Source organism: Meiothermus granaticius NBRC 107808 (assembly GCF_003574355.1).
Lineage (GTDB): Bacteria > Deinococcota > Deinococci > Deinococcales > Thermaceae > Meiothermus > Meiothermus granaticius.
The window spans coordinates 1-106,346 of record NZ_QWLB01000001.1; the positions used below are offsets into that span (position 1 = coordinate 1).

Consider the following 106,346-nt stretch of genomic DNA (forward strand, 5'->3'; position numbering starts at 1 on the left):
GCGCTACGGGGGCTTCGGGATTGGGGGGGAAACTGCGCCACTCGAGGGCATCGTAGGGGAGCTTCATGCGCAGAAGAGTTTACCAAGTGGGGGTGGATCCCCGCTCCAACCTAACACCTGCTTCCCGTTGCCCTGCTATGCTAGAGCCAAAGGAGGAAACTACATCATGTCGCTGCGGGTTCTCGGAATGATCCTGGCGGGGGGCCAAGGTTCACGCCTCTACCCCCTTACCGCGAAGCGGGCTAAGCCCTCGGTACCGTTTGGGGCGCGCTACCGCATCATTGACTTCGTCCTCAACAACTTCCTCAACTCCGGTATTCACAGTATCTACGTTCTGACCCAGTTCAAGGCCCAGTCGCTGACCGAGCATGTGCAGCGGCACTGGCGCTTTGGGGGGATGCTCGAGGACTTCTTCGTGCTGCTGGTTCCGGCCCAGATGTACCGCTACGAGGAACTCGGCCCGGTGTGGTACCGAGGTACCGCCGATGCGATCTACCAGAACCTCCACCTGGTCAACAACCACAAATCCGATGTGGTGGCCATCTTCGGTGGGGACCACATCTTCAAGATGAATGTGGCCCACATGATCGAGTACCACGCCGATAACCGGGCGGATCTGACCATCGCGGCTTATCCGGTTCCCATCGAGCAGGCCAGCCGCTTCGGGGTGCTGCAGGTGGATGAGGGCTGGCGATTGGTCGGCTTCCAGGAGAAGCCCAAGGAACCCACCCCCATTCCCGGCGATCCGGGCTGGGCCTTGGTCTCGATGGGCAACTACCTTTTCCGCACCGAGGCCTTAGTCGAGCTGCTCGAGCACGACGCCAGGGAGCAGAACTCCTCGCACGATTTCGGCAAGGACGTGATCCCCCGGGCCCTGTCCGAGGGGTACCGCATCCAGGTCTACGATTTCAAGCGCAACCCCATCCCTGGGCAGAGCGGCCCCAACACCTACTGGCGCGATGTGGGAACCCTGGACGCCTACTTCGAGGCCAGCATGGACCTGATCGCGGTAACCCCGGAGTTCGACCTCTTCAACCCGGAGTGGCCGCTGCGGGCAGCCAACTTTAACTCTCCCCCCGCCAAGTTCGTGCACGAGGCCGGAAGCCGTACTGGTCAAGCCTTCAACAGCCTGATTGCGGGGGGCACCATCATCTCCGGCGGCACGGTGCGGGAATCGGTGATTTTCCGGCGCAGCCGGATCAATTCCTACGCCCTGGTCGAGCGCAGCATCCTGTTCGACGGGGTGGAGGTTGGGCGTTATGCCAAGCTGAAGAACGTCATCGTGGACAAAAACGTGCGCATCCCGCCCAACACCACCATTGGCTACGACCTGGAGGCCGACCGGGCCAGGGGGTTCACCGTAACCTCAGAGGGGATCGTGGTGGTGGGGAAGAGCTACCGATTCTAGCCTGGAGCCCAAACCCCAGAGCGAGAAGCTGGGGTAGAATCCTTGGCGTTTAGCTCTCAGCCTTTGGCTTCCGGCATGTATGGACAAGCACCCTGGCAAGGTTTTCTACCGCCTCACGCGCATTTTTCCGGGGGATGAACTCCCTGGGGGACGGGCTCCGGCGGCCAAGGTATACGCCAACCCCCTCGAGTCGGTGGATCTGCCCGAGCCCGCCCGGGACGGGGGTGCGGCGGTGTGGCGGGTGTTGTCGCGAATCTCGCCCACCACCCCCCAGGTTGGGGCCAGCATCAGCCCGGCCGAGCTGTCTCAGCTCCTGGCCCCGCTGGCGGTCAAGCGCGGGGCCCGAGGGTATCCCTCCGCCGGGGGGGCCTACCCGCTCGAGCTCTATCTGGGGGTGCAGCGCCTCCAGGACACCTTCCCTGGAACCTACCACTACGCCGCCAAACAGCACCAGCTCGAGCAGCTCACCGGCAAATTCGACCTGGCGGGGTGGCGGGCGGCCCTGATGGACTTGGAGGCCACCGAGCACTGCGCGGCCCTGCTGGTCTTCACCGCGGTGCCCGAGCGCAGCGAGGCGATGTTTGGGGTGCGCGGGTACCGCTACGCGCTCCTGGAGGCGGGGTATGCGGTAGGGGAGGTGATGGTGGCGGCCACCGCTTTGGGGCTGCAAGCCTACCCGGCAGAGACCTTCTACGACGAGGAAATCCGCAAACTGTTAGGTTTGCCTGAAACCGAGCACCCGGTGGTGGTGTTGCTCCTGGGGCGTTAGGTTCCTGAGCCTGCGGTGGGGGCGCTCACTTGAGGTGGGTGTTCCACCACTCGAGGTAGGCCTTCAGCCGCGCGACCCGCCGGTCGGGGCGGCCTCCCCGGGAGAGCTCGTGGCCTTCCTCGGGTACCCGAAAAAACCGGGTGGGCACGCCCTTTTGTAGCAGCAGGGTATACCAGGTCTCGCCCTGGTCAATGGGGCAGCGGTGGTCTTGCTCGGAGTGAACCACCAGGGTGGGGGTGCGTACTTGGTGCACCAGGCTCAGGGGGCTCTTTTGCCAGAGCACCTCGGGCCGCTCCCAGGGGGTGGCCCCTAGCTCGAGCCAGGTGAAGCGGGGCCCGATATCCGAGGCCCCAAAAAAGCTGAACCAGTTGCAGATGCTGCGGTCGGTGACGGCAGCCCTAAAGCGATCCGGGTGACGCGCGGTGAGCCAGTTGGTCATGTAGCCCCCATACGAACCCCCGGCCACCCCAACCCGGTTTGGGTCCACCGGGAAGGCCTCCAGCACCCTCTCCAAAAAGCCCAGCAGGTCGGCCTCGTCCACCTCTCCCCAGCGGGCCTCGAGCGCGGCGAACTCCTGGCCGTAGCCGGTAGAGCCCCTGGGGTTGGCGTAGGCTACCGCAAACCCGGCGGCTCGGAAGAGCTGGAGCTGGAGCATCAGCGCATGCCCGAAGGCGGTGTGGGGCCCCCCGTGGATGTAGAGGATCAGCGGGTGGGGCCCCTCTCCCTCCGGCATCAGCACCCACCCGGGCACCTGATGCCCCTCGGGGGCCGTGTAGCTGACGGGCTGAGGCTGGGCCAGGCCGGTCAGGGTTTCGGCGTTGGGATCGAAGAGAACCTCGCCGTTCTTGACCAGCCGGGCTCCATGCACCGAGGTCTCGGAGAGGGTATACAGCTCATCGCCGCAGAAGGCATATCCCAGGATGCTCTCGTGGGCTTCGGTGAGGTAGCTGCACTCCCCCTGCGGGGTGACCTCCAGCAGTCGGGCGCCGCCGGCCTCGGTGACCACGGCGTAGAGGTTGCCGTCCGGCCCTACCCGGGGGGTCTGCACCCCGCTGCCCATGCGCATATCGGAATTCACCGTGTTGAGAAAACTGCCCTGGGCCAGCAGGCGGATCTCCCCGTTGAGGGCGCGGTGATAGAGCCGGGCCTCGGTGCCGCCGCCGTGCTCATAGGCATGGGCCAGGTAGGCCAATCCCCCGTCTGGGGTGGGCTCGAGCCCGCTGATGGGCCCCACCCCACCGAAGAGTTCCGCCACCCGGCCCTCCAGATCCAGCCAGTAGGCCCGCTGGATATCGTTCCAGTGCTCCTGCTTTGAGCCCGGAGCCACCAGGTACAGCCCATCGGAGGCCGAGTTCCAGACCACCTCCTCGATGTCCACCGGCCACCCCAGCAGCTTGCGGGGCTGGCCCCCTTCGAGCAGCCAAACCTCGCGGGGCTGGGTGGGCAGGGCACCTCGGGCATCGAACTTGACCGGCCAGTCCTCGTAAACCCTGGGCTCATCGGGCTTGGGGGCCTGGTAGTCGCCGCGGGTGAGCAGCGCAATCTTGGAGCCGTCGGGGCTCACCTTGTAGCCCTCAACCCCGGCTTTTAGCTGGGTGATCTGCTCGGGCTCGCCGCCGGTCAGTGGTAGCCGGAACAGCTGTTGGGCCTTCTCGACCTTCCGCAGAAAGTAGATGGCCTGCCCCTTCCAGAGAGGGTTTTTGGCCTCCCCCTGGGTGAGCAGACGCAGCCCCTGATCCCAGGTGGCCAGGCGAGAGCGGTACCTGGGGGGCTCGTTCTGGGGGGTTTCAATATCGGTCAGGATGAAAAGGGGCTGGCCGTTGGGGCCTTCGGTCAGGCTGGAGAGAAACTGGAGCCGGTAGATCAGTTCGGGGTTCACAGCCCACAGAATACCTGACCGATGGGTCAGAAGCCTACCCTAGGGCCGCTGGGGGAAGGTGACGGTGTATTCCAGGGTACGGCTCTGCCCTGGAGCCAAGGTGAACTTGAGCCGGTAACCCTCGGGGGTGCGCTCGGCGCCCTGGATCTCGAGCGTGAAGGGTTGCGGAAAGGACTCCCCCAGCTCGACCTCTATGGGGTAGGTTTTGGGGTTTTGCACGGTGGTGATGACCCGGTAGGTGTTTTGGGCGCGCGGCTCGAGGCGGCGCAGGGCTCGGCCTTCGGGGTCTGGGCCCAGGATCAGGCGGACCTCACCGCCCTTGGCGGTGTCGGGCATTGAGGCCTGCCCCACAAAGGTGCTGCCCTCGCGGAGGCTCACCGTGCCCGCGGCCAGGTTTTCGGGGGCTTGGAAGCGGTAACCACGGGCGAAGGTCAACTCTTGGGCGCTGCTGAAGCCGCCCTGGTAGCGCCAGAGGTAGACCGGGGCCACCGGGCTGCGCAGGAAGGGGAGCTCGAGGCTGCCGGGCTCGAGGGTGATCTCCCCCGGCAGTTTGTAGCGGTAAGTTCCCCCGGCCTCCCCCACGAACTCGGCCATGGCCAGATCGGCCATCATGGGGGCGGCCCCTGGGGTGCGGCCCAAGGGCATTCCCCGTCCCTCCACCACCGGCACCACCCCGGCCACCAGCTCGGTACGGCCCAGTTGCACGGCCCGGTCCAGGCTGTTGTTCAAGGAGGCCCAGCCCACCAGCTCGCCATTTTCCAGGGTATAGCGCAGGTTCCAGCTCACCGCCCGGGTCAGGTAGCTCAAGCGGGCCGGGCCGCTGCCTTGGTAGCGAAAGGTGATCTTGGGGCCGGTAAGCCCACTAAACCCGCTGGGGTCGGGGTAACCGATGGGCCCAGGCAGTCCCACCAGGTAGCGCCCCTCGTAGAGGAACAGATTTTTGTCGGCACTGACCACGGTGGCCTCGCGCCACTGCCCCTCCCAGAAGAACTGCACCTTTTTGCCCACATAGGCGGTGAGGGGATTGGGCGCTGCGGCCTGAATCTGCCGGGACTGCTCGAGCACCCCACTCAGCCGCAGGGTTCCCGGGATCAGGTTGTCGTACCAGGCCTCGCCGGGCTCCCAAACCCACTGGCCCGGCAGCAGGTTCTGCTCCTGCTTCAGTTCGGCAAACCCTCGGTATAGGGTGGATTCTTGGGCCTCGCTCATGCCCAATAGGGTAATCGTGCTCAGGGCCAACAGCCAATGCTTCATGGGGCCAGTAAAGCATTCCCCGCTCGGTCAAGGGTGAGAATGGGTTCAGGCCAGATTAACCGGGGCTCGGGGCCTACCCTACCGCCTCGAGGGCCAGGGCCACCGAACCCCCGGTGCCGTGGCAGATGGCGGCCAAGCCGCGCTCCTTGCGGTGGGTGTGCAGGGCGTGGATCAGCGTGGTCAGGATCCGCGCCCCCGAGGCCCCGATGGGGTGGCCCAAGGCGATGGCCCCCCCGTGGATGTTGAGCTGTTCTAGGGGCAGCCCCAGCAGGCGGTGGAAGAGGAGGTTGTTGAGGGCGAAGGCCTCGTTGTTCTCGAACAGGTCAAAATCCGCGATGCTCAGGTGGAGCTTGCCGAGCAGCTTTCGGACCGCAGGCACCGGGGCTTCCGGGAAGCGCCAGGGTGCTCCTGCCGCCCAGCTCGAGCCCAGGATTCGGGCCAGGGGCTTTAGGCCGTGCTGCCGGACCGCCTCACCGCTGGCCAGAACCAAGGCCGCGGCCCCATCGGAGATCTGCGAGGCGTTTCCAGCGGTCAGCACCCCGTCTTGGCGAAAGGCCGGGCGCAGGGCCGCCAGGGTCTCGAGGCGGGCATCGGGACGCACCCCCTCATCCTGCTGGAAGAGCTCTGTTCCCTTGCGGGTTTTGAGCTCGAGCGGGGCGATCTCCTGGCGAAAGTAGCCGGCTTCCTGGGCCTGGGCAGCCCGCCGGTTGGACTCCACTGCGATCTGGTCCAATTCGGTGCGGGTCGCGCCAAACTCGGCAGCCAGCCGCTCCGCCTGTTCGCCCATGGCCTCGCCGGTGAAGGGATCGGATAGCCCATCGCGCTGAAGAATGTCCTGCAGGGCTTCGGGGGCTCCGGCCAGATACTTGTACCCCCATCGGGCCCGGCTGCTGAGATAAAACCCGGCCCCGCTCATGCTTTCCATCCCGCCGACCAGCACCAGCTCCGCATCCTGGTTTTGGATGGCCAGCGCACCGCTGACCGCCGCCTGCATCCCCGAGGCACAAACCATGTCTACGGCATAGCCGTCCACGCTCTCGGGAATTCCGGCCTGAAGGGCGGCCTGGCGGGGGGGGAGCTGGCCCTGCCCGGCCTGCAGGACCTGCCCGAAAACATAGAGGTCCAGGGCCTCGCCCTGAACCCCGGCCTTGGCCAAGGCTGCCTTCATCACATGGGCGCCGAGCTGGACGGGGGAGAAGTCCTTCAGGCTCCCGCCGAATTTACCGATGGCGGTGCGAACCGCTGAGACCACATACACTTCGCGCATAACCTGTATTTTATGCCAAAGGGAGGGACCTCGAGCCGCGGCGGGATTCCATCTGTTCCGAGGCAGGGGGGATCAGCTCCACCTCGAGGGGGCCGAAGTTTGCCTCCTGGTGAAGCGCTACCTCCTCCAGGCGCTTGGCTTCCAGCAGCGAGGCGAAGGCCACCGTCTGCTCGCTCCAGCCCTTGAGGGGAAGCTGGGAAAACAGGCTGCGCCGGACCTTGGCCAAGAAGTGGAAAATCCGGCCCCAGGCCTCGCGCAGACCAAAGCGCTCGGGTTCCAGCCGCAGCTCGGCCCGCCGGGCGAAGGGCTCGGCTGCACGCACCAGCACCTCGATGCTGAGTTTGCGCAGCCGGCGGTCTTTGGGCAGAGGGGGGGGTGGGACCGGCAGCACCCGAGCCCGCTCCCGGGCCCGCTCCTCGAGGAACACGATGGCCTCTTCGAGCGCGACCAGGTGCTCGAGAAGGGCCGGAGCTTCCTCGTCCTCTTCCTCGGCCGGGAGGGAAGGGGGGTGGGGGGCGAAGGCCCGCAGCTTGTAGAGCACCAGCTCGGCCAGAATCGGCAGGAGCTCGCTGCGCTCGGCCAGCTCGAGGGCGCCTACCTGGGCCAGGGCTTGGTCAACCAGCTCTAAAACCGGCAGCTCCGCAGCGGCGATCTTCCCCCTGCGCACAGCCTCAAAAAGCGCCTTGGGGGGGCCGCTGAACTGGGCAAAGTGCAGCTGAATCATGCCGGGGTTTGGCGGCGGGGCAGGGGCAGCAGTCCGAACTTCTCGCGCACCTCCTCCAGGGTGGCTCGAGCGATGGCCCGGGCTCGGCGGGCCCCATCCTCCAGGGCATCCAACACCCGGGCGGGCTCGGCCCTCAGCCCCTCGGCCCGCTGCCGGATGGGGCGCAGGGTTTTCATCATCTCCTGCATCAGGAGCTCCTTGACCACCAAGGTGCCGATTCCGCGCCGGGCATACTCCTCGCGCAGCACCTGGACCAGCTCGGCGGGGGCGAAATAGCTCAGAAACTTGAACACCACGCTGCGCTCAGGGTCCCCAGGGTCGGAGAGGCGGATCCGCGCGGGGTCATCCGGCATGGTGCGAATTTTGGCCCAGATGCTGGCCTCATCCTCGAGCAGCCCGATGGTGTTCCCCACCGATTTGCTCATTTTGGCCTTCCCATCCACCCCCGGAACCCGGGGCGCATTGGGGTTGAGGTAGATCTGGGGCTCGGGGAAGGTTTCGCCGTACTCGAGGTTCCAGCGGCGGGCGATCTCCCGGGCCAGCTCCAGGTGCTGGGTTTGGTCATCGCCGACCGGCACGGTATCGGCCTTGTAGATCAAGATGTCTGCCGCCATCAGCACCGGGTACATCAGGAGCCCGGCGGGAACGCTCTCGAGCTTGGCGGCCTTGTCCTTGAACTGGGTCATGCGGGTGAGGTCGCCGTAGGGGGTTTGGGTGGTGAATACCCAGGCCAGCTCGGTGTGTTCAGGGACATGGGACTGGACGAACAGGATCACCTTGTCAGGGTCAAGCCCGGCGGCGATGTTGAGGAGCGCGGCTTCAAAAGTGCGCTGGGCCAGGAGGTGCTTGTCGTAGGCGGCGGGATTGGTGGGGGCGTGGTAGTCCACGATGCAGTAAATCGCGTCGCGCCCCAGCCGTTCGCCCAGGGCCACATAGTTGACCATGGCCCCGAGGTAGTTGCCGATGTGGAGGTCGCCGGTGGGCTGAATGCCGGAAAAAACCCGTTTCACAAGGGCTAGAATACCAAAAGAAGGCCTGGGGGGCTGGGAGGCCGGTTCTAAGTTTTCAGCTTGTTTCATCTTGGATCCCCTAATCTGGGTGCATGCGGCGATCTTGGCTGGCAATAGCGGTGCTGGCGTACCTGGCCACTTTGGCGGCGGTGATTCATGCCCAGTCGGCGAACCCCCCGGTTCCGGCGGTCCTTACGGAAGGGATGCGCAAGGAGCTCGAGGGGGTCTACACCCAAAGCCACCCGGCTGCGGTGCGGATCGAGACGGTTCCCGAGGGCACAGGCTCAGGGTTTTTCATCAGCGCAGACGGGCGGGTCATGACCGCCTATCACGTGATCCGCGATGCCACCAGCTTTCAGGTGCTTACCGCCAAGGGGCAGCGCTTCCCAGCGACCGTGGTGGGCTATGACGAGTACCGCGATCTGGCCCTGCTGCAGGTGCGGGCCCCGGTATCGCTGCCCTTTCTGGAGCTCGATACCGAGCGCAACCCCAAAGCCGGAGACCCCATGCTGGCCATCGGTAATTCCCGTGGGGAGTTCATCGCCCCGCGCTATGGGCTCGTCACCTCGGTGAGCCGTGACATCTTCCCCTTCTTCAACTCCCTGGCGATTTCCTCCACCCTGCCCCTGGCCCCTGGGGACTCCGGTGGCCCGGTGCTGAACCGCGAGGGCAAAGTGGTGGCGGTGGTGATTGCGATCGGGGTGAACAACGGGGTGTTTGAAAGCTACCTCTCGCCCTTGCACAACCAGCTCGAGCTGCTGCGCAGCCTCCAGGCCGGGCGCAAGCACAGCGTGCCCTATATAGGGGTGCAGCTCTTCCAGATTGATGATGAGGTGGCCGCTCAGCTGGGGATCCCCAAAGAGGGGGTGCTGATTCGTGGGCTGCTGCCGGGTGGGGCGGCCCAGAAGGCCGGGCTGCGGCCTTTTGTGGCCCGAATGGAAAACGGCAAGGAGGTGTACGAGTTCGATGTGATCCTCCAGGCCGATGGCCGCAGCTTCAACAGCGTGGAGGAGCTGCAGCGCTATGTGCGCAGCAAAGAGGTGGGGGATAGCATACTGCTCACCATTCGGCGGGGAGGGAACACCTTTAAGGTGCCGGTGATCCTGGCCCCTAATCCAGAGAACCGCACCTGATCCCTTAGGGGAGTGGAGGCGTTACTCGAGCCCGCGCCGGCGGTGATATTTGACCTTGCAGATCCCGGCTGGCGGAGTAGGCTTGGGCTGTAGTTCGGAAGGTAACCCCTTCCCTCGGAGGCGAAGAAGCCTACCCTGCATTTGGGCGCTTGGGGTACGCAGAGCCAGTAGCGCAACCGGCCGAGAGCTAAAACTTGCACCAACCCTGCAATTCACCTCATCGGTGGGCTCTCGCCAAATAGCCGCCCAGCCTAGGCCCTAGGCCGTATAGGGCGTTCGGAGGCGATGAGCCGTGTTTCCCAATGTGGGCACCAAGGGAACCGGGGAGCCAGTGGTGCAACCGGCCGAGCGCGAATTTAGCGACAGAGCGGTTCATCCCTGGGTTCCCCACCTCGCGAGGTTTGGCTGGAAGATCTGCGGTTGGTCCGCATCCTTGCTGGGCCTACTGATGTTGGAGGCTTGCGGCAGTGTTTCCTCCCCGCTGGCCTACAGCGCTGTGCCCAGCAGCCTACCTGCGGATGGGGGCACGGTCTCCCTGTCGTGGCCGGTGGAGCGGGGGACCCGCTTCACCCTCTCGAGCGACCCCCCCCTCCCAGGACTGCCGCTGCAGACCGAGGGGGGCGGGGCCACCGTGCGGGTGGGGGGCAATCTGAGCCCCAACCCCACGACCTACCGGTTGACCCTCGAGGCCTTTGGCCCCGGGGGGCGCCGGGTGAGTACCCAAACCGTGGAGGTCGCCGCCCCAGCCAGCGCACAGCGCAAATGTGCCTCTAAACCCTCCGCTCAGGCGGGCTCGGCCCAGCGGCTGGGGGCTGAGCTGCAGGGGGTAGGGGGGTTTGAAGCGCCCCATGTGCCTGGACGCCTCATCGTCTGGGGAGCCCCGGCGCAAAGCCAGGCCGCTTCGCGCCTGGGGGTGCAGCGTGTGCGCAGCCTGGAGGGGGGATGGGCGGTGTACCAGGTCCGTCCAGGCACCGAAGCTCCTACCGCGCAGGCCCTGGTGGCGGCTGGACAGGCCCGCTACGTTCAGCCGGAGTACCTTTATGAACCGGCCGGTCTTGCGGTTCCTCCGCACAACCCCGATTACGGCCTGAGCCAGGCCGCGGTGTTCCAGCAGATGAACTGGGAGACCGGCTGGACCCGCCTCGAGCCAGGGTGCCCGGCCCCGGTGGTGGCTGTGCTGGACGGGGGGTTTTATACCGGGCGGGCGGATCTGGCCCCCAACCTGGTCTCCCGGGAGGCCTGGCTGGATGTGGTGGGGCCCGACCTTTCGGCTCCGACGCCCCTACAGGGGCGGGTGGATCCGGCCAACAACCTCCTGGGGGGGCACGGCACCGGTATGGCCGGGGTCATCGCCGCGGTCACCGGGGATGGCTCGCCGCTGGCTGGGGCCGGGTACAACCTGGTCAAGGTGCTGCCGATCAAGGTGTTCGATGCCCAATCCCGGACCGGAACCCTTCAGCTGGCCCAGGCGCTCGAGTACGCGGCCGGCGGGACCACCATTGCCGGGGTGCCCTACCGCAACCCGAGCCCGGCTCAGGTGGTCAACCTCTCCTTGGCTTCGCTGCAAGCCGGGCTGAATGATCCCTACCTCGAGAGTGTGCTCCAGCGGGTGACGGCCAGTGGGGTGGTGGTGGTGGCCTCGAGCGGGAATGCCGGGGCCGCCACCCTGAGCTACCCGGCTTCCTCCCCATACGTAATTGCGGTCGGGGCCACCGACGCTGGGGGAAACCGCGCCCAGTGGGGCAGCGGTTTTGGCAGCAACTACGGCGCGGGGCTGGAGTTTGTGGCCCCAGGAACCGCTGTGCCGGTTTTCAACGGCGGCCTTGCGGGGCAGTATGGCAACAGCTACGGCACCTCGGTGGCCGCTCCCTTCATCAGCGCGACCATCGCCCTCTATCTGTATCAGAACGCCTACCTGAGCGGCACCCTACCCACGGCCTCGAGCCTGTTGGAGGGGGTTCGCCGACGCCTGATCAGCGCGGCCCAGCACAGTTGGCAGCCCGAGACGGGATATGGCTTGGTGGATGTGGCCAAAGTCCTCGATCCCGCCAACCCCGCCTGCTATTAGGAGCCGATCATGATTCACGACCCCCACAAACACCACGAGTTCGTGCTGCTCTTTGAGCTCAAGAACGCTGACCTGGCCACACCCGATGGGACCCAGGCCACGGCTTCAGTGAGGTATGGCCTGATCACCGAGGATGCCCTCAAGGGCCTGATTGGCCGGCAGGTGTATAAAGTTCACGGCCTGCCGACCTTGATCCGCTGGCCGGGCCGGGCTCGAAAGCATCTGCTGGCGCCCCTTTCGCGCGGCGCGGAAGGTGGGCTTCTCCTGGAGGAACTGCGCCGCTACTTCTACGACCTGCGGTTGTTTGGTCTGGCCGCCCCCACCCCGCTGCTGGGGGCTCAGGGGACCCCAGGGGAGGCTGGGCCTAGGGTGCAGATCCCGGCGGCGCTGCGGCTCTCCCCGGCCCGAACGGTAGACCCGCTGCTCCCGCTGGACGGACAGCCCGGTTCCTATGGGCTGTATCGCCTGCACGGTAGCTACAACCCCGAACAGGGCCAGGCCAATGGGGTGACGGCTTCCGACCTCGAGGTGCTCTGGCAAACCCTGGCCCATCTGTTTGAGCCGAGCCCGGAGATGCCCCCGCTGCAGATGGGGGTCTGTGGGCTCTGGGTGTTCAGCCACGATGGGCTGGGAGGGGCCTCGGTCGAGACCCTGCTGGGCCAGGTGGCTCCCACCCGCCGGGTCGAGGCACCGCGGAGCCTGCAGGACTACCACCTGTGTTCTCCTCAGCCAGGGCCCCTCGCGGCAGACCCTCGAGTGGTGCTGACCTGCTGGGCCTGAGGTTTGGCCATGCTATCCTCTGCCTGGCACCCCCCGCGCTTGGAGGCTCGAGCCCTCCGGGTTAGACTGAAGCCAGCTAACATGCGGATATTTCTGGGGTTGCTGGCTTCGCTGCTGGGGTTTGTCGCGGTTCACCTTTTCCGTTGGGGAGACCAGTACGGCCTGCCCTGGCTGATGGTGATTGTGGCCATCCTGACCTCGCTCTATGGCCGGGGCTGGGGGGGGCTGGCGGCGGTGCTGGCCTTGGCCCTGGATGGGTGGCTGGGGGGGGCCCGACACCTGGGCTGGTCCGCTGTGCTCCTGGGGATCACCTTTGTGATAGCCGACCTGATCGGGAGGGACCTGCGCCGCGCCTACCTACGCCAGCAGGAAACCGCTGCGCAGCTCTCGCTGTTGGTGGCGGCTTTGGAGGAGCTCTCCGGGCTAGGGAGCCAGGTCGCTATCCTGCGGGCCTTACCGGAACTGCTGGGGCGCCATGGAGAGGGGCATGTCTCGGTCTGGCAGCCCCAGCCGGGGGGTATGGGCCTGGTCTCGGCGGTGGGGCTGGATCCCTCGGCGCCCTCCCTACTGCCCGAGCGGGGGGTGGTGGCCCGCTGCGCCCGGCAGGGGCAGCGGGTATACCTGGGCGATGTGCGCCAAGACTCCGATTACATCGCCCTGCCCAACAGCAACATCCAGAGCGAGCTGGCCTTGCCCCTGTTGGAGCGCGGCCAGGTGATCGCGGTGCTCAACCTCGAACGCCCCGGGCCCTTTAGCCCGCGGGAGCTCGAGGGCTTTGAGCACTTTGCCCAGGCGGTCAGCACCCAGCTCACCCAGCTTTCCGAGCGCGGGGAGCTGCAGTTTCTGAACCAGCTCTCCACCTCGCTGGACTCCGCCACCACCCCGGTAGGGGTGGCCGAGCGGGCCCTGGCCTTGTTGGTAGGGGCTTTGGGGCTGGAACAGGGCTGGCTGTGGATGCAGCAGGGGACCCGCATGGTGGCGCTGGCGGTGTATGGCGGGGAGACCCCGCTCACCGAGATTCCGTATGCCCAGGGGCTGGTCTGGGAGGTGTACCACACCGGTCGGCCCACCTATGCCCAGGACTACAGCGAAAACCCCCGGGCCATCCCTGAGTTTCGCCAGGCCTTTGGCGGGGTGGTGGCCCATCCGGTCTTTTTATCCAATCAGGAGCGCCCACGGGTGGTGCTCTCGTTGCAGCAGAAATCCCCCCGGATGTGGCGGGAAGCCGAGCAGGACTTGCTGGCGGCGGCCTGCCGTACCCTGGGCCTGGCCTTGGATGGGGCCCTGGCTGCCCAGCAGCGGGATGAGCTGATTGCGCTTTCGCACGAGGCGGCTGAGGCTCCGGTAGAGGAGGTGTACCGCAAAATTTTAGAGACCGCAGTCCGCTTGGTGCCGGGGGCCGAGGCGGGAAGCCTGCTGGTGCGCGAGGGGGCCACGTTCCGCTTTAAGGCCTTGCTGGGCTTTGACCCCAGCCTCAAGTCCCATGTGTTCAGTGAGGCCGAGCAGTTCCATTGGTATGCAGGTTCCGCTCAAGACTGGTACCGAGGGGAGCCCCGCGTCCTCTCGAGCGCCCATACCGACCTCAAGCAGTTCAGCAATGAGGAGATCCTGGTCTCTGGGCGGATCGAGGAGATCGCTTCCAACCTGGCCTTGCCGGTGGTCTACCGCGGGGAGGTCTTGGCCATCTTGTACCTGGACAACCTGCACGACCCTGCGGCCTTTGGCGAGGATTCCCTGACCGTAGCCCGTTTTTTCGCCACCCCCATCGCGGCGCTGCTGCACGAGGTGCGCTACCGGGGGCTGCTCGAGCGGGCCGCAGCGACCGATGCGCTCACGGGGCTGCTCAATCGCCGGGCCTTTGACCATCGCCTGGAGGAGGAGCTGGGGCGGGCCCAACGCTATGGCCATCCGCTGGGCTTGCTGGTGATGGATTTGCGCGGCTTCAAGCGGATTAATGACAGCCTGGGGCACGCCAAGGGGGATGAGGCGCTGGTGCGGGTGGCGGAGGTGCTCGAGCGCAGCAAGCGCGATGGCGATGTCCTGTTTCGCTGGGGTGGGGATGAGTTCGCGGTTTTGCTCTCCAACACCAACTTGGCCGGGGCTACGGCAGCCGCCCAGCGCTACGCGGCGGCGATCGAGAGCGTGTGTATGGAGGGGTTGGCTTTGGGCGTGAACATCGGGGCCGCGGCCTATCCGGCGGATGCGAAAGATGGGGATACCCTGCTGCAGCGGGCCGACCAGCGGATGTACCAGGCCAAGAGCAGCGGGGTTTCGGTGATGGCCTTGTAAGGGACGGGGTTATCCCTCGGTCGGGGTGGGCAGTTTCCGGACCTCGCGTACCGGCGAGAAATACAGCCACCCGAAAGCGGTGGTGGCAATCAGGGCGGCGATCAGCATTCCCACCCGTAACCCCAAAGCCTCTGCCAGCAGCCCGCCCAGTAGGCCTCCCAATGAGCCCAGGCCAAAACTGATAAAGCGGCTGGTAGCGGCCACCCGCCCCTGCATCTGGGGGGCGGTGCGGGCCTGGCGCAGGCTCACCACGTTGACGTTGCACACCACAATTGCGACCGCTCCGGCAAACCCAGCCGCTGCGATCAGCCCGGCGGCGATCAGAGGAGGGGCGTAGACCAGGGGGGCCACAAATGCGGCCATTGCCGCCAGCAGCATCCCCAGGATGGCGGTGCGGCCCAGCCCCAGCCGGGCGCTGACCCTGGGGGCTAGGGTGGCCCCCAGCAGCCCACCGGCACTCTGTGCTCCCAGGATGAGGCCGATCCAGACCGGGGGCACGTGGAGCTCACGGACCAAGAACAACACCTTGATCCCGGTCAGGATGCCCACATGGAGGTTGTAGTTGGTGGTGGAAAAAACCAGGGGGCGCAGGTAAGGATCATACAAAACCGCCTTTAGCCCCGCCCCTATCTCCCCCCAGATCAGCTTGCGGTTTTGCATTCGGGGGCCTTCGCGGGCCGGGATGCGCTGTAGCAGCAGGGCGGCTACGAAGTCCAGCACAGCGTTGATCAGGATGGTGAGGGGACCCCCTAGGGTCTGCACCAGCACCCCGCCCAGTCCTGGGGCTCCTACCCGGGCCACCATCCGGCTGCTCTCGATTTGACTGTTGGCCCCTACCAGCTTGTTCCGGTCCACCGCACTCGCCACAAAGGCATTTACCGCCAGATCGAAAAACACCTGTAAAATTCCGATCAGCAGGGTTACCCCGACCAGCCAAGGAAAGCTGAACCACCCCGCCCATACCCCCAGCGGGATGCTCAGCAGCAAAACCCCCCGCAGGACTGCGCTATAGACCAGAACCCGCTGCGGCGAGCCCTGATCGATCCAGACCCCGGCAAAGAGGGTCACCAGCAGCCAGGGCAGCATCTCCACGGTGGCCAGCAACCCCATCTGGGCCGGGCTGGCGTGAAGGATCAGGGCGGCCAGAAGGGGTAGGGCCATCCCCAGGATGTTGTCGCTGAAGGTGGCCGCCCCCTGGCCCCAGACCAGGCGAAACAAGTTGGCATCTATGGCCTTGAATAAACGCATACCCCGGGCCTGAACTCGAGGGATCATACCGGAAAACGCCTGCGCGCTGGATGAGCCTAGAAGTTAACGCTGGGCACCTGTCGGGCGGCCTCGTCGGTTTGGAAGAAGGGCTTGGGCCGTTTCCCCATGGGCCCGGCAAAGAAGATTCCGGGAACCGTGCTCACCGCATTGTTGAACTCCAGGACGGTATCGTTGAAGAACTGCCGCGCGTAGGCGATCTTGTTCTCGGTCTCCTCGAGCTGGCCCTGCAGCTCCCGAAAGTTGGCATCGGCCTTGAGCTGAGGATAGGCCTCCGCCAGGGCAAACACGCTCCTCAGGGCCTGCGAGAGGGCATTGGAGGCCTCCGACTTTTCCTCCACCGTTCCCGCCGAGAGCATGCGCTCCCGGGCCTGGCTGACCCGGTCGAAGACCCCGGCTTCGTGCGCGGCATAGCCCTTGACTGTGTTCACCAGGTTGGGGATCAGGTCGTTGCGCCGCTTGAGCTGCACATCCACCTGAGCCAGGGCGTTTCCCACCCGGTTTTCCAGGGCGATGATGCGGTTATAGAACCCGATGAACCCCAGCCCCAACAGCACCACGATGAGCAGAACAATCCATCCCATTGGACCTCCTTTAGCGGGCCCCGCTGCTGCTGCCTCCCCCCGAGCTACCCCCGCTGCTGCTCCCCCCAAACCCACCGCCGGAGCCGCTCGAGTGCGGCCTGAGGGCGCTTTCAAGATGGTTCAGGTTGCGGGTCACGGCCTCGAGGCTTTGGGTTACCTGGGCGATCTGCCCAGCCGAGGCCAGCAAGGAGGACCCGCCGCCCGAAGTATCCCCGACCCAGGGAGGGGCCACCAGGGCCCGGCCCTGCCGCTCGGCCAGGCCGCGCAGGTTGCGCAGGTAGCGCTCGGCCACCCCCAGGGCGCTGGCGTACACGAAGTGGTAGTCCCAGAGCCGGAAGTGCTCCGGTGGAGCGGTCTCCATCTGGGAGAAATCGGCCAGGAAGTTGCGGTAAGCAGCCCAGCGCTGGGCGTTCAGCAGCTTGTCGGGCTGCCAGCGCGGCAGCGAGCGGTAGGCCACCCGCGACAGCCCCAGCAGGCCCAGCCCGGTAGCGGCTAGGGCCAAGGCCAGGATCACCAGTGCGGTGGGGTTGGAGGCCTCCGAGTAGCCCAGCTCCGCGAAGAAGCCCTGGCCCAGGGGAACGGTGAGTATCGCGGCCATCAGGCTGAGCATCCCAGCGACGCCCAGGATCCCCGTCCAGAGGGCCCCTTGGCGGCTGCTGCTCGGGTCGAGAAGCGGGCCGTGGGCTTGCTCATACTCCGCTCGAGGCAGTGCGGCCAGCGCGGAGGCCTGGCCAGGGTTGCGTTGGAAATAGCTCCGGATCTCCTGCGGGCTCACCGTGCCATCCCCGCCGTCGGCTTTTTGCAAGACCGCGTACACCCGCCCTTCAAAGCCGCTTCCTTGGGGGGGATTATGCAGGCGGAAGCGAACCTCCTCCCGGCCAAAGAGCCCAAACAGGCCGGGTTCGTGGTGGCGCACCAGCTCGAGGTTCCCCTGGCGGGCCAGGTTCAGCAGGGTGGCAGAGAAGGCCAGCCCCAGCCGGCCCTGGCCGGGGTCGTGCTGATGCAGCACATAGGGCACCAGCCCAGGGGGAATTTCCTCCGCCGGTTCGCGGTAGTAGCGGCCCACCTCCTGGACCGTGGGTTCGCGCCCCCCCTGCCAATAAGCCCGGGCCAGGTTGGTCAGTAGCAGCAAGAAGAATCCGATGGGCACCGCTCCCAGCCAGGCCACCCAGGTGGGGATGGGTTCTTGGGCCCGCCGGGATCGCTCGCGGAAGCGTTGGGTCTGGGCCTCGGTCTCCTTGAGCCAGGCCTCGAGGCGCGGGGCATTGAGGGTGCGGACCGTAAACCCCCGTGGATCCAGGAGCACCCTCGAGCGCACAAACTCGTTCTCGCCCACGGGGGCCAGCTTTACCGTGGCCCTTTGCCGAGCCGGGTCAAACTCGAGGCTTCCAATCCGCCCCTGACCGGTGAAGATGAACACCCGAAAGAGCTCGGGGGCCGGTTGGGGGGCGTGGAGGCGTAAGACGTAACGGTCTATCGCGGCGTGGATAGGCTCTAGCACCTGTCGGTCGAAGAGCGCGGCATCCTGGGCCACCTCGAGTTCGTTGCTCAGGGTGTAGCTAAAGCGGAAGGTGCGCTTCTCATCGCTGGCCAGGGGCGGCAGGTTGCCCTTTTGGCTGGGGCCCGCGGTGATGCTCAGCCGGTTACCCTCGACCTGGTACACCGCCGGTTTGCCGTCCAGGGCGCTGGCGCCCTCAAAGCGCACCTGTCCGCCGCTGCGCGGCTCGAGGGTGAAGAACACCTCGCGGTAAACCCCCTCGAAGACGAAGGTGCGGGTGTCCACCACCCGCACCAGGCCACTGGACAGCAGGTACACGTCCTGCTCGACACTGGCCAGGTGGTAGCTTTTGCCCAAAGCCACCCCGAGCCCTGCAACGACCAGGAGCCCCCACCCCTTGTGGCGGTTCACCCTTTTAGCCTACTGCACCCAGGGGGTTCGCAGCCTAGTGCCCCCACTGGGGCAGGGTGTCCTCGAGGCTCACCTCTTCAATGCTCCAGCGCTCTTCCACCACCCGGAACTCGCCCTGCGCAGCGATGAAGTCGGCGGCCTCGCGCAACACCGTCTCCACCCATACCCCGTCGTAGCCCAGCAGGCTGAACCCCACCACCTCCCAGCCGTGCTCATCCTGCCCGGCCAGCCGCGCGGCTGAGACCGGGTAGCGGCTTCGGAGCCGCTCGACCACCGGCTTGACCAGGGCCCGCTTCTCTTTGAGGCTGCTCACCCAGGGCATCTCCAGCCGTGCGGTGTAGAGACCCAGATAGGCGTTCATAAGGTCTTTAGCCTAACAGAACCCGCTCAGGCCCGCTGTAGAGGTTGAACGAGCCGCGCAGAAACCCAATGAGGGTCAGGTTGAAGGCGCGCGCCACCTCCACCGCCAGGCTGCTGGGGGCAGAGATCGCGGCCAGAATGGGGATGCCTGCGGCCAAGGCTTTCTGGACCAGCTCGAAGCTGGCCCGCCCGCTCACCAACAGCAGGCTCTCGGAAAGGGGGAGCCGGTCTTCCAGCAGGGCCCAGCCGATCAGTTTGTCCAAGGCGTTATGGCGGCCCACATCTTCCCTCGAGGCCAGCAGGCGCCCTTCTGAGTCAAACAGGGCTGCGGCGTGCAACCCCCCGGTGCGCTCGAAGAGCCCCTGACTGGAGCGCAGCCGCTCGGGCAGGCTCGAGACCCGCTCAGCCGGAACCGCAAACCCCGGCCCCAGCGGCTCGTACCCCCGCAGCCGCAGGGTTTCCAGCCCGGACTTTCCGCAGACCCCACAGGCCGAGTGGGCAAAGAAGTGCCGTTCCAGCCCAGCGAGCCGGGGTAGGGCCGGGGAACGCAGCTCGAGGTTGACCCGATTGTACTGCTGAGCCTCACCAGCCTCGGTGCAGTAGGTGATGCGCCCCACCTCCTCACGGGAACGCAGGATGCCCTCGGCGAAAAGGAACCCCGCAGCCAGCTCGAAATCCTGACCGGGGGTACGCATGGTCACCGCTACCGTCTGCCGCTGCTCCCCCGCTTGAAGCCGGATTTCCAGGGGCTCCTCGGTGATGACCTCATCGGTGCTCCGGCGACCCTGCCCAGCTTCAACGCGCAGCAGTGAGGTCTTGACCTTCGCTCCCGGACGGGTTTTGGGTCTCGAGATAGACATAGCTTTCCTTGTAGGCGGGCACCTTGGCCTGGGGTGAGCGCAGCTTGGGGTCGAGCAGGACATTGCCCTCCGGCCAATACACCTGGAGGGTTCCTGGCCGGATCTCGGCCAGAAAAACCCGACAGGGCAGCACCCCAAACTCGTTCCTCAGCCATACCGGCTGGCCTGGGTAGAGCTTTAGCCGGGCCGCGTCGAGCAGGCTGACCAGCACCGCATCGCGCTCCGCACCGCTGATGGGGTCTTTAGGCTCATGCACCATGCTGTTGAACTGCTTGCCGCGCCGGGTGGCCAGCCGGAAGGCCCCGCTGGGGATGGCTCGAGAGGGCAGCCCCAAAGCCTTGAACCTGGCCCGTCCATCGGGGGTGGGGCAGACCCCATCGGGGCATAGATGGGGCCCGCCGTACTGAAACGCCTGGCCCTTTTGGTGTAGGTGCTGAATGCCGTCATAAAGGGGGATAACCCGGACGATCTCCGCGCGGATGGCCGCAGTGTTTTCAAAACGCAGCCGATCGGCCAGATCGGGGCGGCAGCGTCGGGCCAGTTCCAACAGGGCTTCGTACTCCGGGCGGGCCTCACCGATGCGGGGGCCGGGGATCTCCGGGCTGAAGATCACCCGGCGTTCGGTGCTGGTTTCGCTGACCCCGCCGGGCACCTCGTAGCGCGTGGTGGCCGGGAGCAGGATGACCTCCTCCCCCTCGACCAGCATCTGTGAGGAGAGCACGATATCCTGATGCACCCGCAAGGGCACCCGGGACAGGGCCTCGGCCGCCTCGAGGGGGTCCGGGAGGGTCTCGAGGAAATTCCCCCCCACGCTCCACAGCAGGTCGAGCTGGCCCTGTGCGGCCCGGTCAAGCATCTCGGGGGCGGTCAGCCCAGGGGTCGTGGGGACCGGGAAGCCCCACTGCTGCTCGAGCGCCGCGGCATGCTCGGGGGTGATGGGGAGGCCACCGGGGTACACCGTGGCATACGCGCCCATCTCGGCCCCCCCCTGAACCCCGCTGTGCCCACGAATGGGCATCAGGCCACAGCCTTCCCGGCCCAGGTACCCTCGGGCCAGGGCCAGGTTGATGATGGCCTGCACGGTGTCTTCAGCGAGGCTGTGCTGGGTGATCCCCATGCTCCAGACCAGCACGGCTTTGTCGGCCCGCCTGAGCATCTGAGCGAACTCGGTCATCTCGGCCTGGCTGAGCCCAGACCCCGTCTCCAGTTCCGCCCATCTGGCCGAGCGCAGGGAGGCCTCGAGGGCCTCAAAGCCGCGGGTGTGCTGCGCGATGAAGGCCTGGTTAAGCCCGTCCTGCTCGAGCAGGGCTTTCAGCGCTCCGGTGATGAAGGCCAGGTCTCCGCCGGGGGCGACCAGGAAAAAACGATCGGTGATCCGGGTGCCGAAGAGGGCGCTCTCGGGGTCGGAAGGCACCCAGTACCGATCCATCGCCGGTTCTTTGTAAGGGTTGACACACACCACCTGGGTACCGGCCTTGCGGGCGTAGTAGAGGTATTTCATCAGCACCGGCTGATTGACTGCCGGGTTGGAGCCGAAAAACACGATCAGGTCGGTGCCGATCAGGTCGGTGTAGCTGCAGGTGGTCGCCGCTACCCCCAGGCTCTCCTTGAGGGCTACCGTGCTGGGGCTGTGGCAGATTCGGGCGGCGTTGTCGATGTTGTTGCTCCCCAGGGCCCGCACCGCTTTTTGCGCGGCGTAGTAGGTTTCGTTGGGGGTGCCCCGGCTGGTCAGGTAGAACCCCAGCCGCTCCGGGCTCGATTTGCAGATGTGTAGGCCGATGCGGTCCAGCGCTTCATCCCAGCTGATCCGGCTGAACCCCGGCTCGCCCCGCTTGCGGCGCATGGGGTAGGGCAGCCGACCCAGCGCGCGCAGCTCCGCCGAGGATTTACGCCGCAGCTCCTCGATATGGGCGAGAACCCCCACCTCGAGCGGCCCCATGGTGTTCAACCGCAGTAGCCGAAGCCGCACGTTGCAGAGGTGGATGCCACGAATGGTCCAGTCGCGCAGGCCATAGGTTCCTAAAGCACAACCATCGCAGACCCCGTCGTTGAGGATGCGCCAGGCGTAGGCCGCATTGTCGGCGTTCTCGAGCCCCGCCCGGAAAACCTCGAAGAAATTGTTGGGCTTTTGCAAACCGAACCCGAAGGGGCGCCAACTGGCCCACAGCTCGGGCTTCCACCCTTTGGGAACGGGTTTGAGGGGCACCATGACCTCCGCAGACGGCCTATAGGATACTGCAAAGCCGCGGCGGCAGTTGCAAGCGACCTCGCAAAGCATAAAACCGCCCCGATTCCCCTCGAGGCGGCCCTGCGATAGATGACCAGGGTATTGAAGCCCCTCTAAATGAAGGGCGCATGAACTCCGGGCCCTGCGAGCGGGCTGGGGGGCTTTAGGGGGCCACCTGCGACTGCGCCCTCTCGAGCCGCTCCAGGACCCGCTCCTTTCCCAGCAGCATCAGCAGATCGAACATCCCTGGGGTTTCCAGGCTCCCGGTAATCGCGGCCCGCAGGGGTTGCATCACCGCTCCAGCTTTAACCCCCTTGGCCTCGACAAACTGCTTGAGCGCGGCCTCGGTGGTCTCCGGCAGGAAATCGGGGAGGCTCGAGAGCAGCCCGCGTAGCTCGGGCAGGAACACGGCGCCTTCCTTCAGCTTGGCCAGGGCTTTCTCCGAGGTGGGATAATCCTCCCGGAAGAAGTACACCGACTTCTCCACGAACTCCTGTAGGGTTTCAAAGCGCGCCCGCAGGGCCTCGATCACCTGCTTGAGGTAGGTTTCCGAGGGATAGGCATACCCGGCCTTTTCCACAAAGGGCTTGATTCGTTCGGCCAGATCGTCCAGGCTGAGCACCTCGCGGATGTACTTGCCGTTCATCCAACGCAGCTTGTCCAGCCCGAATACCGGGCCGCCCAGGCTGATGCGCGAGAGATCGAAGTGCTCGAGCATGTCTTGAAGGCTGAAGATCTCCCGCTCGTCGGGCATGCTCCAGCCCATGGTTCCCAGGTAGTTGAGCAGGGCTTCGGGCAGGATCCCCTGGGCCCGGTAGCTGTCCACGCTGGTGTCCATTTTGCGCTTGGAGAGCTTGGACCGGTCGGGGTTGCGCAGCAGAGGGGTATGGCACCAGACTGGCTCATCCCAACCAAAAGCCCGCAGGATCAGGATGTGAAAAGGGGTGCTGGTCAGCCATTCCTCAGCCCGGATCACGTGGGTTACGCCCATCAGGTGGTCATCTACCATCGCGGCCAGGTGATAGGTAGGGTAGCCATCGGCCTTGAGGATCACCTTGTCGTCGAGCTGGGAATGGTCGAACTCCACCGGGCCCCGCAGAAGGTCCTGCACCACCACACTGCCCTCCAGCGGGGCCTTGAGCCGGATCACGAAAGGCTCTCCGGCAGCGGCTCGAGCCTCCGACTCGGCGCTGGGGTAGTCGCGGTAGCGCCGGTTGTAGCCCCGGTAGCTGGCCCCGGCCTTCTCGGCTTCCTTGCGGGCGGCCTCGAGCTCGGCGGGGGTCTCAAAGGCTCGGTAGGCCGCGCCGGAGTCCAGCAACCTCTGGGCGTGGGCTTGGTAGATGGGCAGCCGCTGGGACTGCACATAAGGCCCATTGGGCCCCCCCTTGGTGGGGGATTCATCGGGGGAGAGCCCCAGCCACTCGAGCATCTCCAGAATCCGCCGCTCGCTGTCGGGGTTGTAGCGGGTGCGGTCGGTATCCTCGATTCGAACGATGAACTTTCCCCCCTGCTGCCGGGCAAAGATGTAGTTAAAGAGGGCCTGGTAGGCGGTTCCCACATGGGGGTCGCCGGTAGGGGAGGGGGCGATACGCGTGACAACCATAGGCTCTAGCTTAAAGCGAGCGGTGCAAAGCGGAAAGCCTGGGCCTGCTGCATGGCCACGGGGGGAGCGCGGTATGCCGGGGTTTATCTCTCACAGGGGGCTCAATCGCTAATGATAGGCTAATGAGCAATGGAGACAGCGTTACAAGCCACCCCAGCTTCCCCGACCGCCTCCACCACGCGGCTCGAGGCCACCGGGCTGGTCAAGCGCTACGGGCGGCGTACGGTGGTGCGGGGGGTGAGCCTGGGGCTACAGCGCGGAGAAATTGTGGCCCTGTTTGGCCCCAACGGAGCCGGGAAGACCACCACCTTCTATATGCTGGTGGGGTTTATTCAGCCCAACGCCGGGCAGATCCGGCTGGGGGAGCAGGAGGTCACCCGGCTGCCGATGTACAAGCGGGCCCGCCTGGGGCTGGGCTATCTGCCTCAGGAGCCTTCGGCCTTCCGCCGGATGACCGCGCTGGAGAACCTGTTGGCGGTTTTGGAGTTTCAGCCGATTTCCAAACCGGAGCGCTTGAGCCGGGCCAAGGCGCTGCTGGAAGAACTGGGCATCACCCACCTGCGCGACAAATACGCCTACACCCTCTCCGGGGGGGAGCGTCGGCGGCTCGAGATCGCTCGAGCCCTCTGCACCAACCCCGATTTCATCCTCCTGGACGAACCTTTCACGGGGGTGGACCCTAAAAACGTTCACGATATCCAGAAGCTGATCTCTGAGCTGCGGGAGCGGCGCGGGGTGGGGATCTTCATCACCGACCACTCGGTTCGTGAAACGCTGGCCATCGCCGACCGGATCTATCTGATGTACGACGGCCAGGTGGCCTTTCAGGGTGGGCCCGAAGAGTTTGCCCGTGACTCCGGGGTGCGAACCCACTATCTGGGGGAAGCCTACGAACTATGAAACCCCTCAGCCCCCCAATGGCCGGTCTCTGATCCCCTATGACGTTTTGGTCCATTTTTGTTTTGCTGGTCCTGGTCGCTGGCCTGGTGGCTTACGTGGGGGATGGCGTGGCCAAGCGGGTGGGCAAACGGCACTGGCGCTTTCTGGGACTGCGGCCTCGAGCCACCGCCACCCTGGTCGCGGTGGGTACCGGGATGCTCATTGCGCTGGGGGCTTTTGCCACCTTTTTCCTGGTGGTGAAGGGAGCCCGGGAGACCATTCTGCAAGCGGAAGCCGTGCGCCAGGAGCGCGATCGGTTGCGCTCGGAGGTGACCCGTTTGGAGAACCGCGCCGCCCAGGTCTTCGCCGAGAACGAGCAGCTCAAGTCCGATCGCAGTGAGTTTGAGCGCAACAATGACCTGCTGGCCCGGCAGCTCGAGCAGAATGCGGATCTACAGCGCCAGACCCGCCAGGACTTGGAGCGGGTGCTTACCGAACGCGAGAAGCTTCAGCAGGAAATAGACCAGCTCACCGCGGCCAGCGAGGTGCAGCGCAAAGCCCTGTTGGGTCTCGAGGCCAGCCGGCAGCAGCTCCAGGTGGAGCGGGACACCTTGCTAAAGGAGAAAACCCGGTTGCTGGCGGAAAAAAACCAACTCGTGTCTGAAAAAGCCCAGCTGCAGGCCAGCCGCCAGCAGCTCCAGGCTCAGGCCGACCAGGCCCAGACCGAGCTGAAGAAGCTCGAGCTGGCCAGCCAAACTGCCCAGAAGCGGCTGGCCGATCTTCAGGCTCGGACCAAGGAGCTCAATGGGCGCATCGCTAAGCTCGAGGCGGACAAGCGCAACCTCGAAGGCGATGTGGCGGTGATCTCAGCCAGCAGCACCGCCTCCAACTCCGATTTCAGCACCGCCCTACAGGCCGCCCAAAGGGATAATGCCGATCTCCGGGCCAGGCTGATCGAGGCCCAGCGTACCCTGGAGCAGATGCGGGACCAGAGCCGAAGCCTGATCGCGGGCCTGGACAAAACCCTGCGCCTGTCCTTGCTGGCCGAGCAACCGCTGGATCCAGACGATGTGGCCAGTGCACTCAAGGAGGTGCTGCGCCGGGCCGAGAGCCGAGTGCGCTCCCTGGGGCTGCGGGGCCTCGAGGTGAGCGAGTACCCCAGCCTGGGCGATACCAAGCCGGGGCTGCTGTTGGTGCGGGCTGCGGGGGTGAGCCCGGAGGGGAAGGTGCGGGCCCGCATCGAGTACCGAGCCAAGGAGCAACTCTTTGCCCAGGGCGATGTGCTGGCAACCGGTGTTTTGGTGATGCCGGCCAGCCTGAGCGAGGTGCGCCGCAAGCTGGATATCCTGAGCCAGGCTGCGGAAGATCGCCTGAGCCAGGCCGGGTGGGTTCCGGAGAAGCTAGCCCAGGGGGGGGTTTCCTTCGAGGAACTGTTGAACTTCACCGCACTGCTCGAGGGCAAGCGGGGGGGGGCCAAGGTGGCGGTGATCGCTCTGGACAACCTTTACCCTACCGAGCCCCCCCGGCTCGGCCTCAAGCTGCTGCAGTGAAATCCCTTAGATCGGATTCAAAAAGACCGTTTGCATAACAAAAGCCCTAGAGGCTGTCTTTTTGAATCCTAGAGCGGTTGCCACGAATGCTTGGCGCAGCCGAGGACGGCTGGGACAAGCAAAACACTCGCCTGGCTAGGCGAGTGTTTGTGGCAGACGCGATTGAGCACTCCCTTTGGTCGGGTCAGTTCGTCACTGAACGGTGACGAACTGACCAAATCTGGTATCAGGGGATGATGGCGAAAGGCCGACCGGTGACCGAGACCAGGGCCTGCTGGATGCTGTAGGTACCGCCGGAGCTGGCCAGGGTGAGCTTGAGGGCGATGCGAAAGGAGCCCTTCTTGATCAAGTCCAGCGCAGCTTTGTTCTCGGTTTGATTCAGGGGCAGGTTGAGGTTGACGGTATCTACTGAGCCGGCAGCCACGCTGAAACTGGTGGTGCCCAAGGCGAAATCCCCACCGCTGTTGTCGTTGATGTTGGAATCTGAGCCGGGCCCCAGGCGGATTTCAAAGCTACCGCTCAAGGGGGTGAGCCCGGTGTTTTGGATGCTGACCTTAGCTACGATTCTTCCGCTTTCGATGATGTCGAGCTGTGGGCTGGGGACCAGCTGCCCGGCCTCGCTCGGCACGATGAGCGTGGCTGAGCCGGCGGGGAAACTGTTGCTGCGGGTGCTGGCCGGGATAAACCCCACCAAGTCGGTGTTGAGGGTGTAGCGGGTACGCGAGCTACACCCGGTTGCCAGCGCCAGAATCAGCAGGACTACAGCAAACGTACGCATGGGTCCTCCCAAATCCTAATAACTTATCCCGAGTCCTACCGCAATGCCGAACACGGTTCCCCCGGTGATCGGGGCTGGGTGGGTGGTGAGGGCTGCGTCTAGGCTGAATCCAGGCAGGGCGAACCCGGCGCCTAGCCCCAACACCAGCCCGCCGCTGTATCCCAGTCCTGCCCGCAGGCGCAGCTCCCCAAGCTGGTACTCGGCACCCATATGGGCGTAAAAGCCATCCTCGAGCCCCAGGTCCCCCCCGACGATAAGGGTGCCCAGCTCGAGCGGAAGCTTGCTGGCGGCGTTGAGGAAGAGGGCTGGGGCCACCCCGAAGCTGTTGCGCTCGCTGGCCTGGCTGCTGGTCTGCCCATCCTCGCTGTAGGTGACTTCAATGCCGCTCCAGTGGGCATACCCCAGCGCGTTGCGAATCCCCAGCCCCACGGTGGTCCCCTGTCCCTGGAAGGCCACCCCCAGATCGGCCCGCAGCCCCACCCCGCTGCCGTTGCCGGGAAGCGCATAGAACAGCTTCCCGCTATAGGCGGCGTTGCTGGGTTGGGCGTTCTCATCGGTGTGAACGCGGGCGGTGGCGGTGCCCTCGAGATACGCCAGCCCATAGAACCCCTCGCCCCGAACTCCCACGTACATATCCGAAGTCAAGCCCTCGGAGATCGGCAGACGGGGGATCACGGTGGCATAGGAGAGCCCCAGGCTGATCCCGGCTTGGGCGCTGGCGCTGGCCGATAGGCTGTAGTCGGTGTTGGGCTGGAGGGTGCCGCTGGCTACCGCCTGCCGAAGGCGGGCATCCGGAGAAATCCCCAGCCCCAGGCCCCCAGCAAAAACCCCCAGGTCGGCGGAGAGCCCGGCCCCGAACGGGATGGGCAGGCGGAAGAGGGGTTCTGGAGTCAGGGCCTTGCTGTTGCTGACCCCTGCGGGACGGCCCACGCTAAAGTCTAGGTTGATGGGCCTGCCGGAGCCGTCGGTCACCCGAACCCCATTCCCGTCCAGGCTAATCACCACCTCAGGGTTGCCCGTGGCGGGGTTGATAAACGCATCGGAGGAGGCCGGGTTGAGCAGGATCTCGTTGGGGTGGCTGAACTGGTCGTAGGCCGAGAGCAGATCAAAGGGGCTGTCCGGGCTGCGGATATCGCCCAGGGGATTGGTTTGGGGACGCAAAAACAAGGCGGCCAACCCGACCGGTAAGGGGAGATTAGCGCTCGAGCCATACAGGCTGGCCGGAAAAGCAGTATAGGCCGGGTTGAGGTAAGCGGCGTCGGGGCCCGGCAGAGTCAGACCTCCCATGCCCAGGCTGCGCACGCTCTGGGCCGAGCCTAAGCCAGCCAGAGCCATGAGGCCAAGCAAGAAAAACCGCTTCATACGCTTCATGATAGAGGGAGGAACGTCAGGGGGCGGTGATAAATCTCCTCAGGAGAGCGGGGCCAGCCCGGTCATCCGGCTGAAGAAGCAGTGGGTCAGGGCGATGGCCAGCGCATCGGCCAGGTGGGTGGGCTTGGGGGTGGTGGGAAGGTTTAGGATGGCCCGGACCATGTAGGCCACCTGGGTTTTATCGGCGTGGCCATACCCTACCAGGGCCTGCTTAACCTTGGGGGGGCCATAGCCATAGAGCGGAATCCCCTGCTGATCGGCCACCACCAGCACCGCCCCCATGGCCCAACCCACCTTGTAGGCCAGCTCATTTTGACGGTAGAAAAACTGCTCCTCGACCGCGATGGCCACCGGCTTGAAGCGTACTGCCGCCTCGTACACCGCCTGGTAGAGCCGCCCGACCCGTTTGGGGGCTGGGTCGGTGTGCAGGGTGCGCACCACCTCGCCGTGGAGCATCCGGGCCTTCTGCCCCACCTGCTCCACTACCCCGAGGCCCAGATTGGTGATACCGGGATCAATGCCAAGGACGACCATAAGGGGATGGATGGGGGAAAATCAATCCCCTGGGTGGGTCAGAACCCCAGGGGCGGATGCTCGAGGAGGGAGGAGCCCTCAACCCCTCGAGCTAGTTACCCCGCTTGGGGGGGTAATCTCCGTCGCCGTACCGGATGAAGGCCGGGATCTCGAAGTTAGAGGTGTCTACGGTGGTGCTGGGGAAATCAATCAGGCGCCCCCCCGGTTTAGCCACCACCGCGTTCTCGTTGAATCCGGCTGCGATCACGATGACCCGCATCTCATCCTGGGCGCGGTTGTCGTAGGTCAGGCCGTAGAGCACATCCACATCCTCCATCCCGGTGGCCTCGCGGATTTGCTCCACCACGTTGCTGGCCTCCATCAAGGAGATGTCCTCGTCGCCGACCACATTCACCAGCAGGCGCCGAGCCCCCTCGATGGAATGGTTGAGCAGGGGGCTTTGAATGGCGGATTGGGCGGCTTCAAACACCTTGTTCTCGCCTCGGCCGGCCCCGATGCCCATCAAAACCTGTCCGGCATTGGTCAGCAGGGTGCGCACATCGGCGAAATCGAGGTTGATCTGCCCGGGCAGGTTGATCACATCGGTGATGCCCTTGACCCCATGGTAGAGGACCCGGTCAGCGATCAGGAAGGCGTCTTTGGCCGAGACCTTCTTGTCCAAAGCGGTGATCAGCCGGTCGTTAGAGACCACCACCATGGCATCAACCTGCTCGCGCAGCCGCTTGATGCCTTCTTCTGCGGCCCGAAGGCGGCGCGGACCCTCCCAGGAGAACGGCCGGGTGACCACGCCTACGGTCAGGGCTCCCAGCCGTTTGGCCACCTCGGCCACGATAGGAGCGCTCCCGGTCCCGGTCCCACCGCCCATCCCGGCGGTGATGAAGACCATATCGGCCCCCTCGAGGTACTCCCCAATCAGGTCTTCAGCCTCCCGAGCCGCCTTTTCGCCGATCTCGGGGTTGGCCCCGGCGCCCAACCCGCGGGTGAGCTTATCGCCCAACTGCACCCGCACATCGGCCAGGCTGGTGGCCAGGACCTGTGCGTCGGTATTGCCGGCGATGAACTCAACCCCGGACAGCCCCGATTCGATCATGCGGTTGACCGCATTGTTGCCTGCCCCGCCTAAGCCGATGACTTTAATTTGCACGTCGCCCATGTCCCTCTCCTCACCCGTTGCTGGGGTTGATCTGGCCTGCCTCTACCTATGCTAAAGGATAACCCCCCACCTGTATCTGCTCCGGCCGGTGGAGGCCTCAGAAGAAGTTCTTGAACATCCCCTTGATCCGCTCCCAGAGGCCGTTGGCGGCGCTCACCGCCTCTTCGGTATGGATGGGGGCAGATTTGGAGGGGGCCTTAGCCCGTGGGCCTCGAGCCGGGCGGGTTTGCGGCTGGTGGGCCGCAAAGGTAGCGGCATGGCGCACCAGGCCCACAGCCGTGGCGTGGGTTGGGGAGGCCACCACATCGGTGAGGCCCTGCACGCCCAGGGGTTTGCCCAGCCGCACCGGTAGGTTGAACTGCTTGCGGGCCAGCTCCTCCAGCCCGCGCACCATCGCCGTGCCGCCGGTCAGGATGACTTTACCCACGGTGATCTCCAAGGGCCCCAGGGCCTCATCCACGCTCTGACGGGCCAGGTGCAAGATCTCCCGCAGCCGCGGGCGAATGATTCGGGCCAGCTCCGGCGCCTGGTAGGAAACCTGGGCATTGCCCTCCTGGCTGACCTCCAGCACCAACTCAGGATCGGCCAGCTCGGGCAGGGCTGCACCGTACTTCTTGGCCACCCGCTCGGCCTCCTCGACCGGAATTTGCAGCAGCTTGGCGATGTCCTGGGCTACGTGATCCCCGCCCAGGGGAAGCACCGCTGAGTGGGCCAGGCGCCCCTGGCGGAATACTGCCACGTCGGTGGTGCCGCCGCCGATGTCCACCAGCATTACGGTCATGGTGGCTTCTTCTGGGGAGAGCACCGCCAGCCCGGAGGCATAGGCCTGAAGCACCAGGCCTTCGACCTCGAGCCCCGCGTCCTCAACAGCTTTTCTTAGATTGGTCAGGGGCCCCTTGGCCCCGGCCACCAGGTGCACATCTACCTCGAGCCGCACCCCGGCCATCCCGATGGGGTCGCGGATTCCCTCCTGCCCATCCACCCGGTATTCCAAGGGGAGGGCGTGGATTAGCTCGTAATCCCCGTCGAAGGGGTAAGCCTTGGCTTGCTCGATGGAACGCTCCACATCAGCAGCGGTGATCTGCTGGCCCCGGCGGATGGCCGCCAGGCCGTGGCTAGTCACACTCTTGACGTGGGAACCGGCCACCCCCACCCAGACCCGCTCGACCTTGACCCCGGCCACCCGCTCAGCCTGGAAGATGGCTTGGCGAATGGCGTCGCTGGTTCGCTCGAGGTTGGTCACCACCCCACGCCGCATACCCTGGGAGGGTACGGTTCCTTCGCCGATGATGTCCAGGATCCCATCCGAGGACAACTCACCGATGACCGCCGTCACTTTTGTGGTTCCTACATCCAATCCAACCAGGATCATCGGTTTGTGCTCACCCCCCATGAATACAGATTCAAACGGCTCACCGACACCATTGGGCCGGGATACGCAGGGACAGCAGGGTCTTGGGGTTGCAATGTTGCTGCCTCACTTCGGCCTATTCTTCGCCCTTTGGCCCAATCTTGCAACTCCTTGACACTGCTGCTCCATAGATTAAGGTTTGGCCCGATGATTCGGTATCCCGAGGCATCGGCGTGAATGCGCAGCGCGTCCGGGAAGGCTCGAGCCAGCGCCAGCAGCTCGGTGTAATCCCCGTCGGGGACGGCCTCGAGAAAAGGGGTCCGGGGCTCGGCCCCCGGCAGCAACACCCCGTCTGGGCTGAGGCCCACCCGGCTGTCCTTGAGGCCTATGCTGGCCACCGCGACCCGCTCCTTCAGCACGATGCGAAGACGCCCCACCCGAGGGCGCTCGAGCTGAGCCGAGAGCACCCAGGGATCGGCCTTCAGGGGGTTCAGCCGGGAGGGCCAGGCCCACAGCCAGGGGGTACCCACCTGTAGGCCGGTGAGGGCTTGAACTTGCTCCACCTGGAGGTGGCGATTCCCCACCACCTCCACCGTCTCCACCGGCAGCAAGACCCGACTGGCCACCAACAGGGTTCCCAAGGACAGCAGGATCAGCCCAAGCCGAATCATCGCATCCCTCCAGAGGGTAGCCCATTTGCCTTCACAAGACCTCCTGCGCGGTTTGCGCCTCCACCACACCCCAGATCTCCCACTCCACCTCCAAGGGCAACACCGCCTGCACCTGTTGGATCAGCGTGTAGACCTCTTTGGCAGTGGCCCCTCCCAGGTTGACGATGAAGTTGCCGTGTTCGTGGCTGATCATGGCCCGACCCACCGTAGTCCCCTTGAGCCCCTTTTGGTCAATCCAGCGGCCGGCCGAGTCACCGGGGGGGTTTTTGAAGGCACAGCCCGCGCTCTTTTTCTTGGGCTGGCCTTTGCGTGCGGCATCCACCAGCGCGAGTTTGGCCCTAACCGCCGAGGGGGTGCTGGCGTTGAGCTTGAGCTTGACTCGAGTGACCACCCCCCCTGGAGGCAGCGCAGAATGGCGGTAGCCAAACCCCAGCTCGGCGGGAAGATACCTGTGGAGCTTCCCCTCGTGAAAGATCTCCACCGCCTCTAAGGCCTCGGCCATCTCCCCGAATCGGGTCCCGGCATTCATCTTGACCGCGCCCCCCACCTGGGCCGGTACCCCGTACAGCCCCTCGAGGCCGGAAAGCCCTAGCCGGGCCGAGGCCTGAAGCAGCGTGGGAACCAACACCCCAGCCCCAATCCATCCGGACAAATCCCTGTTCCAGACAGTGAATTCCCCACCCAAGCGGAGCACCCGCTCGCTAACTCCGGTATCGGCCACCAGCAGGTTGGAGCCGTTGCCCAGCACCCGGTAGGGGCTTTCGGTAGCCCGGACCAGATCGGCGGGGGTTTCCACCGTCCAGACCTCGGCCTCGCCCCCTACTCCCAGGGTGGTCAGCTTGCGGAGGGGCAGCCGCTGGATGTTCACCGAACCCCCTTGGCCCCCACCAGGACCCGCCCCAACTGGGAGATGTTGCCCGCGCCAATGGTCAGGATCAGCTCGCCGGGGGCTGCGGTCTTGAGCAGGTAATCGGTTATCTCTTCCCAGCTTGCGTATCGGGCTTGGCGGGATTTCCCGCGCAGGTAGGCCTCGAGGTTTTGGCCGATCTGGGCGCTGGTCAGGTTCATCGGCTCCTCGCTGGCAGCATACACGTCGAGGATCAGGGCCTCATCGGCTTGCTCGAGGGCCCGGGCATACTGAGGCCACTCCTGCTCGGCCCGGCCATAGCGGTGCGGCTGGAACACCGCCCTTACCCGCAGCCCGGTGTGCTTGGCAGCCTGGAGCAGCGCGGACAGCTTGGTGGCGTTGTGGGCATAGTCGTCAACCACAATGGCCCCATTCAGCTCCCCGATCCGCTCGAAGCGGCGCCGCGCTCCGGTGTACTGGGCCAAACCGGTCTGGATGGCCCCGAAGGGCAACCCGGCCACCAGGGCTGCTGCTGAGGCCGCCAAGGCGTTGGCCACGTTGTGCTGCCCAGGAACTTGCAGCCGAATGGGGCCCAGGGCCTGGCCTTGCCAGACCAGCTCAAAGTGGCTTCCAAAGGGGAGCAGCTCGAGCCCTTGGGTGTGGCAGTCGCCGTGGGTGAGCGCAAAACCGACCCGGCGGGTCCCCTGGGTAAGCTCCCCGAGAAGGCTCCAGCGCTCCTCGGCGTTGTAGATGACCCACCGGGCCCGGTGGGCAAAACCGCGCACCGCCTCACACAGCGCCGCAAAGGAGGCGTGGTAGTTGGGCCGAGACTGGCCGTCGGGGGAGACGTGGTCGGCCTCGAGGTTGGTCAGGACCGCCACCTCCAGCTCCAAAAACTGGAACAGGGGGTCGGACTCGTCAATCTCGGCCAGGCGGAACCTCCCCCCACCGGCCCTCGAGCTGCCCCCAATCAAATCCAGCTGAGCCCCCAGCAGCACGGTGGGGTCGGTCTCAGCGGCCATCAGGATGCTGGCCAGCATGGCGGTGGTGGTGGTTTTGCCGTGGGAGCCGGTGACCCCCAGGCTGTACCCCCTGCGCAAGATTTCCCCCACCACCTGAATCCGGCGCCATACCGGTATGCCCAACAGGCGGGCTGTGGAGAGCTCGCGGTCGGTCTCGGGGATGGCGGTGGAAGCCACCAGCACGTCCACCTCGTGCAGGTGCTCGGGGTCGTGGCCCAGCCAGACCCGGATGTTCTCCCGCTCGAGCCCCAGGGTGATCTCGCCTAAACGCTGATCACAGCCGCTGACCCGGTGCCCATCGGTGCGCAAAATATGGGCCAGACCGCTCATCCCAATGCCGCCGATTCCCATCAGGTGGTAATGCTTGGCCCTGGCCGATTCAGGGACAGAGATACTGGTTTGATCATGCCAATTCACGCGGCCTCCAAGACCATCGCGGCTAACCGTTGGGCCGCCCCGGCGGGCGACAACCCCGTGAGTTTACCCCGCATTTCTGCCCGAAGGGAAGGGTTAAGCAAAAGGTTAAGCAGGGCGTTAAACTCAGCCCAGCTCTCCAGGAGCAGGGCGGCCTTTTGCCGGGCATAAAAGCCCACATTGGCCCGCTGAGCCCCTCCATCGAGGCTGGGGGAGAGGGGCACCCCCAGTACGGGAACCCCATGATACGCCGCCTCGGCCAGGGTTCCGGCCCCTCCCCGGGTGATGGCGAAATCGGCGGCGCTCCAGGCCAGTGCGGTGTCGAGGTAGCCGTGGATCGCGTAGTGGGGCCGCTCTTTGGGCTTCATCTGCTCCGTCCAGCGAACCCCACACTGGTGCAGCACCTGCCACTCCTCCAACAGGGGATAAAGCCGTTCAGGCAACTGGTCGTTGAGTTCCTTGCTGCCCTGTGACCCCCCCAACACCAAGACGGTGGGGCGGGTGGGCTCGAGCCCCAGCCTCTCCCGGGCCATCCCCTGCTCAAGGCGCTCCTCCCGCACCGGCAGGCCTACCACCTGGGTTTTGCCTTGGAGGCCCCTGCCGACCTCAATTGGGGTGGAAAGCGCCACCCTCCGGGCCAACCGGGCGAGCATCTGGTTGGCCAGCCCCAGCCTGGCATTTTGTTCGTGAATGACCAGCGGAATACCGCGTAAAGCCCCCACCAGGGCAGCAGGGAACCCGGCATAACCCCCCATGCTGAGCACCGCTTTGGGCCGCAGCTCGCGCAGCACCGCTCGAGCCGCCCATAGCCCCCCCAGCACCTTGAGGCCTTCTTGGGGGCGCAGGGCCTCGCGCGAGAGCTTCCCCGCGGGGATGATACGGAAAGGGAGACCGGCGCCAGGCAACACCCGTTCCTCGAGCCCGCCCTGAGCCCCCACATAGGTGACCGCTTCCCCTGCGGCCACCAGGGCCCGAGCCGCGGCCAACCCTGGGTAAAGGTGTCCGCCGGTACCGCCGCCCGTGACCACGATCATCCCCTAGGCCTCCAGAGCCTGGAGCGGACTCATCGGCTCCTCCTAGGAACCGCCGGGGCTTGCGCGCTCTCGCGGGCGGTTTCCCTCGAGAGGGCATGCAGCAAGCCCATCGCAATCCCCGCCACCAGCATGGAGCTGCCGCCGTAGCTCACCATGGGCAGGGGGGAGCCTGAGACCGGCAAGAAGCCGATCACCACCCCGATGTTCACCGCGGCCTGCAGGGTCAGGTAAACGGTTAGCCCCACCGCCATCACGCTGCTGCTGCCTTCGCTGTGCTTGGAAAGGTAGAGCCCCCGGTTCAGAATCAGGCCAAAGGCCAGCAGCACCATCAGCCCGGCCAGCCATCCCCCCGCCCAGACCACTGAGGCAAACACCATGTCGTTGTGGCCCTCCGGTAGGCGATGGGGCATGGGAGCCCCCACCCCCTGGCCGAACAACCCCGCCTTGATCATCAGCTTATGGCCCTGCGAGACCTGGTACAGCGCATCCAGATTGCTGAGGTCCCCCCGGTGATAGGCCAACCAGTTTTCGAAGCGCTCCCGCACGTATTTGAAGCGCTCCAGATAAAGCCCCGAAAAGGAGAGCACCAACAGCCAGGCGGTGCCTCCGATAGCCAGTAGCCGTCGCCACGGTACCCCCACCATCACCAGGGTGAACCCGGCCAGGAAGAGGATGGTCAGCCCAGTGTCGAAGTCCGGCTCGATCACCACCAGGCCAGCCCCCAGGCTCACCGCGATCACCGGCCCCAGGATGGGGTAGTCGGTGGGTTTGTTGTGGAAAAAAGCGGCCAGATAGAGCACTACCGCCAGCTTCATGAGCTCTGAGGGCTGGAAGTCAAAGCTGCCGGGCAGGTTGATCCAGCGCCGCACCCCCCCCGGGCCATCCCCGACGAAGAGCACCACCACGCACATCAGCAGGGCAAATAGGAAAAAGACCTTGGCCCCTTTGGCCACCCAGGCTGGGCGTAGCCTCGAGACCAAAAGGGTGATGCCCAGGGCGATCACAATGCGGATCAGGTGGTGCTCGAGGTGATCTACGCTGGGCCGGCCCAGGGCCTCGGGCATCGAGTCCGAGCTGGCCACCCCCAGGGCCGAGAGCGCGAACAGCAGGAGTTGAGAGAGCAGGAGAATGGGATCCATTCAGCAACCTCCGGGGGGGTCTAGGGCCAAGCCCTGGGGGCGAGACGGGTGGGGAGTGGGATCAGGACCGCGCATCATTAAACCCAACCTCCTGAGACGGTCATGGCGCACCCGGCCTCGGGGCCGCCTGCCGGACGACCTCGCGGAAGACCCTGGAGCGCTCCTTGTAGTCTTTGAACTGATCGAAGGAGGTAGCCAGGGGGGCCAGCAGCACGCTGCCGCTGGGCATCCGGCGCAGGGATTCCTGTACGGCTAGCTGGAGCGCAGCCCTTCCATCGGCAGCGGGGATGTCCACCACCTCGCTGAGGGAGCGGAAGGGGTTGGCCAAGCGAGGGCCGTCCTGACCTATGGCCAGGATCAGCCGAACCTTCTGCGCCACCAGGGGCTTTAGCTCCTCCACCGGGGCCCCCTTGTCCACCCCCCCCAGGATCCAGGCCACCGGAGGGGGGGCGGCCTCGAGGGCCATCCGCACGGAATCAATTCGGGTGGCGATGGAGTCGTCAATGAAGACCAAATCGCCAATGCGGGCAAAGGCCTCGAAGCGGCCTTCAGGGGTAGGGGCGGTGTCCCAAGCCCGGCGTACCCCCTCGCGGCTGACCGGCCAGTGGATCAGGCCGGCGTAGGCCAAGGTGGCGGCCTCGGCGGCGCGGAGGTTGGTCTCGCGCGGGGTGTCGGCGGGCTCAAAGGGGTGCAGCTGGGCCGGGGTGCCGGCAATTCCCGCGAGGATGCGGGGGTCTTTGGCGTTGTAGACCAGGGCGTCTTCTGCGGTGAGGTTTTGGATCAGGTTGAGCTTGGCCTTGTGGTAGGCCCCCAGGGTTTTGTGCCGGTCCAGGTGATCCACCCCCAACATCAAAAGCACCGCCACCCGGGGGCGAAAGCGCACCACGCGCTCGAGCTGAAAGCTGCTCAGCTCCACCGCAACCACCTCAGGGGGCCGCGGGCTGGCCCCAGGAACCCCAGGAGGGTCTAGGGCCTCGTCCACCACGCGGGTCAGGGGTGGGTCTATGTTGCCTCCGGCGGCGGCATGAATGCCCGAGGTCCGCAGGAGGTGCGCTGTAAACAGGGTGCAGCTGGTTTTCCCGGCGGTTCCGGTGATCCCGATCAGGGGGGTGGGGGAGTGGCGATAGACCAGCTCCGCCTCACCGATCACCTCCGCGCCCCCCTCGCGCAGGGCCTCCAGCCTGGGATGGTCTATGGGGACACCGGGGGCCGCGATGACCTGGCTGTAAACCCCGGGCCGGGGATCTGGGTCGGGCTGGAACCCCAGCGCTTGGGCCTTGGCGGCGTCTTGGGGCGTGAGGTGGTCGTCGTAAAACCATGCGGGCATTGCATGACGTTGCAAGTAGCCCAGCACACCCAACCCGCTGCGGCCCAGCCCGTACACCAGACGTCTCACTGCCGCCCCCACAGGCCCACGGCAAGCGCTGTGCAGAGGGCAGTTATGACCGTGAAACGAAACACCACCTTGGCCTCGCTCCAGCCCGAGAGCTCAAAGTGATGGTGCAGTGGACTCATGCGGAACAGGCGTTTCCCGGTGCGGCGAAAATAGGTGACCTGAATGAACACCGACAGCACCTCGAGCACCGGGATCAACGCCACCAGGGGCAGGTACCAGAGTCGGCCCTCGAGGATAAACAACCCGCTGATCAGGGCTCCCAAGGCCATGCTGCCGGTATCGCCCATAAACACCGTGGCTTTGGGGGCATTGTGCCAGAGGAACCCCAGCAGCGCCCCGATCATGGTCTGGCCGATGGGCAGCCCCACAAAAGGCAATAGGATCACCGCGCTGACCGAGGCCAAAAGGCCGTCCACCCCGTCGGTGAAATTGAAGGCATTAGTGGCCGCAATTAGCACCAAGGTAAAGATCAAGATGTCCAGTGCGGCATACGGGGTGTAGTGCACCTGGCGGCTGGCCCATACCGCGAAGACCAGGCTCATCAAGACCTGTACCGCCAGTTTTTCGCGGGCTTTGAGGGGGCGCCGCAGCGAACCCGCCAGATCATCGGCCAGGCCCAGCAGGGCAAACCCCAGGGTCAGCAGCCATAGCCCGGCCTGCCGATCCCCTCCGACCAGGGCGTAGATCAGGACGGCGCCCAGCAGAAACGCCACCCCACCCATGCTGGGGGTGCCGCTTTTGACCAGATGGCTTTGGGGCCCGTCGGACCGCACCTGCTTACCGAGGCGCAGGGCTTGCATGAGGGTGATCCACAGCCCCACCAAGAACCAGGAGAGCAGTCCAGCCGCGACGAGGTTCCTCATGGGGCCTCCAGAGCGGTTGCGGGCTTCATGGCAGCACCTCGAGGTTCAGGGAAAGTTTCACCAAAGCGCCGTTTTGCAGGGTATAGAGGGCACTGCTATCGCCTTTGAGCCCCTCGAAGCGGCCCTGGATGCGGCCCAGTTGGAGCCCTTCAGGGCTCAGCTTGTAGATCGCGTCTGGGGTCAGCACGTAGAGGTTATCCAGCACCACGGCGGCTTTGACCGGGCCGGGGAGGGGGATGCGGGTTTGATCCGGAAGGCGCAGGGCATCCTGACCAAAGGCGTAAACCCACTGCTCACCCGCCGCTAGGAACTCGAAATTCCCCTCGGCGACGAGGTTGCGATCCAGGTAGAGGCCTTGCGCGTTGATCCAGAAGAGCCCATAGCGGGTGGCCACCGCATCTTTGGCCTTGTAGGGATAGCTGCCCTGGCCCGGTAGGTAGAGCCGGTCCTCGGTGGCCACAACCGGCAGGGGCTTGCTGTGCATGAAGCGAGGCACCCCGGGCAGCGGTTGGCTATCGCGCAAGAAGCCATTTTGGTAAATCAGGAGCTGGAAGGGATAGGCTGCGTACAGGGTATCGCCGTTGCGGGAGAGGGCCAGGGGGGTGGAGGGAAGGGCCAGGTCCATTCCGGCGGCCCGCACGATGCGCCCCTCGGCCACGCCGCCCTCGATGAGGATGGGTTTTTCGTCGCGGGTGCCCAGGGATGCCTGGTTCTGAGGCATGCAGGCCCCCAGCAGCCCCAGCAGGAGGAGCCAGAAGCGCTTCATGTGCGCTCCTCCTGAGGCCAGAGCGTCAGCAGGCGCTCGAGCCCCACGCTGCGGCTGGCCTTGAGGTACACCAGATCCCCTGGCCGAACCCGCTCCTGGAGCACTTGCACGGCTTCTTCCAGGGTCTCTACCGCCACCCCACCGACCTCGGTGGCCTGATCTTTGGCGAACCCGCCTATGAAAATCAGGTTTGGGCTGACCAGGGCGGCCATGTGAGCGGCCTCGAGGTGGTGTTGGTAGGCCTCGTCTCCCAGCTCGGCCATGCGGCCCAGCACCAACCACTTGTTCCCAGGCTGGGTACGCAAGAACTCCATCCCCGCTTTGAAGCTGAGCGGGTTGGAGTTGTAGGCATCGTTGATGAAGATAACCCCGCCCTTCTCGAGCCGTTCCATCCGGCCTGGGGGCAGGCTGAGCCCGGCCAGGCGCTCGACCACCTCGCCCAGGGGCTGGCCCAGCATCTCGGCTGCGGCCAGCGCGGCCAGGGCTCCCAGCGTAGGCCCCACCCCAGGGTAGGGTAGGGTGACCTTGTGCGGGCCAAAGCGGAAGCGGGTCCCCTTGAGCGAGAAGCGCACCTCCTGGGCCTGAAAATCCCCCTGCTCGAGGCCATAGGTCTTAACCTCCGGTAGGCCCAGCAGGGCAGCGGCTTGGGTGCTGGCCAGGCGCACCGGGCTGACCTGAAGCAGCCAGGATTCCTCGCGGACCACATTCTCGAGGCTACCCAGCCCATCCAGATGCTCTACCCCCAGACCGGTGAGCACCGCAAACTCGGGCCGGGCCAGGTAGGTGAGCTCGGCCATCTCCAACAGCCGGTCAATCCCCAGCTCCACCACCGCCCCTGCCGCCTGGGGAAGGTGCAAAAAGAAGCGGGCCAGGCCAGGGGCATTGTTGAGGTTGCCTTCGGGGGCTGGCCAGCCCAGCCCTTGGGCCAAGCACTCCTTGGTGGTGGTTTTGCCAGAGCTCCCGCCCACCGCCAAAACGGTCCCCCTAAAGCGTTCCCGCAAGGCCCGACCCACCGCGATCAGGGCGTGCTCGGGCTTGCCGACCTGAACGCTGGCGTACAGGGGTACGTCGGTGACGGCAAAGCTGGCTCCTGCCTCTAAGGCCTGCTGAGCGTATTCCCGCCCGTGCACGCGCGCCCCCGGCAGGGCAAAAAAGGCCATGCCCGGGCGGGCTTGCCTCGAGTCCCAACCGATCTCATGCGCCGGTTTTGCCCCTGGGTGCACCGTTCCCCCGGTCAGCTTGGCAACCCACTCCGGTGTGAGAGCAAAATCCCTATTTAGCGCTTGGTGTGTATCATGCACAATACCCTCACCGATTCGCCAGTTTACCGGTTTTATTCCGAGATTCCAGCTGGTCCAGCCGATGGAAGTCTGGAGGGATCCCCCACAAGGCAAAGAGACCGGCGGCGATGTCGTGAAACACCGGGGCGGCGATGTACGCCCCGTGAATGCGCTCACCCTTGGGGTGATAAAACACCACCACCACGGTCACTTTGGGGTTGTCGGCGGGGATGAACCCGGCGTAAAGGGCACTGAACACGCTGGGGGAGTAGCGTCCGTTGATCACCACCTGGGCGGTCCCGGTTTTGCCCCCCACGTAGTAGCCAGGCAAGAAGGCGCTGCGGGCGATTTTCTCTGCGTTATCCCCCAGTGCTGTACGGATGGCCTGAGCCACCTCGGGGCGAAAGATCGGCTCGCCCTTTACGCTTTGGCCCTCGAGCAGGGTAGGGGGCAGGTACACCCCGTTGTTGGCCAAGGCGTTATAGGCCGCAGTGAGGTGCAAGGGGGTAATCAGGAAGCCTTGGCCGAAGGTGGCGTTGGCATACTCGATGGCCCCCCATTTGGCCAGGGGCCGCAGCTTGGGCTCGGCCACCGTGACCGCAGGCAGGGGTTTGCCGTCGGCCAGATGCAGCTTTTTCATGTAGTTGTAGAGGAAATCGGGCGGCAACCGCTCGGCCAGGCGGCTGATCCCCACGTTTGAAGAGTACTCCAGCACCTCCCGTAAGGTTAGGACGGAGGGATGTTGGATGACGTCATTGATGGTCCAGCCCCCCACCTTGCGCCACATCGGGGCATCCACCCGGCTATCGAGGGTTGCAGCCCCTTCTTGCAGCAGCACCGCCGCGGTAAGGGCTTTCATGGTGCTGCCGGGCTCGATGGGGACAGAGAAGGCATGGTTGCGCCAGGAGATATTGGTCTGGGGGTTGCCCCTGGGGGCGCTGGGGTCAAAAGCGGGGCCATTGGCCACGGCCAACAGCTTGCCGGTGCGGGTTTCCATGACCAGGGCAGTCCCCCAGTCCGAGCCCGAGGCCTGGAGCCACTTCCAGAGGGCCTGCTCGGCGATGGCCTGTACGGCAGGGTCTAGGGTCAGGCGCACCGTGCTTCCGGTGGCCAAGGTGGCCTGGAGGTCGCGCTCGAGCCCGGAAAGCCCCTTGCCATTGGCCCGCTCGCCAAAGCCGATCACCTGGCTCATCGAAAGCCCCAGGGGGTGGAGGCGTACGGTGTCGTTGGTGCTGGTGGCGATGGGGGTGCCATCGGCGGCCTCGAGGGTGCCGCGCGGAGGTGGGGGGGTGGGGATGCGGTTGGCTCGAGCGATCAGCTCCGGGGCATTGTGATAAAGGGTGTACAGCCCATACCCTAGACCCCCCGCGAAGACCAGGCTGGCCAGCGAGATCACCCAGGCGCGCGAAAGGGTGGCTTGGGTCATGGGGCTTTCCTTTCCCAACGGGCCAGGCTCATGGGGATATAACCGTTGGCCTCGGCCCACTGGCGCAGGGCCAGCGGGGAGAGCAGGTCGTAGCGCTGAAGGGTGAGCTGGGTCTGCCGCCGCTGGAGGTCCAGCACCTGGGCCTGCAGCCGGTCCAGCCGAGCCGCGCGCTGTTGGTTGAGGTAGCCGAAAGCGGTTAGCCCCGCCATCAGCAGCAGATAGACCCCAGCCCAGCGCCACAATGTGCTCATGGTGTTCCCCCTACCTTTTGTGCGGCACGCAGCTTGGCGCTGCGGGCCCGTGGATTTTCCTGTTGCTCCTTTGGGCTGGCCACAACGGGCCTTTTGGTCAGGGGCTCGAGGACCACCGAGTCCCGCAGAAAGTGCTTGACCACGCGGTCCTCGAGCGAGTGGAAGCTGATCACCACCAACCGCCCCCCTGGTTTTAGAACCCGCTCGGAAGCAGCCAGCAGCGCTTTAAGGGCCCCTAGCTCATCATTGACATAGATGCGCAGGGCCTGAAAGGTGCGCCGGGCCGGGTGTCCGGCCTCGCGAAACCCAGTGGCCTTGCGCACCACCTCGGCCAGTTGGGTGGTGGTGGTGAGGGGGCGTGCGGCCACGATGGCGCGCGCGATCCTTCCGGCTTTGGACTCCTCCCCGTAGATACGCAGGATATCGGCTAGCTCGTCCACCTCAAAGGTATTCACTACCTCTGCGGCGGTCGATTCGCCCGAGCCCATGCGCATATCCAGGGGGCCCTCATTGCGGTAACTGAACCCTCGTTTGGGGTCATCCAAGTGGAAGCTGGAAACCCCTAGATCGGCTAAGATCCCGTCTACTGCCCCGATGCCTAGCTCCTGAAGTTGGGGCTCGAGGTCGCGGAAGTTGGCCTGAACTAGGGTCAGATGGGGGAGATGCAGGGCTTGCACCCGGGCTATGGCCTGGGGATCTTGATCGAAACCCACCACCCTCCCACCCTGCCCCACGATGGCCTGGGTATGCCCTGCCCCACCTAAGGTGGCATCCACATACAGCCCCCCAGGGCGCACCTCGAGCCAATGCAGGGCTTCTGGCAGCAGCACGGAGGTGTGGGAGAGGGGCTCCATAACCATATCTAACCCACCAGGGTGCGCAGGGCCTCAGGCGCGGGCGGGCTTTCCAACACCTTGTTGATGCTCTCCCACCAGCGTTTTTCGCTCCACAGCTCGAGGCGGGTAGGAGCCCCGGCCACCACCACGTCGTTCTCCTCTTCCATCCCGGCGAACTTGCGCAGCGGGGGGGGGACCGAGATCCTGCTGGCGTTGTCCATCTGGGTCTTGAAGGCGCCTGAGTAAAAGAAGCGCACAAACTTTTGCGCTTCCAAATCGGTTAGGGGGAGGTTCAGCAGCTGCCGCTCGATGTTGGACCAGGACACCACCGGAAAGAGGTACAGGCAGCCTTCAATACCGCGGGTGATGACCACGCCATCCTCGACAAAGGAACGGAAGGATTGCGGGATCACAACCCTTCCCTTGTCGTCTAGGCTATACTGGAATTCACCGAACGGCATCGCCTTTCTATCTCCTGATGGCTGTGGTGGCCGCTCCTGGCCGGGGTTCGAGGACGGTCTCCCACCAACTGCACTGTTCTGTGACTCACCTTACCACAATTTCACCCAGTTTTACCACCACCTCCCACTTCCATCCCACTCCTCTACCACTCGAGGGCTAAAGCATGGACAACAACACAACACCCCAGGCGGGGCCTGGGGTGGGGGTTTCAATTGCGGGAAGAGGCGTAAGCCGGGTTCTGTTTCCACGGTCATCTCTCTGGGATGGCTGTCGCCAACCACCTCGAGCGTCACTGCCGTAGGTTCAAGCGGTTCGGGCTAAACCTCCCTGTTCGGACTTACGGACTTGCAGCGGATGGGGTTTACCTAGCTCCCCCTGTCTCCAGGGGCACTGGTGGGCTCTTACCCCACCGTTTCACCCTTGCCCTTGCGGGCGGTCTGCTCTCTGTTGCACTATTCCGTCGGGTTACCCCGCCCAGCCGTTAGCTGGCATCCTGCCCTGTGCTGCCCGGACTTTCCTCAAGCGGTAGCCCGCCTGCGACCGTGCCCTCTTCCCAAAGCTATAGTTTAGCCCAAACCGGCGCCGCAGTCACGCAGCCCCGCTATCCCTTGGCCAGCTTCTCGATCACCTTTCGTACCTTGTCGCCAGGGGCCGCGGGGCCCAAGGCCTTGGTCACCGGGCCAATTGCCGCCAGAGGGGTCTTGAACTGAGAGAAGTCGAGATTGGCCCGCACCCAGGCCTCGATCTCAGCCTCGCTCATCTCTCTTGGCAGATAGCGGTCCAGAAACTCAATTTCAAAGGGGTTTCGGTTTTCCTCGGCGATGACCCGCAGGGCCTTGAGGATCTTGATGGCCTCGGTGTCGGGAAGGGGACGGCCATCGCCTTTGCGGTCCATCTCGGCCTTGACTACCCGGGCGAAGTCTCGGCTGGCGGTATCGCCGCGCTTCATCGCCTCCACGATCTGCTGTTTGATGGCCTCATAAATTTGGGTGCTCATAGGGTTTAGTGTAGCGCCTGGCCCGGTCCCCTCGAGCCCGGCCTGGGGAAAGTATCATTGCTAGGTATGCGCGCGCTGCTTTCGGTCTATGACAAGACTGGTTTGGTGGAGTTTGCCCAAGGCCTGACGGCTTTGGGGGTGGAGCTGGTCTCCACCGGGGGTACCTATAAGGTTTTGCAGGAAGCGGGCTTGCCGGTGATCTACATCTCCGAGGTGACCGGCTTCCCCGAGATCTTGGACGGCCGGGTCAAGACCCTGCACCCCAAGATCCATGCCGGGCTGCTGGCTCGGAAGATTCCGGAGCACGAGGCCGAGTTGCAGGCCCATGGCATCACCCGGATTGACCTTCAGGTGGGGAATCTCTATCCCTTTCGCGAGACCTTGACCCAGGGCGCTTCGTTTGAGGAATGCCTCGAGCAAATTGACATCGGGGGCCCGGCGATGCTCCGAGCGGCGGCCAAGAACCACCTGGCGGTGCTTCCGGTCTGTGATCCAGCCGATTACCCGCGGGTGCTCGAGGCCCTGCGCACGGGCATCCACAACGATTTCCGCAAGGAGCTGGCCGCTAAAGCCTTTGCCCATACCGCCGCCTATGATGCGGCCATCGCGGAGTTTTTGGCCTCGGAGAAGTTCCCCGCGGTGCGAACCTTGGCCTTGGAGCGGGTGCAGGGGGTGCATCTGCGCTACGGGGAAAACCCCCACCAAGATGCCAGCCTGTACCGTCACCAAGGGCATAGCGGGCCGGTGCTGGACGCGAAGGTGCTGTCTGGAAAGCCGATGGGGTTCAATAACTATGCTGATGCCGATGCGGCCTGGGCCTTGGTCAGCGAGTTCGAGCTGCCCGCTTGTGTCGCGGTCAAGCACGCCAATCCCTGTGGGGTGGCCCTAGCTGATGACCCTAAAACCGCCTGGGAGCGGGCTCGAGATGCCGATACGCTCTCGATTTTCGGTGGGGTGGTGGCAATCAACCGTCCGGTGAACCTGGAGACCGCCCAGGCCATGCGGGGCACCTTCTTAGAGGTCTTGATTGCCCCTGAGGTGAGCGAGGAGGCCCTCGAGTGGTTCCGTCTCAAAAAGCCCGATCTACGGGTCTTGGTGGCGGGGAAAACCCGCGCCGATGGGCTCGAGTTCCGTCCGATTATGGGTGGGTTTTTGGTTCAAGACCGAGATGCCCAAAAATGGGAAGCCCTGCAGCCGCGGCTGGTTACCGAGCGGGTCCCGACCGCTCAGGAGCTGCTCGATTTGAAGTTTGCCTGGTACGTGGGCAAGCACACCCGCTCTAACAATGTGGTATTGGCTCGAGATGGGGTGACGGTGGGTCTGGGAACCGGTGCGGTGAGCCGAATTTGGGCCGCTGAACGGGCCATCCTCAACGCGGGAGATCGGGCCAAGGGTGCGGTGCTTTCCTCTGAAGCCTTTTTCCCCTTCGACGACGTGGTGCGTGCGGCGGCGGCGGCGGGGATCACCGCGATCGTGCAGCCCGGCGGGGCTAAGCGGGACCCAGAGGTGATTGCGGCGGCCAATGAGCTGGGCCTGGCCATGCTGTTTACCGGTAGCCGGCACTTTAGGCACTGATCCCGGCGTGGGCTAATGCGGGGCGGATGCCGCCCGGCTGCGAAACACCAGGCCCACCCCGAGCAAGATCAGGGCGGAGCCGGCCAGGGTCCACAGGGTGATGGGCTCACGCAAAATCAGCCAGCCCAAGATTAGGGCGACCACCGGGTTGACATAGGCATAGGTGGTCACAATGCTCAGGGGCAGCAGGCGCACTGCCAGCACAAAGGAGGTGTAGGCGATCAGCGAACCGAAAACGATCAGATAGACCAAAGCGCCCCAGCCCGCGCTGGACGGGTCGGTCCAGCGTTCCCCGATCAGCGGGGAGAGGATTAAAAACCCCAGCCCCCCAAAAAGCTGCTGATAGGCGGAGACCACCGCCGGTTCTAGGGTGGGCTGCCGACGCTGGGAATATACCGTTCCCACCGACCACAGCATCGGCGCGATCAACAGGAGCAGAATGGCCAGAAGGGTGGTGTGGGAGGCGGACTCGAGCTTGGGCACCGAGAGCACTGCGGTTCCGGTAAGCCCCACCAGGAGCCCTGTAACCGTTAGCCCGGAGGGGCGCTTTCGGTCCAGAAAGGCCTCGATCAGCGCGGCCCAGATTGGGGTGGTGCCGACCAGCAACGCGGCATAGCCCGAAGCGGCCCACTGGCTGGCGATAAGAATCAAACCGTTCCCGCCCACCCACAGCACCAGCCCTGAGATGGCCAGCATTCTCAGCTCGCTGCCCCGCAGGTGCAGCCGCCAGCCCTGTTGGGCGGCAAAAGCCAAAAGGATGAGCGAGGCCGCTAAAAAGCGCAGGGCCCCCATCCAGAACGGTTCAAACCCACCCCCCGGCCCCACCCCGATGCGAAAGGCCAGATAGGTGCTGCCCCAGACCAGATACACCACCCCGAGGTGGAAGAGGCCGGCTCGAGGAAGAGCAGTAGGGGAAGACATGACAGATTATCCAGGCCTCGAGCCGCAAAAGCCCAGGCTAAAAGAGCGACTCCTGGCTGACGGTTTTGATGCTGCTCCCTTGCTTGGGCCCCAGCGCGTCGAGGGCCCGCTTAACTTCCTGGATATCCTGCCAGGTGAGGGCTTTGGGGCTGCCTGCAGTACGGGCTGGGTTTCTGAGCAGGTAGGCCGGGTGCAGCATGGGCATCACCTTGATGCCCTGCCACTCCAGCCACTGGCCGCGAATTTTGGTGATGGCCACCTTTTCACCCAAAAACAGCTCGCAGGCGGTAGCCCCCAGCGGCACGATGATCTGGGGACGAATCAGCTCGAGCTGCTTGTTGAGCCACAAGGAGGTGCAGGTTTTGGCCTCGTCTGGAGCGGGCACCCGGTTTCCCGGCGGGCGACATTTCACGATGTTGGTGATGTACACCGACTCCCGCGCGATCCCAGCCGCCTCCAAAATGCGATCCAAGAGCTGTCCGGCCCGGCCCACAAAGGGCCGCCCGGTTTTATCTTCCTCTTCGCCTGGCCCCTCGCCGATAATCATCAGCTTGGCGTCGGGGTGCCCCTCCCCAAACACCACCCGGGTGCGGGTGGAGGCCAGGGGACAAGCAGTGCAGGTTTGGGCCTGGGCGGCAAGCAGTTCCAGATTCATAGGGGCTCGAAAAGAAAACGCCAAGGAGAATCACACCAACCCTAGGTCGGCGGTCGACCTGGGGCCGGTCCTTATTTTACGGGTTTGCGCGCCTTGCGGGCTTCACGGCGGATCTTGGGGTCTAGGCCGATCATCAAGAAGAAGTTCTCGAGCGCATTTTCCTGACCTTTGATGTGAGGATGGGCGTCCTCAGCGGTGCCGGTAACGAAGGGCAGCTCCTGGTACATCTCAATGGCCTGCCCCACCACCGAGTCGGGGCCTTGGCTCTCCGCCACCTCGGCCAGCTTGGCATAGACCTCGCGCCGGGCCTCGGCGTGCAGGCGGAACACTTCAGGGCTAGGGGTCTCCGGGGCCCGAAGAACGTCCTGCTTGGCAATGCGCCGGTAATGCTTGAGGCCGCGCACAATTTCCTCGGTGGAGAGCGTAACCTTATACTCCATCCTGACTCCTTTCGACATCCCCCGCCACGGGAGCACTTCTTACATTGCGATTATAGAAGCGCCAAAAATGAGGTGTCAACGCGGGTGTTCACATCCGAATGATCCCCGAACAAGGCCCACCTTGGTTTGGGGTTGCCGAGAACCATTAAGAATCCCGGAGGGCTCTGCCGCTCAGTGAAGCTGCGTATACTCGAGGGCATGGAGAGCCTTGGGCACTACCTCTTGCGAGACCGTATCGCCCTGCTGGGGCAGCCCTCTTTGGCTCAGACCCCGGCGCTTTCCCAGCCTGCGGGGGCGCCGCTCGAGGTTTTCGAAGGACAGGATGTTCGTACCGGCATCTCGGTGGTGGTGTTCAAACCCATGCCGGGCACCCCGCCCGAGCTACACATCTCAGCGACGCTGCCCTGGACGCAGGCCGAGGGAAGTGCTTGGGTGAACGAGGTTCCGGTGGGCGCGGTGCAGGCTTCTTGGCTGGCCGGGCGGGTTGAACCGGCCCGCCTCCTGCACTGGACGCGCCAACTGCTGGAGGCAATCCACACCTGCCAGGCCCAGAAGGTGCCGGTGGGCTGGATCATGCCTGAGTTGGTTTGGGCTCGAGGCAGCAAGGTTTGGCTGGCGGGGGTAGGGGTGCCGGCCCCGGAGCAGGCTTGGGATTATGCTGGTCTGCTCCACACCCTGCGCGCCCTGGCCGGGGACGCCTACCCCGCCTTGCCCTGGCGCGAGCCGTTGGAGGCCTTTCTGACCGGGGGGATGGAGTATGCCGCTCTATTGGAGCGGCTCGAGGCGATCACCCCTGAGCCCGCGCCTGTGCCTCTGGACCCCTCGGCTTCCGAGCCCCCCCAGGAGACCAATCCAGCGCAGCCAGGTCCGGCTGAGCCCCCCGTGCAGGAGGCGGCGCCCCCACCCCCAGTGAGCAAAAGCCTCAAGGTTCAGATTGGTCAGGAGGAACCGACGCCTGCCGAACCGATCCCTGCACCCAAGCGCATTCGCATAGAGGAGAGCTTGAACCCGCCCTTTGAGGTCATCGAGCCCCCAGGCCAGCCCCGGGGGGGGCGCAGGGCCTGGTGGATGCTGTGGATTCTGGCAGGGCTGGTGTTCATCCTGGCGGGAGGGTATTACCTTTTGCGGCCCCAGCCCACCCAACCCCCAGCGCCCAGCGGCTATGTGGTCGAGTTCCGGTTGCAGCCTCCAGGCCCTAAGGCCAGCATCGAGGTGCTCGAGGTGCCGGAGGGGTCTAAAATTCCGCTTAACACCGTGCTGGCCGAGGTTCCCGGCCAGGTTAGGTTTGATGTCGGGGGGATCTACCGCATCCGGGTACGGGTACAGGGGCGGGCTCCCGTGGACTCGATCATCTCGGTGCCCAATCCGGCTGGGGTGAACATCAACCTGCGCTGAGCTGCCTCTGGGCGGTTACCGGCTTGGCGGTATTGCGATAAGCTGCTCTCCATGAGTGTGGTGATCCTCGATTTCGGTTCGCAGTACACCCGCCTGATTGCCCGGCGCATTCGTGAGCTGCGGGCCTACTCGGTGATTTTGCCTGGGACGGCCAGTTTGGAGCGGATTAAGGCCGAAAACCCCCAGGCCATTATCCTTTCCGGGGGCCCGGCCAGTGTCTTTGATCCGCACAGCCCTCGACCCGCAGCGGCGGTGCTCGAGCAGCCCCTGCCCACTTTGGGGATCTGCTACGGCATGCAACTTATGGCCCAGACCTTGGGTGGCAAGGTCGAGCGGGCAGGACGGCGCGAGTACGGCAAGGCGGTGCTCACCCAGCACAGCGGACCGCTTTTTGCGGGTCTCGAGGGAGAGCTACAGATGTGGATGAGCCACTCCGATGCCGTTACCGAGCTGCCCCCAGGCTGGAGGGTTATCGCCCAGACCGAGGAGAATCCGGTAGCGGGCATCGCCTCCCCAGATGGCCGAACCTTTGGGGTGCAGTTTCATCCGGAGGTGGTGCATAGCCCCAAGGGAATGCAGGTTTTGGAGAACTTTCTCGAGCTGGCCGGGGTGGCTCGAGACTGGACGCCGGAGCACACCCTGGAGACCCTCCTGGCGGATGTTCGGGCCAAGGTGGGGAATGATAAGGTCATGCTGGCGGTCTCGGGCGGGGTAGATTCCTCGACCTTGGCCTTGCTGCTGGCCAGAGCGGTTGGCGACAAGCTCACCGCAGTGTTTGTAGACCACGGGCTTCTCCGCCTAAACGAACGGCGGGAGGTGGAAGCGGCGCTGCGCCCGCTGGGAGACAAAAACCTGCGCGTAGTGGACGCTGCTCAGGAGTTTTTGAGTGCCCTCCGGGGGGTTACCGACCCCGAACAAAAGCGCAAGATCGTAGGCCGCGAGTTCATCCGGGTATTTGAGCGGGAGGCTCGAGCGCTTTCCGAACAGGGCTACCGCTGGCTGGCCCAGGGCACGCTCTACCCTGACGTGATCGAGTCGGCCGGCAGCGGTGAAGGCTCGGCAAACATTAAGAGCCACCACAACGTGGGGGGATTGCCGGAAGATCTAAAATTCGAGCTCCTGGAGCCCTTTCGCTACCTGTTCAAGGACGAGGTGCGGGAGCTGGCCTTGCTCCTGGGCCTGCCTGAGCCGATCCGCATGCGCCACCCGTTTCCAGGTCCTGGGCTTTCGATTCGCATTTTGGGTGAGGTCACCCCTGAGAAGCTTGATATCTTGCGCCGGGCGGATGATATTTTTATCTCTTCCCTACGAGACTGGAACCTCTACGATACGGTTTCCCAGGCCCTGGCGGTGCTCACCCCCCTGCAGAGCGTGGGGGTGATTGGGGATGAGCGCAGTTACGGCTATGTGCTGGGGCTGCGGGCGGTGAGCACGGTGGATTTCATGACTGCGGACTGGGCGCGGTTGCCGCTGGATTTTTTGGATGAGGTGGCCCGCAAGATTACTCGACAGGTGCCCGAGATTGGGCGGGTGGTCTACGACATCACCAGCAAGCCACCGGCGACGATTGAGTGGGAGTAGAAGAAGGGCACGATATAGAAAAGGAAGAGCCCCTCGAGGGGCTCTTCCTTACCAATGCCTACCCAGCGTAGCTTAGAAATTGAGCTTCAAACCGGCCTTGGCCCCGATGCTGAAGCTTTGTCCAGCCCCAAAGCCGGGGGTGGCCTCCACGAACAGTCCGACCGGGCCGAGGAAGTTCAGATCCACGCCCACCAGACCGGTGCCGAAGGTGTTGGACAGGATATCGGGGGCCGAGACATTGAAGGTGGCGCCCAGACCTAAGTAGGGGTTGAAGGTTCCACCGGGGTTGAAGTCCTTGGTCAAGAAGGCCTGAACCAGCAGCGGGTTGGCCAGGGTGCTGCCGTCGCTCAGGGTGACCGTGCCCAGGCCATAGTCCACCCCTGCGCGCAAGCCCAAGCCCAGCAGCAGGCTCCGCACCCCGATCAAGCCACCCACGCTGGTGTTGTTGCCGCTAAAGAGATCCCCGCTACCCGCCAGGTTCAGCACCGAGAAACCGGCGCCTACGTAGAGGTTCCGTGCACGTGGAGCCGGGGGGGTCACAGGGGGTACCGGCTGAATTTCAGGCGTGGGTTGGGGTTGCGGCTGGGGTTGAGGGGGAGGGGGTAGGGTGGCCTGCTGGCTCTGAAGGGTATTGACCTGATTTTGCAGGGCCTTAACCTGATCTTCCAGCGCGCTGATACGGGCCGCATCGGCGCTGCTAGTGGAGGGCTGCTGGTTGGAGAGCGTGGTGACCTTCTGCTCGAGCTCGGTTACCCGCGCGGTCAGGGCCGTCACATCTGGGGCAGGTCCGGCAGGAGCGCTCTGCAGCTGCTTAACCTGCTCCTCCAGGGCCTGTACCCGAGGGGCCAGGTCGGCGTTGGCTTGCCCCTGCGGGGTAGCGCTCATGGTCTTGACTTGCTCCTCTAGGGCAGCCACCCGGGTCTCCAGGGCTGCGCTCTGCTGGCTCAACTCGCTGGCCCGCTTGACATCGGCCTCGAGCTGGGCCAGACGGGCGGCTTGGTCCTGGGTGGTTTTCTCGAGGGCCGCCATCCGAGCGGTGAGATCGTTGATCTGGTTAGCTACCTCGGCGGTTCCCGACTGCACCGTACCATTGGAGGGCAGCTTGCCGTTTTGGAGCAGGCGGTAGAAGATCAGTGCCGCTTGGTAGCGGGTGAGGTTCTGGTTACCCCGGAAGGTGCCGTCGGGGAAGCCCTGAATTAGCCCCTGCTGGGCGATATACTCCACGGCCTCCCGTGCCCAGTGGCCTGCGGGCACGTCCTTGAAGGTAGGGGTGGCGGACTGTGCGCTGGCTGCGGCCCCCAATAGAGCAGCCGAGACCAGAGCGATCGCGAATGGACGACTTCTGTACATGCTCGCCTCCTTGCTGAGCTGAGCCTGATCTCACGGGCCTACCCAGTTGGCCTGACCCGGACATCCGCTCTGCCCCTCACGGTACGGAGGCTTTGTGACTTCAACCTGAGCCAAACGCTAACTTCACTTGTGCGGCTTATCACGTATTTCATGTGAAGGTGGAGGCTGCACTGATTCCATGCCCTTTTTATCGGGCTAAAGGGCTGTGAATCACTCAAACCTCACGCCGTCGCAGGTGGTCACCTGGCCCAAGTACAAGAACGTCACCTGCCTCAGGGTGCTTTCCTGGTCGAAGGGGGTGAGGGCTGAGGTGCCATCTTCCGGCAGCACCACCTTGTACCAGCGCAAGGCCGCGCTGCCCGCGGTGTGCAGCACGCAGATATTGGCCACAGTACCCACGATCACCACATGCTGGATACCCCATAGGTGCAGCAGGTGCTCGAGCGGCGTGCCGTAAAACCCGTCATAACGGACTTTTTGCAGCACAGTGTCCTCAGGCCGGGGTTTGAGCGGGGCGATGATCTGCGCGCCCCAGGTGCCCTGAACCGCGTGCCGGGGCCAGATGGTAAATTCGGGGTCACCCTCGGGGTGCCAGTCCTGGGTGTAGACAATTTTCACGCCCGCAACCCTGGCCCGCTCGAGCAGCCTCTGGATGTTGGCTACGGTAGCAGGGGCCTCCGGCACAAACAGGGCTCCCTCAGGCTCCACGAAGTCGTTTTGCATATCCACCACAATGACCGCGGTCTCCTGGGCCGGTAGCCTGATCTCGCTCTGGCGAGGGATTTCGGGGATCTCGAGCATGGGTTTAGTTTAACCGGTCAAATGACCGGGGTTCTACGCGCGGGTGTCCTAAAGTAGAGGGGTAGAAGCCGGGCGCACTGATACCTTGATGCCCTTTCCTCCCCGGCCTCTACCCCTCCGATGCCGCCGCGCCTCCCCGGTGGCATCTTGTTTTTGAACACGGGTTTGGGCAAGGCCAGGTCGGTACACTGGAGGGCGTGATTACCTCTCTCGAGCATGCCCCCGCCGCAGGTGAGGTGGGTCAGCTACAGCGTCTGAAGGTGGCCGGAATTCCGGTTGTGGAAACCACGGTTTTGATGGGTCTCGAAGTGGAGTTTTATCAGCTGGGCAATCTGGCCGAGCAGCTCCGGCGCACCTTTGCAGGGGTGTTCGGGGCACGGCTTGACGAGGAGAAGCTCGAGGCTGCCAGCGCCCAGGCGGAGCGCCTCTTGCGGGAATCCTACCTGCTCCCCGAGCGCTCCGAAGAGGTGAAAGCCGCCCTTCCTGGCGGAAGCCTGCTGGTGCGCTACGCGGGGGAGGCCCCCTTCAGCCTCGAGCCCGGTCCGCAGGAAGCCCTGTGGGCCCTCAAACGCTTGTGGGCCAGTCGCTGGCAGGTGGATGCAGTGCTGGAGCGGGCCCCGGAACTGGCCCCACCTGAGGTGCCGAGCCTGATCCAGGCGGTCCAAGGTTCCCTCGAGCTGGACCCCATCCTCTCCCAGCAAGCCTCGCAGGTTTTAGGCGCAGCGGTGCGGATCTGGAGCAGCAGTGGACGGGCGGTGTGGGTGGCCGTGTCCTGATTTAGGGCAGGTGCAGCTCGAGGTAAACCCTGTAGGCCCCCACCGGGGCCAACGAAAGGTCGAAGCCCAGCCCGCTGGACTGTAACCCCGCGCTAAGCCGGAGCAGTAGTTTCTTGGGCTGCGCCAGCCAGTCCAAGAAGGGGAGGGTGTCTCCGGTGACGGGATCTAGGCTGCCCCACAGGTTCCAGTCGGGATTCCACCACAGCAGAAGCCCCCAGCGGCTTGTGTCCAGAGTCTGGAGTAGGTTTTGCACGGCGGGATTGTTTTCCTCGGGCAGTAGCCGTCCCCAACACAGGGCGTTTCCCTCTTGAGGGCAGCGCAGGCTGTAGGCCAGGGCCTGGCCTAGGGGCAGTGGCCCCTGCAGGTCGCTCCAGAAGCCTTGATCGAGTTGCCAGTAGAGGTCCCCATCCCCCCACGCCACCCCTATCCTGGGGATGAGGGCCGCTCCTGCCTCTCCCACCTCGAGAAACCCCCCCGCCCGCACCCACCCCGTCTGTATCCCCAGAAACCCCCGCCCTCCAGCCAGCCCAGACCTGGGCAGGTAGGCTACCTCCGCCCGCCAACCCTCGAGCAGGCGGTAGCGGGCAAAGAGGCCCCAGTCACCGTTGTATCCCATCAGGGTCTGGCTCCAAGGGCCGCTGTAATCGGTGCGCTTACCCAAGGAAAGCCACAGGGGGCCGAACTCTGCGGTGGCGGCGGCCTCGAGCAGGTCGGCTTGGAGGGTGGAGTCTACCCACAGCGCAGGCTGGAGCTCGAGCGCAAACTCGGGGAATGCGGTGTGAACCCCCAGCTTTACCCCAAACGACAGCCGTCCTTCCGCCGGGCTCCCATTCACCTGGTTCAGCCCCCACCGGAGCACGACTTCGGGGCGCAGACACACCGGCTCGACAGACCCTTGGGCACACCCAGCTACGGAGAAGTTTTGGGCTAAGGCCAGGGAACCAAGGGCCAGTAGGAGGAATCCGTAGCGGAGGGCGGGCTGCATTCCCCTTAACATACCGCCTTGTCCGGCGGCACCCGGTGCTTTCTAGAATCGGAGCGATGTGCAGATGCCTGAGGTCTCATGACCGGGGTGGCTTACCATGCAAAAGGGGGGAGAGTGTGAAGCCCAAAATTACCGTATTCACCCCGAGCTACAACCGGGCCAAGCTGCTGCCACGGGTGTATGAAAGCTTGTGCCGGCAGAGCTTCAAGGATTTCGAGTGGCTCATTGTGGACGACGGCTCCACCGACGACACCAAGGCGGTGGTGGAGCAGTGGGGGGATGCCCCATTTCCCATTCGCTATGTTTACAAACCAAATGGCGGTAAGCACACCGCAATCAACCGAGGGGTACAGGAGGCCGAGGGGGAGTATTTCGTCATCCTCGATAGCGACGACTGGATCACAGACATCACCTTAGAGCGCATCCTGGCCGTCTGGGACACCGTCCCTGAAAAAAGCCGCTTCGCTGAGGTGGTGGGGTTGTTCGTATACCCCAGCGGCGAATTGGTGGGCAACCGCTTCCCTAAAGATGTGTTTGACTCTGATCCCGCCGAGATCCAGACCATCCATAAGGTCTGGGGGGATAAGTTTGGCTGCCACCGTACGGAGGTGCTCCGGGAGTTTCCCTTTCCTGAGGATCTGGGCAAGTTCGTCACGGAGAATTTGGTCTGGTACCGCATTGCGCGGAAGTACAAAACCCGCTTCGTCAACGAGGTCTGGGCCTATAAAGAGTTTCAGCCCGGGGGCCTTACCGCCAACTTCCTCAAAATTCGCCTCCATTCCTCTGCGGCGACCTTGACCTACTACAGCGAGGCGGTGGCGCTGGCCCTCGAGAAGGGGTATCCGCTGGGGGTGGTGCTGCGCAACAGCATCAACTACGTGCGCTTTGCCCTACACGCGAGAAAACCAATCGGCGAGCAGCTTCGGCAGCTTAAGGCCCCGCTGTTCTGGGGTCTGGCCCTTCTGCCCGCGCTGGGGTTGTACCTCAACGATTTGCGCCAACCCCAAGAGGGCAGAATACCCCGAAGGGTTACCTGATATGGCGGGCATATTCACGATCTCCCTCGATTTCGAGCTGTACTGGGGGGTACGCGACCAACTGAGCCTGGAGGCCTACGGGGCCAACGTCCGGGGGGCTCACCAGGCGGTACCGCGGCTGCTCGAGCTCTTTGTTGAATATGGCATTCATGCCACCTGGGCCACCGTGGGGTTTTTGTTCTACGAGACCAAAGCCGCCTTGCTGGAGGACTTACCCGGCTTGCAGCCGGGCTACGCCAACCCCAAGCTGTCGCCCTATCCGGTGCTGGAAAGCCTGAGCTGCGGGGATCCGCATTACTTTGCCCCCGGCCTGGTTGCGCAAATCCAGGCCACGCCGGGACAGGAGCTCGCCAGCCACACCTTCTGCCACTACTACGCCCTCGAGGCCGGGCAGACTGCAGAGCAGTTCCAGGCCGATCTGGAGGCGGCCCAGCGGGTGGCCCATCGGCGCTTCGGGCGGCCCTTGCACAGCCTGGTGTTCCCCCGCAACCAGGCCAACCACCTCGAGGCCCTGCAGAACGCGGGGTTCAAGACCTACCGGGGTAACCCACCGGACGGGTTGTATGGGGCCTATACCGAAGATCAACAAACCCCGGTCCCCAGGATTTTGCGCCTGCTCGACACCTATCTCAACCTGACCGGTCACCACACCTACCCGCTGCCCAAGCCCCAAGATGGGCTGGTCAACCTCCCCTCGAGCCGCTTTCTGCGCCCTTACAGCCCCCGCCTGGCCTGGCTCGAGCCCCTGCGCCTATCCCGCATCGTCCGCTCGATGGAGCAGGCGGCGCGAACCCACCAGATCTACCACCTATGGTGGCACCCGGAGAACTTTGGGGTGCACCTCGAGGAAAACCTGGCCTTCTTGAGGCGGGTACTTGAGGGGTTCAAAGCCCTCCAATCCCGATACCAGATGCAGAGCCTGAACATGGGCGAGATCGCAGCCCAAGCCCAAGAGGCCGGGGCTTGAGCCCATCAATAAAAACGGCGGGGCCACTCCTCGGTCTGTACCTCGGCCTTCTGGATGATCTGGCGCAGGGCTTCGGGAGAGGTCAGGAGCGGATCGTAGATGATGTAGACCACCTCGGTGCTCGAGCTGACATAGGCGGAGATCACCCCGGTGGATTCTTGCAGCATGCGCTTGAGGCGCTCGAGGCTGTTACCGGCGGGATCTAGGTCTCGCAGCGCGACGGTCAGATGGCCGGCTTGGCTGAGCGGACGACTGAACCTCATACGCACCCTACCGACATCTCCTCGAGGGGTACTATGACCACCTGAGCTGAGTCCTGCCTGAGGATAAACCCGCTGGGAACGGACAAATCATGCATTTGCCCTTGGGGCTCAACGGCGTCCCGCAGAGGCTCTGGACGTTTCAGCACGGCTTCAGTCTTGCCTCAGTTGGGGGTCAGGCCGTTTTTCTAGGGTGCAAATATGACCTCTAGTAGCGGCATCTAAAGGGGGGTGGGGATGCGTATGGTGGTGAGGAGCGGCCCATGCTGAATTATTCCTTTCCTACGGTCTCTGAACCGCTGATCCTGCCCGAACCCGAGGGGCAGGAGATCCAGGTGATTGCTAAGCTGCTGATCTATTTGCCCACCTATGGCCTGGAATTTGCCCGGAGAGCCACCGAGCAGCTCGAGCTCGCCTATGCCCAGGGCGTGCGAGAAGGCAACCCTGCCCGGATGCGCTTGGCCTGCAAATGTCTCCAATTGGGTTGGGTTAAGGCCAGCACTGCCCTGCCGGGCTTGCGCTCCTGGGAACATCGCCACCTTCAGTCCCGCCCTGGGCTGGCCTATCGTTCCAACCCCGAGGTGGCCCAGATGTTTTACCGGGCGTACCTCAAGGTGGTGGAAGACCCCAGCTACTATCGTTTGCGGCCCGGTCTGACCCTGTCTTGATGGTTGGGGCTCGAGCGGACCCCCAGGAATGGAATTCCCGGGGGTCTGCTCACAGAGGTTGGTGGGCGATCCGGGACTCGAACCCGGGACCTCACGCTTATCAGGAGAACCGAAGACCTGTTAAGTATTTTTATTGTCCGTTAGAATGCCGTTCCCGAGAGCAAAAAACTGTTATCCTGGCTTGAGCTAACCCGAGCGTTTTTATCTCTACTGTCGTCAAACTGTCGTCACCCCTAAGGGTCTTGACTTGTGTAAACTAATATGTGTAAACTAATAACACACAGGAGGTAAGGCGATGAACGACACCAACGCTCACCAATACACCCATTCCCAGGCGGCTGATGATGCCCGGTTTGAGGCCCGCTGCGATCTGCGCCATATCGCGCGGGTGCGGGCGTTGGCGGGTCGCTCGTGGCGGTGTGAGGAGTGCGGCGAGGAGTACGGGGCCGACTGGGTGGCTGCCTGGGGGCGTCAATGCCACGTGGAGTGCAACGGTTGGCTGGAAGAGGTTACGCGATGAGCCGCCCAGAGTGGCTCTCAGAGTGGTGGGGCCCGCTCCACGAGCGGGCCCGCTCGGTTCTGAGTGCCGATTGGAAGACGTTGGCTGACCTAAGGCGCGAAAGCGGCTTGGGCGCCCAGGTCTTCGAGGAGCTTCACCTAGCCGGGGTTGCAGAGCGTCGCCTCGAGCGCCTCACCGAACAGGGCCGGGTGATGGGCTCCCGCAACCTCTACCGGCTGCGAGAAGGAGTGTCTATGTCTAACGACCGCATCGCCTCTGGCGCAGGCCAGGCCGCGCCGAATCGCCTGCTGTTCTTCGTCCTGCCCGAGGCAGTCGCCCTCGAGGTGCTGGCTCTGCTCCGCTCCATTCCCGAGGACGAACAGAGCCAAGCGCTGCTCGACGCACAGGAGCGCTTGGTCGAGGGTCTGAACTGGAAGCCAAAGCCACCCGTCACTGACCCCGATGCAGAACTTCCCTTCTGAGGCGCATTATGCAAAACCCTCACCGACAGCAGACCGACGACCCAGAGGCCAGACCCCGCATGGGTCTCCCCATCGAGTTCTTCCTCACCCTGGGGGGATCGCTCCTGGTTTTAGCGTTCCTCTATGGCCTTATGGCCCTCGTGGCGGTGCTTTCATGAACCTCCGCGAAGCCCTCGAGCGGGAAGGTTACAGACTTGTTGAAGGCTTCGACTCTGACGCTGGGTTTTACGCCACGGCTTACTTGGGTGAGACCGTGGTTGCTCATTCCAACCGCTGCCCCACCTACCAGGCCGCCCGCGCCGAACTCGCCGCTGCCCTGGGATTGCTCAGCGAGGTTCACACCCAACCGCCTGTCGAAACCCTTCCCCGCGCGTTCACCTTCGAGGAACTGCTCGAGGAACTGGAGCACGCAACTCCCAGCCCCTACTATGACGATCCCCTTTGAGGAGTCCCCATGAGCAGAGCCCCGGCCTGGAAACTGATAGACCTATACAACCTGCTCAAGCCCCATCAACGCCGCTACTGGTGGAGCATTCTCAGACAGTGCGAGCGCAATGCTTTTGAGGCTGCACAATGGGCTGAGTGCCGCGACTACACCTCGCAGACCGTGATGGCCCAGTGGGCCGGGATGGAGCGAGAAGAGTTTCTGCGCCACATCGAGCGGGCATTGGATAAAGTCCATTACGCCCGGGCAATGGCTAGGCGGCGTAATCTGGAGGTGGCTCCGTGACCATTGAGATTGCCCTCGGTGAGCTCGAGCAGATCATGGAAGCATGCCGCCTCTTGGGCTGGCGGCAGTGCCGCACCTACTTCCGGAGCAAAACTAAAACCCGGCCCCGGCGTCGCATTCGCAGTGTGCGTGAGGCTATGCGGCACTATGAACGAGCCAATGGAGTGTATCGGCCATGAGACAGCGGTTATCAAAGCGCCGCTGGACTCCAGAGGAGCTAGTGTATCTCCGCCGCAACTATACCCTCCTTGGCCCAGCGCGGTGCGCTGAGCGGCTGGGGCGTACCACCCCAGCGGTGCTGTACCAGGCATCCGTGTTAGGTCTCTCCACCCACGAGGCTCCCCAGGGCTGGCTGAGCCTGGGAGAGGCCAGCCAGATCGCGGGGATTGATCGCCGTACCCTCTGGGCCGCAGCGCGGCAGATCGCCAAGGCGACCAAACAGAGCACTCGCGGTCACCGGGTCTGTTGCGTGCGCGAGGAAGTTGTGGAGCGGCTTATCGCGCGGCACTCGGAGTACCTGCGGGCCAAGGCCCAGGGCTGGCTCACCCCCTCCAGGGCGGCCCGTGCCCTGGGGGTCAGTCCCAAGGCCCTCCACCACTCCCTGAGGCTGAACAGCGGCCCCCTGGCCCAGGCGATAGAGGGCCTCGAGAGGGCGGTCAGCCTGGGAGGGCATATTTTGCTCAACCCCGCTGGGGTTCAAATGGCCCGAGCCAAACTGCGTGGGCAGCGTGGGATCAGCCTAAAAGCCCTGTGTGTGGAATGCGAAATCAACCCCGCGACGGCACGCTATCGCCTGCGAAAGGCCCAGGTGCTGAGGGAGGTGCGCCTTTCCCCGGCAGGTCGGCGTACCATCTACGTCCTAGATCCTGAACAAGCGCGAAAGGCCCTAGCAAGTCGTTGATCAAGTCACTCCTCTTTCACGCCCCTCGACTCGAGGGGCGTTTCTTCATAGCGTAAAAAGTCCGATAACTTGTACTTGGTTTCACATAAACTGTTGATTCCATAGATAATCCAAGCGAGGGTCTCCAAATCCACCCGCTTCTGCTTTTTGGAAACGAACCGATACACCGTGGACGGGCTCAGGACGCCCTCGAGGGCCCTCTCCAGCCGGTAGGCGCTGAGCCGATGCGCCCGCATGATCTGCCGCACCCGGAGCGTTACACGTGGCCGCCGGTTTATGGTTATTTTCCGCACAGTGGACTATCATTCGGGGTATCCTTTCAAATGTGTACTCTGACAAGTTGGAGTAAACTGCGAGGAATCCCCGATGCAGCCGACACCGAGCAATGATACGTTTGTTGTAGGCCGCTTTTTCCTCCTGGCCCCCAGTGCCGCTCTCATTTCATTTGGGGATGCACTCGAGGTCGAATACCGACTGCCCGAGGAGGGTGAACTATGTCTGGCTGGTCACCCCGACGGCGACGCGTTGGTGTACACGCCGGGTGTAGACCTGGCCCCCATGCGGGTACAGACCATGAGTGGCCCGTACCCGCTGCATAGCTTCGTGGGCTTTGAGATCGTCGGGACGGTGGTGGGGATTCGGCAGAGGGTTTAGCGTGCTATCCTCCAGCCATGAAACTTCTCGCGCCCCTCTTGGTTGGGCTTCTAGGTTTAGCCTGGGCTTCCGGTAGTCTCGAGTTCGCTGCCAATCTGCCCATGCCGGGTACGCTGAGGGCTGATACCTCCCCAGCCTGCGTGCAGGCTGCCCGACAAATGGAATCCAGCTTTAGCGCCCGTATGCGGGTCACCGATCAGCGCTGCTATGTGCTTACGCGCCCTCCGGCCTGGGATTCCTATGGCCTGCGGCAATACATTGAGGGGATGCTTCGTGACAGGGGCTGGAAAATGCTCGAGAAGAAGATGGCCTATAACGCCGTCCTGCTCGAGCTATGGCAGGCTCCCGATGGCGGTTTGTTGGGGATGGCCTTGAGCGAGGCCGGGGGGAGCAGCGTCAACCTCATGACGGTTCGGCTAAGCCGATAGACAAAGGTGGGGAGTAAAGCAGTTTCCTCAGCTCTTCCATCCCCGGCCATGTGCGAGTACGTGCCGTTCTATCGCTCGGAAACCGAAATAGGCTAGAACCAGGAACCCGGTCACGCTGGGCTTGGTCAGCGCGGCATAGGTCTGGTTGAACCAGCGCCAGTCTGCTGAGTCCAGGAACACAGCGGTGAGGTAGCACAGCCCGCATAGGGCAAGACCGATGTCTAGAACCGTTGGGTGCGGTCGAATGTAACAGTCCCAGATTGCCTTCGCCATCACGAACGACACAATCACTCGGGTCAGCGATCCCAAAACATCGTTCAGGTTATCCATCGTTGTCACCTCCCTTCTTTTCCTTTTCCTTCAGAATCCCTGAGACTCCGAGCAAACCTGCCGCTAGGGAGCCGAGAAGGGCTGCCCAGGTGGGGTCGAGCTTATCGCCGGTGGTGATCAGGCGATAAATCAGCGCTCCCATTGCGGACAGAAACGCGATCAACAGGCCCACCCGTACCAGTTTGTTTATATCCATGCGCACCTCAGATGGGCCATCGCCGATGTTATCTCTGGGCCGTCAGTGGCCTGATCACTGGCTCTCCCTCAGTAGTCACGGTCGCGCTGGGGGCATTGCACGCTACGGCAAACCGAGCTGCGCCGGTGGGGTCGAGTATGGAGTCAAGCGGTGTAACCACGTAAGCACAATCGCCCTCGTAAGCCGTTATGGGGCGATTGCTCGAGACGACAAATGCCGGTATGGGCGGGTCAACCCGTGCAGCCCACCTTCCTCCGCCGAGGGCCTCGAGGCGAGTGCCAGGGGGCTCGGGTTCGAGAACCTGCAACACTGGGGCACAGCCAATGAGGATCAGTAATCCAATCAGCGCTAGGTGTTTCATGTGTGGCCTATAGCTTTCCGGGCGGCATTGATTTCCGCCACGATGATTCCCAAGGTGGCCTCGCGGGCTTTCTCATCCGCGAGGGCGAAGGCGCCGGTAGCGATCTGGGTCAGGGCAGCTTTTTTCGCTGCGTCAAATGGGGCCATTGCAATGGCCAGCAATACGAGGTCTTTCATGGCTCACTTCCCTAGGCTCAGCGGCCCCTGAGCGACGGCGCGGGCATACAACCCGAGGGCCCCGAGAACGGCATATACCAGCTCAGGGATATCGGGTAGTTGCAGGACGGGTGCCAGGGTGTTGTAGCCGGTCACAACTATCGTGGTCACGGCCACCCAAAACCCCTTCGACCTCCAGAACGGCACAGCGTTGTTCATGCGATACCTCCACAAATACTTCCACGAGCTGCCCCTGCGCTGGAAGGGCGAGCGGGCTTAGGGCTCCTAATGTCGGAGCAGCGCCCCTTAAGGGTTAACCTGGTACTTGGAGTGCAGTCTTGGCCTTGGCCCACCACTGTAATCGGTCGGCCAGGCCATTGAGTCCCCCATTGATCCTCCGGGTGATGCTCAGAAAATCCCCAGCATCCGCCAGCGGGCTGAGATTCCGGCTCTTCCAATACCAGCCGGCGATGAGTGCGGCATACTCGGGTCGCACAGCCAACTCGGGCCGCTCCTCGAGGGGGATTCCGAGTGCCGCGCCGGCATTGCGGTAGTTGTTGCGACCTGTCAACTGGAAAATCCCCCGACCTCGGTAGCGATAGCCGTCGCCAGGCTGGGTGTTGCCCAGATCAAGCCGTCCCTCATAGCGCTGCTGCGCCGGAGTCGGCCCCCAGATTTCCTCGAGCCAGCGCAGGCCGCCGGTTTCGTGTAAGGCCTGCGCCAGGAAGGCGGCCTGGCGTTTGGAGTTGGTGATCTCGTACTTGCGGAATGCCTCGAGGAGCGGGCTATACCAAAGTGCAGCTTTTTGCGCTCCAACCAGGGCCTCGAGGTCTTGTGGCTCAAAGCGGTTAGGATCAGGCATATCTATCCTCTCTGAAAGCCTGTTAGCGTGAATCCAACGCTGAGCTCTTGAGAGACCGCTCCGGGCATTGCATTTGAGATAACTGGGGTAACACCGACGTTGCCCCCAAACGTAATCAACTGCGATCCGCTGAGGATCACCCTGGTAACCCCACCGTCATCACCAGAGACGTAGCCATCCTCACAGGGGGACTCGAGGAACTCCGCCAGATCATGCGCATCGTCGAGCACAGTTTTGTCCTGGTCACTGATGAATGAGGAGATCAGCACAAACAAATCCCCAGGGCTCGTCGCGATGTTTTCCCCGGTTATTTTCACGTCGCCCAGAAAGACCGGCGTTTCACTAGCGAACTCGATCTGGGCGTAAACAGCATAGATTGGGGCAGTGCTGCTCAGCGTGGGGCTGGGGATTGCTGCCGAGTCACTGCCGTAGTAAGCCTTGTAGTAGACATATAGCCGCTCATCCTGACCAGCACCGTCCATACCGATCAATGCCCAGTCATCGAGGCTGATATCGTAGCTGGCCCCTGGGGTTTGAGGTACGACGCGCAGGGCGATGACCTCAAAGAACCGCACATCAGTGTTATGCAACGAACTACCCAGCTCGAGCGTACTGGGTGTTTGCGACGTATACCCTCCGCCCCCGATCTGGCTTTGATTGCATCTGCCTCCAGGTGCGGGCAGAGCTTCCCACCGCCCGTTGGTCCATTTCACGAACAACAAACACTCGAGCGTGCTGTAGCGGTGGAACTGCTCATATCTGAGAACCCGCGCGTGTCCACGCTTGGGCAGGGTGTCCCAGATCGGCAGACGGTAGGTTCTCGAACCCACCCGCTTCTCGAGGTAAACCGCCTTGGAGATGGCAGTTTGCAGCCGGTCTATCAGGTCGTAGTGCTGCTCAGGGTTCGCCACGCCGTCCCCGAGTGGGCCCTGGAGGCGGAACACGCTCGCCTTGGGGTAGAAGTCGCCCACGTAGTACACGGTGGGGTCCCCTGGCGTGCGCTGGGGTGTCACATCGAGTTCAGGCTCCGGGTCGGTCTCGCGGAGAGGCCCGAGGTGAAACTTGGAGCCATCGGCAGCCACCAGGCTATACATCGAAACTCCTGGGAAGGGCCACTCTGTGGGCATTTCAGGCATCTAAATCAGCCTCCCATCTCGTCGGGGATTGTTGTTGGAGAACAGCCGCTCGAGGGCCCTGGCGTCCTGGGCTGAGCGCACGTCGAGAGGGTCAAACCCCACCCGTTGGCCTACGCTGATCGTGGTTACCAGGCCCCGCTCGGCGGTATACGCATAGTCGAACTGGGTAGCGGGCAGGCCCTGGAGCTCGGGCGGCTGGCTACCGTCTCGACGGGTCAGTGATATGGGGCTTTGGGGGCCATAGATTGCGCCATAAACCGTAGCCCGGAAGCTCTGGAGGTTGGGGATGCGCCAGTGCTGCCGGGCTATGGCGTCGAGGAGGGTGGTGTTCACCGCCAGAGGGCGAAATTTGACGTTGACCGTGAACAGGTCAGCGCTTTTGAGGCGTACCTGGAGCTCCAGATAATCCGCCGCAACCAGGGGATAGCTCGAGTTATCCCTCACTGCATCGCCATAGACCACGATGGTTTGCACGTCGGGCAAACTCGAGGATACGTCAGAGGTGTGGATCGGGAGGTAGTTGGGCGCACCGCCGAATACTGCCCCGATGCGACTGACAATGCCAATCTCGTACTGCTTCGAGCCTGAGCCAGAAAGGCCCGGCTGGCCCACCGCGTTGACCAACACTTCCACCGCAGCGATGTTTTTGGCGTTACCAAAGGCGGTGTGGATACCAGAAAGCCGCACCCACACCAACTGATAGCTCGGATCAGATGTGTCGGGCTGCGAGTACATCACTGCATAGGAATTGCGTGAGTCGGCCAGAATAACCCGTGCGAAATCTGCAATGCCTATCGCGCCAGAGAGCTCGACCCCATCCTCGATGGCCTTGTTGAAGGCACCTCCAGATGAGATTCCGAGGCCGGACGGGCAGCGTAGATTGGGCACGTTATCTGGAGCAGCCAACGCCCGCACCTTGGGTGCATCCAGGCCGGTATAACCCGAGTCGCTGAGATAGGTCAGATTGTCCTCAACCCCCATGATTGAGGGCAGGCTGCGCTGGCTGCTGCCAAGAATCCCATAATCGCCCGCCTTGGCGATCTGCCAGCGCACCGCCGTAATGAAATCGTCTGGGCCGCTGAGCAAGTCTGGCCACTCCACCTCTGTTGTAACGCTGCCCGAGCGGTCTATGCCCTCGGCGATGTATAGGTTTGAGGGCTGAGGTAGCCGGGCGAAGGGGCGACGGTCGGCACCGACGCCATACTCGATCTCCAGATTGGCAAAACTGGTTGACAGGGATTTGAGTACCTCGGCGACTGGGGCATAACGGGTAGTGAAGTAGCCAGGCAGGGTGTAGGCCAGTAGGGCCGGGTCCACCACCGCTGGGCCATGACCCGCTGGGCCGCTATTGGGTAAGCCGGTGGGAGTATCGAGATAGAACTCGAACGCCGCCTTGGCGTCGCTGTCCAGCAAACCATACTCCCCGGTCTCGTGGGCCACCCAGTCCTGATCGAGACCGAGCAGCTCGTATCGGCGGCCCTGTCCATCGGCGCGGTAGGGGCTGCCGGGATTGGCGACACGCCCTGAGAAGCGCGGGGTGAACTCGCCGCCGCTCTCCCCGTATGCGGTCCAGAGCGTGACAATATCTCGTGGACCTATGTCCACCTGGCCCCCGGCATGGCCAGCGGTAAACGCAGCTTTGAGGCAGTTGCCCGAGGGGGCCAAGCTCCACTCGAGACCCTGGATCAACTGTTGTTCAACCACCGCATTGAACTGCGCCCCCCATCCCGAAGTTGGGATAGGCAAGGCAATGGAATAGCGCAAGGTCACTGCACCAGCGAAGTTGCCAATGGCGCGCCGCAGTCCACCCGATGGGTCGGCGGTGAACGACCCGCTGGGGTTGTGTATGGTGAGGATGATGCGCATCTATACTCCTCTGACCAGCAGGTCGCGGAAACCTGCGACCTGGCGAATATCCCGCACGATTGCGCTGAAATCGTCCACCGATCCCCGAAATACGTTGACTGCGCTTGCGAAAAGGGCAGCAGTGCCATCGGAGATGCCGACTATGGGGACGCCAACGGCGGGTGCGGGGAGTGAGGCTGAAGGGCCCTTGGCATCCCCAAACGGCCCACCTGGAGGGACCGCTGGGGTGGAAGAGCCGGGTTTGCTGGAGGCACTCTCCGAACCACTCAGGTCTATCAGGTCTAAATGCACTCCCAACCAGCCCAACACCGCGTTGATGGCCGAGGCGATGGCGTTGTAAATACCAGCAATGAGCCGTCCTACCACCAGTAGGGGAGGCAGCAAAATCTTGGTCAGGACAAACTCGAGCAGGTTCAGCGCGGGTTTGAGCTGTACCGCGAAGAGCTGCACAACAATGCGAATCAGCGGCTCGAATGCCTTGAGGATGTCACCGAGTTGGGCAAACAGGTCAACCAGTGGGCTGAGCGCGTTTCCGAACTGACCCAAGAGGGAGAATACGCCGCCTACGATATCCCCCGAGGCAAACTGGAGGCCGGCCCCGATGAGCCCGGCTCCTGCCTCCGCCCTGGCCTTGCGTGGGTCATCGGTGGAGATCGAGTTGGTTACAGTAAAGGAGAGGCGGCCTAGGGTATCGAGGCCGAACTCGAGGAACCTATCCCAAAATGTCCGGGCGGCCTGTTCGCCCTCATTCCCGCCCCCAGAGATGAATGCGGAGTCATTTCCAGTCCGGTTGATCAGTCCTTGGAGCTTGGCGATGTACTCCAAAAACGCCTGGGGGTCTATCCCCAAGGTTTTCAGGGTTTCATCGGGCGTTAGTCGGTAGAACTCAACCAACCTGTGGTACAACTTCTCGAGGCCATCGAGGTATTCCCCGATGTTGATTTTCCCCTCTTTGAAACGCGTCTCGAGGTCTTTGAGCTTGCTATCCAGGGCGGTCTGCCCGAACTCTTGCTGCACCCGGTTGATCTGGGCCAGGGTGTTGTAATACTCCCTCTGTCGCCGGTTGAGCTCGGCGGCATCCTCAGCCAGCGCTTGGGTATCAGCTCCAACCTCGGTCTGGGCGTTTGCTAGCTCAGCGGCTTTCTGAGCGATGAGGCTGTAGACATTGGCAACATTCACGCCCTGCTGGGCCAGGCGGTCGGCAGCGTCTGCAACCGCCTCCAGTTCCTCCGGGCTGAAGATGCTCTCGGGGTTGGAGGCTTTGTTTTGGAAGGCCTCGACGACCGATTTTTGTGCATCTATGACTGTTTGGGCAGCCACATCCGCCGATTTTTGGGCTTGCTCCTGATTGATTGCCGCAAAGTCCTCAGCGGCGGCGGCCAGGGCCTTATAGACCCTGGTTCCGGTTAGGCCCAGTTCCTCGAGAGCGCCCTTGGCCTGGGCAATCTGGCCCTCGTCCAGCCCAATGATGTCGCGCTGCCCAAACAGTGCTGCCAGGGTGTCCTTAGCAGAGTTTTCCCGGATGGTCTCTGACGCGTTGAGTTTGTCACGCAGCTCGAGGAGTTCCTTGAGCTTTTGGTTGTACTCCTCGAGGGCCCTGGCATCCTCAGGATCGGGGCGGTTGTTGTAGAGGTCGGTGAGGGCATCGTTGAGATACTCGAGGGCCTCCCGGTAGGCTGCTAGCTTCTCTTCGCCCTCAGGCAATCGGTCGGCGGCCTGGACGAGCCCATTGATTCCGTCTGCGACGTCAATGGCATAGCTGCCCCGCAGTCGCTCGGCCTCGTCGAGGATAGCCCGGATTTGCTGACCCACCTCCGAATCGCGTAGGCTGTTGCCCAGCTCCTCAAACCGGGTAGCCAAGAACCGGATGTTTTGCGCGAGGGCCGGGTCATTGACTGTCTCGGCAAACCGGAGCAGGTCGGCGCGGGCCCTGAAGGCGTCGGCGCTGCTGGTGACGCTCGCGAGCTGATTTAGGGCCTCCCCGACCTTTTGAATGGCTGGGGCATTGGCCCTGCGCTCAGCCTGGTCGTACTGATCGAGCCACTTTTGGAGCTCTTCCCGTGCCCGGGCCTCGACCTCGGCCAGCCGCAGCGCCTTCTCCTGGGCTGCCTGATGGCGCTTGGTCTGTTCCGCAAGAACAATGTTTAACCGCTCGCGAGCGGTCTGCTGTTCGGCGATGGAAAGCGTAGAGTTCGAGAGTTGGGCGCGATACTGCTTCTCGAGTTCTGCGAGGCGCTGGGTGGTGGCCTCGCCCACGCTGCGGCGCAGGTTGTCGGTCTGGATTTGCCGCCTGAGGGCCGCCTCCTGCTCGGCTCGCTGCTGGGCCTCGCGCTTCAGTCGCTCGGCTTCGGATTTGGCCCGGGCCTCGGCCTGGCGCTCGCGCTGCTGCCGTTCCTGCTCAGCCTTGTTATCGGCTTGGATGCCCTTTTCGACAACTTGCCGAGCAATGTCGGATTGCCGAACATATTCGGCTCCGGACTTGCGGAACGCATCTATGGTCGCCTGGGCTGCCTGGATCTTGGCCGCTGCGGCCTGGCGGGCACTCTCGGTAGTGGCCTGATCCAGTTCACGTTGTGCGGCGGCCAGGGCCTTCTGCTGCCGAAGGGCCTCGGTATAAATAGCTCCCGAGGCCTTGGTGGGCGCAGCGAATGCCTCTGGGGTGGGTGCGTTCTGGAGACCTCGCAGTTCGAGTTGCAACCGCTGGAGCTGCCGGTTGTTCTCCTCGATCTGCTTTGCCGCATCTCGGGCCTCCTGGGTGAGCTGTCCGAATATGTTCTTCTTGCCGACGTCCCGCGACAGCAGCTTATTGTCATCCAGTAGCTGCTGAATCGCGTTCTGCAAGCTATCTGTGGTGCGCGGAGCATTGGGGTCATTAGCGATGATTTTGCGGGCGCTCTCGAGGTTGCCCCGCAGCTCCTTGCCCTCGTTATAGACATCTATGAAATTACGCTTGATCGAGATGACAATGGGCAGTAGGACGGCATTTTTGAGCGCGGCGATCTGGCGGTTGATCAGGTCGAGGTTATCCGAAAGCTCTTTGGTCTGCTTGACGGTCTCCTCGGACAGGACAATCCCAGCGTCATGGGCCTTCTGGGCCAGTTTCTCGAGTTCGGCTCCGCCATCGCGGATGGTGGGTAACAGCTCAGCTCCGCTCTTGCCGAATAGGGCAAAGGCCAGGGCAGTTTGCTCAGCTTGATTCTGTACCTGGGACAGACCCCGCGCTGCTTCATAAAGCAGCGCTTGCTGGCTCTTCAGCTCACCGTTTGCTTCCCGCACGCTGAGACCAATGCGTTTTGCTGCATCCTCGAACTGCTTCCCACCCTCTGCGGCCCGTTTGGCCAGCATGTTCGCACCGTTGCCAAGGGCCTCGAGGCTACTACCAGTCTGTGATGCAATGAACCCCAGCTCCTGGATGGCGGTAATGCTCATCCCGTACTTGTTGGCATTGTCAGCGATCTGGGCAGTGGCCTCGATGGTCTCGCGGGCACTCTCGAGGAACGAGTTGAGCGCGAACCCTGCGGCTAGCACTCCCCCGGCCATCAGGCCGCCAGCAATGCCTGCTGCGCGGTAGCCTTCGGAGACCTCGACCTGTTTCTCCTTGAGTTCGCCCAGCAGGGGAATCTGCTTGCTGACCTCGGCCCCCACGCTGCGGAGGCTACTGAGTGCCGCCTCCCCAGCATTGGCAAAGATCGAGCCTCGCGCCACGCCCTCGGCCAGGCTGCCCCGGGCAATCTCCCCATTCATCGAGGCCAGGGCCCTCGTGGCGCTGGCGGCAACGGTGGAAATCTGCCTCAGGGCTGCTGTACCACCCTCGCCGGTACGCTCGAGCTGGGCCTGTAGGGTTCTGGCCCGGCCCCGTACCTCCTCGAGCTCGCGGCTGGTATCCTGCCCGGTATCCACCCAGACATTGCGGAGGGTGTTGACCTGATCAGCCAGCGCCTTAATCTGGGCCTGTAGCTCTCTCGAGTCGCGTTTTTGCTGGTCGGAAGTCCGCTTACTGGTCTCCGCCGTGCCGGTAAAGGTCGCACCCAGCGATGCGGCAGTTTGCCGCGCCTGGGCCTCAATCGCCTTGAGGTCGTTAATCGCCTCCTGTCGGTTGAGTGTGATCTTGCCGATCAGGTTGAAGACCTCGAATGCCATTACTCACCCCCTTTCCGCTGGAATGCCTCGAGGGCCCTCCGCGCATTCTCGAAGGCCCGTTCTTTCTCGGCTTGGATTTCTTCTGGGCTCATCTCAACGTCTGCCTCGATTGGATCACCGGCCAATCCCAGGGCCTCGAGGTATTCCCCGAAGGAACTGCTGGCCCCCAGAGCCCCAGCGATCTGCCATCCTATGAAGGCCGCCCGGCGATCCGCGAGCCGTACCTCGCGGGCTTTCGCCTCCATCACCACCCGCGCCAGTTGGGCAAATCGGCTATATGGCAGAGCCAGAATCTCAGCATCCGTCCAGCCATAGCGGGCCTGGATCACATCTATTGCTTGTTCCCAAAGAGCTTCAGGAGATTGTTCAGGTTGCCGCTTTTTGCCGCCCCCTGAACTTTGGTAAAAAAAGCGGTCAGGTCCGGGTGCTCGGCCAGCTTGGCGACCACCTCAAACTGCTCACTCAGTCCCCAGAGTTCGGGATTGCAAAACTCGTCTGGGCTAACCCCGGCCAGGAAGGCCAGGTACTCGGTAATGGATTCCTCGGTGGAGGGTTCCGAGAGGCCCAGCAACAATACCGCGCCCAGGCGCTCCTCATGGCCCAACGCGGCATCTCCAAATGCCTCCAGTGCCGCCCGCTGGCCGCTCAGGCTGAACTCGCGCAACAGCCGAACCAGCCGGAACACCGCCTCGAGGTTCAACGGCGGCATGGTGTGAACAGTCCCAGCCCGGTCTAAAACCGTTGGGCGCTCCCCGAGAAGGGGCTCGAGGCCCTCGGGCTTCTTATCCATTTTTACGGTGCTCATATACCTCTTTCATGCCGTCCAGCGGCGTTTTTGCAGGAGAAACGAGAGTAGAGCATCTGGGGCAGTAAAACCCCAGATGCTCATCATCAATCGGGGCTTAGGCTGCTGGGATGGGGGTATAGATGGTATAGGGGTAGACCGAGGGATTGGCCGGGTCAAACCGGGCCTCGAACGTGGCCTGGATTACCGCCTCGTTCTTGTCCTGGAAGGAGAAGTTCCCCTTGGCGGTGCAGATGGCCTTCTTCAGCACGATAAACAGCGGAGTGGCCGGGTTTTGGGTGTTGCCCTGGATCACCAGGTTGGGCAGGTAAGCGGGGGCCTTAGAGGTATCACCAGAGATTTTGCGGTAAGCCGCTGGGGTGCCCAAATCGGAGGCATCTGCCTGGGTGAACAGGCGCTCGAGGTTCTCCGCACTCCACTCGAGCAGGTTGGTCTGCACCGTGCCGTTTACGTCATCCAGTCGGTCAAACCCAGCAATGCGCCCGCGCACACCATCTACCTGGATTTGCCGCCAGGAGTCGGAGAGGGTCACGGTAGCACCACCCTTGGTGGCCCCCAGCAGCTTTCCGGCGGCTAGCGCAGTGTCAATCCCGGTGCCAGTGCCGAGAGCGGTCTCGAGTGCCGTGAGTTGGGCGTCGGTGAGTTCGTACATCACAGCAGCATCTAAAACAAGATACTTTTTGGTATCAGCGGTCAGGCCGGTTTGGGGAATGCTCATGTCGTACTCCTAAAAGCAATCCCCCCGCTAGAGCAGGGGGCTGAGAGGGCTTTGGGTTTATCGGGCTAGCCGCCGTGCTTCCACATTGAACACGTAGACAGTACGCCTCGAGGCATCCTTCTCGAGGTAGTATGGCGGCTGTAGGGGCTCGAGGTAGAGGTAGGGCGTAGAGCCCACCGGGCTCAATCGCACGTGGAGAGCCTCATAGAGCGAACGCGCCCAGGCCTCGGCAATCGGTGGGCTTCTATGCCGCACCCGCACCTGAAAGCGTGGGAGTTCGTCTATCGGCAGGCCGCGCTCCCCCTTCAGCACGCCCTGCCCTCCACCATAGGGTGTGAGTGAGGCCGCATTGTCCGGTTGGTCAGGCATCTCAAGGAGAAAGAGGTTGGTGCCTACAGTAAAACCGGGTACCGTGGCGGCGATCATTGCCGCAATCTCCTCAAGGGCTGCCATTGGACACCGCCTGTATTGCGTTTGCTAGACCCTGCTGAATCGCTTCTTTCGATTCGAGATAAGGCCGCTCGAGGTATTTGGCACCCCCGCCTCGGGGATGGTTCAGAGATAAATCCTCATGCTGCTTAACCGCGTAGGGCAGGGGAGAGCCGACGGCCCCAGTATAGCTTCCGTCATCCTCCTCGGACTCTGTTTGCAACAGGCTGGCCCGTAGGTCGCCCGAGTCAATAGGGGCTGCCGGGCTGGCCTGCTGAGCCAGTGCGGTGATCTGGGCATCAACCGCCTCTTTAGAGGCCTTTTCCAACCTCGAGAGGAACTCCTCGAGGTGGCTCTCGAGCGAGGCGCTCATCCGTCGTAGTCCTCAAACAGTGCCACCCTAAGGGCAACATCGGCAGGGACACCCGAGGTGTTCTTCACCGCAAACTTCACAGTTCGCCCCAGCGCTGCCGGATTGAGGGTGAGGGTTGCCCAGCCACCAAATGTGCCGCCCCCGATACTGCCTAACAGGTTACCCCAGTCCTCGACCACGCCATCACCGGTATAGAAATAGACCTCGACCGCCGCAGTGGTGCGGATGTACACCCGCAGGGCGCGGACGGCCACAGCGGGGACGGGTTGAGATTGACCGGAGACCCCTCCGGCGGGCAAGGCGCTCACATTCAGGACTTCGCCCAGCGCCACGTATTTCATAGTGCCACCTCCCGGAACGCTTCGGAGCCGTCGAGGTTGTACTCGATCTGCACCGAGAGCACTGTCCACTCCCGGCCCTGGGGGTCGGTGAGGGTGTCCCCCTCGCTCACCGGAGCCTTCACGAACACCGCAGCAGTACTCACTACCTGCTGATTGTCCCTGCTTTGAACGAGCATCCTTCGTCCTTCGAACCGGGCCGGAATCGTGGTTTGCACGATGTTCGGGTTGCCGTAAACGTCGGTGCCGATTTTCTGCCCCCAGACAGCGGTTTGGTTGAGATAATCGGTGATCATCAGTCCACCTACACGATGAGCACCGAGGTTGCCACGAAGGGGCGCAGTAGGTCTCGGGCCTCGAGGCTGTTGAGCGCGTTCGGCCCCCTGCGTGTTTTGCCGTAGCTCTCCTCGAGCCGTCCCAGTCGGAACATGGTCACCCCTTGGGCTTGCAGCCGTTGCCGGGTGCGGTCGCCATCGGAAAGGTTGAGCAGGGCCAGGGCCTCCTCGCACTGGGCGCGTTTCACGTCCTGGGGTATACCCGTTTGGAGGGTGGCGCTATAGAGCAGCGGGTCGGGTGGGAACTCAGGGTCATAGAAGGGGTCGTTCCGGCGTCGCCGAATGAACATGGAGGGTGGCCAGATGCGCGGGAACTGCATGGGCTGGTTCGGCATAACGGGCCGCCCAATGATCGGCAGGCGGTCTATGGCCCGGGCCGCCGTGATGAGAGCCGCCTCGCGCTGGGCCTCGGCTGCCGCCGCCCACGCCTCGGCCCCCAGCCGGGCCGCGAGATAGGTATTAGCCTCCTCGAGGCTTACGTAGCTGTTTTGGCCTACGGTTAGGCTCATGGTTCACCTCCTCGTTCTTGGGCGGCTCTACAATCTCGGCCAGCCCCACCCGTGCCCATAGCCGCGCCGTGTCTGCGGGCAGGGAGAGGGTTTGCCCTCGGGTGAGCCAGCGCCCACCGTGCTCCACTGCCCGCAAAAGCCGGATTCTCAGCACGGCGCCTCCGGTTAGCTCTGAGCCTCAGCGAAGAGGGCGGAGAAGGGATAGCGGTTTGCGCTGGAGTCGAGGGCGTTGATCGGGTTGGGGAGCTGCCAGGCGATGCGGAGCACTGCCCGCAGCGCCACCGCGTCCTGCTGGGCCAGGTTCAGCACCACAGCTCCGTTGCTGTCGGAAATCACGGCCTGGTCCAGAATTTTGTAGGTGATGTCTTGGCGGAATGCCCAGACCAACTGGCTCCAGTCACCGGTAATCAGCAGGGGTTCATCGGCCCCGGCTCCCGATACTTTGCCAGTGAGGGCCCCATTGCGCGGGAAGATCAGGGGTGCGCCATCCAGCTCGTAGGTGTTGGGGGCCTGGAGCGAGGTGGTGAAGATGGGCTCGCCCTGGGTGCTCCGCAGTCCCCGGAGTTTGCCGCGCATGACCATCTGGGCTACGTGGCCATTGGGCAGATAGCCGCTGCGCTCGACCAGGGCGATGACGCCGTTCTCACCCAGCAGGTCGGCGTATAGGTCGCCTCCAGTCACCACCGCCTTGCCTTTGGCGGTTGCATCGGGAACGATGGCGGTGGGCCAGGTTCCGGGTGCGTTCTCTCCGAACAACACGGCCCGATCGAACGCACGCCCAAACGCCTCGGCGATCTTGGGCCGTACCTCGCCCCAAAGGTCGTAATCCGCATCATCCAGGACAGCCTCGGGGATGGGGATGATTACCGCCAGCTCCTCGGCCACCAACTGCTTGTTGGCCCACTGCATCTTGCTGGTTTGCTTGAGGCCGGTGTCGCCCGAGACAAAATATGCCAGGGGCAGGACGCTCTCGACCGGCACGTTTTTCTGCTTGCGGCTCAGAGTCTGGGCCTGTCGCCCGAAGCGCATCACCACCGAGCTCTCTGGCGCAGCTTTGAAAATCTCGTTGGCGTACTCCTGCGGGATAATGCCGTCTCCGGCATCGGTACGGGTGATGATCTGGTTTACCGGCATGGTGTGCTCCTGTCAAAAATGGATGAGAGGGCCTACTCGAGCTAGAACCGCCCGGCCTTGCGCCGAATAGCTGCGTTCATGTCGAGCGTGGATTTGGCGCTGGAGCCGCCAGGGTTGGAACCCCCGCCGATGTTGCGGGCCTGGGCCTCCGCGCCGCCGTCTGACCATTCGGGATAGTCCTTGAGCACCTTCTCGAGGGCTTTTCTAACGGCCTTCTCGTTCACGGTGCCATCCTCGAGGGCGTCGTCGAGGTCGGCCAGCCGCAGCGCTGCATCCAGCCGGTCACGCCGTATCCCAAGCTCTAGTGCCTGGGCACGGGCCTCCGCCTTGAGTTCACGTTGTGCGGCGGCCTTTTCACGCTCGGCGGCACGGGCCTCTTTCTCGGCAGCCTCAGCAATTTTGCGCTGCTCCTCCGAGAGTTGGGCCTTGGTCTGCTCCTTGCGCTGTTCGGCCTCGCGGGCTTTGCGGTCGCGCTCTAAGCGTTTAGCGATGAGCTTGTCTAGCTCGGCCTGGGTTAGGGTCAGCTTGGGTTCATCGCCCTCGTCCCCCCCCTCCTGCGCATTATTGCCGCTGTCGCCCGCGTTGCCTCCGCCCTGGCTCCCGCCGCTGTTTGCGCCGTCGTTCTCGGCCATCAGGGGCTCGAGGGCCTGTTTATAATCCCCGAATAGACTCATGTTCACTCCCGTGTTTAGCGCCGCGTCCGGCTCGCCTCGCCAGTTTTAGGCCATAACGGTTGGGGCCAAACAAAAGCCCGATCCTGGGTCGGGCTCAGTTCCTACTTCGCACCGTTGCCAGGGCCTCGAGGTAACGGTTTCCGCCTCCCAGCGTGGCGTGCTGGAGCTTGAGCGGATAGATACCGGTCCTGCCGTATCTGGGATGCACCTCGAATAACTCTTGGGTAGGGGGCACCGGGGTGAACCCGGAGGCCAGGGCGTAGTTGTCAACGCCCACAAATGATCCGTTGAACACCACCTCTCCCAGCGCGTGGGGCAGGTTGACCGACTTATGCTTATCCCCGAATAGGTGATATGCCGGTACTGGCCTACCTGCCTTCAGTGCCAGTTGGGTCTGGGTGTTCACGTGGCGGTTAACCGCATGGGCGGGGATACCCAGAGCCCGATCCCCGCCCCGCAGGTGCTCACCATGACCCGCCATGAACGTCCACCCCTGTACTGCAAACACTGCGAATGGCTGCTTGTCCAAGTGCCAGCAGATATTTCTGACATCTCGAGTCAGGGCCGCGATATGGTGGTACAGGAAGTGATCAAGGTTGGAGTAGCGGTTCACTGACGGCATCTTGCGCTGGTTTTGCCAGCGGGTATGGTTACCCACAGCGGTGTATACGTCCATCACCGGCACATGGGCCGCCAGGTTGCGCAGGAACTGCGCCAGGGCGTGCGAGGCGGTAAACCACTGATCGAACAGGGTTAGGGTCTGATCGGCTTCGTTGGCGTGACTCAGGGCACCGTCCAGCATGTCCCCCAGCATCACTACAACCAGTTGCTCAACCGGGTTGGCAGTATGCCCCTCGAGGATGGAGAGCACTGCGTCCTCGAGAGCGGCTAGCCGGTCTACAAAGATTTCGGTGTTATAGCCTCCATAGCCTAGCGTCTGGTCGGGTTCAACCACCTTCCCCACGTGGGTATCGCTCAGCATCAGGAGCTTGCTAACCGGCGTTTTGGGGTTTCGGAGCGGGGCCACGTATCGGCCTAACGGCTGGTAGCTCAGTGGCGCGGCTTCCATCACCCGGTCTATCAGCCGATCTATGAGGTTCACTTCTTGCAGGGCCCTCTCGTACTCGCGCTCGAGGGTCTTGACGCGGGCTCTGAGGCGCTCCATCTCGAGGCGCTGCTGCTCAGCCCGGTCGCGCTCAAAGTCGGGCTCCCCCTGGGCCTCAGCAGCCTTGTGGTCAGGGTGTGTATACCCATCGGGGCCGCGCCGCCAACCGTTCGCTTCGAGAATCAGCCTGTAGCGAACCTCACCGCCGTGACCCAACTTGTTTCGGACGCTCGCCGGAGTGACCTTACGGCCCGCTCTGGCTAGTTCGGCGGCGGCGGCCAGGGCCTGCTCCTCGGTGCATACGGTCTTAGCCGCCATGCTCGTCCTCAGGTCGGTTGAACAGGGCCAGGAGGGCTGGGTTTTGCTTGAGCAGGGCGTAGAGCCCGCTCGAGAGAGCGTGAACCTGCCGCTCCTCGAGCCCGATTGCCATAGTGTAGTCAATGGCGTGGATGGCTTCGTGCAGCAAGGTGTCTATGGCCTGCTCCTCGGATTGCCCGTCTTCGACAGCAATGCTCGTGTGGGTATAGACGATCTCGCCCACCTCGCGTCGGGCATTCAGGCGACTTTCTGGCAGGATTTCAACTGTCCACGTCTTGCCGAGAATTTCTAGGGTTGCTGGGAAGTGCATCAGGGCTGCCTCTCTATGACCGGTATGCCAGCGGCCTCAGCAAATGCGATTTCTCGCTTCATGCCTTCGGTGGGTTGGCCATACACCCATACCTCAGAGCAGGTGAGTAGAAACTCCAGACCGGCCTGGATGCCCCATTCCCGCTCTACTGGGTTGGCATCGTTGAGCATCTGCGGATAGAGGAGATGCGAGGCGAAAGGGGCACACCCCTCAATCAATGCCTCGAGGCAGTAGCCTTGGGCTGCTTGCACGTTGTGCTTGACATCCCCGCTATATGGGGAGCAGATGAAAACTCGCTTCATCTACCACGCCCCGTCATGCACCATGAGACCGATCAACCCATACCCGAGCACATCGAGCCAGGTGTCCCGGACGCTCTCTAGGTCGGTGCTGCGCTGCAAATACACCAGGTTCTTGAGCCGCTCGAGCTTGTCGTTGAGGCGCACCAGCACGCCCAGTTCTCCGAACCCGGCAATGTTGCCCCGTCCGTATGCTTCCTGCTTGGAGGCGAAGAGGCGGAGGTATTCCTCTGCGTAGGACATAGCCTTCTCAACCTGCCGATAGGTCTCTTCGCTCAGTCCGGCGGGCAACTGGAGGTCGAACGGTAGCACCACCACCTCGCCTGGGCCAAACCGAGTCAACTGGCCATCCTGAAACATCCCGGCAAACGGGGCTTCATCCGCAGCCTCGCGTTCTGTGACCACTTTCAGCCCCTCGGCAGTGATCTCGTACTCGGGCTCGAGATTCTTCTTCAGAATCTGCCCGTCTTGGTCGGTATAAATCTCGCTCATGCCCTAACCCCCAACCCCGGCATCATCCCCGTTTGCCTCAGCCCAGTTGCGCAGGCCGCGCTCGAGGGCCTCGAGGCGAAAGGTGCGCACTGTGCCACCGGTGTCTGTGACTATGGCGGTCTGCCCATAGAAGCGGAGCAAAAACCAGCGCCCCTCGACCCGCTTGATGTATAGCTCTCCGTTGACCGCCCTCGAGCCCTTAGGTGGCAGAGGTTGTACCCGATTCCAGCGGGCCGGAAGCTCCTCCATCCGATGTTTGGTTGGTTTGTGGGTTGGTGTCGGTGGAATTGTTTGCTGCTCCAGTTGCATTCTCCGCCTCGATTCGGTTTACTTCAGCCTCGACATCGGCGTTGTTCCAGCCGGTGCGTTCACGTATCGCCTCGTGCCGACTGATGACTCCGGCATTGCGCAGGTTGAGCAGAACCTGGCTTTCCTCACCGTCGTCTACCGGCAACCCATCGCGCCAGATGATGTTGAGGCCCTCGAGGGTGGGTGCGTCACTGTGGAGGGCCTCGAGGCGGTTGGCGATGAGGACGATCTCCCGGAGGGCCGGGTCAAAGTGCATCCGCAGCCGGTTGACCTTTTTGAGTGGGGCAAACAGGAGCCGCCGCAGGGCCGAGCCGCTCTCTGCCAGGCCCTGCTTCATCAGGCCAAACACTGCCGGGCTGGTTTCGGAAATGAGATAGAGCTGGTCCTTCAGCTCCTCAATTTCTCGGAATGCCCCCTCGAGGTTCCCATTCCAGATCATGTACCCCGGTGGGCTCTCACCCTCGCCCACCGGAATGTATTTACCGCCTCCCCGGAAGTGCTCGATGCCCGTGTATGGGTCGCGCTCGAGGGCCAGCTCGGGGCCGTACATGCCCGGGTCTGCGTGCTTGTCCAGGATGCGCGAGACCTGGCCCAACCGAATCTCCATCTCCTGAATGAGCGTCTCGAGGTCGGAGTAGTCGTCTGCCCCATACAGCTCGTCTGAGGCGCGTACACCTACCGCTTGGACGATCAATGGCTCCTCTACGCCAGTTTCCTGTGGGAATGCTGTGTCCGGGTGATCTACCAGCCAATCCGCGATCACATATTTCCGCCTGGCCTCATCTCCGGTGGGTCGGAGCAGGTATACACGCCGCTCGTACAGACCAGGTTGATGGATTTCGGCCCAGAGCAGGGGCTGAGGGTTGACATAGCCGCGTGGCCTACCCACCCCCTGCCACGCGATCACATGGGCCAGTACCTTACGGATATTGGTGGGGGAGACTACGGGAAACCAATACTGTGGGGGTTGGGCATAAATTTTGGCCTCGCCGCCCACCAGCGCGGCCTTGAATAACCCGTCTCCGTAGCGGCTGATGTCGAGAGCGACCTCGTAGGCCGTGCTGACCAGGCGGCTCCGCCTCAGAAAATCTTGGAGCCACGCTTGCCCTTCCTCATCACCCCCAGTGACACTGAGGGTAGGCGGGTCACCTAGGAGCAAATCGGCCCAGAGCTTGGAGAGGCGTCGGTGCCAGTTCAGGATTAACAGCAGTTCGGTGCCTAAATCCTCTCGCAGCAATCTGGCCCAATCACGGAATACGTCCTGATGTCGTCCCTGCCAAAGCAAGCGGTTGGCTGCGTAGGTGTCCAACCGCTCTCCCTCAGAGGGCGGGGGCCAGGGCTGGCCCTTTTCCAGAAAGCTCAGATCGGTCAGATATTCATTCATGCTCGCTCTCCTGAGGGCTTGATGAGCACCTTATTTGGGTTCGGATAGCCGAAAACCACACGTTTTGCTAGACCGGAGTACAAGAATATTGTGTTTACTCATAATGTCTACCAACCTCGAGGCTTGTTCGCCACCTGAGGCCGTACACGGGCGAATAAGGTATGGAGGGCATAGCGGATGGCGTCCTGCTCGTGGTCGTTCTGTTTCAGCGGCTTATCCTCACCGCGCTCCTGGGCCTGGGCGTCCCACAGGTAGCCTCCGTAGCTACGGATTAGGCGCGTGCAGGCCCTCGAGACCGCAAACTCCCCAGCTTTGAGCATTCGGGCATGGGTGCGAATGCCCGCGAGCACCTCGTTGTCCGCTGGACGCACCGACCAGCCCAGGCGTCGTAGCTGTGTTTTGAAGCTCGCAGCGCTGGGGTCGAGGATGATCCCACGCACGGGCCTCCCGGCGAGCCTGGGGGTAGTGACAACACCACCGGAGGGTTGCTGGGGCAGCCCCACAGCCCCTAAACCCTCGAGCCAGGCGGTCAGGTCGGTGGCGTACTCGAGGTCAGTCCGGCTCCCCGACTCCCGGCCACTGTGGTAATACTCCGCCAGGGCCACGGCCATGGGCTCGCTGGGTGCTGGCCGCCGCACACCCACCAGAATGAAGACGGTGGGGTTACCGGTGCCATAGTCCGCCGAGACCCAGAACTCCTCAAACTCCGCAGGGTCGGGTGGCTCGAGGGTGTGTATAGCCTCGTCGAAGAAGTCGAATACCGCGCCCTCGGCCTGTACCCATAGGCCCTGGATGAAGCGCTTGTACCACAGCGTGCCGGGGCCATATTCGCGCTTGAGGTTCTCGATATAGGCCGGGGGCAGGTGGACATTGACCTCTATGGGCCAGTGGAAGGCTCGCACGTCCAGCTCGTGCGCTCGGTCAATCCACTCGGTTTTGAGCCAGTGGTAGGGCGGGCCGGGGTTGGTGGTGCCAAAGCCTCGAGCCCCGGCTACCGAAAGGCGGGCCATGCACTGGCGATGGAACTCAGGGCTGCCCAGGCTCATCTCATCGCGGTAGAACCCGGCCCAGGTTCCGCCCCGCACCTTCTCCTCAGCCCGCGCATCGGCTTCACCCAAAAGGTGAAGGGTGCGACGCCCAATGCGGGCGCGGTGTTGGCCCCGCGAGTACCAGAACTGATCTTTCAGCATCTCGGCCAGGGGGAGCAGGACGTTGCGCTCGAGCACCTCCTCGGTTCGCCCAATCATCATTAGCAGGCCATTTGTCGGTGCAGTCTGGGTGAACTCGATCCATGCAATGAGGGAGTGAATGGTTTTGCTGGATCGCACTGGGCCATGCCAGATGTTGAGACGGGCGGTAGCGTCGCGCACTGAGTTGGCTGGTGCGCCGGGGATGATCGAGAACATAGTGTGAATGGTTGACATTATCGCATATTTGCGATATACTGTAACCATGAAGGTACGGGAGGTAATCAAGCTAATCGAGGCCGATGGATGGGTGATGGAACCTCGTAAGGGCACCAATCACCGGCAGTTCAAGCACCCCAGCAAACCCGGCAAGGTCACGGTGAGTGGCAACCCTGGCGACGAACTGGCACCCAAGACGCTCAAAAGCATCCTCAAGCAAGCTGGGCTCAAATGAGCCCAGCCCACCCGACCTTCACAGGAGGCAACCTATGCACGATTTTTTGGCAGTGATCGAGCGCGGCGAACGAAACTACTCGGCCTATGTGCCGGAGATTCCCGGAGTTGCGGCGACCGGGCGCACCGTAGAGCAAACGCTTCGGCGACTTTCAGAGGCGCTGGCTATGCACCTCGAGGGCGAGATGGCACCCTCGCCCAAGCTCCGGACCCGCGAGGAGCTGAAGCGGTTCCTCGAGGCCCAGGGGGAGCGCCTGGAGGAGGATGACCGGGTGGAGTGGGTGCGTCCAAAAAGCCCTGACCCGGTGAGCCTCGAGATCCAGCGAGTTATGAAGGCAGCCGGTGTCACTCAGGCTATGTTAGCCCAGCAAATGGGCACCACTCAGAGCGCGGTGGCCCGGTTGGTAGACCCCCATTACGGTCGGCATAGCCTGGATACCTTGCGCCGGGCTGCCGAGGCTCTGGGATACGAGGTCGAGGTGAAGCTGCGTCGGCGTAGGCACTCAGCCTAGCTATGGCTCGAGGCGCTGCTGCTCCTGACGGAGATTGCGGATGCTCTCCACCAGGGCCTCGAGGGTTTTCTCTCCCTCGGCTTGTGGCTGGGGCTGCTCCATGCCCATCCAGCGGCCCAGTAGCTCCGCTGCTCTCAGGACATACAGTGGACCCTTCACGCCCCACTTCCGGTAATACTCGGGGCTGCCGAAGGCAAACTCGAGCATGCGGTGGATGAGGCGCTCCCGTTCGGCCCCATAGGCCAGGGCGTAGGCCTGCATTTTCGCACGAATGGCGTTCTGGACGTTGGGATTTGCCAAGATTTCGGAGGCGAACGCTCGGGCATCTCGCCCCTTCGCTCCCTTATATCCCGCTTTCCGATACGCTTCCGAGGCATTGAAGGTGCTCAGGTAGTTCTCTACAAACACCCGTTGCTGTGGGGTCAAGCCGTCTGGGTCGTTGGCCTGGGCCTTATGGCGGGGCATGTATTCATCCTCATAACGACTACGCCCCTGGAGCCTCAAACTCCAGGGGTTGAAAGTTTAGACACTGCACCAACTTGTGTATACTCAAGATAAAGCCATCAGCCGGAGATGTCTAGTGGGTAACGTGGGCCAGGGCGGCCCGTGCCCGGATTGCGGCCTCACGCAGCAGGTCAGCCTCGAGGCGGTAGCGCTCGGCCCGGGCCTCGGCACTTTGTAAAGCCGCCTCGAGGTGGGCTACGCGTCGCAGGAGGGAGCTCAGGGTTTGTTCGGCACGGTCAATGTCCATAACCTCGGAACCAGGGCAGCCGGCTGAGGCATGACGGGCCAGGGTTTGAAGGGCGGCTTGTGGGCTCATATCGCTTCCTCCCGGTTGATGTCGCCCGCCAACAGATCAGCGTTGTCCCTCTCGAGCTGATTTGCTGCTGTATTCAATGCTGCCGCCTGCTCTGCCAAGCTCTCAGCTCCGATCTGGCGGAGGGTTTGGATGATGTGGGCACGGGCTGTTGGGGTCATTTTCTCAAACTCGGTTTGCATGTCTACTCCTTTAGAGCGCCTGCGGCGAACAGGCCCGGCTGAAGCCCCCGCAGGGCCCTCCAGCTCCGGGGGCTGAGCCACAGGGCCTCGGTGCGGGCCGATTGCCGCGAGTTGTTGGTGTAGGTCTGGGTCTCCACCCGCACCCACCCGTGGGCCTCGTAGAGGTCGGCGTAGAGCTCTGAGGGATACCCCGAGATCAGGGCATGGGCCGCTAGCCCCCGGAGTTGCTCGGCCAGCCGGAGATGATCGGCCTCGCTCAGTTCATGCCGGTAGCTGGCTGATTTTTTGCGCCGGGTCTCGAGCAAGTACGGGGGGTCGCAATAGATTAATGCCTCAGGGTCATCGAAACGGGAAATCATCTCAAACGCGTCATCCTGCATGATCTGCACCCCCAGCATCCGCTCGGCCACCGCCCACAGGTGACTCAGGTCCCACAAGCGGGCTGGGGGCCGCCAGATTCCACTGGCTTTGGCCACATAGCGGAAGCTGCGCTGGCGGTCCACCGCGTTCATGCCAATCCCCATCCAGGACAGCACAAAAAACCGCCGGGCAGCCTCCAGGGGGTCCTCGGCGGGCTCGGTGGAGCGTTCATACTCCGCCCTCGCCCAGGGGGTGAGCTCGAGGGCCCGGATCAACTCCCCAGGCCGCTCCCGCAACACCCGGAAGAAATTCACCACCCCACCATCCCGGTCGTTGTAGGTCTCCAGCTTGCTCCGGGGTTTGCGCAGCAGGATGCTGGCCCCGCCCCCGAACGGCTCCACATAGCTCTCGTGGGGAGGAAAGTGTTGGAGCACGAACGGGGCAATCTGCCACTTGCTGCCGAAATAGCGCAGGGGAGGGCGGGCTGGTTCTCTCGAGAGCGGCTCCTCAGCTAGGGTTGTGGTCATCTCCCTATCTCCTCCTTGCCTTTTGTACGCTCAAGCGAAATCAAGTCGAGCACCCTCCTCGGTACTCCAGGCGCATGGTTTCGCCTGGGGCTGGTTTCATCTCGGCAGCCTGGTCTATCAGATCAGAAAGGTGATCCGCCACCTCCGGTGCGAAGAAAAGGGTATCGTCCTGTGGATCCCACAGAGTGGGCACACCGGAGATTTCCACCGCTGCACCGTTTGGAAAGACGTAGGTGTGGGTAACCTCTTTCGTGGTCATTGCTGCACCAAAATTTCATCCAGTTCGGCCTTGATTGCATCGTGCCGCTCAGCCCAGCGCGATTGCCCGCTATGCTCGTAAACCATTTGGGCGAAATCGCGTTCAAGGCGCAGGTACTCAAGCACTCTGAGGCGGCCCACTTCCATCCCCGGCGTGTCTTGAGCTTGAGCTCGGGGCTTGATGTTCACGTTCATGATTTCACCTTTCTTGCGGTGATGTACCGCTTCAGCCATAGGCATGCCTCGAGGTAGAGCTTGGAGCGACGGCGGGGGCTAACGAGTTGCAGTTTGTTGTCCACCAACCGGAGCAAGCTCCGGGGGAGTGAAGAGGGCCCTCGCGCAGGCGCTAGCCGCACCCGCGACAGGGCCATGTCCACCCATATTGGCGCCGCCTCGCTCAATTCATGCCTGAGCAGGTGGGGCTTCACATAGTCATCTGGGAGGATCAGGTAATCAGACAACACGACGGTGTGGCCCTTGGCCCACTCGCCCACCGTAGGGGGCAACGGGCCACCCCGGATCAGGGCGTAGTAGGCCAGTAGGTCAGAAACCGTGAGACTGTAGCGCTCGGCCAGGGCCTCGAGGTCTACGTCGTCTAGGCGCACTAGAGCGTCTATGCGGCCAAAGTCTGGATGCTCCTGCACCCGCGTCAAGGCCCGTAGGTTGCCACTCGAGCCGCGTGGGTTGAGCGGGGTAAAGCTGCCAATCCTCAGTCGCTTGTATTTAGGTTCGCGCAGGGCTCGGTAGTAGGCGTCACCATTCCAGAGCTCATCCTTGGATCGGGGAATCTCCAGCTCTGGGATGTTGAGATTTTCAAGCTCCATCGGTCACAGCAGTCCCCTCGAGAGATCGTCTAGGGCCGCCTTCAAACCGTCCGGCAGCTTCTGGCTCAGCCGTGCGCGGACGTAGTTGAGGCGAACTTTTGCCGTGCCCATTGAGCCATATTCGAGTGCGGTTTTGACGGCATCCAGGGCCTCGTTGACCAGCTCGAGGGCCAGGCCGCCCACCAGATTCGATTCAGCAGCTGCGTCAGCAATGGTCTCAGCCTGCCTCAGCAGCTGCCATGGCTCAGTGGTTTCCAAGTAGGTGGGATAGGGTTTCAACATCTCAGTCCTTCTTCCCGCCGTAGTAGGCTTCTCGCTCAGCGACTATGGCCTCGTCGAGGCTTCTACAGACATAAACCGATGTGCCGCACGCCCGAATCTCGGCGTGTTTGGCGACCTGGTGTGAGGAGAGCTTTCCCTCCGGGCTTTTGCATTCGATGAGCAGTACCCGCCCGTTTTTGAAGGCGGTCAGGTCGGGATAACCCAGGCTCAGGGTGCCCCACCGCCCGCCGCCCCTTCGCCCGGCTCCGGCGTCGGTGATCTCGACGTACCAACCCATGACCTGCAAATAGGTCACGATCTGTCGCTGTATCTCCTCCTCCCTCAATCTCTGCCCCATGCGTACCTCTACGGTCCCTGCTTCAAAAACCGCGCCTTCCTGCGCACCCCCTCCGCATTTCCCCGGTTGACAGATGCGCTAAACCCAAGCTCCAGCGCCAGCAACTCGCCCAGTCGCCCACCCTCGCATTTACAGGCGAGATAAAGGGCATTCATCTGGGACTTGAGCTGCTCTATGGGTGCGTCCGGCTCGAGGGCTTCTACGGCAGCGGCTATGCTAAGACCCACCGTTTGCTCTCCCTTCATCCGCTATCTCCCCTGTGGCGTCGCCTTCCGTATCTGGCCTATCACCTGCCCCATGTCGAACCATTGACCCCCTTGCTTGTTGTGCTCGACGACCGCTCGCCTCGCCGTTTCGAGTACGTCAGGGTTGGCTTGGATTTGTCGCCGGAGCAAGCCATTCAATCGCACGATCTCCTCCTCGAGTGGGTCGTGCGGCTTCCCAGCGCTGACAGAATTAGCGGTGTACTGCATCAGGCTTCCAAGCAGATACAGCGTCCGGGCTGCACAGCAGTCATCCACCGGGGCGCGGTACGTATGACCAGCTGGGGTGGTGCGCTCCAGCGCGTGTCCACAAAAGTGGCACTTGCCGAAACTAAAAACCTGCGCATCCTTCACGATGCCTCCTTTGTAGCGGCTAGGATGTCGCCGATAATCTCCTCGAAGCTGGCGCGGGGCGCAATGTTTGAACCGCTCTGGGGCTGGGGTTGACTCGAGAACGCATCCAGGGCTTTCACGAAATCAGTGAGGCCATAGCGCTCGGGATTCGAGGCTGCGTAAAACGCCTTTACCGCCGCCTCGAGCGCTGCCCGCCTATTCTGGCTAGGCATAGCCTCGAGCCGGGGCCGGACGTGCTCTCTGAGCCAGCCCTGCCATCCTTTTCCGTAGCGCCGCGAGACCTGTTGAATTTCCTTCAGCTTTGCGGTGAGTGCCGGGCCAACCTCGGCGTATAGGTTGGCCTCGAGCGCCACAGCCTCACGAAAAGCGGCCTTGCGCTCTTGAAGAGGATCCTGGTAGGTCGTTAGGTCTTTCGGCTCAGGCGGTGTGGGTGTTTCAGATTTCGCGCTAATAACATGGTGAGTACTTAACACACCACTCTGGTTAATAGCTTGGGTTAATACTGATGGTTCAAGGGAGGAAAATTTTTCCGCTACCCCCCGGAAACTATTTCCGCTACCCCCGGAAATGTTTTCCGGTTGGCCCTGCCCTCCACCGGAAACGGTTTCCGGTTGGCTGCCGGCATCAGCCGCAGGGTGCGCACTCATGAGGAGCCAGATTCCATCGGTCTGGCGGCTGCCGTTGGCCCGGTGGCGAGCCTGGCGGCGGATAAATCCGCGCTCCTCGAGAGAGCTCAGGTGGCTGCGGACGCTGCGCTCATCCTGGCCTGTGGCCTGAGCCAATCGCGCCTGCCCAACGTAGGTATAACCATCGAAATCGGCAAAGTTGGCTAGTGTGACCAAGACAAACTTACATCCAGTGGGCCTCACGTCCTGTGCGTAGGCCCAGTTCAGGGCCTCTATGCTCATTTCACGCCGCCTTGGCCTCGTCGAGGCCCAGTAGCAGGATGAGGACCCGACCTAGGTCTATCCCGGTGGCCTCGGAAATGAGCGGGGCGAAGCGCCTCAGCGTTTTCGGCCCCAGGGCGAACCGACCGGACTCAATACCCCATACCGTCGAGGTGTTACTCCCGGACAGACGTGCGAACTCAGCCTGCGACGCAAACTGCTCACGCAGTTTGCGGAAGTTTTTGGCTGCCAGCTCATCGTGCTCTTCCTTGGCAACCTCTGTTGCTTTTAGTTCCTTTTTGACGATCTCACCTGCCCTCACGGCTTACCTCCCAGAATGACAACGGCCATAAAAGCAAAGGCCAGCCCCAGCATCAGAACCAGCAAAAGCCCTTCCCACAACTCGCTCGAACGCTCCAGATTTCGCGCCAAGCGCTGAAACTGGGCGGTGGCCTCCATCAGCGGCTTACCGCAATCGGGGCAGTCCTTCAAAAAATCCGGGGCATCCCAAACATAGCCATGCTCAGGGCATTTGGGGTTGATGCAGATGGCCCGCCAGGTCTTCTGTGTCTGATTGGGCATAACTCCCCCTACTGATCCGCAGACCCAAGCGCGAGCGCCTTGAGCCCCTCGTACACCGCCCGAGCTGCCTCGAGGTCAGTGCTCTCGCCCCGCTTCCAGTTGTGCTCGGCCAGGATCGCAGCAGCCTCCTCGCCCAGCCCTGCTTTAACCGCTGCCCCAAATGCCCTCTCGATGACCTGATGGGTGCGCTGGAGCGGGTCGGGCTTGGCCTCCTCCGGCTCCACCACCTCCACCTCGGCTCGGGTGGCCTGGGCCATCTCCTCGGCGGTGTAGAGCCCACTGGATTCGTACGGGAATGCCTTGCGCAGGGCCAGGGCCTCGGCCACCTTGGCCAGCATCAGATCGGGCATCTTGGCCCACATGGCCGTGACCTGCCCTTCCTTGGTGGTCTGGGCGTAGCTGGACCACCGGGCCACCGCCCACAACGGTTGCTGAAAATCCGATCGAATCACCCCAACCTTGGCCGCCGCCGGGGGTTTGTCATCCAACCAAACCTCCTTCCACTCCCCATCCGGGCCGCACCACAGCGGGCCGAGCTGGCCGGCATACTTCCCGGTACGCTCGGCGATTAGGCGCAGGCCGTCAATCGAGACCTGCACGCTCATCACCTCCCGCTTCTCGCGGGAGTCCCAGCGCTTGATGGCGTAAATCTGCCGGCTGAAGGGGTCAAGCCCAGTGCGGTTGCACTGGGCCACAAACAGTTGGAACTCGTCGTCGGTGGCCCCCTTGGCAATCGTGCGTTTGATCAACTCGAGCTGGGCCCGGCCCAGTTCAGCTTTTTCTGCCAGTTCGTTTGCCATGTCTGCCTCCTGATGCCGTTCTCGTTTATGGCCAAGCTCGGAAAACTAAACCCAACCGTCGTCGAGTAACTCCACTCGAGCAGGGCCGAGTAATTTGCGACGTTGACCTCCCCAGGCCGCCAGGGGATGCCGAGCGCCTCGAGGCCTGCCACCAGGTCGGCTTCCTGAGGCAGCGGAGCATAGCGCACGTACAGGATGCCATCCTCCCGGACTCTCACTACCTCGCCACCATCCTCACCCCCGTACACGGTGGCGATACTGCCATCGCGGGTGAGGCTCCAGGCGTCAATGTGCCAACTAACCCGCCCCACGGCCCGAAACCAGGTGTCAATTTCTTCAGCCGGGGGCAGCGGAAAGCGTAGGCCGGTATCTGTGACTTTGCGGTGGGGATGATAGCTCAACAACTCGCCGTAGCAGCCGAGCGGGAGAGCCTGGGCCAGGTAGCCCACGTCGGCACCGCTTTGGGTCGCCTGGGCTCGCACCTCGACCACCGTCCATACTGGCAGGATGAGGTCGAAGTGCCGATGCGCCAGGGAAACAAACACCGCTCCTACCGGCAAAAGCTCGCCCTGGGTGAAGGCGAACAGGGGAAGCTGCATTGGAAGGCTCAAACCCCTACCCCCTCGAGTTCGCGCACCAGGCCCAACAGGGCCTCGAGTTCGGTTGTAGCCTGCACAAAAACCTCGTTCCCGTTCCGGTGAGCCACCGCGAACCAACCGCCTTTCGGGTTCAGCACGGTCACCGGGAGATACCCGGTGATCTGCTGCACCCGGCTGGCCAGGCGCGAGCGCAGGGCCAGGGAGTCCAGCACCCGCACCATCTCGAGGCCCTGAGCCCGGTCACGGGCCTCGAGGCGCTCGACCTGCTCGGGGGATAGGGCCGGGGCCGGAGCCCCCCAGGGGAGCCGCCTCATATTTGCTCCTTGCGTAAACCAACTTCCAAGGCGGCCCGGGCGATCTCAGCGCGGGCTCGGGCCAGGATCAGGTTTTCCTCGGCCCGGTTCAGCCGCTCGTACTCCTGGGCCAGGGTGGTGCGGGCCTGGGCTTCCCGCTCTTCGGCGTTTTTCCCGCTCAGGGCCCCGGAGAGCAGGGCGGTGGCGCGGGCGAGCTCGAGGGCCTCTTTGGCCCGGTTGCGTTCGATCTGGGCCTGAGCCAGGGCTTCGGCGGCCTGGCTCAGTTCATGCAAGGCTTCTTGGGGGTTCATGGGGTCCTCCTTTTTTGGGTGATCCAGTTTTCTGATTTATCCGCTCGGTCATGGCAGCACCCCCGCCAGCCGCCCAATCAGGTTGATCACCAGCACCGCCACGAATCCGATGGCGGCCCCTAGCGCGATGTCCTGAAGGAGCCTCATAAACCCTCCGGCGACAATTCAAGGACTACATTTGACTCATCAAGCAGTTTCGCTATAGGAAACTCCTGAGCATAAATGTCTTCCAAAAGCTGACGATACGGTGCTTCCAGAGCTTCGATAAACTCTGGAGTGTATTCTCCTTTTTGCTTCAGCCTACTGACTGAACTAAGAGCTGCAAGAAGGAGGTTGGCCTTGTATCTTGCCAACTCCTGCCAATTAGCAAAGGTGGGAGGGCCCGCGTTTTCAGTTGCGTTCATAATCACCCGTATTTCCCACACACGCGGGGATGAACGGGCTGATCTAGGCACAACACACCTCCATTTGAATAAAGCCAAACCGATTCTTCGCCATGTGTATACTCAACCTCCCGGTCAAAAAAAGCCCACAGAGGGCCTAGGCTGCCCCCTCGAGGGACGCGTTGATGTACTCGACGATAGAACTGGCCGGTATCAACCACTTATGGCCGTTCCGCAGCGCCCGGAGCCTACCGCTGTGAAGAAGCTCGTAGATTGCGTTGGTACCAATCTCGAGAGCAAGCCGCACCTGCTCTGGGGTGTAGAGGAGCCGTCGGCCTACACCGACGCGCTCCATGTGGGCGTGTAGTTCTTCCAGATTCATAGAGACGCCTCCAGCGTCCGGCATGGGCCGCTAGCAATTCCGTCACCTGGTTTTCAAGGTTCCTCCGAGTATCACCCGGTTATGAGTATAGTAATATCTGTATACTCAATATGTCAACAGCAATGTGTTTCGGCTTGCGCTGCACATGTGTCCGTGTTATTTTGAACAATATATGAGCGTTCTGATATTAGAGCGTTCAACATTGCGGGGGTAGATATGGCAAAAAACTGGGTGGTGCGAGAGCCGTGGGGCGAGGTGCTGTTTCAGCGCCGGAAGATGCTGGGTCTGACGCAGGCGCAGATGCAGGATCGGACTGGCATGAGCCAGTCCTACGTGGCCCACATCGAAGCTGGCCGCTACCACCCGCTCCAGATGGCTGTTACGCGGCTATTCCCCTACATTGCCGCTCTCGATTGGACACTACACGAGTTCCTCGAGGCCACCGGCCTGGAGCTGCCCAATGCCGATGATGTATGCCCCCCCTGTGGCCCTCGAGCGCGACCGGGCACTCATAAAGCCGCTGGTGGATAATGCCGCGCAAGCGTCGTGGGCGCAATGAGAACGGGGCCGGGACGGTCTCCCGGCGATCCGATGGGCGATGGGAGGGCAAGCTGTCCTACCGGGGAGAAGATGGCCGTCTGCGTCGGCTGACGGTCTATGGGAAAACCGCAGAGGAAGCCCGGGCCAAGCTCACTGCCAAAAAACATGACCAGTTGCGCGGGGTGCTGGTCACTCCGGAGCGGGTCACAGTAGGGGAGTGGGCCGAGGCGTGGATGGCCGCTCGGCGCACCGAGGGCCGGGCCGCCAATACCCTCCGTAACTACCAGACCGAGCTCAACCTAGCCATGCCGATGCTGGGGAACCTGCCCATGCAACGGGTCAAACCCGAACATATCCGGGGCGTTGTCGTGGCTTTGAGCGAACAGGGAAGGGCCCCACGCACAGTAAAGAAGGTGCTCGAGCGACTATCGGCCCTGTTCGAGGACGCAGTGCGGCTCGAGAGGCTCCACCGTAATCCATGCCATGCCGTGACGTATAAACGACCGCCATCTGAGCCGGTGGGTCGCTCAATGCAGCCCGAGGAGGTAGCGCGGCTGCTCGAGGTCTGCGACCGCCACCGGATCGGGCTGCTATTCCGGCTCATTCTGGCGACGGGATTGCGCAAGGCCGAGGCCCTGGCCCTGACCTGGGCCGATGTGGACTTTCTCAGGGCCGAGTTGCATGTCAGCAAGGCCTGGACAAAGGTCGGAGGCATCGGGGTTTTGACTGGGACGAAATCCCGCCGCTCCAAGCGAGTGCTGCCCGTCCCATCGGGCCTGCTGACCCGGCTCAGGGAACGCAAGGCCGAGATGTTAGCCTTCGCCCAGGGCGAACCAGGCTGGGCCGAGGCAGTAGAGCGCTCCTACATTTTTGCTGAGCTGGGCCGGGACAAGCCCTACAGCCCGGATACCCCTAACCATCATCTCAAGGAACTCCTCGACGAGGCGGCTCTTCCGCATTACCGAGTGCATGATTTGCGGCACACCTACGGCTCGCTCATGCTCAGCCGGGGCCTGCCGGTGGAGGTGGTTTCCGAACGGATGGGCCATGCCAGCATTACCATTACCCTGAACGTTTACCGGCACGTCCTGGAGCACGAGCGCAAGGGGCACGTCCTGGACCTCGAGGACATCCTCAGGCCCCAGCCCCGGCACAGCGCCTAACCTCAGACCCCGGCGGATGCCGGGGTTCTCATTTCCCCTCGACTGTCGTCAAACTGTCGTCAAACCCTGATGGAAAGGATGATTCCCCACCGGTGAAGGTGGGGGATTTCGCTGTCCCGCTGCTATTTATTTTCTGGTGGGCGATCCGGGACTCGAACCCGGGACCTCACGCTTATCAGGCGTGTGCTCTAACCAGCTGAGCTAACCGCCCCCATGCAGCGAGTTATCAATATAGCGAAGGTAGGGGCCGGGGTCAAGCTGGCTGCGCTTTGGGGAGATTTCGTGGGGTTATGCCGGGCTTGGGGGAGACCAGAGAGGCCAACCTTCCCTGGAGAGGGGTACACTTTTCCTATGCTGGAAACTGCAATTGGTCGCGGAGAGCGAGAAGCTCCGACCTTCAAGGCCAACAAGGATGCCTGGGTGCGGCTCATGGCTGAGTTCCACGGCTCCCTAGAGAAAATCCGCCAGGGTGGGGGCTCAAAAGCCATTGAGCGCCAGCATGCCCGGGGCCGCCTAAGCGCTCGAGAGCGCATCGCCAAGCTGGTAGACGCCGGGACCGAGCTCGAGGAACTCCTGACCTATGCGGGCTGGGGGATGTACGAGGACTGGGGAGGGGCTCCGGGTGGGGGGGTGGTTGTCGGTATCGGCAAGATTGCTGGGCGCGACTGGATGATTGTGGCCAACGATGCCACCGTCAAAGCTGGGGCCTTTTTCCCAATCACGGCCAAGAAGGTGATCCGGGCTCAGACCCTGGCCCTCGAGAACCGCATCCCTACGGTTTATCTGGTGGACTCAGCCGGGGTCTTCCTGCCGCTGCAAGACGAGGTTTTCCCCGACCAAGACGATTTTGGGCGAATTTTCTACCTCAATGCCCGCATGAGCGCGCTGGGGATCCCCCAGATCTCGGCCATCATGGGGAATTGTGTGGCGGGCGGGGCCTATCTGCCGCTCATGACCGACGTCCTGATCATGACCGAAGGCTCAGGGCTGTATTTGGCCGGGCCGGCCCTGGTCAAAGCAGCGATAGGGCAGGAGGTCAGCTCAGAGGAGCTAGGCGGGGCCCGGATGCATGCCGAGGTCTCCGGAACGGTGGATTTTTACGAGCCCAACGATGAGGCCGCCCTCGAGCGAATTCGCAGTCTGGCCGGGATGTACGCCGCACCGGAATGGGCGCCTTGGGCGCGGGAGCGGCACCCTGAGGCCGAGCCCATTCACCCGCAAGAAGACCTCTATGGCCTGGTTTCACCCGACGGGAATCGGCCCTATGAGGTCCGGGAGGTCATTGCCCGACTGGTAGACGCCTCGAGGTTTGCCGAATTCAAGGCGAGCTATGGCCAGACCCTGGTCTGTGGCTATGCCCGGCTGGGAGGGTTTCCCATCGGCATTGTGGCCAACCAGCGCAGCGTGATTAAGAAGCCGGACAAGATTGAAGTCGGTGGGGTGATCTATGCCGAGGCGGCGGACAAGGCGGCCCGCTTCATCCTCGAGGTCAACCAGCGCTTCATTCCCCTGGTGTTCTTGATGGATGTGACCGGGTTCATGGTGGGAAAGGAATCCGAGCAGCACGGGATCATCCGCCGGGGGGCCAAGCTGGTCAACGCGGTCAGCAACTCGGTCGTGCCCAAGATCACCCTGATCATCGGCGGTAGTTTTGGTGCGGGGAACTACGCCATGGCCGGGAAGGCCTATGGACCCCGCTTCATCTATGCCTGGCCCAGCGCCAAGTACGCGGTGATGGGGGGGGCCTCGGCGGCCAAGACCTTGATGGAGATCGAGGTGGGGAAGCTCGAGCGCGAGGGGAAAGTTCCCACCGATCAGGACCTGAAGGAGCTGTATGAGCGCATCAAGGGTCGCTACGATGAGCAGCTAGACCCCCGCTATGCCGCCGCGCGGTTGTGGGTAGATGAGGTGATCTTCCCGCACCAGACCCGCGAACGCTTGATTCGCAGCCTCGAGGCCTGCGCGCTCAACCCCACCCGTGAGGCCATGGGCTTGGGGGTGTTTCAGGTCTAAACGGCCCCCTGCGCTCGAGGTTATGCGCTATGCTGAGAACCTAGCCAACTTCTTCCGCCCCGGCCTAGGAGGATGGTCTTTTTGGAGGTTTCCATGAAGCTCGATCTGAGGGCTCGCCAAGAACTCCTTTCCCGCATCAGCTCTAACCCCGAGGTCCTACGCGGCAGGCCCAAAATCAAGGGAACCCGGATTGCAGTCCACATGATCCTGGAGGCGGTCGCCAGCCACCTCTCCTTTGAGGAAATCCTGGTGCAGTGGCCTGAGCTGAGCCGGGAAGACATCCAAGCCGCGCTCTTGTACGGGGCGCGTTCAACCAACTACGAGTGGATCGCCCTGAGCGATGAGGAGTAGCGGGCTGCGCCTCAGCGCTGGGGTGGGTTGCGGCGGGCCAGTTTATCCGCATACATTCGCTGGTCGCTGAGCCGAACCAGTTCCCCCCCGGAGGTGGCCTCCATCGGGATTGCGGCCAGCCCAGCGCTGACACTGGCAGCCGGAAAGCCCAGCGCCCGAACCTGCGCCAGCGCAGCCTCTAGCCGCGCCCGCACCTCAGGGTGACCGGTGGGGTCTATGTAGGGTAGGATCGCAGCGTACTCATCCCCGCCGATACGGTAGAGGCGGCCCAGGGCAAAGAAGTGTTCCTGCGTGACCTGGGCAAAGGTCCGCAGCAGGGCATCCCCGCGCTCGTGACCCTCGCTGTCGTTGAGCACCTTGAGGTAGTCCATGTCCAGTGCCAGCACGCTCAGAGGGTAACCGATGCGATGGGCCCGGGCCACCTCGGTCTCGAGGTCGTTCTCGAACGCCCGGCGGTTGCCCAACCCGGTCAGTACATCGGTATGGGCCATCAGCTCCATGCGCCGCGCCAGCATCTGGGCCTCGCGGCGGGCCGCCTCGAGCTCCCGGGTACGGTCTGCCAGGATCTGCTCGAAGCCCCGGCGCAGCCCCTCCACGTCCTCTTCAATCCAGCCGAGCTGGGCTTTTTCGATCTGCATGGTCATGGAGAGGTCGGCATCCAAGCGCTGCATCTTTGCCTCGATGTCCAGCTCCCCCTCCCCGAAGGCCCGCATGCAGGCCTCAACCACCTGCGGATCGAAGTGGCGCCCCGACAAGCGCCTGATCTCGGCCAGGGCTTCGGCGACCGACCAGGCCCGCTTGTAAGGGCGCTCGTGGGTCAGGGCATCCAGCACATCAGCCGCCGCCACGATCCGCCCGGACAGCGGGATATCTGAGCCGACCAGGCCGAAAGGATAGCCGTTGCCGTCATAGTGCTCGTGGTGGCTGCGGGCGATCTCTTCCGCCATGCGCAGTAAGCGGCTGCGCCCACCAGAGAGGATGCGAGCCCCAATCACGGTGTGGGCTTTCATCTGCTCGAACTCCTCGAGGGTTAATCGGTCGCGCTTGAGCAGGATGCTGTCGGGGATGCCAATTTTGCCCACATCGTGCAGGCGGGCGGCTGAACGCAACACCTCGATCTGCTCTTGGGGCCAGCCCATCTCCTGGGCGATCAAGGCGGCGTTGCGGCCCACCCGGTAGGTGTGTTCCCCAGTCACGTCGTCGCGGTACTCGGCGGCCAGCGCCAGGCGGGCCACGATCTCGAGCTGGGCGTATTCCAGTTCCTCGGTGCGCTGGCGCACCTTGGCCTGGGCCTCCTCGCGGGCTCGGGTTTCAACCTCGGTGCGCAGGCGGTACTGCTCGGCCTCGTTCCTGGCCCGCTCGAGCTCTAACTGCGAGGCCAGCAGGCGGCGCTTGCGCTCACCCTCGCGGTTGAACAGCTCTCGCTCCAGGCGATAGTGGGCCTCGAGGTGGGCCAGCGCGGGCTCCAAGCGGCCCTCGGCCCGGTGGATCTGGGCGAGCAAGTGGTGGGCTTCGCAGAGGTTTTTCTTTCGGTCGAAGCGATGGGCCAGCTCCAGGGCTTCTTCTGCCTGGGCTTGAGCCAAGCGCAGATGCTCCAGGGCCAGGTGATTATGGGCCAGCCCCAACAGGGCCTCGAGCTCGGCGTGGCGCCAACCCTTGGCTCGAGCCAGTTCCAGCACCTTGGTGTGGTTGAGCAGGGCTTCTTGGAGATGGCCTCGAGTGGTCTGGATCTGGGCCAGCCCCAGCATGCCCGAGGCGATCAGCCGCTCCAAGCCCCGCTCCTGGGCCAGGGAGAGCACCTCGGTGTAGAGGGCTTGAGCCTCCTCCAACTTGTCTTGGGCCCGGGCCAGCTCCCCCTTGAGGTGCAGCAGGTGTACCTCGAGGCTGCGCTCTTCCCCGGCCCTGGCGATCCCCAGGGCTCGGTCGTAGTATTCCTGGGCTTGAGCGTACTCCCCCATCTCGCCGTACAGGTTGCCGATGCTGGCCAGATTGGTCGCCCGGTTGCGGGGGCTGTGCCCCTCTTCCTGGTAGAGCTGGTAGGCGGCGAAAAAGTTTTGCAATGCCTCAGGGTAGTCGCCCAGCTCGGTATGCAGCGTACCCAGGTTGTTGAGGTAGTTGGCCTCGGCGGCCCGGTTGCCCAGTTGCCGCATCAGCCCCAGGGCTGCCCGCAGCTTATCCAGGGCTTCGGGGTACTGGGCTTGCATGTGGTGCAAACCGGCTTGCTGATTGAGCAGATCGGCCTCCACCTGGGGAAGCTCGAGCTCCCGGGCCAAGCCAGCGGCCTGCTCGAGGTGGCTCGCGGCTTGCACCAGATCGCCCCGTTCGCGCTGTAGGAAGGCCAAGAGCCTCGAGCTTTCCAGTTGCAAGCGCTTTTCTGGGGCCTCGGCCAGCGCGATTCCGGCGTGGTCCAGAGCCTCTTTCATCCGCCCCAGGCGTCCTTGAGCCTGGGCTAGAACCAGCCGGGCTTGGATTTGCAGCTCAGGTTCTCCGAGCGCAGCGGCATTCTCCAGCACCTCTGTGGCCAGATTGAGCGCCTCAGCGGGCTCTTCTGCCAGCAGGGCCTCGGCTTCCCTCAGCCGGGACCGCGCCAACCCCAGCCGCGAAGCACGCTCCGTGCCCTCTACTGTGGTGGCTATGCCTGGCTTGTCTGCTGCCATCTCAACCAATCTACCGCAGGGGGATTAGACCTACCCCTAGCTTCCAGAGTACTGGGTCGCCGCCCTCGGGGCGGTGATTTTAGAGGGGGCCAGCCCGGATCTTCTACAATGGCGGGGTATGGAGGTGGCGGGGATATTCCTGGCGGTGCTGCTCCTGATTGTTGTGTTGGGGGGATTCAACTACCTGGCCGGACGGCGCACCGAGAAGGCCCAGCAGGAGTGGTTTCGCCGGGTGTTGGGGGAGGGGGTGAGCCTCGAGGAGTTCCTCAAAACGGCCCCCTACACCTATCGCCCGTTGGCAGGCAGGGGGTATGGCATCCTGAAGCGCGAAACCGGCGAGGAGGTTTGGCGCAGCCCAACCCCCGAGGAAGCCGAGGCCTGGATCGTCATGCAAACCTTGGCGGAACGATCGGGCCCAACCGAGCAGGAGGGGCGGGGGAGCTAGGTTGGCCTTGGAAAGTGAGACTGTGGGAAAGCGGTAGCCGAGAATGCTCCTAAAGCATGTAGGATAAGCCCGATGATTCGTCTTGTGCTCGTAGACATAGACGGAACCCTCTACGGCCCTAAAGGGGTGCCGGAATGCGCCTGGGAGGCCGCTGAGGCGGCCCGGGCAGCGGGGTTGCACCTGAGCGTCTGCACCGGGCGGCCTGGGCGGGGGTTCGCCTTCGAGTACGCCCGAAGGCTGGACCCAAAGGGGCTGCACATCTTCGAGAATGGGGCGGTGGTCCTGGGGGGGGATGGGAGCATTCATAAGGCCGAGCGGATGGGGTTCAAGAGCTATGAAGAGCTGGTGAGCATTGCCCGGCGCTATGGTCTAGACCTCGAGGTCTACACGGCGGAAGGCGGCTACTATGTCGAGGCCAATACCCCGGAAATTCGTCAGCACGAAACCATGATCGGCCTCGAGGCCGAGCGCTGCGACCTTTTGGAGCTCTCGGCCCAACCGGTGCGGGCCCAGTTTGTGGTGCGGGACGGCCCCAATTGGCAGACCGCGCGGGCCCAGATTGCCCAGGTGGGTGGGGTGGAGCTGCACGAGGCCACCAGCCCAGGAATGCCTGGGGTGATTTTTGCTTCGGTAACCGCCTGGCATACCTCCAAGCGTTCCTCGGCCAAGTGGGTGGCTGCCCAGTATGGTCTCGCGCTGGCCCAGGTGGCCATGGTGGGGGATGGAGAGAATGACCTCGAGCTGATCCGGGCCAGTGGGCTGGGGATTGCCATGGGCGAGGCCCCGGACTCCGTGAAGCAAGCCGCCTACTATGTGGTGGGCACAGTGGAGGGTTGTGGTCTGGCGGAGGCCCTCCGGTTGGCCCGGGAGTTTCCCCAGACCCTGGGTGAGGGCGAGGCCTCGGCGTGATTCGGCTGGTGGCCCTTGATCTGGACGGCACTTTCTATGCGGGGCGGATCCTGGGGGTTCCGGATTCGGCCTGGGCGGCCATCGAGCGGGGGAAGCGCGAGGGCCTGAGGTTTGCCGTCTGCACCGGTAGGCCCCAGGGTGGGTTTGGCCTCGAGTGGGGACGGCGCATGGAACCGGATGGCCCCCACGTGTTCAACGATGGGGCCTCGATCTGCACCGCTGAGGGGCAGCCGCTCTATACCGCCCCTTTACCCCACCTGCGGGAGCTGGTAGGCCTGGCCCGCAACCACGGCCTTTGTTTTGACCTCAACACCGCGACCGGCGGGCGCTATTACGAACCCGAGCTGATGCCACCGGGGATTCTGGAGCATGTGGCTATGGTGGGGGTGGAGGCCCGCTCGCGGCGGCTCGAGGAGCTAGATCTGGCTCAGGAGCCCCCGGTGCGCTTGTGGTATGTGGTCCCCGATCTGGGGCTATGGGAGAGCGTGCGGCCTGAGCTCACCGCCCTGCCGGGGCTCGAGCTGGCTGAGTATTTCTCCCCTCGAGAGATCATCGCGGGGGTGATCCGGCAGGGAATCTCCAAGGCCACCGGCCTGCGCTGGTTGGCTGCGTACTATGGACTCCACCTGAGTGAAATTGCCATGATCGGCGATAGCGACAACGATGTGAGCGCAATCCGCGACGCAGGGCTGGGCATCGCCATGGGCAACGCGATCGAGCCGGTCAAGGCCGTGGCCGATCATATCGTGGGGCATGTGCGCGAGGGGGGGTTTGCCGAAGCGGTGGAATACGTCTTGGAGAAGAACCGATGAGCTTATCCGACGAGTTGCAGGCCCATATCCAGGCTTTCCCTGGACAGGTAGGGGTGTGGCTGGAGCACCTCTCGAGCGGTGAAACCTTCGCCCACCAGCCCCAGCGCCCCTTCCTCGCCGCCAGCACCATCAAACTGCCGATGCTGTGCTACGCACTTGCGACCAGGGCCGATCTGAGCCAGAACATCCCCATCAAGCCGGAGGTGGTCGCGCTGGGTTCGGGGGTTCTCAAAGATCTTTCCCCAGGGCTGGTTCTGCCGTTGCGCGACCTCCTGACCCTGATGATTGTGCTGAGCGACAACACTGCCACCAATGTGGTGCTGGACCACTGGGGTCATAAGGAGCCCTTCAACGCCTATTACCGGGCTCAAGGTTGGTCCCAGACGCACGTTGCTGGAATGCTCTCGCTGCCTGAGGACCGCCCCGATCCCCGGCGCCTTCCGGGCGATGCGGCCAAGACCTCGGCTCAGGATCTGGGCCGGCTGCTCAAGGCCTTGTGGAGGGGAGAGCTGTTGCCGCCTGATGCGACAAAGACCGCCCTGGACATCCTCTCGAGGCAACAGTTCACCGCGTTTTTACGCTATCTACTGGCAGATTTGGACGACCTCGAGGAGCGTACCACCCCTATCCGGCTCTACTCCAAGTCCGGCGAGATTCGTTGCTGCCGCCACGACACCGGTATCCTGGCCCGCGGGGAGCAGGCCCTTTCGATTACCGTCCTGACTGAGACGGAGACAGACCCCCGGTTCCACCCCGACCACCCCGCAACCCTCCTGATCGGTCGCATTGCCGAGGTGGCCTATCGGTATTGGCTGGCCGGGTAAGGCGGTCAGCGCAGCGGAGCCACTTGAGGGGGGGGCCAGGCGGTCGGGTACACTCTGAAGGTATGCAGCGCGCCTTCATTAGCGAGATCGCCAAGTACGACGGTCAAGAAGCCCTGTTGCGGGGCTGGGTCACCCAACGCCGCAGCAAGGGCAAGATTCATTTCCTCACCCTGCGCGACGGAACCGGGTTTTTGCAGGCCACAGCCTTCAAGGGCGAGCTTCCTGAGGAGCAGTTTGAGCAGGCCGACCATTTGCCCCAGGAGTCTGCCGTTGAGGTGAGGGGAGTGGTGCGGGCTGATTCCCGGGCCCCCGGAGGCTACGAGCTGGCCATCCGCAGCCTCAAGGTGATCAGCCTGCCCAGTCAGGAGTACCGCATCACCCCCAAAGAGCACGGCATTGACTTCCTGATGGAAAACCGCCACCTCTGGATGCGCCACCGCCGCCCCTGGGCGGTGCTGCGGGTGCGGGATGAGCTCGAGCGGGCCATCCATGACTTCTTCCACCAGCGCGGTTTTATTCGAATGGATGCTCCTATCCTCACTCCCAACGCGGTTGAGGGGACCTCGGATTTGTTCGAGGTGGATCTCTTCGACGGTGAGAAAGCCTACCTCTCGCAGTCCGGGCAGCTCTACGCGGAGGCCGGCGCCCTGGCGTTTGGCAAGGTGTACACCTTTGGCCCCACCTTCCGGGCGGAACGCTCCAAGACCCGGCGCCACCTCCTCGAGTTCTGGATGATTGAGCCGGAGGTGGCTTTCATGACCCACGAGGAAAACATCCAGCTTCAAGAGGACCTGGTGGCCTACCTGGTGGGACGGGTTTTGGAGGAGCGCCGGGAGGAGCTGCGGGTTTTGGAGCGCGACCCCGCTCGGCTCGAGCCCACCGCCCAGGGCCGCTTCCCCCGGTTGCACTACACCCAGGCCATCGAGCGGGTCAATCAGATCGCGCGAGAGCGACCCGAGCTGGGCCTAGAACCCCTGCCCTGGGGAGAGGACTTCGGTGCGCCGCATGAGGCCGCGCTTTCCAGCCAATACGACCGCCCACTGGTGCTCGAGCGGTATCCGGCAGCGGTCAAAGCTTTTTACATGGAGCCCGACCCCGAGGATGCGCGCCTGGTGCTTAACGATGACCTGCTGGCCCCTGAGGGCTATGGTGAGATCATCGGCGGTTCCCAGCGCATCCACGATCCCGAGTTGCTCTTGAGGAAAATCCGCGAGCACGGTTTACTGGAAGAGGTTTTTGATTGGTACCGCGACCTGCGGGCGTTTGGTACGGTGCCTCACGCGGGCTTCGGTATTGGCTTGGAGCGCACTGTGGCCTGGATTTGCGGGCTACAGCACGTACGCGAAGCCATTCCCTTCCCAAGGATGTATACCCGCATGAGGCCCTAGGAAGCAATCCCCGCCATCAGCAACCCTAACTTCTCCTCGGTGGCCTCGTCGGCTGCCAGCTCCCCCATGATGCGGCCTTCAAACATGACCAGAATGCGATCGGAGAGCGAACGCACCTCGTTGAGGTCTGCCGAGACCAGCAGCACCCCCATGCCTTGATCCCGGGCATTCACGATGTTGTCGTGGATGAACTCGATGGCCCCGATGTCCACCCCGCGCGTGGGCTGAGCAGCCACCAGCACTTTGGGCTTGCGGGAGAGCTCACGCCCGACGATGATTTTCTGGGCATTGCCGCCGGAATAGCGCCGGGCGGCCAAGTCCGTGCTGCGGGGTCGTACATCGAACTCCTGCACGATCTCCTCGGCTTCCTGCTCGACCAAGCGGCTGTTGATAAAGCCCAGAAAGCCCGTGTTGGGGGGGCGGTAGTGATCCCCCAGGATGGAATTTTCGCGGGTGGTGAAGTCGAGCACCAGGCCCCGGGCATTGCGGTCCTCGGGGATGTGGGAGAGGCCCCACTCGCGTACCGCCCGGGCATTTTGGGGCAGAACCTGGCCCCCGTACTTGATGGTGCCGCTGTAGTGTCGCAGCCCGGTGATGGCTTCGACCAGCTCGGTTTGTCCGTTGCCCTCAATCCCCGCGATGCCAACGATCTCGCCGGCACGAACCTGGAACGAGATATCGCTCAGGCGCTGTTTATGATCCTTGCCCTGGAGGCTCAGATGCTCGACCTCGAGCACCACCTTTCCGGGCTGGGCAGGTTTTTTGTCCACCTTGAGGATCACCTCGCGCCCCACCATCATCCGAGCTAACTGAGGGAGCGAGGTCTCCTGGGTCGGGACCGTGCCCACCACCCTGCCATCCCGGATGACCGTCACCCGATCGGAGACCTTGATCACCTCGGCCAGCTTGTGGCTGATGAAGATCACCGCGTTGCCCTGGGCCACGAAGCGCTTCAGGAAAGCGAACAGCTCATCTGCCTCCTGCGGGGTGAGCACCGCCGTGGGCTCGTCCAGAATGAGGATATTGGCCTTGCGATAGAGGGCTTTGAGGATTTCCACGCGCTGTTGCAGGCCTACCGGAAGCTCCTCGACCGGGGTGTCGAGGGGAAGGTTGAACTCGAGGTCTTTCATGAGCGCGGTGACCTCGGCCCGGGCTTGGGCCAGGTCAATTTGCCGTCCGCCTCCTGGCTCGGCCCCCAAGATGACGTTCTCGAGCACCGTAAAAGGGTCAATCAGCATGAAGTGCTGGTGGACCATACCGATGCCTTGGGCGATGGCATCGCCGGGCGCATTGATCTGGACCTCATGGCCATCCACGAAGATCTGACCTATATCCGGTTTGACCAGGCCATAGACGATTTTCATCAGGGTGGATTTTCCCGCCCCGTTCTCACCTACCAGGGCCAGCACCTCGCCCCAGCGCACATCGAGCGAGATGTGATCGTTGGCCAGAACCAGAGGATAGCGTTTGGTGATGTCCCGAAGCTCGAGAGCCACAGAGCCGATTTGCTGAGAAGCCATGGGGAGATTATAGCCGAGCCAAGCTCGAGGGAGGCCACTTCACGCAACCCTGATCCAGACGATACTTATCCTGACCCTGCATTCCAAACTCAAGGCTTACAATACAGGTTTTCTTGTTCTGGTGGGCGCGATTGGACTCGAACCAACGACCCCTACCGTGTCAATGCTACTAGAACCTTTCCAAGCCGTTATACACCCTCCCTTAGAAGGGTTTTTTATCCTCGTTCAGGACGATAAAAAGCGACACTGGCTTACCGTAACTTCCCACTCTATACCAGGGTGTTTTACTCACTGCATTGCACACAGATTGCACACAAACTTGGGGGCTACCTTGACCCCCTCTGACGCTTCCTCAAGGCTGCCACGCGACAGGCCACCGAGCAATACTTACCGGTCTTGCGCTCGCGCATGAACGCCTTACCACAATGGGCGCAAACTCCCCTGTGGCCTTTGTACCGCGATAGCTCGAGCAACGCCCGGTGGTAGCTGCCCATGTAGCCCACTAGGTTTGGAAGCTCTTGGGGTTGCGTACCCATGCGGGGTGCAAGATGGGTAGGCCCAGGAACAATAAACCCCCGCAATCCTTCAAGCCGTAAGTATTCGCGTACCAGTCTTTCGCTTATGTTTTCGCGGGGAGCTTGAAAGCGCCGATAACCTGTTGAGTCTCTTCCCCCGTGAAGGCGCAATAACTCAACAACTGCATAGAGGGGCCAAAAAGAATCAGCCACAACACTGTTAGAAGGGGCCGCCAAGAGCTTTAGGTATGTCCCCCAGTCGCCCGCCGCCGGTGGTAAAAACCCACGTAGGGACTCGAGGAATCCCCAGACTGGCTCTCCCACCCCCGAAGACAGAACTTCCCACCAAAAGCGCACCGTCACTGTTGCCCTGGCCCACCCCGAGAGGGAATCTTGAATTGTCGTGAACGCTCCTAGGTTTTCACTCTGTGCAACCATATACCCATCTTCGGGGTGTGGCTCTAGCAATCCGAGCCTTGGAGCAAGCTCAAGCACTTTCCCCTTGAAGTAGGCTAGGCCATCCTTTGTTTTGATGGACTTCTGAAGAGCCCGCCAAAGCCGATAAAAGCCTTCCAATACAGGAATAGGGGGAGGGATGTTGTCCCACTCAATGAGCGCACCTATGATCCTGCTAGGTGTCGCCGTAATGGTTAAGCGGGGATATTCCCACTTCTCGGGTGGAGGTGAAAGCACAACAGGACGCTTCACCGTTGCGTACTTTTGGGTGACCCCCCGCAAGACGAACAACACAAAAGAGTGTGGGTCTGGCTTGTAATCAGGCCCTACGCTAGCCTTCAAGAACTCTAACTGGTATGTTTTAGGCAGCCTCACAAAATTTGCCGCACTCCAAGTGCGACCAAGGTCTAAAGGCAGAAGCCCTTGTGCTGAGTCTGCCCACTTTACAGGGGGCCTCAAGGCAAGAGGTGTAACGCCAAGTGTTACGCTAACTGGCTCTGGCACAGTCCCCATCTTACGCCATAGGGTGGGACTGTATGGAAAGAAAAGAACTGCTAACAGCGGAAGGAATCAGGAAAGAGTACGGGCTAGGGCGCGACACTGCTTACCGCCTCATGAGACGGCTTCCACACGTCAAGGTGGGGCAAGTAATGATGATGCGCCGTTCTGACCTCGAGGAGTATCTAGCCAAAGCCGCCCGTGAGCGCCGGGATATTCGCGACGACGAGCTCGAGCCCAACAAGAACCCCGCCGGGGTGGGCGGGGAGCGCTAGGGGGTGGTTGGCGTGAACAACACCTCCATTCTACAGGAGAGGGAACTTTTCCTCTCCCACTTCCCCCCCGAGTACCGCAGCACCGCCGCTAACTGCCTGCTCGCGGCTGTGCGCCGGGGTTGTACCACACCCCAAGAGGTTGTGGATCATGCCCTTAGCGCCGCATATCGCCGCATTTACGGTTCTGAGGCTTTCACCCTCCTCCTCCTCCTGGCTGAAGAAGACCCCGAGGCCCTCCTAGCCGGGGCTCGCTGGGCCTTGTGGTGGGAGTCGCTGCCCTTCGACGAGCGGCAACGGATCAAGCGGGAGCGGTCTGAAGAGGCCCTCTCGCGCTGGATGGAAGGTCAGCCCCCCACCGAGAAGCAACGGGCCTATTTGCGCGTCCTGGGCCATACCGGGGAGGTCGTAAACCGCCTCGAGGCTTCCCGCCTGATCGAGCAACTCAAGGGGAGGAGCCATGTCTAAGCCCATCCTGGCCCACATCCCCTCGGGCTTGCGCCCTCTCCCCCAGTGGGTGGTGTGGAGGTACGAGGAGCGCGAGGGCAAACGCACCAAGCTCCCCTATCGCCCTCACCCTCAGCACCGGGCTAAAGCCAAAGCCAACGACCCCGCCACCTGGGGGACGCTCGAGGCCGCCCTCACCGCCCTGGAAACCCACAGGATGGAGGGGCTGGGGTTCGTGTTCGCCCAGGATGGCGGCATTGTGGGCGTAGACCTGGACTGGAAGGGCCACACCGGGGAGGGGGTTCCTCCCCAGGCCCAAACCGTCATAGACCGGCTCAACAGTTACACCGAGTGGAGCCCTAGCCGCAAAGGGGCTCACATCCTCTTGCGGGGCCACCTCCCCCCCGGTGTGGGCAACCGGAAGGAGCTGGCCCCTGGGGTCGAGCTCGAGGTCTACGACCAGGGCCGCTATTTCACCGTGACCGGTGAGCGGTGGGAAGGGTATCCACAAGACCTGGAGGACAGGCAAACCGAGCTCGAGGCCCTGCTCCTGGAGCTCTTCCCGCCCAAGGTCAAGCCCTCTGTTGCCCCCAGGCCCACCCCGCCGGTAGACCTGGATGATGGCGCCCTACTCGAGCGCATGTTCCGGGCAAAGAACGGAACCCAACTCCACCGCTTGTGGGAGGGGGACACATCGGGTTACCCCTCGCAAAGTGAAGCAGACCTGGCCTTAGCCGGCTCCCTGATGTGGTGGTGTGGCAACGACCGGAACCGGGCTGATGCCCTGTTCAGGAAATCCGGGCTGTACCGGGAGAAGTGGGACGCCAAGCATTACGCCAACGGCAAGACC

The 106,346-nt window shown here is 63.2% G+C and carries 122 protein-coding genes, 1 tRNA gene, 1 other RNA gene, 1 pseudogene and 2 riboswitches (1 of these 127 running past the window's edge); of the genes and pseudogenes, 38 read left to right on the top strand and 87 right to left on the bottom strand.

The window, feature by feature from the left end; translation table 11 throughout:
- The first annotated feature begins 166 nt into the window (after nucleotides 1-166).
- Together glgC and Mgrana_RS00010 are read left to right on the top strand one after the other, a co-directional pair.
- A complete protein-coding gene (glgC, locus tag Mgrana_RS00005; RefSeq protein WP_371862085.1) occupies nucleotides 167-1,408 on the top strand; it encodes a glucose-1-phosphate adenylyltransferase in 1,242 nt (413 codons plus the stop codon).
- Nucleotides 1,409-1,487: 79 nt separating this feature from the next.
- A complete protein-coding gene (locus Mgrana_RS00010) occupies nucleotides 1,488-2,177 on the top strand; it encodes a SagB/ThcOx family dehydrogenase (protein ID WP_119355552.1) in 690 nt (229 codons plus the stop codon).
- 25 nt (nucleotides 2,178-2,202) lie between these two features.
- Here Mgrana_RS00010 and Mgrana_RS00015 read toward each other — a convergent pair whose 3' ends face one another.
- The 5 genes from Mgrana_RS00015 to trpS form a co-directional block, all read right to left on the bottom strand.
- The gene (locus Mgrana_RS00015; RefSeq protein ID WP_119355553.1) at nucleotides 2,203-4,056 is read right to left on the bottom strand and encodes a S9 family peptidase; all 1,854 of its coding nucleotides are present in this window, start codon (nucleotides 4,054-4,056) and stop codon (nucleotides 2,203-2,205) included.
- 39 nt (nucleotides 4,057-4,095) lie between these two features.
- Complete coding sequence (locus tag Mgrana_RS00020) at nucleotides 4,096-5,310, bottom strand: DUF4139 domain-containing protein (RefSeq protein ID WP_119355554.1); 1,215 nt, start codon at nucleotides 5,308-5,310, stop codon at nucleotides 4,096-4,098.
- 73 nt (nucleotides 5,311-5,383) lie between these two features.
- Entirely contained in the window at nucleotides 5,384-6,577 is a 1,194-nt protein-coding gene (locus tag Mgrana_RS00025) for a thiolase family protein (RefSeq protein WP_119355555.1), read from the bottom strand.
- A gap of 10 nt (nucleotides 6,578-6,587) precedes the next feature.
- The gene (locus Mgrana_RS00030; protein WP_119355556.1) at nucleotides 6,588-7,301 is read right to left on the bottom strand and encodes a chromosome segregation protein ScpA; all 714 of its coding nucleotides are present in this window, start codon (nucleotides 7,299-7,301) and stop codon (nucleotides 6,588-6,590) included.
- The gene (trpS, locus tag Mgrana_RS00035; protein ID WP_119355684.1) at nucleotides 7,298-8,311 is read right to left on the bottom strand and encodes a tryptophan--tRNA ligase; all 1,014 of its coding nucleotides are present in this window, start codon (nucleotides 8,309-8,311) and stop codon (nucleotides 7,298-7,300) included. Before trpS ends, Mgrana_RS00030 begins: the two co-directional genes overlap by 4 nt.
- Nucleotides 8,312-8,403: 92 nt before the next feature.
- Between trpS and Mgrana_RS00040 the strand changes: the two genes are divergently transcribed.
- From Mgrana_RS00040 to Mgrana_RS00055, 4 genes are all read left to right on the top strand, one after another.
- Complete coding sequence (locus Mgrana_RS00040; RefSeq protein ID WP_119355557.1) at nucleotides 8,404-9,444, top strand: S1C family serine protease; 1,041 nt, start codon at nucleotides 8,404-8,406, stop codon at nucleotides 9,442-9,444.
- A 107-nt stretch (nucleotides 9,445-9,551) separates the two neighbouring features.
- A riboswitch (cyclic di-GMP riboswitch) is annotated at nucleotides 9,552-9,635 on the top strand.
- Between the two features lie 78 nt (nucleotides 9,636-9,713).
- Nucleotides 9,714-9,799, top strand: a riboswitch (cyclic di-GMP riboswitch).
- Between the two features lie 93 nt (nucleotides 9,800-9,892).
- The gene (locus Mgrana_RS00045) at nucleotides 9,893-11,512 is read left to right on the top strand and encodes a S8 family peptidase (RefSeq protein ID WP_119355558.1); all 1,620 of its coding nucleotides are present in this window, start codon (nucleotides 9,893-9,895) and stop codon (nucleotides 11,510-11,512) included.
- 9 nt (nucleotides 11,513-11,521) lie between these two features.
- A complete protein-coding gene (locus Mgrana_RS00050) occupies nucleotides 11,522-12,292 on the top strand; it encodes a type I CRISPR-associated protein Cas7 (RefSeq protein WP_119355559.1) in 771 nt (256 codons plus the stop codon).
- Between the two features lie 81 nt (nucleotides 12,293-12,373).
- Nucleotides 12,374-14,581 carry a sensor domain-containing diguanylate cyclase gene (locus tag Mgrana_RS00055; protein WP_119355560.1) on the top strand — a complete coding sequence of 736 codons (2,208 nt, stop codon included), beginning with the start codon at nucleotides 12,374-12,376 and terminating at the stop codon, nucleotides 14,579-14,581.
- A gap of 9 nt (nucleotides 14,582-14,590) precedes the next feature.
- On the opposite strand, the gene Mgrana_RS00060 is transcribed toward Mgrana_RS00055, so the two are convergent.
- From Mgrana_RS00060 to gltX, 7 genes are all read right to left on the bottom strand, one after another.
- On the bottom strand, nucleotides 14,591-15,829 hold the full coding sequence (locus tag Mgrana_RS00060; RefSeq protein ID WP_119355561.1) for an MFS transporter: 1,239 nt from the start codon (nucleotides 15,827-15,829) through the stop codon (nucleotides 14,591-14,593).
- A 56-nt stretch (nucleotides 15,830-15,885) separates the two neighbouring features.
- On the bottom strand, nucleotides 15,886-16,431 hold the full coding sequence (locus tag Mgrana_RS00065) for a LemA family protein (RefSeq protein WP_119355562.1): 546 nt from the start codon (nucleotides 16,429-16,431) through the stop codon (nucleotides 15,886-15,888).
- A gap of 10 nt (nucleotides 16,432-16,441) precedes the next feature.
- Nucleotides 16,442-18,340 carry a DUF2207 family protein gene (locus Mgrana_RS00070; protein WP_240631179.1) on the bottom strand — a complete coding sequence of 633 codons (1,899 nt, stop codon included), beginning with the start codon at nucleotides 18,338-18,340 and terminating at the stop codon, nucleotides 16,442-16,444.
- Between the two features lie 34 nt (nucleotides 18,341-18,374).
- Nucleotides 18,375-18,701, bottom strand: coding sequence for a DUF503 domain-containing protein (locus Mgrana_RS00075; RefSeq protein ID WP_119355563.1), 327 nt, complete (start codon nucleotides 18,699-18,701; stop codon nucleotides 18,375-18,377).
- Nucleotides 18,702-18,708: 7 nt separating this feature from the next.
- Nucleotides 18,709-19,560, bottom strand: coding sequence for a formate dehydrogenase accessory sulfurtransferase FdhD (fdhD, locus tag Mgrana_RS00080; RefSeq protein ID WP_119355564.1), 852 nt, complete (start codon nucleotides 19,558-19,560; stop codon nucleotides 18,709-18,711).
- On the bottom strand, nucleotides 19,496-21,769 hold the full coding sequence (locus tag Mgrana_RS00085; protein ID WP_119355565.1) for an FdhF/YdeP family oxidoreductase: 2,274 nt from the start codon (nucleotides 21,767-21,769) through the stop codon (nucleotides 19,496-19,498). The genes fdhD and Mgrana_RS00085 overlap by 65 nt, the downstream gene beginning before the upstream one ends.
- A 181-nt stretch (nucleotides 21,770-21,950) precedes the next feature.
- A complete protein-coding gene (gene gltX / locus Mgrana_RS00090; protein WP_119355566.1) occupies nucleotides 21,951-23,390 on the bottom strand; it encodes a glutamate--tRNA ligase in 1,440 nt (479 codons plus the stop codon).
- A gap of 129 nt (nucleotides 23,391-23,519) precedes the next feature.
- Between gltX and lptB the strand changes: the two genes are divergently transcribed.
- Both lptB and Mgrana_RS00100 read left to right on the top strand, forming a co-directional pair.
- A complete protein-coding gene (gene lptB / locus Mgrana_RS00095; RefSeq protein ID WP_119355567.1) occupies nucleotides 23,520-24,290 on the top strand; it encodes an LPS export ABC transporter ATP-binding protein in 771 nt (256 codons plus the stop codon).
- A gap of 38 nt (nucleotides 24,291-24,328) precedes the next feature.
- Nucleotides 24,329-25,819 carry a DUF3084 domain-containing protein gene (locus Mgrana_RS00100; protein ID WP_119355568.1) on the top strand — a complete coding sequence of 497 codons (1,491 nt, stop codon included), beginning with the start codon at nucleotides 24,329-24,331 and terminating at the stop codon, nucleotides 25,817-25,819.
- A gap of 226 nt (nucleotides 25,820-26,045) precedes the next feature.
- Here Mgrana_RS00100 and Mgrana_RS00105 read toward each other — a convergent pair whose 3' ends face one another.
- From Mgrana_RS00105 to Mgrana_RS00200, 20 genes and pseudogenes are all read right to left on the bottom strand, one after another.
- Nucleotides 26,046-26,597, bottom strand: coding sequence for a hypothetical protein (locus Mgrana_RS00105; RefSeq protein ID WP_119355569.1), 552 nt, complete (start codon nucleotides 26,595-26,597; stop codon nucleotides 26,046-26,048).
- A gap of 15 nt (nucleotides 26,598-26,612) precedes the next feature.
- Nucleotides 26,613-27,959: a TetR family transcriptional regulator gene (locus Mgrana_RS00110; protein WP_240631181.1), complete on the bottom strand. Its 1,347-nt coding sequence runs from the start codon at nucleotides 27,957-27,959 to the stop codon at nucleotides 26,613-26,615.
- A gap of 48 nt (nucleotides 27,960-28,007) precedes the next feature.
- Nucleotides 28,008-28,502 carry a crossover junction endodeoxyribonuclease RuvC gene (gene ruvC / locus Mgrana_RS00115; protein WP_119355570.1) on the bottom strand — a complete coding sequence of 165 codons (495 nt, stop codon included), beginning with the start codon at nucleotides 28,500-28,502 and terminating at the stop codon, nucleotides 28,008-28,010.
- Between the two features lie 91 nt (nucleotides 28,503-28,593).
- Nucleotides 28,594-29,658 (bottom strand): annotated as a pseudogene (gene ftsZ, locus Mgrana_RS00120) (cell division protein FtsZ); the annotation flags it as partial.
- 94 nt (nucleotides 29,659-29,752) lie between these two features.
- Nucleotides 29,753-31,027, bottom strand: a complete 1,275-nt coding sequence (gene ftsA, locus Mgrana_RS00125; protein ID WP_119355572.1) for a cell division protein FtsA — start codon at nucleotides 31,025-31,027, stop codon at nucleotides 29,753-29,755.
- Nucleotides 31,024-31,677: a cell division protein FtsQ/DivIB gene (locus Mgrana_RS00130; RefSeq protein WP_119355573.1), complete on the bottom strand. Its 654-nt coding sequence runs from the start codon at nucleotides 31,675-31,677 to the stop codon at nucleotides 31,024-31,026. The genes ftsA and Mgrana_RS00130 overlap by 4 nt, the downstream gene beginning before the upstream one ends.
- Before the next feature lie 31 nt (nucleotides 31,678-31,708).
- The gene (locus Mgrana_RS00135) at nucleotides 31,709-32,545 is read right to left on the bottom strand and encodes a UDP-N-acetylmuramate dehydrogenase (RefSeq protein ID WP_119355574.1); all 837 of its coding nucleotides are present in this window, start codon (nucleotides 32,543-32,545) and stop codon (nucleotides 31,709-31,711) included.
- On the bottom strand, nucleotides 32,542-33,963 hold the full coding sequence (gene murC, locus Mgrana_RS00140) for a UDP-N-acetylmuramate--L-alanine ligase (RefSeq protein ID WP_308629578.1): 1,422 nt from the start codon (nucleotides 33,961-33,963) through the stop codon (nucleotides 32,542-32,544). Before murC ends, Mgrana_RS00135 begins: the two co-directional genes overlap by 4 nt.
- The gene (locus Mgrana_RS00145; RefSeq protein WP_119355575.1) at nucleotides 33,960-34,994 is read right to left on the bottom strand and encodes a UDP-N-acetylglucosamine--N-acetylmuramyl-(pentapeptide) pyrophosphoryl-undecaprenol N-acetylglucosamine transferase; all 1,035 of its coding nucleotides are present in this window, start codon (nucleotides 34,992-34,994) and stop codon (nucleotides 33,960-33,962) included. The genes murC and Mgrana_RS00145 overlap by 4 nt, the downstream gene beginning before the upstream one ends.
- 29 nt (nucleotides 34,995-35,023) lie before the next feature.
- A complete protein-coding gene (locus Mgrana_RS00150; protein ID WP_119355576.1) occupies nucleotides 35,024-36,133 on the bottom strand; it encodes an FtsW/RodA/SpoVE family cell cycle protein in 1,110 nt (369 codons plus the stop codon).
- A 100-nt stretch (nucleotides 36,134-36,233) separates the two neighbouring features.
- The gene (locus tag Mgrana_RS00155) at nucleotides 36,234-37,529 is read right to left on the bottom strand and encodes a Mur ligase family protein (RefSeq protein WP_240631182.1); all 1,296 of its coding nucleotides are present in this window, start codon (nucleotides 37,527-37,529) and stop codon (nucleotides 36,234-36,236) included.
- Nucleotides 37,526-38,392 carry a phospho-N-acetylmuramoyl-pentapeptide-transferase gene (locus Mgrana_RS00160; protein ID WP_119355577.1) on the bottom strand — a complete coding sequence of 289 codons (867 nt, stop codon included), beginning with the start codon at nucleotides 38,390-38,392 and terminating at the stop codon, nucleotides 37,526-37,528. Before Mgrana_RS00160 ends, Mgrana_RS00155 begins: the two co-directional genes overlap by 4 nt.
- Nucleotides 38,393-38,417: 25 nt before the next feature.
- Nucleotides 38,418-39,158 carry a hypothetical protein gene (locus Mgrana_RS00165; RefSeq protein ID WP_119355578.1) on the bottom strand — a complete coding sequence of 247 codons (741 nt, stop codon included), beginning with the start codon at nucleotides 39,156-39,158 and terminating at the stop codon, nucleotides 38,418-38,420.
- Complete coding sequence (locus Mgrana_RS00170) at nucleotides 39,155-40,459, bottom strand: UDP-N-acetylmuramoyl-tripeptide--D-alanyl-D-alanine ligase (protein WP_119355579.1); 1,305 nt, start codon at nucleotides 40,457-40,459, stop codon at nucleotides 39,155-39,157. The genes Mgrana_RS00165 and Mgrana_RS00170 overlap by 4 nt, the downstream gene beginning before the upstream one ends.
- 7 nt (nucleotides 40,460-40,466) lie before the next feature.
- On the bottom strand, nucleotides 40,467-41,864 hold the full coding sequence (locus Mgrana_RS00175) for a peptidoglycan D,D-transpeptidase FtsI family protein (RefSeq protein ID WP_119355580.1): 1,398 nt from the start codon (nucleotides 41,862-41,864) through the stop codon (nucleotides 40,467-40,469).
- A complete protein-coding gene (locus tag Mgrana_RS00180) occupies nucleotides 41,861-42,115 on the bottom strand; it encodes a hypothetical protein (RefSeq protein ID WP_119355581.1) in 255 nt (84 codons plus the stop codon). Before Mgrana_RS00180 ends, Mgrana_RS00175 begins: the two co-directional genes overlap by 4 nt.
- A complete protein-coding gene (gene rsmH, locus Mgrana_RS00185) occupies nucleotides 42,112-42,969 on the bottom strand; it encodes a 16S rRNA (cytosine(1402)-N(4))-methyltransferase RsmH (RefSeq protein WP_119355689.1) in 858 nt (285 codons plus the stop codon). Before rsmH ends, Mgrana_RS00180 begins: the two co-directional genes overlap by 4 nt.
- Nucleotides 42,970-42,977: 8 nt before the next feature.
- Nucleotides 42,978-43,412 carry a division/cell wall cluster transcriptional repressor MraZ gene (mraZ, locus tag Mgrana_RS00190; RefSeq protein ID WP_119355582.1) on the bottom strand — a complete coding sequence of 145 codons (435 nt, stop codon included), beginning with the start codon at nucleotides 43,410-43,412 and terminating at the stop codon, nucleotides 42,978-42,980.
- Nucleotides 43,413-43,624: 212 nt separating this feature from the next.
- Nucleotides 43,625-43,969: RNase P RNA component class A (gene rnpB, locus Mgrana_RS00195), an RNA gene on the bottom strand.
- Nucleotides 43,970-44,014: 45 nt separating this feature from the next.
- On the bottom strand, nucleotides 44,015-44,410 hold the full coding sequence (locus Mgrana_RS00200; protein ID WP_119355583.1) for a GatB/YqeY domain-containing protein: 396 nt from the start codon (nucleotides 44,408-44,410) through the stop codon (nucleotides 44,015-44,017).
- Nucleotides 44,411-44,476: 66 nt separating this feature from the next.
- Here Mgrana_RS00200 and purH point away from each other — a divergent pair, with 66 nt between their 5' ends.
- Nucleotides 44,477-45,985, top strand: a complete 1,509-nt coding sequence (gene purH, locus Mgrana_RS00205) for a bifunctional phosphoribosylaminoimidazolecarboxamide formyltransferase/IMP cyclohydrolase (RefSeq protein ID WP_119355584.1) — start codon at nucleotides 44,477-44,479, stop codon at nucleotides 45,983-45,985.
- A 12-nt stretch (nucleotides 45,986-45,997) separates the two neighbouring features.
- On the opposite strand, the gene Mgrana_RS00210 is transcribed toward purH, so the two are convergent.
- From Mgrana_RS00210 to Mgrana_RS00220, 3 genes are all read right to left on the bottom strand, one after another.
- On the bottom strand, nucleotides 45,998-46,906 hold the full coding sequence (locus Mgrana_RS00210; RefSeq protein WP_119355585.1) for an EamA family transporter: 909 nt from the start codon (nucleotides 46,904-46,906) through the stop codon (nucleotides 45,998-46,000).
- A gap of 37 nt (nucleotides 46,907-46,943) precedes the next feature.
- Nucleotides 46,944-47,561 carry a uracil-DNA glycosylase gene (locus tag Mgrana_RS00215; RefSeq protein ID WP_119355586.1) on the bottom strand — a complete coding sequence of 206 codons (618 nt, stop codon included), beginning with the start codon at nucleotides 47,559-47,561 and terminating at the stop codon, nucleotides 46,944-46,946.
- 71 nt (nucleotides 47,562-47,632) lie between these two features.
- On the bottom strand, nucleotides 47,633-48,001 hold the full coding sequence (locus tag Mgrana_RS00220; RefSeq protein ID WP_119355587.1) for a hypothetical protein: 369 nt from the start codon (nucleotides 47,999-48,001) through the stop codon (nucleotides 47,633-47,635).
- Between the two features lie 198 nt (nucleotides 48,002-48,199).
- Here Mgrana_RS00220 and Mgrana_RS00225 point away from each other — a divergent pair, with 198 nt between their 5' ends.
- Both Mgrana_RS00225 and guaA read left to right on the top strand, forming a co-directional pair.
- The gene (locus tag Mgrana_RS00225; protein WP_119355588.1) at nucleotides 48,200-49,396 is read left to right on the top strand and encodes a hypothetical protein; all 1,197 of its coding nucleotides are present in this window, start codon (nucleotides 48,200-48,202) and stop codon (nucleotides 49,394-49,396) included.
- Nucleotides 49,397-49,447: 51 nt separating this feature from the next.
- Entirely contained in the window at nucleotides 49,448-50,977 is a 1,530-nt protein-coding gene (gene guaA / locus Mgrana_RS00230) for a glutamine-hydrolyzing GMP synthase (protein WP_119355589.1), read from the top strand.
- Nucleotides 50,978-51,049: 72 nt separating this feature from the next.
- Here guaA and Mgrana_RS00235 read toward each other — a convergent pair whose 3' ends face one another.
- Both Mgrana_RS00235 and Mgrana_RS00240 read right to left on the bottom strand, forming a co-directional pair.
- Complete coding sequence (locus tag Mgrana_RS00235) at nucleotides 51,050-52,327, bottom strand: S-layer homology domain-containing protein (protein WP_119355590.1); 1,278 nt, start codon at nucleotides 52,325-52,327, stop codon at nucleotides 51,050-51,052.
- A gap of 210 nt (nucleotides 52,328-52,537) precedes the next feature.
- Nucleotides 52,538-53,128, bottom strand: a complete 591-nt coding sequence (locus Mgrana_RS00240) for a cysteine hydrolase family protein (RefSeq protein WP_119355591.1) — start codon at nucleotides 53,126-53,128, stop codon at nucleotides 52,538-52,540.
- A gap of 197 nt (nucleotides 53,129-53,325) precedes the next feature.
- On the opposite strand from Mgrana_RS00240, the gene Mgrana_RS00245 reads away from it, so the two are divergent.
- Entirely contained in the window at nucleotides 53,326-53,904 is a 579-nt protein-coding gene (locus Mgrana_RS00245; protein WP_119355592.1) for a hypothetical protein, read from the top strand.
- 1 nt (nucleotide 53,905) lies between these two features.
- On the opposite strand, the gene Mgrana_RS00250 is transcribed toward Mgrana_RS00245, so the two are convergent.
- Nucleotides 53,906-54,889 carry a hypothetical protein gene (locus Mgrana_RS00250; RefSeq protein ID WP_170146361.1) on the bottom strand — a complete coding sequence of 328 codons (984 nt, stop codon included), beginning with the start codon at nucleotides 54,887-54,889 and terminating at the stop codon, nucleotides 53,906-53,908.
- Between the two features lie 116 nt (nucleotides 54,890-55,005).
- Here Mgrana_RS00250 and Mgrana_RS00255 point away from each other — a divergent pair, with 116 nt between their 5' ends.
- Nucleotides 55,006-55,926 carry a glycosyltransferase family 2 protein gene (locus Mgrana_RS00255; protein ID WP_170146362.1) on the top strand — a complete coding sequence of 307 codons (921 nt, stop codon included), beginning with the start codon at nucleotides 55,006-55,008 and terminating at the stop codon, nucleotides 55,924-55,926.
- Nucleotide 55,927: 1 nt separating this feature from the next.
- On the top strand, nucleotides 55,928-56,893 hold the full coding sequence (locus Mgrana_RS00260; protein WP_119355595.1) for a polysaccharide deacetylase family protein: 966 nt from the start codon (nucleotides 55,928-55,930) through the stop codon (nucleotides 56,891-56,893).
- Between the two features lie 5 nt (nucleotides 56,894-56,898).
- On the opposite strand, the gene Mgrana_RS00265 is transcribed toward Mgrana_RS00260, so the two are convergent.
- On the bottom strand, nucleotides 56,899-57,156 hold the full coding sequence (locus tag Mgrana_RS00265; protein WP_119355596.1) for a heavy-metal-associated domain-containing protein: 258 nt from the start codon (nucleotides 57,154-57,156) through the stop codon (nucleotides 56,899-56,901).
- Between the two features lie 260 nt (nucleotides 57,157-57,416).
- On the opposite strand from Mgrana_RS00265, the gene Mgrana_RS00270 reads away from it, so the two are divergent.
- The 8 genes from Mgrana_RS00270 to Mgrana_RS00300 all read left to right on the top strand — a co-directional run bounded on the left by Mgrana_RS00270 (nucleotide 57,417) and on the right by Mgrana_RS00300 (nucleotide 60,433).
- Nucleotides 57,417-57,821 (top strand): hypothetical protein, encoded by a 405-nt coding sequence (locus Mgrana_RS00270; protein ID WP_119355597.1) that lies wholly within the window; start codon nucleotides 57,417-57,419, stop codon nucleotides 57,819-57,821.
- Between the two features lie 295 nt (nucleotides 57,822-58,116).
- Nucleotides 58,117-58,341: a hypothetical protein gene (locus tag Mgrana_RS00275; RefSeq protein WP_119355598.1), complete on the top strand. Its 225-nt coding sequence runs from the start codon at nucleotides 58,117-58,119 to the stop codon at nucleotides 58,339-58,341.
- The gene (locus tag Mgrana_RS00280; protein WP_119355599.1) at nucleotides 58,338-58,802 is read left to right on the top strand and encodes a hypothetical protein; all 465 of its coding nucleotides are present in this window, start codon (nucleotides 58,338-58,340) and stop codon (nucleotides 58,800-58,802) included. The genes Mgrana_RS00275 and Mgrana_RS00280 overlap by 4 nt, the downstream gene beginning before the upstream one ends.
- Before the next feature lie 8 nt (nucleotides 58,803-58,810).
- The gene (locus tag Mgrana_RS16755) at nucleotides 58,811-58,960 is read left to right on the top strand and encodes a hypothetical protein (protein WP_170146363.1); all 150 of its coding nucleotides are present in this window, start codon (nucleotides 58,811-58,813) and stop codon (nucleotides 58,958-58,960) included.
- Entirely contained in the window at nucleotides 58,957-59,247 is a 291-nt protein-coding gene (locus Mgrana_RS00285; protein ID WP_119355600.1) for a hypothetical protein, read from the top strand. The genes Mgrana_RS16755 and Mgrana_RS00285 overlap by 4 nt, the downstream gene beginning before the upstream one ends.
- Nucleotides 59,248-59,256: 9 nt before the next feature.
- Entirely contained in the window at nucleotides 59,257-59,532 is a 276-nt protein-coding gene (locus Mgrana_RS00290; RefSeq protein WP_119355601.1) for a hypothetical protein, read from the top strand.
- A complete protein-coding gene (locus tag Mgrana_RS00295) occupies nucleotides 59,529-59,711 on the top strand; it encodes a hypothetical protein (protein WP_119355602.1) in 183 nt (60 codons plus the stop codon). Before Mgrana_RS00290 ends, Mgrana_RS00295 begins: the two co-directional genes overlap by 4 nt.
- A complete protein-coding gene (locus Mgrana_RS00300; protein ID WP_147021216.1) occupies nucleotides 59,708-60,433 on the top strand; it encodes a hypothetical protein in 726 nt (241 codons plus the stop codon). The genes Mgrana_RS00295 and Mgrana_RS00300 overlap by 4 nt, the downstream gene beginning before the upstream one ends.
- A 5-nt stretch (nucleotides 60,434-60,438) precedes the next feature.
- On the opposite strand, the gene Mgrana_RS00305 is transcribed toward Mgrana_RS00300, so the two are convergent.
- The gene (locus tag Mgrana_RS00305) at nucleotides 60,439-60,681 is read right to left on the bottom strand and encodes a helix-turn-helix domain-containing protein (protein WP_119355604.1); all 243 of its coding nucleotides are present in this window, start codon (nucleotides 60,679-60,681) and stop codon (nucleotides 60,439-60,441) included.
- 118 nt (nucleotides 60,682-60,799) lie between these two features.
- On the opposite strand from Mgrana_RS00305, the gene Mgrana_RS00310 reads away from it, so the two are divergent.
- Nucleotides 60,800-61,087: a hypothetical protein gene (locus Mgrana_RS00310; RefSeq protein ID WP_119355605.1), complete on the top strand. Its 288-nt coding sequence runs from the start codon at nucleotides 60,800-60,802 to the stop codon at nucleotides 61,085-61,087.
- A 17-nt stretch (nucleotides 61,088-61,104) separates the two neighbouring features.
- A complete protein-coding gene (locus Mgrana_RS00315) occupies nucleotides 61,105-61,515 on the top strand; it encodes a hypothetical protein (protein ID WP_119355606.1) in 411 nt (136 codons plus the stop codon).
- A gap of 27 nt (nucleotides 61,516-61,542) precedes the next feature.
- On the opposite strand, the gene Mgrana_RS00320 is transcribed toward Mgrana_RS00315, so the two are convergent.
- The 24 genes from Mgrana_RS00320 to Mgrana_RS00440 all read right to left on the bottom strand — a co-directional run bounded on the left by Mgrana_RS00320 (nucleotide 61,543) and on the right by Mgrana_RS00440 (nucleotide 81,499).
- Nucleotides 61,543-61,845, bottom strand: a complete 303-nt coding sequence (locus tag Mgrana_RS00320) for a hypothetical protein (RefSeq protein ID WP_119355607.1) — start codon at nucleotides 61,843-61,845, stop codon at nucleotides 61,543-61,545.
- Nucleotides 61,838-62,041 carry a hypothetical protein gene (locus Mgrana_RS00325; protein ID WP_119355608.1) on the bottom strand — a complete coding sequence of 68 codons (204 nt, stop codon included), beginning with the start codon at nucleotides 62,039-62,041 and terminating at the stop codon, nucleotides 61,838-61,840. The genes Mgrana_RS00320 and Mgrana_RS00325 overlap by 8 nt, the downstream gene beginning before the upstream one ends.
- 357 nt (nucleotides 62,042-62,398) lie before the next feature.
- Nucleotides 62,399-62,578, bottom strand: a complete 180-nt coding sequence (locus Mgrana_RS00330) for a hypothetical protein (protein ID WP_119355609.1) — start codon at nucleotides 62,576-62,578, stop codon at nucleotides 62,399-62,401.
- Nucleotides 62,579-62,870: 292 nt separating this feature from the next.
- Nucleotides 62,871-63,419: a glycoside hydrolase family 19 protein gene (locus Mgrana_RS00340; protein WP_119355611.1), complete on the bottom strand. Its 549-nt coding sequence runs from the start codon at nucleotides 63,417-63,419 to the stop codon at nucleotides 62,871-62,873.
- Between the two features lie 2 nt (nucleotides 63,420-63,421).
- Nucleotides 63,422-64,555: a hypothetical protein gene (locus Mgrana_RS00345; RefSeq protein WP_119355612.1), complete on the bottom strand. Its 1,134-nt coding sequence runs from the start codon at nucleotides 64,553-64,555 to the stop codon at nucleotides 63,422-63,424.
- Nucleotides 64,556-66,421, bottom strand: a complete 1,866-nt coding sequence (locus tag Mgrana_RS00350; protein ID WP_119355613.1) for a hypothetical protein — start codon at nucleotides 66,419-66,421, stop codon at nucleotides 64,556-64,558.
- Nucleotides 66,422-70,561 carry a hypothetical protein gene (locus tag Mgrana_RS00355; RefSeq protein ID WP_119355614.1) on the bottom strand — a complete coding sequence of 1,380 codons (4,140 nt, stop codon included), beginning with the start codon at nucleotides 70,559-70,561 and terminating at the stop codon, nucleotides 66,422-66,424. It lies immediately after the preceding gene.
- Nucleotides 70,561-70,890, bottom strand: coding sequence for a hypothetical protein (locus tag Mgrana_RS00360; RefSeq protein WP_119355615.1), 330 nt, complete (start codon nucleotides 70,888-70,890; stop codon nucleotides 70,561-70,563). The genes Mgrana_RS00355 and Mgrana_RS00360 overlap by 1 nt, the downstream gene beginning before the upstream one ends.
- 2 nt (nucleotides 70,891-70,892) lie before the next feature.
- The gene (locus tag Mgrana_RS00365) at nucleotides 70,893-71,366 is read right to left on the bottom strand and encodes a hypothetical protein (RefSeq protein ID WP_119355616.1); all 474 of its coding nucleotides are present in this window, start codon (nucleotides 71,364-71,366) and stop codon (nucleotides 70,893-70,895) included.
- A gap of 97 nt (nucleotides 71,367-71,463) precedes the next feature.
- Entirely contained in the window at nucleotides 71,464-72,084 is a 621-nt protein-coding gene (locus tag Mgrana_RS00370; protein ID WP_119355617.1) for a hypothetical protein, read from the bottom strand.
- A 57-nt stretch (nucleotides 72,085-72,141) separates the two neighbouring features.
- Nucleotides 72,142-72,537: a minor capsid protein gene (locus Mgrana_RS00375; protein ID WP_119355618.1), complete on the bottom strand. Its 396-nt coding sequence runs from the start codon at nucleotides 72,535-72,537 to the stop codon at nucleotides 72,142-72,144.
- Nucleotides 72,524-72,886 (bottom strand): HK97 gp10 family phage protein, encoded by a 363-nt coding sequence (locus Mgrana_RS00380; RefSeq protein ID WP_119355619.1) that lies wholly within the window; start codon nucleotides 72,884-72,886, stop codon nucleotides 72,524-72,526. Before Mgrana_RS00380 ends, Mgrana_RS00375 begins: the two co-directional genes overlap by 14 nt.
- Nucleotides 72,883-73,227, bottom strand: coding sequence for a hypothetical protein (locus Mgrana_RS00385; protein WP_119355620.1), 345 nt, complete (start codon nucleotides 73,225-73,227; stop codon nucleotides 72,883-72,885). The genes Mgrana_RS00380 and Mgrana_RS00385 overlap by 4 nt, the downstream gene beginning before the upstream one ends.
- On the bottom strand, nucleotides 73,224-73,520 hold the full coding sequence (locus Mgrana_RS00390; RefSeq protein ID WP_119355621.1) for a hypothetical protein: 297 nt from the start codon (nucleotides 73,518-73,520) through the stop codon (nucleotides 73,224-73,226). The genes Mgrana_RS00385 and Mgrana_RS00390 overlap by 4 nt, the downstream gene beginning before the upstream one ends.
- Nucleotides 73,521-73,528: 8 nt before the next feature.
- Complete coding sequence (locus Mgrana_RS00395; RefSeq protein WP_119355622.1) at nucleotides 73,529-74,068, bottom strand: DnaT-like ssDNA-binding protein; 540 nt, start codon at nucleotides 74,066-74,068, stop codon at nucleotides 73,529-73,531.
- Between the two features lie 165 nt (nucleotides 74,069-74,233).
- Nucleotides 74,234-75,202 carry a phage major capsid protein gene (locus tag Mgrana_RS00400; protein WP_119355623.1) on the bottom strand — a complete coding sequence of 323 codons (969 nt, stop codon included), beginning with the start codon at nucleotides 75,200-75,202 and terminating at the stop codon, nucleotides 74,234-74,236.
- A 41-nt stretch (nucleotides 75,203-75,243) separates the two neighbouring features.
- Nucleotides 75,244-75,876 carry a capsid assembly scaffolding protein Gp46 family protein gene (locus Mgrana_RS00405; protein ID WP_119355624.1) on the bottom strand — a complete coding sequence of 211 codons (633 nt, stop codon included), beginning with the start codon at nucleotides 75,874-75,876 and terminating at the stop codon, nucleotides 75,244-75,246.
- A gap of 94 nt (nucleotides 75,877-75,970) precedes the next feature.
- Nucleotides 75,971-77,299, bottom strand: coding sequence for a metallophosphoesterase family protein (locus tag Mgrana_RS00410; protein WP_119355625.1), 1,329 nt, complete (start codon nucleotides 77,297-77,299; stop codon nucleotides 75,971-75,973).
- Nucleotides 77,289-77,609, bottom strand: a complete 321-nt coding sequence (locus Mgrana_RS00415) for a hypothetical protein (protein WP_119355626.1) — start codon at nucleotides 77,607-77,609, stop codon at nucleotides 77,289-77,291. Before Mgrana_RS00415 ends, Mgrana_RS00410 begins: the two co-directional genes overlap by 11 nt.
- A complete protein-coding gene (locus tag Mgrana_RS00420; protein ID WP_119355627.1) occupies nucleotides 77,609-77,911 on the bottom strand; it encodes a DUF7768 domain-containing protein in 303 nt (100 codons plus the stop codon). Before Mgrana_RS00420 ends, Mgrana_RS00415 begins: the two co-directional genes overlap by 1 nt.
- Nucleotides 77,912-78,400: a hypothetical protein gene (locus tag Mgrana_RS00425; protein WP_119355628.1), complete on the bottom strand. Its 489-nt coding sequence runs from the start codon at nucleotides 78,398-78,400 to the stop codon at nucleotides 77,912-77,914.
- A gap of 3 nt (nucleotides 78,401-78,403) precedes the next feature.
- A complete protein-coding gene (locus tag Mgrana_RS00430) occupies nucleotides 78,404-78,649 on the bottom strand; it encodes a hypothetical protein (protein ID WP_119355629.1) in 246 nt (81 codons plus the stop codon).
- Complete coding sequence (locus Mgrana_RS00435; RefSeq protein ID WP_119355630.1) at nucleotides 78,600-80,093, bottom strand: phage portal protein; 1,494 nt, start codon at nucleotides 80,091-80,093, stop codon at nucleotides 78,600-78,602. Before Mgrana_RS00435 ends, Mgrana_RS00430 begins: the two co-directional genes overlap by 50 nt.
- Nucleotides 80,094-80,200: 107 nt before the next feature.
- Nucleotides 80,201-81,499 carry a terminase large subunit domain-containing protein gene (locus Mgrana_RS00440; protein ID WP_170146364.1) on the bottom strand — a complete coding sequence of 433 codons (1,299 nt, stop codon included), beginning with the start codon at nucleotides 81,497-81,499 and terminating at the stop codon, nucleotides 80,201-80,203.
- A 46-nt stretch (nucleotides 81,500-81,545) separates the two neighbouring features.
- Between Mgrana_RS00440 and Mgrana_RS00445 the strand changes: the two genes are divergently transcribed.
- Together Mgrana_RS00445 and Mgrana_RS16760 are read left to right on the top strand one after the other, a co-directional pair.
- Nucleotides 81,546-81,734 carry a type II toxin-antitoxin system HicA family toxin gene (locus tag Mgrana_RS00445; protein WP_119355632.1) on the top strand — a complete coding sequence of 63 codons (189 nt, stop codon included), beginning with the start codon at nucleotides 81,546-81,548 and terminating at the stop codon, nucleotides 81,732-81,734.
- A gap of 34 nt (nucleotides 81,735-81,768) precedes the next feature.
- Nucleotides 81,769-82,245 (top strand): type II toxin-antitoxin system HicB family antitoxin, encoded by a 477-nt coding sequence (locus Mgrana_RS16760; RefSeq protein ID WP_147021215.1) that lies wholly within the window; start codon nucleotides 81,769-81,771, stop codon nucleotides 82,243-82,245.
- On the opposite strand, the gene Mgrana_RS00455 is transcribed toward Mgrana_RS16760, so the two are convergent.
- The 20 genes from Mgrana_RS00455 to Mgrana_RS00545 all read right to left on the bottom strand — a co-directional run bounded on the left by Mgrana_RS00455 (nucleotide 82,246) and on the right by Mgrana_RS00545 (nucleotide 90,686).
- Entirely contained in the window at nucleotides 82,246-82,710 is a 465-nt protein-coding gene (locus tag Mgrana_RS00455) for a terminase small subunit (protein ID WP_119355633.1), read from the bottom strand.
- Nucleotides 82,711-82,822: 112 nt separating this feature from the next.
- A complete protein-coding gene (locus tag Mgrana_RS00460) occupies nucleotides 82,823-83,065 on the bottom strand; it encodes a hypothetical protein (protein WP_119355634.1) in 243 nt (80 codons plus the stop codon).
- Entirely contained in the window at nucleotides 83,062-83,244 is a 183-nt protein-coding gene (locus Mgrana_RS00465; protein WP_119355635.1) for a hypothetical protein, read from the bottom strand. The genes Mgrana_RS00460 and Mgrana_RS00465 overlap by 4 nt, the downstream gene beginning before the upstream one ends.
- Before the next feature lie 2 nt (nucleotides 83,245-83,246).
- Nucleotides 83,247-84,131, bottom strand: coding sequence for a DNA adenine methylase (locus Mgrana_RS00470; protein WP_119355636.1), 885 nt, complete (start codon nucleotides 84,129-84,131; stop codon nucleotides 83,247-83,249).
- A gap of 40 nt (nucleotides 84,132-84,171) precedes the next feature.
- Nucleotides 84,172-84,390 carry a hypothetical protein gene (locus tag Mgrana_RS00475; RefSeq protein ID WP_119355637.1) on the bottom strand — a complete coding sequence of 73 codons (219 nt, stop codon included), beginning with the start codon at nucleotides 84,388-84,390 and terminating at the stop codon, nucleotides 84,172-84,174.
- A complete protein-coding gene (locus Mgrana_RS00480; RefSeq protein ID WP_147021214.1) occupies nucleotides 84,387-84,623 on the bottom strand; it encodes a hypothetical protein in 237 nt (78 codons plus the stop codon). The genes Mgrana_RS00475 and Mgrana_RS00480 overlap by 4 nt, the downstream gene beginning before the upstream one ends.
- Complete coding sequence (locus Mgrana_RS00485; RefSeq protein WP_119355639.1) at nucleotides 84,581-85,213, bottom strand: hypothetical protein; 633 nt, start codon at nucleotides 85,211-85,213, stop codon at nucleotides 84,581-84,583. The genes Mgrana_RS00480 and Mgrana_RS00485 overlap by 43 nt, the downstream gene beginning before the upstream one ends.
- Nucleotides 85,214-85,216: 3 nt before the next feature.
- A complete protein-coding gene (locus Mgrana_RS00490; RefSeq protein ID WP_119355640.1) occupies nucleotides 85,217-85,495 on the bottom strand; it encodes a hypothetical protein in 279 nt (92 codons plus the stop codon).
- 1 nt (nucleotide 85,496) lies between these two features.
- Entirely contained in the window at nucleotides 85,497-85,832 is a 336-nt protein-coding gene (locus tag Mgrana_RS00495) for a VRR-NUC domain-containing protein (protein ID WP_119355641.1), read from the bottom strand.
- Nucleotides 85,833-85,840: 8 nt separating this feature from the next.
- Entirely contained in the window at nucleotides 85,841-86,077 is a 237-nt protein-coding gene (locus Mgrana_RS00500; RefSeq protein WP_119355642.1) for a hypothetical protein, read from the bottom strand.
- Nucleotides 86,078-86,080: 3 nt separating this feature from the next.
- Nucleotides 86,081-86,449 (bottom strand): hypothetical protein, encoded by a 369-nt coding sequence (locus Mgrana_RS00505; protein WP_119355643.1) that lies wholly within the window; start codon nucleotides 86,447-86,449, stop codon nucleotides 86,081-86,083.
- Nucleotides 86,446-87,291 carry a helix-turn-helix domain-containing protein gene (locus Mgrana_RS00510; RefSeq protein WP_170146365.1) on the bottom strand — a complete coding sequence of 282 codons (846 nt, stop codon included), beginning with the start codon at nucleotides 87,289-87,291 and terminating at the stop codon, nucleotides 86,446-86,448. The genes Mgrana_RS00505 and Mgrana_RS00510 overlap by 4 nt, the downstream gene beginning before the upstream one ends.
- Before the next feature lie 67 nt (nucleotides 87,292-87,358).
- Nucleotides 87,359-87,658, bottom strand: coding sequence for a helix-turn-helix domain-containing protein (locus tag Mgrana_RS00515; protein WP_119355645.1), 300 nt, complete (start codon nucleotides 87,656-87,658; stop codon nucleotides 87,359-87,361).
- Entirely contained in the window at nucleotides 87,655-87,918 is a 264-nt protein-coding gene (locus tag Mgrana_RS00520; RefSeq protein ID WP_119355646.1) for a hypothetical protein, read from the bottom strand. Before Mgrana_RS00520 ends, Mgrana_RS00515 begins: the two co-directional genes overlap by 4 nt.
- 8 nt (nucleotides 87,919-87,926) lie before the next feature.
- Nucleotides 87,927-88,718 (bottom strand): phage recombination protein Bet, encoded by a 792-nt coding sequence (gene bet, locus Mgrana_RS00525; protein WP_119355647.1) that lies wholly within the window; start codon nucleotides 88,716-88,718, stop codon nucleotides 87,927-87,929.
- The gene (locus Mgrana_RS00530; RefSeq protein ID WP_119355648.1) at nucleotides 88,664-89,317 is read right to left on the bottom strand and encodes a hypothetical protein; all 654 of its coding nucleotides are present in this window, start codon (nucleotides 89,315-89,317) and stop codon (nucleotides 88,664-88,666) included. The genes bet and Mgrana_RS00530 overlap by 55 nt, the downstream gene beginning before the upstream one ends.
- An 8-nt stretch (nucleotides 89,318-89,325) precedes the next feature.
- Nucleotides 89,326-89,631 carry a hypothetical protein gene (locus Mgrana_RS00535; RefSeq protein WP_119355649.1) on the bottom strand — a complete coding sequence of 102 codons (306 nt, stop codon included), beginning with the start codon at nucleotides 89,629-89,631 and terminating at the stop codon, nucleotides 89,326-89,328.
- On the bottom strand, nucleotides 89,628-89,921 hold the full coding sequence (locus Mgrana_RS00540; protein ID WP_119355650.1) for a hypothetical protein: 294 nt from the start codon (nucleotides 89,919-89,921) through the stop codon (nucleotides 89,628-89,630). The genes Mgrana_RS00535 and Mgrana_RS00540 overlap by 4 nt, the downstream gene beginning before the upstream one ends.
- Before the next feature lie 143 nt (nucleotides 89,922-90,064).
- Nucleotides 90,065-90,325: a hypothetical protein gene (locus Mgrana_RS16665; RefSeq protein ID WP_147021213.1), complete on the bottom strand. Its 261-nt coding sequence runs from the start codon at nucleotides 90,323-90,325 to the stop codon at nucleotides 90,065-90,067.
- A gap of 136 nt (nucleotides 90,326-90,461) precedes the next feature.
- Nucleotides 90,462-90,686, bottom strand: a complete 225-nt coding sequence (locus Mgrana_RS00545; RefSeq protein ID WP_170146366.1) for a helix-turn-helix domain-containing protein — start codon at nucleotides 90,684-90,686, stop codon at nucleotides 90,462-90,464.
- A gap of 216 nt (nucleotides 90,687-90,902) precedes the next feature.
- On the opposite strand from Mgrana_RS00545, the gene Mgrana_RS00550 reads away from it, so the two are divergent.
- The gene (locus Mgrana_RS00550; RefSeq protein ID WP_119355652.1) at nucleotides 90,903-91,217 is read left to right on the top strand and encodes a helix-turn-helix domain-containing protein; all 315 of its coding nucleotides are present in this window, start codon (nucleotides 90,903-90,905) and stop codon (nucleotides 91,215-91,217) included.
- Nucleotides 91,217-92,389 (top strand): tyrosine-type recombinase/integrase, encoded by a 1,173-nt coding sequence (locus tag Mgrana_RS00555; protein ID WP_119355653.1) that lies wholly within the window; start codon nucleotides 91,217-91,219, stop codon nucleotides 92,387-92,389. The genes Mgrana_RS00550 and Mgrana_RS00555 overlap by 1 nt, the downstream gene beginning before the upstream one ends.
- Before the next feature lie 134 nt (nucleotides 92,390-92,523).
- Here the strand turns inward: Mgrana_RS00555 and Mgrana_RS00560 are convergent.
- A tRNA-Ile gene (locus Mgrana_RS00560) sits at nucleotides 92,524-92,600 on the bottom strand.
- 140 nt (nucleotides 92,601-92,740) lie between these two features.
- Between Mgrana_RS00560 and Mgrana_RS00565 the strand changes: the two genes are divergently transcribed.
- Both Mgrana_RS00565 and Mgrana_RS00570 read left to right on the top strand, forming a co-directional pair.
- Nucleotides 92,741-94,402 carry an acyl-CoA carboxylase subunit beta gene (locus tag Mgrana_RS00565; RefSeq protein WP_119355654.1) on the top strand — a complete coding sequence of 554 codons (1,662 nt, stop codon included), beginning with the start codon at nucleotides 92,741-92,743 and terminating at the stop codon, nucleotides 94,400-94,402.
- 93 nt (nucleotides 94,403-94,495) lie between these two features.
- Entirely contained in the window at nucleotides 94,496-94,753 is a 258-nt protein-coding gene (locus Mgrana_RS00570; RefSeq protein WP_119355690.1) for a DUF433 domain-containing protein, read from the top strand.
- Between the two features lie 11 nt (nucleotides 94,754-94,764).
- Here Mgrana_RS00570 and Mgrana_RS00575 read toward each other — a convergent pair whose 3' ends face one another.
- A complete protein-coding gene (locus Mgrana_RS00575; protein ID WP_119355655.1) occupies nucleotides 94,765-97,410 on the bottom strand; it encodes an HD domain-containing phosphohydrolase in 2,646 nt (881 codons plus the stop codon).
- Nucleotides 97,411-97,528: 118 nt separating this feature from the next.
- Between Mgrana_RS00575 and Mgrana_RS00580 the strand changes: the two genes are divergently transcribed.
- The 5 genes from Mgrana_RS00580 to asnS all read left to right on the top strand — a co-directional run bounded on the left by Mgrana_RS00580 (nucleotide 97,529) and on the right by asnS (nucleotide 101,788).
- Nucleotides 97,529-97,855 carry a hypothetical protein gene (locus Mgrana_RS00580; protein WP_119355656.1) on the top strand — a complete coding sequence of 109 codons (327 nt, stop codon included), beginning with the start codon at nucleotides 97,529-97,531 and terminating at the stop codon, nucleotides 97,853-97,855.
- A 72-nt stretch (nucleotides 97,856-97,927) separates the two neighbouring features.
- Complete coding sequence (locus Mgrana_RS00585; RefSeq protein ID WP_119355657.1) at nucleotides 97,928-98,764, top strand: HAD family hydrolase; 837 nt, start codon at nucleotides 97,928-97,930, stop codon at nucleotides 98,762-98,764.
- Complete coding sequence (locus Mgrana_RS00590; protein ID WP_119355658.1) at nucleotides 98,761-99,576, top strand: HAD family hydrolase; 816 nt, start codon at nucleotides 98,761-98,763, stop codon at nucleotides 99,574-99,576. Before Mgrana_RS00585 ends, Mgrana_RS00590 begins: the two co-directional genes overlap by 4 nt.
- On the top strand, nucleotides 99,573-100,400 hold the full coding sequence (locus tag Mgrana_RS00595) for a serine hydrolase (RefSeq protein WP_119355659.1): 828 nt from the start codon (nucleotides 99,573-99,575) through the stop codon (nucleotides 100,398-100,400). The genes Mgrana_RS00590 and Mgrana_RS00595 overlap by 4 nt, the downstream gene beginning before the upstream one ends.
- Before the next feature lie 62 nt (nucleotides 100,401-100,462).
- Complete coding sequence (asnS, locus tag Mgrana_RS00600; protein ID WP_119355660.1) at nucleotides 100,463-101,788, top strand: asparagine--tRNA ligase; 1,326 nt, start codon at nucleotides 100,463-100,465, stop codon at nucleotides 101,786-101,788.
- On the opposite strand, the gene Mgrana_RS00605 is transcribed toward asnS, so the two are convergent.
- Entirely contained in the window at nucleotides 101,785-103,308 is a 1,524-nt protein-coding gene (locus Mgrana_RS00605) for an ABC transporter ATP-binding protein (RefSeq protein WP_119355661.1), read from the bottom strand. The genes asnS and Mgrana_RS00605 overlap by 4 nt on opposite strands.
- A 1,507-nt stretch (nucleotides 103,309-104,815) precedes the next feature.
- Here Mgrana_RS00605 and Mgrana_RS00610 point away from each other — a divergent pair.
- The 3 genes in view from Mgrana_RS00610 to Mgrana_RS00620 are tightly spaced (at most 12 nt apart) and all read left to right on the top strand, a layout consistent with a single transcriptional unit that may run on beyond the window.
- A complete protein-coding gene (locus tag Mgrana_RS00610) occupies nucleotides 104,816-105,052 on the top strand; it encodes a helix-turn-helix domain-containing protein (protein ID WP_119355662.1) in 237 nt (78 codons plus the stop codon).
- Nucleotides 105,053-105,064: 12 nt separating this feature from the next.
- Nucleotides 105,065-105,517: a hypothetical protein gene (locus Mgrana_RS00615; protein ID WP_119355663.1), complete on the top strand. Its 453-nt coding sequence runs from the start codon at nucleotides 105,065-105,067 to the stop codon at nucleotides 105,515-105,517.
- Nucleotides 105,510-106,346, top strand: partial view of a phage NrS-1 polymerase family protein gene (locus tag Mgrana_RS00620; protein WP_119355664.1) — the 5' end (the start) only. Its footprint extends 2,169 nt past the window's final position; 837 of the gene's 3,006 nt are visible here — the first part of the coding sequence; its start codon is at nucleotides 105,510-105,512; its stop codon lies off the right edge, out of view. Before Mgrana_RS00615 ends, Mgrana_RS00620 begins: the two co-directional genes overlap by 8 nt.

Coding starts and splice junctions, on each gene's coding strand:
- glgC (WP_371862085.1), top strand. CDS start 167: ATGTCGCTGCGGGTTCTCGGAATGATCCTGGCGGGGGGCCAAGGTTCA.
- Mgrana_RS00010 (WP_119355552.1), top strand. CDS start 1,488: ATGGACAAGCACCCTGGCAAGGTTTTCTACCGCCTCACGCGCATTTTT.
- Mgrana_RS00020 (WP_119355554.1), bottom strand. CDS start 5,310: ATGAAGCATTGGCTGTTGGCCCTGAGCACGATTACCCTATTGGGCATG.
- Mgrana_RS00025 (WP_119355555.1), bottom strand. CDS start 6,577: ATGCGCGAAGTGTATGTGGTCTCAGCGGTTCGCACCGCCATCGGTAAA.
- Mgrana_RS00030 (WP_119355556.1), bottom strand. CDS start 7,301: ATGATTCAGCTGCACTTTGCCCAGTTCAGCGGCCCCCCCAAGGCGCTT.
- Mgrana_RS00040 (WP_119355557.1), top strand. CDS start 8,404: ATGCGGCGATCTTGGCTGGCAATAGCGGTGCTGGCGTACCTGGCCACT.
- Mgrana_RS00045 (WP_119355558.1), top strand. CDS start 9,893: ATGTTGGAGGCTTGCGGCAGTGTTTCCTCCCCGCTGGCCTACAGCGCT.
- Mgrana_RS00050 (WP_119355559.1), top strand. CDS start 11,522: ATGATTCACGACCCCCACAAACACCACGAGTTCGTGCTGCTCTTTGAG.
- Mgrana_RS00055 (WP_119355560.1), top strand. CDS start 12,374: ATGCGGATATTTCTGGGGTTGCTGGCTTCGCTGCTGGGGTTTGTCGCG.
- Mgrana_RS00060 (WP_119355561.1), bottom strand. CDS start 15,829: ATGCGTTTATTCAAGGCCATAGATGCCAACTTGTTTCGCCTGGTCTGG.
- Mgrana_RS00065 (WP_119355562.1), bottom strand. CDS start 16,431: ATGGGATGGATTGTTCTGCTCATCGTGGTGCTGTTGGGGCTGGGGTTC.
- Mgrana_RS00075 (WP_119355563.1), bottom strand. CDS start 18,701: ATGAACGCCTATCTGGGTCTCTACACCGCACGGCTGGAGATGCCCTGG.
- fdhD (WP_119355564.1), bottom strand. CDS start 19,560: ATGTCTATCTCGAGACCCAAAACCCGTCCGGGAGCGAAGGTCAAGACC.
- Mgrana_RS00085 (WP_119355565.1), bottom strand. CDS start 21,769: ATGGTGCCCCTCAAACCCGTTCCCAAAGGGTGGAAGCCCGAGCTGTGG.
- gltX (WP_119355566.1), bottom strand. CDS start 23,390: ATGGTTGTCACGCGTATCGCCCCCTCCCCTACCGGCGACCCCCATGTG.
- lptB (WP_119355567.1), top strand. CDS start 23,520: ATGGAGACAGCGTTACAAGCCACCCCAGCTTCCCCGACCGCCTCCACC.
- Mgrana_RS00100 (WP_119355568.1), top strand. CDS start 24,329: ATGACGTTTTGGTCCATTTTTGTTTTGCTGGTCCTGGTCGCTGGCCTG.
- Mgrana_RS00105 (WP_119355569.1), bottom strand. CDS start 26,597: ATGCGTACGTTTGCTGTAGTCCTGCTGATTCTGGCGCTGGCAACCGGG.
- Mgrana_RS00110 (WP_240631181.1), bottom strand. CDS start 27,959: ATGAAGCGGTTTTTCTTGCTTGGCCTCATGGCTCTGGCTGGCTTAGGC.
- ruvC (WP_119355570.1), bottom strand. CDS start 28,502: ATGGTCGTCCTTGGCATTGATCCCGGTATCACCAATCTGGGCCTCGGG.
- ftsA (WP_119355572.1), bottom strand. CDS start 31,027: ATGATCCTGGTTGGATTGGATGTAGGAACCACAAAAGTGACGGCGGTC.
- Mgrana_RS00130 (WP_119355573.1), bottom strand. CDS start 31,677: ATGATTCGGCTTGGGCTGATCCTGCTGTCCTTGGGAACCCTGTTGGTG.
- Mgrana_RS00145 (WP_119355575.1), bottom strand. CDS start 34,994: ATGATCGTGGTCACGGGCGGCGGTACCGGCGGACACCTTTACCCAGGG.
- Mgrana_RS00150 (WP_119355576.1), bottom strand. CDS start 36,133: ATGGATCCCATTCTCCTGCTCTCTCAACTCCTGCTGTTCGCGCTCTCG.
- Mgrana_RS00160 (WP_119355577.1), bottom strand. CDS start 38,392: ATGAGGAACCTCGTCGCGGCTGGACTGCTCTCCTGGTTCTTGGTGGGG.
- Mgrana_RS00165 (WP_119355578.1), bottom strand. CDS start 39,158: ATGAAGCGCTTCTGGCTCCTCCTGCTGGGGCTGCTGGGGGCCTGCATG.
- Mgrana_RS00175 (WP_119355580.1), bottom strand. CDS start 41,864: ATGACCCAAGCCACCCTTTCGCGCGCCTGGGTGATCTCGCTGGCCAGC.
- Mgrana_RS00180 (WP_119355581.1), bottom strand. CDS start 42,115: ATGAGCACATTGTGGCGCTGGGCTGGGGTCTATCTGCTGCTGATGGCG.
- rsmH (WP_119355689.1), bottom strand. CDS start 42,969: ATGGAGCCCCTCTCCCACACCTCCGTGCTGCTGCCAGAAGCCCTGCAT.
- mraZ (WP_119355582.1), bottom strand. CDS start 43,412: ATGCCGTTCGGTGAATTCCAGTATAGCCTAGACGACAAGGGAAGGGTT.
- Mgrana_RS00200 (WP_119355583.1), bottom strand. CDS start 44,410: ATGAGCACCCAAATTTATGAGGCCATCAAACAGCAGATCGTGGAGGCG.
- purH (WP_119355584.1), top strand. CDS start 44,477: ATGCGCGCGCTGCTTTCGGTCTATGACAAGACTGGTTTGGTGGAGTTT.
- Mgrana_RS00210 (WP_119355585.1), bottom strand. CDS start 46,906: ATGTCTTCCCCTACTGCTCTTCCTCGAGCCGGCCTCTTCCACCTCGGG.
- Mgrana_RS00215 (WP_119355586.1), bottom strand. CDS start 47,561: ATGAATCTGGAACTGCTTGCCGCCCAGGCCCAAACCTGCACTGCTTGT.
- Mgrana_RS00220 (WP_119355587.1), bottom strand. CDS start 48,001: ATGGAGTATAAGGTTACGCTCTCCACCGAGGAAATTGTGCGCGGCCTC.
- Mgrana_RS00225 (WP_119355588.1), top strand. CDS start 48,200: ATGGAGAGCCTTGGGCACTACCTCTTGCGAGACCGTATCGCCCTGCTG.
- guaA (WP_119355589.1), top strand. CDS start 49,448: ATGAGTGTGGTGATCCTCGATTTCGGTTCGCAGTACACCCGCCTGATT.
- Mgrana_RS00235 (WP_119355590.1), bottom strand. CDS start 52,327: ATGTACAGAAGTCGTCCATTCGCGATCGCTCTGGTCTCGGCTGCTCTA.
- Mgrana_RS00240 (WP_119355591.1), bottom strand. CDS start 53,128: ATGCTCGAGATCCCCGAAATCCCTCGCCAGAGCGAGATCAGGCTACCG.
- Mgrana_RS00250 (WP_170146361.1), bottom strand. CDS start 54,889: ATGCAGCCCGCCCTCCGCTACGGATTCCTCCTACTGGCCCTTGGTTCC.
- Mgrana_RS00260 (WP_119355595.1), top strand. CDS start 55,928: ATGGCGGGCATATTCACGATCTCCCTCGATTTCGAGCTGTACTGGGGG.
- Mgrana_RS00265 (WP_119355596.1), bottom strand. CDS start 57,156: ATGAGGTTCAGTCGTCCGCTCAGCCAAGCCGGCCATCTGACCGTCGCG.
- Mgrana_RS00270 (WP_119355597.1), top strand. CDS start 57,417: ATGCTGAATTATTCCTTTCCTACGGTCTCTGAACCGCTGATCCTGCCC.
- Mgrana_RS00275 (WP_119355598.1), top strand. CDS start 58,117: ATGAACGACACCAACGCTCACCAATACACCCATTCCCAGGCGGCTGAT.
- Mgrana_RS00280 (WP_119355599.1), top strand. CDS start 58,338: ATGAGCCGCCCAGAGTGGCTCTCAGAGTGGTGGGGCCCGCTCCACGAG.
- Mgrana_RS16755 (WP_170146363.1), top strand. CDS start 58,811: ATGCAAAACCCTCACCGACAGCAGACCGACGACCCAGAGGCCAGACCC.
- Mgrana_RS00285 (WP_119355600.1), top strand. CDS start 58,957: ATGAACCTCCGCGAAGCCCTCGAGCGGGAAGGTTACAGACTTGTTGAA.
- Mgrana_RS00290 (WP_119355601.1), top strand. CDS start 59,257: ATGAGCAGAGCCCCGGCCTGGAAACTGATAGACCTATACAACCTGCTC.
- Mgrana_RS00300 (WP_147021216.1), top strand. CDS start 59,708: ATGAGACAGCGGTTATCAAAGCGCCGCTGGACTCCAGAGGAGCTAGTG.
- Mgrana_RS00310 (WP_119355605.1), top strand. CDS start 60,800: ATGCAGCCGACACCGAGCAATGATACGTTTGTTGTAGGCCGCTTTTTC.
- Mgrana_RS00315 (WP_119355606.1), top strand. CDS start 61,105: ATGAAACTTCTCGCGCCCCTCTTGGTTGGGCTTCTAGGTTTAGCCTGG.
- Mgrana_RS00320 (WP_119355607.1), bottom strand. CDS start 61,845: ATGGATAACCTGAACGATGTTTTGGGATCGCTGACCCGAGTGATTGTG.
- Mgrana_RS00325 (WP_119355608.1), bottom strand. CDS start 62,041: ATGGATATAAACAAACTGGTACGGGTGGGCCTGTTGATCGCGTTTCTG.
- Mgrana_RS00330 (WP_119355609.1), bottom strand. CDS start 62,578: ATGAAAGACCTCGTATTGCTGGCCATTGCAATGGCCCCATTTGACGCA.
- Mgrana_RS00340 (WP_119355611.1), bottom strand. CDS start 63,419: ATGCCTGATCCTAACCGCTTTGAGCCACAAGACCTCGAGGCCCTGGTT.
- Mgrana_RS00345 (WP_119355612.1), bottom strand. CDS start 64,555: ATGCCTGAAATGCCCACAGAGTGGCCCTTCCCAGGAGTTTCGATGTAT.
- Mgrana_RS00350 (WP_119355613.1), bottom strand. CDS start 66,421: ATGCGCATCATCCTCACCATACACAACCCCAGCGGGTCGTTCACCGCC.
- Mgrana_RS00355 (WP_119355614.1), bottom strand. CDS start 70,561: ATGGCATTCGAGGTCTTCAACCTGATCGGCAAGATCACACTCAACCGA.
- Mgrana_RS00365 (WP_119355616.1), bottom strand. CDS start 71,366: ATGAGCACCGTAAAAATGGATAAGAAGCCCGAGGGCCTCGAGCCCCTT.
- Mgrana_RS00370 (WP_119355617.1), bottom strand. CDS start 72,084: ATGAGCATTCCCCAAACCGGCCTGACCGCTGATACCAAAAAGTATCTT.
- Mgrana_RS00375 (WP_119355618.1), bottom strand. CDS start 72,537: ATGGCAGCCCTTGAGGAGATTGCGGCAATGATCGCCGCCACGGTACCC.
- Mgrana_RS00380 (WP_119355619.1), bottom strand. CDS start 72,886: ATGAGCGCCTCGCTCGAGAGCCACCTCGAGGAGTTCCTCTCGAGGTTG.
- Mgrana_RS00385 (WP_119355620.1), bottom strand. CDS start 73,227: ATGAAATACGTGGCGCTGGGCGAAGTCCTGAATGTGAGCGCCTTGCCC.
- Mgrana_RS00390 (WP_119355621.1), bottom strand. CDS start 73,520: ATGATCACCGATTATCTCAACCAAACCGCTGTCTGGGGGCAGAAAATC.
- Mgrana_RS00395 (WP_119355622.1), bottom strand. CDS start 74,068: ATGAGCCTAACCGTAGGCCAAAACAGCTACGTAAGCCTCGAGGAGGCT.
- Mgrana_RS00400 (WP_119355623.1), bottom strand. CDS start 75,202: ATGCCGGTAAACCAGATCATCACCCGTACCGATGCCGGAGACGGCATT.
- Mgrana_RS00405 (WP_119355624.1), bottom strand. CDS start 75,876: ATGAGTCTATTCGGGGATTATAAACAGGCCCTCGAGCCCCTGATGGCC.
- Mgrana_RS00410 (WP_119355625.1), bottom strand. CDS start 77,299: ATGGCGGCTAAGACCGTATGCACCGAGGAGCAGGCCCTGGCCGCCGCC.
- Mgrana_RS00415 (WP_119355626.1), bottom strand. CDS start 77,609: ATGCACTTCCCAGCAACCCTAGAAATTCTCGGCAAGACGTGGACAGTT.
- Mgrana_RS00420 (WP_119355627.1), bottom strand. CDS start 77,911: ATGAAGCGAGTTTTCATCTGCTCCCCATATAGCGGGGATGTCAAGCAC.
- Mgrana_RS00425 (WP_119355628.1), bottom strand. CDS start 78,400: ATGAGCGAGATTTATACCGACCAAGACGGGCAGATTCTGAAGAAGAAT.
- Mgrana_RS00430 (WP_119355629.1), bottom strand. CDS start 78,649: ATGGAGGAGCTTCCGGCCCGCTGGAATCGGGTACAACCTCTGCCACCT.
- Mgrana_RS00435 (WP_119355630.1), bottom strand. CDS start 80,093: ATGAATGAATATCTGACCGATCTGAGCTTTCTGGAAAAGGGCCAGCCC.
- Mgrana_RS00440 (WP_170146364.1), bottom strand. CDS start 81,499: ATGTTCTCGATCATCCCCGGCGCACCAGCCAACTCAGTGCGCGACGCT.
- Mgrana_RS00445 (WP_119355632.1), top strand. CDS start 81,546: ATGAAGGTACGGGAGGTAATCAAGCTAATCGAGGCCGATGGATGGGTG.
- Mgrana_RS16760 (WP_147021215.1), top strand. CDS start 81,769: ATGCACGATTTTTTGGCAGTGATCGAGCGCGGCGAACGAAACTACTCG.
- Mgrana_RS00455 (WP_119355633.1), bottom strand. CDS start 82,710: ATGCCCCGCCATAAGGCCCAGGCCAACGACCCAGACGGCTTGACCCCA.
- Mgrana_RS00460 (WP_119355634.1), bottom strand. CDS start 83,065: ATGAGCCCACAAGCCGCCCTTCAAACCCTGGCCCGTCATGCCTCAGCC.
- Mgrana_RS00465 (WP_119355635.1), bottom strand. CDS start 83,244: ATGCAAACCGAGTTTGAGAAAATGACCCCAACAGCCCGTGCCCACATC.
- Mgrana_RS00470 (WP_119355636.1), bottom strand. CDS start 84,131: ATGACCACAACCCTAGCTGAGGAGCCGCTCTCGAGAGAACCAGCCCGC.
- Mgrana_RS00475 (WP_119355637.1), bottom strand. CDS start 84,390: ATGACCACGAAAGAGGTTACCCACACCTACGTCTTTCCAAACGGTGCA.
- Mgrana_RS00480 (WP_147021214.1), bottom strand. CDS start 84,623: ATGGCTGAAGCGGTACATCACCGCAAGAAAGGTGAAATCATGAACGTG.
- Mgrana_RS00485 (WP_119355639.1), bottom strand. CDS start 85,213: ATGGAGCTTGAAAATCTCAACATCCCAGAGCTGGAGATTCCCCGATCC.
- Mgrana_RS00490 (WP_119355640.1), bottom strand. CDS start 85,495: ATGTTGAAACCCTATCCCACCTACTTGGAAACCACTGAGCCATGGCAG.
- Mgrana_RS00495 (WP_119355641.1), bottom strand. CDS start 85,832: ATGGGGCAGAGATTGAGGGAGGAGGAGATACAGCGACAGATCGTGACC.
- Mgrana_RS00500 (WP_119355642.1), bottom strand. CDS start 86,077: ATGAAGGGAGAGCAAACGGTGGGTCTTAGCATAGCCGCTGCCGTAGAA.
- Mgrana_RS00520 (WP_119355646.1), bottom strand. CDS start 87,918: ATGCCCAATCAGACACAGAAGACCTGGCGGGCCATCTGCATCAACCCC.
- bet (WP_119355647.1), bottom strand. CDS start 88,718: ATGGCAAACGAACTGGCAGAAAAAGCTGAACTGGGCCGGGCCCAGCTC.
- Mgrana_RS00530 (WP_119355648.1), bottom strand. CDS start 89,317: ATGCAGCTTCCCCTGTTCGCCTTCACCCAGGGCGAGCTTTTGCCGGTA.
- Mgrana_RS00535 (WP_119355649.1), bottom strand. CDS start 89,631: ATGAGGCGGCTCCCCTGGGGGGCTCCGGCCCCGGCCCTATCCCCCGAG.
- Mgrana_RS00540 (WP_119355650.1), bottom strand. CDS start 89,921: ATGAACCCCCAAGAAGCCTTGCATGAACTGAGCCAGGCCGCCGAAGCC.
- Mgrana_RS16665 (WP_147021213.1), bottom strand. CDS start 90,325: ATGAACGCAACTGAAAACGCGGGCCCTCCCACCTTTGCTAATTGGCAG.
- Mgrana_RS00545 (WP_170146366.1), bottom strand. CDS start 90,686: ATGAATCTGGAAGAACTACACGCCCACATGGAGCGCGTCGGTGTAGGC.
- Mgrana_RS00550 (WP_119355652.1), top strand. CDS start 90,903: ATGGCAAAAAACTGGGTGGTGCGAGAGCCGTGGGGCGAGGTGCTGTTT.
- Mgrana_RS00555 (WP_119355653.1), top strand. CDS start 91,217: ATGCCGCGCAAGCGTCGTGGGCGCAATGAGAACGGGGCCGGGACGGTC.
- Mgrana_RS00565 (WP_119355654.1), top strand. CDS start 92,741: ATGCTGGAAACTGCAATTGGTCGCGGAGAGCGAGAAGCTCCGACCTTC.
- Mgrana_RS00570 (WP_119355690.1), top strand. CDS start 94,496: ATGAAGCTCGATCTGAGGGCTCGCCAAGAACTCCTTTCCCGCATCAGC.
- Mgrana_RS00575 (WP_119355655.1), bottom strand. CDS start 97,410: ATGGCAGCAGACAAGCCAGGCATAGCCACCACAGTAGAGGGCACGGAG.
- Mgrana_RS00580 (WP_119355656.1), top strand. CDS start 97,529: ATGGAGGTGGCGGGGATATTCCTGGCGGTGCTGCTCCTGATTGTTGTG.
- Mgrana_RS00585 (WP_119355657.1), top strand. CDS start 97,928: ATGATTCGTCTTGTGCTCGTAGACATAGACGGAACCCTCTACGGCCCT.
- Mgrana_RS00595 (WP_119355659.1), top strand. CDS start 99,573: ATGAGCTTATCCGACGAGTTGCAGGCCCATATCCAGGCTTTCCCTGGA.
- asnS (WP_119355660.1), top strand. CDS start 100,463: ATGCAGCGCGCCTTCATTAGCGAGATCGCCAAGTACGACGGTCAAGAA.
- Mgrana_RS00605 (WP_119355661.1), bottom strand. CDS start 103,308: ATGGCTTCTCAGCAAATCGGCTCTGTGGCTCTCGAGCTTCGGGACATC.
- Mgrana_RS00610 (WP_119355662.1), top strand. CDS start 104,816: ATGGAAAGAAAAGAACTGCTAACAGCGGAAGGAATCAGGAAAGAGTAC.